This window comes from Gammaproteobacteria bacterium, assembly GCA_041395445.1.
Classification (GTDB): Bacteria; Pseudomonadota; Gammaproteobacteria; order Xanthomonadales; family Marinicellaceae; genus NORP309.
Window position 1 is genome coordinate 590,172 of the sequence record JAWLAO010000001.1, and the last position, 115,343, is coordinate 705,514.

107 protein-coding genes, 4 tRNA genes and 2 pseudogenes (2 of these 113 cut by a window edge) are annotated in these 115,343 nt (G+C 38.5%); 22 read left to right on the plus strand and 91 right to left on the minus strand.

Annotation, left to right across the window (positions count from 1 at the left end; genetic code table 11):
- The 6 genes from ggt to R3F25_02750 form a co-directional block, all read right to left on the minus strand.
- Positions 1-1,033, minus strand: partial view of a gamma-glutamyltransferase gene (ggt, locus tag R3F25_02725; protein MEZ5495731.1) — the 5' portion only. It extends 617 nt beyond the left edge of the window; only the first 1,033 of its 1,650 coding nucleotides appear in the window; it begins with the start codon at positions 1,031-1,033; its stop codon lies off the left edge, out of view.
- Entirely contained in the window at positions 1,030-1,284 is a 255-nt protein-coding gene (locus R3F25_02730; GenBank protein ID MEZ5495732.1) for a YfhL family 4Fe-4S dicluster ferredoxin, read from the minus strand. Before R3F25_02730 ends, ggt begins: the two co-directional genes overlap by 4 nt.
- 37 nt (positions 1,285-1,321) lie before the next feature.
- Positions 1,322-2,059, minus strand: a complete 738-nt coding sequence (locus R3F25_02735) for a tetratricopeptide repeat protein (protein ID MEZ5495733.1) — start codon at positions 2,057-2,059, stop codon at positions 1,322-1,324.
- A complete protein-coding gene (gene murD / locus R3F25_02740) occupies positions 2,049-3,338 on the minus strand; it encodes a UDP-N-acetylmuramoyl-L-alanine--D-glutamate ligase (protein ID MEZ5495734.1) in 1,290 nt (429 codons plus the stop codon). The genes R3F25_02735 and murD overlap by 11 nt, the downstream gene beginning before the upstream one ends.
- Positions 3,338-4,624 (minus strand): endonuclease domain-containing protein, encoded by a 1,287-nt coding sequence (locus R3F25_02745; GenBank protein MEZ5495735.1) that lies wholly within the window; start codon positions 4,622-4,624, stop codon positions 3,338-3,340. The genes murD and R3F25_02745 overlap by 1 nt, the downstream gene beginning before the upstream one ends.
- A 1,090-nt stretch (positions 4,625-5,714) precedes the next feature.
- On the minus strand, positions 5,715-6,269 hold the full coding sequence (locus tag R3F25_02750) for a glycine zipper 2TM domain-containing protein (GenBank protein ID MEZ5495736.1): 555 nt from the start codon (positions 6,267-6,269) through the stop codon (positions 5,715-5,717).
- 166 nt (positions 6,270-6,435) lie between these two features.
- On the opposite strand from R3F25_02750, the gene R3F25_02755 reads away from it, so the two are divergent.
- Positions 6,436-6,993 carry a hypothetical protein gene (locus tag R3F25_02755; protein MEZ5495737.1) on the plus strand — a complete coding sequence of 186 codons (558 nt, stop codon included), beginning with the start codon at positions 6,436-6,438 and terminating at the stop codon, positions 6,991-6,993.
- On the opposite strand, the gene R3F25_02760 is transcribed toward R3F25_02755, so the two are convergent.
- From R3F25_02760 to R3F25_03045, 58 genes are all read right to left on the minus strand, one after another.
- The gene (locus R3F25_02760) at positions 6,990-7,934 is read right to left on the minus strand and encodes a 5'-nucleotidase (protein MEZ5495738.1); all 945 of its coding nucleotides are present in this window, start codon (positions 7,932-7,934) and stop codon (positions 6,990-6,992) included. The two genes, R3F25_02755 and R3F25_02760, sit on opposite strands and share 4 nt — an antisense overlap.
- On the minus strand, positions 7,915-8,679 hold the full coding sequence (locus R3F25_02765; GenBank protein MEZ5495739.1) for an NAD kinase: 765 nt from the start codon (positions 8,677-8,679) through the stop codon (positions 7,915-7,917). The genes R3F25_02760 and R3F25_02765 overlap by 20 nt, the downstream gene beginning before the upstream one ends.
- Positions 8,680-8,711: 32 nt before the next feature.
- Positions 8,712-11,708: a carboxypeptidase-like regulatory domain-containing protein gene (locus R3F25_02770; GenBank protein MEZ5495740.1), complete on the minus strand. Its 2,997-nt coding sequence runs from the start codon at positions 11,706-11,708 to the stop codon at positions 8,712-8,714.
- A gap of 59 nt (positions 11,709-11,767) precedes the next feature.
- Positions 11,768-13,639, minus strand: coding sequence for an ATP-binding cassette domain-containing protein (locus tag R3F25_02775; GenBank protein MEZ5495741.1), 1,872 nt, complete (start codon positions 13,637-13,639; stop codon positions 11,768-11,770).
- A 17-nt stretch (positions 13,640-13,656) separates the two neighbouring features.
- Positions 13,657-14,532, minus strand: coding sequence for a GGDEF domain-containing protein (locus tag R3F25_02780; GenBank protein MEZ5495742.1), 876 nt, complete (start codon positions 14,530-14,532; stop codon positions 13,657-13,659).
- A gap of 191 nt (positions 14,533-14,723) precedes the next feature.
- Entirely contained in the window at positions 14,724-15,971 is a 1,248-nt protein-coding gene (locus tag R3F25_02785) for an arginine deiminase family protein (protein ID MEZ5495743.1), read from the minus strand.
- Between the two features lie 37 nt (positions 15,972-16,008).
- A complete protein-coding gene (locus tag R3F25_02790; protein ID MEZ5495744.1) occupies positions 16,009-17,352 on the minus strand; it encodes a 3-deoxy-7-phosphoheptulonate synthase class II in 1,344 nt (447 codons plus the stop codon).
- Complete coding sequence (locus R3F25_02795; protein MEZ5495745.1) at positions 17,345-17,839, minus strand: disulfide bond formation protein B; 495 nt, start codon at positions 17,837-17,839, stop codon at positions 17,345-17,347. The genes R3F25_02790 and R3F25_02795 overlap by 8 nt, the downstream gene beginning before the upstream one ends.
- 64 nt (positions 17,840-17,903) lie before the next feature.
- Positions 17,904-18,293: a 50S ribosomal protein L17 gene (rplQ, locus tag R3F25_02800; protein MEZ5495746.1), complete on the minus strand. Its 390-nt coding sequence runs from the start codon at positions 18,291-18,293 to the stop codon at positions 17,904-17,906.
- Between the two features lie 28 nt (positions 18,294-18,321).
- The gene (gene rpoA / locus R3F25_02805) at positions 18,322-19,326 is read right to left on the minus strand and encodes a DNA-directed RNA polymerase subunit alpha (protein MEZ5495747.1); all 1,005 of its coding nucleotides are present in this window, start codon (positions 19,324-19,326) and stop codon (positions 18,322-18,324) included.
- A 21-nt stretch (positions 19,327-19,347) separates the two neighbouring features.
- Positions 19,348-19,977 (minus strand): 30S ribosomal protein S4, encoded by a 630-nt coding sequence (rpsD, locus tag R3F25_02810; GenBank protein MEZ5495748.1) that lies wholly within the window; start codon positions 19,975-19,977, stop codon positions 19,348-19,350.
- A 12-nt stretch (positions 19,978-19,989) separates the two neighbouring features.
- Positions 19,990-20,376 (minus strand): 30S ribosomal protein S11, encoded by a 387-nt coding sequence (gene rpsK, locus R3F25_02815; GenBank protein MEZ5495749.1) that lies wholly within the window; start codon positions 20,374-20,376, stop codon positions 19,990-19,992.
- A gap of 19 nt (positions 20,377-20,395) precedes the next feature.
- Positions 20,396-20,752: a 30S ribosomal protein S13 gene (gene rpsM / locus R3F25_02820; protein ID MEZ5495750.1), complete on the minus strand. Its 357-nt coding sequence runs from the start codon at positions 20,750-20,752 to the stop codon at positions 20,396-20,398.
- A gap of 299 nt (positions 20,753-21,051) precedes the next feature.
- A complete protein-coding gene (gene secY / locus R3F25_02825; protein ID MEZ5495751.1) occupies positions 21,052-22,410 on the minus strand; it encodes a preprotein translocase subunit SecY in 1,359 nt (452 codons plus the stop codon).
- Positions 22,411-22,415: 5 nt separating this feature from the next.
- Positions 22,416-22,850, minus strand: a complete 435-nt coding sequence (gene rplO, locus R3F25_02830; protein MEZ5495752.1) for a 50S ribosomal protein L15 — start codon at positions 22,848-22,850, stop codon at positions 22,416-22,418.
- A 22-nt stretch (positions 22,851-22,872) separates the two neighbouring features.
- A complete protein-coding gene (gene rpmD / locus R3F25_02835; GenBank protein ID MEZ5495753.1) occupies positions 22,873-23,064 on the minus strand; it encodes a 50S ribosomal protein L30 in 192 nt (63 codons plus the stop codon).
- Positions 23,057-23,575 (minus strand): 30S ribosomal protein S5, encoded by a 519-nt coding sequence (gene rpsE / locus R3F25_02840; protein ID MEZ5495754.1) that lies wholly within the window; start codon positions 23,573-23,575, stop codon positions 23,057-23,059. Before rpsE ends, rpmD begins: the two co-directional genes overlap by 8 nt.
- 55 nt (positions 23,576-23,630) lie before the next feature.
- Positions 23,631-23,987, minus strand: coding sequence for a 50S ribosomal protein L18 (rplR, locus tag R3F25_02845; GenBank protein MEZ5495755.1), 357 nt, complete (start codon positions 23,985-23,987; stop codon positions 23,631-23,633).
- Positions 23,988-24,011: 24 nt separating this feature from the next.
- Positions 24,012-24,542: a 50S ribosomal protein L6 gene (gene rplF, locus R3F25_02850; protein ID MEZ5495756.1), complete on the minus strand. Its 531-nt coding sequence runs from the start codon at positions 24,540-24,542 to the stop codon at positions 24,012-24,014.
- A gap of 11 nt (positions 24,543-24,553) precedes the next feature.
- Positions 24,554-24,961: a 30S ribosomal protein S8 gene (gene rpsH / locus R3F25_02855; protein ID MEZ5495757.1), complete on the minus strand. Its 408-nt coding sequence runs from the start codon at positions 24,959-24,961 to the stop codon at positions 24,554-24,556.
- A gap of 40 nt (positions 24,962-25,001) precedes the next feature.
- Positions 25,002-25,307 (minus strand): 30S ribosomal protein S14, encoded by a 306-nt coding sequence (gene rpsN, locus R3F25_02860; GenBank protein ID MEZ5495758.1) that lies wholly within the window; start codon positions 25,305-25,307, stop codon positions 25,002-25,004.
- Positions 25,308-25,319: 12 nt separating this feature from the next.
- Positions 25,320-25,862, minus strand: a complete 543-nt coding sequence (gene rplE, locus R3F25_02865) for a 50S ribosomal protein L5 (protein MEZ5495759.1) — start codon at positions 25,860-25,862, stop codon at positions 25,320-25,322.
- Positions 25,863-25,875: 13 nt separating this feature from the next.
- A complete protein-coding gene (rplX, locus tag R3F25_02870) occupies positions 25,876-26,196 on the minus strand; it encodes a 50S ribosomal protein L24 (GenBank protein ID MEZ5495760.1) in 321 nt (106 codons plus the stop codon).
- Between the two features lie 10 nt (positions 26,197-26,206).
- The gene (gene rplN, locus R3F25_02875; GenBank protein ID MEZ5495761.1) at positions 26,207-26,575 is read right to left on the minus strand and encodes a 50S ribosomal protein L14; all 369 of its coding nucleotides are present in this window, start codon (positions 26,573-26,575) and stop codon (positions 26,207-26,209) included.
- Between the two features lie 29 nt (positions 26,576-26,604).
- The gene (gene rpsQ, locus R3F25_02880) at positions 26,605-26,865 is read right to left on the minus strand and encodes a 30S ribosomal protein S17 (protein MEZ5495762.1); all 261 of its coding nucleotides are present in this window, start codon (positions 26,863-26,865) and stop codon (positions 26,605-26,607) included.
- The gene (gene rpmC, locus R3F25_02885; GenBank protein ID MEZ5495763.1) at positions 26,865-27,077 is read right to left on the minus strand and encodes a 50S ribosomal protein L29; all 213 of its coding nucleotides are present in this window, start codon (positions 27,075-27,077) and stop codon (positions 26,865-26,867) included. Before rpmC ends, rpsQ begins: the two co-directional genes overlap by 1 nt.
- Entirely contained in the window at positions 27,078-27,491 is a 414-nt protein-coding gene (gene rplP / locus R3F25_02890; GenBank protein MEZ5495764.1) for a 50S ribosomal protein L16, read from the minus strand.
- Positions 27,492-27,494: 3 nt separating this feature from the next.
- Positions 27,495-28,172 (minus strand): 30S ribosomal protein S3, encoded by a 678-nt coding sequence (gene rpsC / locus R3F25_02895; protein MEZ5495765.1) that lies wholly within the window; start codon positions 28,170-28,172, stop codon positions 27,495-27,497.
- A gap of 10 nt (positions 28,173-28,182) precedes the next feature.
- The gene (rplV, locus tag R3F25_02900; GenBank protein ID MEZ5495766.1) at positions 28,183-28,518 is read right to left on the minus strand and encodes a 50S ribosomal protein L22; all 336 of its coding nucleotides are present in this window, start codon (positions 28,516-28,518) and stop codon (positions 28,183-28,185) included.
- 9 nt (positions 28,519-28,527) lie between these two features.
- Positions 28,528-28,806, minus strand: a complete 279-nt coding sequence (gene rpsS, locus R3F25_02905; protein MEZ5495767.1) for a 30S ribosomal protein S19 — start codon at positions 28,804-28,806, stop codon at positions 28,528-28,530.
- Between the two features lie 10 nt (positions 28,807-28,816).
- The gene (rplB, locus tag R3F25_02910; protein MEZ5495768.1) at positions 28,817-29,644 is read right to left on the minus strand and encodes a 50S ribosomal protein L2; all 828 of its coding nucleotides are present in this window, start codon (positions 29,642-29,644) and stop codon (positions 28,817-28,819) included.
- Between the two features lie 13 nt (positions 29,645-29,657).
- Positions 29,658-29,954: a 50S ribosomal protein L23 gene (gene rplW, locus R3F25_02915; GenBank protein MEZ5495769.1), complete on the minus strand. Its 297-nt coding sequence runs from the start codon at positions 29,952-29,954 to the stop codon at positions 29,658-29,660.
- Positions 29,951-30,556, minus strand: coding sequence for a 50S ribosomal protein L4 (gene rplD / locus R3F25_02920; GenBank protein MEZ5495770.1), 606 nt, complete (start codon positions 30,554-30,556; stop codon positions 29,951-29,953). The genes rplW and rplD overlap by 4 nt, the downstream gene beginning before the upstream one ends.
- Positions 30,557-30,566: 10 nt before the next feature.
- The gene (gene rplC, locus R3F25_02925; GenBank protein MEZ5495771.1) at positions 30,567-31,193 is read right to left on the minus strand and encodes a 50S ribosomal protein L3; all 627 of its coding nucleotides are present in this window, start codon (positions 31,191-31,193) and stop codon (positions 30,567-30,569) included.
- Positions 31,194-31,204: 11 nt separating this feature from the next.
- Positions 31,205-31,516: a 30S ribosomal protein S10 gene (rpsJ, locus tag R3F25_02930; GenBank protein ID MEZ5495772.1), complete on the minus strand. Its 312-nt coding sequence runs from the start codon at positions 31,514-31,516 to the stop codon at positions 31,205-31,207.
- Between the two features lie 86 nt (positions 31,517-31,602).
- On the minus strand, positions 31,603-32,793 hold the full coding sequence (tuf, locus tag R3F25_02935; GenBank protein ID MEZ5495773.1) for an elongation factor Tu: 1,191 nt from the start codon (positions 32,791-32,793) through the stop codon (positions 31,603-31,605).
- 20 nt (positions 32,794-32,813) lie between these two features.
- Entirely contained in the window at positions 32,814-34,907 is a 2,094-nt protein-coding gene (gene fusA, locus R3F25_02940; protein ID MEZ5495774.1) for an elongation factor G, read from the minus strand.
- A 41-nt stretch (positions 34,908-34,948) separates the two neighbouring features.
- A complete protein-coding gene (gene rpsG, locus R3F25_02945) occupies positions 34,949-35,419 on the minus strand; it encodes a 30S ribosomal protein S7 (protein ID MEZ5495775.1) in 471 nt (156 codons plus the stop codon).
- A 13-nt stretch (positions 35,420-35,432) separates the two neighbouring features.
- Positions 35,433-35,807 carry a 30S ribosomal protein S12 gene (rpsL, locus tag R3F25_02950; GenBank protein MEZ5495776.1) on the minus strand — a complete coding sequence of 125 codons (375 nt, stop codon included), beginning with the start codon at positions 35,805-35,807 and terminating at the stop codon, positions 35,433-35,435.
- Positions 35,808-35,978: 171 nt separating this feature from the next.
- A complete protein-coding gene (gene rpoC, locus R3F25_02955; protein ID MEZ5495777.1) occupies positions 35,979-40,178 on the minus strand; it encodes a DNA-directed RNA polymerase subunit beta' in 4,200 nt (1,399 codons plus the stop codon).
- A 14-nt stretch (positions 40,179-40,192) separates the two neighbouring features.
- Positions 40,193-44,254, minus strand: a complete 4,062-nt coding sequence (gene rpoB / locus R3F25_02960; GenBank protein MEZ5495778.1) for a DNA-directed RNA polymerase subunit beta — start codon at positions 44,252-44,254, stop codon at positions 40,193-40,195.
- Positions 44,255-44,447: 193 nt separating this feature from the next.
- Complete coding sequence (gene rplL / locus R3F25_02965) at positions 44,448-44,828, minus strand: 50S ribosomal protein L7/L12 (protein ID MEZ5495779.1); 381 nt, start codon at positions 44,826-44,828, stop codon at positions 44,448-44,450.
- A 61-nt stretch (positions 44,829-44,889) separates the two neighbouring features.
- A complete protein-coding gene (gene rplJ, locus R3F25_02970; protein ID MEZ5495780.1) occupies positions 44,890-45,417 on the minus strand; it encodes a 50S ribosomal protein L10 in 528 nt (175 codons plus the stop codon).
- Between the two features lie 219 nt (positions 45,418-45,636).
- Positions 45,637-46,335 (minus strand): 50S ribosomal protein L1, encoded by a 699-nt coding sequence (rplA, locus tag R3F25_02975; protein ID MEZ5495781.1) that lies wholly within the window; start codon positions 46,333-46,335, stop codon positions 45,637-45,639.
- Positions 46,335-46,769 (minus strand): 50S ribosomal protein L11, encoded by a 435-nt coding sequence (rplK, locus tag R3F25_02980; GenBank protein ID MEZ5495782.1) that lies wholly within the window; start codon positions 46,767-46,769, stop codon positions 46,335-46,337. Before rplK ends, rplA begins: the two co-directional genes overlap by 1 nt.
- Before the next feature lie 66 nt (positions 46,770-46,835).
- Positions 46,836-47,369 carry a transcription termination/antitermination protein NusG gene (nusG, locus tag R3F25_02985; protein ID MEZ5495783.1) on the minus strand — a complete coding sequence of 178 codons (534 nt, stop codon included), beginning with the start codon at positions 47,367-47,369 and terminating at the stop codon, positions 46,836-46,838.
- Positions 47,370-47,378: 9 nt separating this feature from the next.
- Positions 47,379-47,747, minus strand: a complete 369-nt coding sequence (secE, locus tag R3F25_02990) for a preprotein translocase subunit SecE (protein MEZ5495784.1) — start codon at positions 47,745-47,747, stop codon at positions 47,379-47,381.
- A 40-nt stretch (positions 47,748-47,787) separates the two neighbouring features.
- Positions 47,788-47,863 (minus strand) — tRNA-Trp (locus tag R3F25_02995).
- A 94-nt stretch (positions 47,864-47,957) separates the two neighbouring features.
- Positions 47,958-49,148: an elongation factor Tu gene (gene tuf, locus R3F25_03000; protein ID MEZ5495785.1), complete on the minus strand. Its 1,191-nt coding sequence runs from the start codon at positions 49,146-49,148 to the stop codon at positions 47,958-47,960.
- A 115-nt stretch (positions 49,149-49,263) separates the two neighbouring features.
- Positions 49,264-49,339, minus strand: a tRNA-Thr gene (locus tag R3F25_03005).
- 10 nt (positions 49,340-49,349) lie between these two features.
- Positions 49,350-49,423: transfer RNA gene (locus R3F25_03010), tRNA-Gly, on the minus strand.
- Between the two features lie 16 nt (positions 49,424-49,439).
- Positions 49,440-49,524, minus strand: a tRNA-Tyr gene (locus R3F25_03015).
- A 145-nt stretch (positions 49,525-49,669) separates the two neighbouring features.
- Entirely contained in the window at positions 49,670-50,158 is a 489-nt protein-coding gene (locus R3F25_03020; GenBank protein MEZ5495786.1) for a hypothetical protein, read from the minus strand.
- A 206-nt stretch (positions 50,159-50,364) separates the two neighbouring features.
- Entirely contained in the window at positions 50,365-52,548 is a 2,184-nt protein-coding gene (locus R3F25_03025) for a polysaccharide biosynthesis tyrosine autokinase (protein MEZ5495787.1), read from the minus strand.
- Between the two features lie 36 nt (positions 52,549-52,584).
- Positions 52,585-53,115 (minus strand): polysaccharide biosynthesis/export family protein, encoded by a 531-nt coding sequence (locus tag R3F25_03030; GenBank protein MEZ5495788.1) that lies wholly within the window; start codon positions 53,113-53,115, stop codon positions 52,585-52,587.
- Between the two features lie 4 nt (positions 53,116-53,119).
- Positions 53,120-54,292 (minus strand): outer membrane beta-barrel protein, encoded by a 1,173-nt coding sequence (locus R3F25_03035; GenBank protein ID MEZ5495789.1) that lies wholly within the window; start codon positions 54,290-54,292, stop codon positions 53,120-53,122.
- Between the two features lie 124 nt (positions 54,293-54,416).
- Positions 54,417-55,844: an O-antigen ligase family protein gene (locus R3F25_03040; GenBank protein ID MEZ5495790.1), complete on the minus strand. Its 1,428-nt coding sequence runs from the start codon at positions 55,842-55,844 to the stop codon at positions 54,417-54,419.
- Positions 55,841-56,812 (minus strand): MraY family glycosyltransferase, encoded by a 972-nt coding sequence (locus R3F25_03045; protein MEZ5495791.1) that lies wholly within the window; start codon positions 56,810-56,812, stop codon positions 55,841-55,843. Before R3F25_03045 ends, R3F25_03040 begins: the two co-directional genes overlap by 4 nt.
- 177 nt (positions 56,813-56,989) lie before the next feature.
- Here R3F25_03045 and R3F25_03050 point away from each other — a divergent pair, with 177 nt between their 5' ends.
- Together R3F25_03050 and R3F25_03055 are read left to right on the plus strand one after the other, a co-directional pair.
- A complete protein-coding gene (locus R3F25_03050; protein ID MEZ5495792.1) occupies positions 56,990-58,744 on the plus strand; it encodes an OPT/YSL family transporter in 1,755 nt (584 codons plus the stop codon).
- A gap of 1 nt (position 58,745) precedes the next feature.
- Positions 58,746-59,285 carry a hypothetical protein gene (locus R3F25_03055; GenBank protein MEZ5495793.1) on the plus strand — a complete coding sequence of 180 codons (540 nt, stop codon included), beginning with the start codon at positions 58,746-58,748 and terminating at the stop codon, positions 59,283-59,285.
- A 355-nt stretch (positions 59,286-59,640) separates the two neighbouring features.
- Here R3F25_03055 and lpxC read toward each other — a convergent pair whose 3' ends face one another.
- The 15 genes from lpxC to mraZ form a co-directional block, all read right to left on the minus strand.
- A complete protein-coding gene (gene lpxC, locus R3F25_03060; protein ID MEZ5495794.1) occupies positions 59,641-60,546 on the minus strand; it encodes a UDP-3-O-acyl-N-acetylglucosamine deacetylase in 906 nt (301 codons plus the stop codon).
- 189 nt (positions 60,547-60,735) lie between these two features.
- Positions 60,736-61,920, minus strand: a complete 1,185-nt coding sequence (gene ftsZ, locus R3F25_03065) for a cell division protein FtsZ (GenBank protein ID MEZ5495795.1) — start codon at positions 61,918-61,920, stop codon at positions 60,736-60,738.
- 46 nt (positions 61,921-61,966) lie between these two features.
- Positions 61,967-63,190: a cell division protein FtsA gene (gene ftsA, locus R3F25_03070; GenBank protein ID MEZ5495796.1), complete on the minus strand. Its 1,224-nt coding sequence runs from the start codon at positions 63,188-63,190 to the stop codon at positions 61,967-61,969.
- The gene (locus tag R3F25_03075; protein MEZ5495797.1) at positions 63,183-63,938 is read right to left on the minus strand and encodes an FtsQ-type POTRA domain-containing protein; all 756 of its coding nucleotides are present in this window, start codon (positions 63,936-63,938) and stop codon (positions 63,183-63,185) included. The genes ftsA and R3F25_03075 overlap by 8 nt, the downstream gene beginning before the upstream one ends.
- 8 nt (positions 63,939-63,946) lie before the next feature.
- Positions 63,947-64,873, minus strand: coding sequence for a D-alanine--D-alanine ligase (locus R3F25_03080; protein MEZ5495798.1), 927 nt, complete (start codon positions 64,871-64,873; stop codon positions 63,947-63,949).
- Positions 64,863-66,302 (minus strand): UDP-N-acetylmuramate--L-alanine ligase, encoded by a 1,440-nt coding sequence (murC, locus tag R3F25_03085; GenBank protein ID MEZ5495799.1) that lies wholly within the window; start codon positions 66,300-66,302, stop codon positions 64,863-64,865. The genes R3F25_03080 and murC overlap by 11 nt, the downstream gene beginning before the upstream one ends.
- Positions 66,299-67,345 carry an undecaprenyldiphospho-muramoylpentapeptide beta-N-acetylglucosaminyltransferase gene (gene murG / locus R3F25_03090; protein MEZ5495800.1) on the minus strand — a complete coding sequence of 349 codons (1,047 nt, stop codon included), beginning with the start codon at positions 67,343-67,345 and terminating at the stop codon, positions 66,299-66,301. Before murG ends, murC begins: the two co-directional genes overlap by 4 nt.
- Positions 67,342-68,535 carry a putative lipid II flippase FtsW gene (ftsW, locus tag R3F25_03095; protein ID MEZ5495801.1) on the minus strand — a complete coding sequence of 398 codons (1,194 nt, stop codon included), beginning with the start codon at positions 68,533-68,535 and terminating at the stop codon, positions 67,342-67,344. Before ftsW ends, murG begins: the two co-directional genes overlap by 4 nt.
- Positions 68,536-69,618: a phospho-N-acetylmuramoyl-pentapeptide-transferase gene (gene mraY / locus R3F25_03100; GenBank protein ID MEZ5495802.1), complete on the minus strand. Its 1,083-nt coding sequence runs from the start codon at positions 69,616-69,618 to the stop codon at positions 68,536-68,538.
- Positions 69,615-70,955, minus strand: a complete 1,341-nt coding sequence (gene murF, locus R3F25_03105) for a UDP-N-acetylmuramoyl-tripeptide--D-alanyl-D-alanine ligase (GenBank protein MEZ5495803.1) — start codon at positions 70,953-70,955, stop codon at positions 69,615-69,617. Before murF ends, mraY begins: the two co-directional genes overlap by 4 nt.
- Positions 70,952-72,463, minus strand: coding sequence for a UDP-N-acetylmuramoyl-L-alanyl-D-glutamate--2,6-diaminopimelate ligase (locus tag R3F25_03110; protein ID MEZ5495804.1), 1,512 nt, complete (start codon positions 72,461-72,463; stop codon positions 70,952-70,954). Before R3F25_03110 ends, murF begins: the two co-directional genes overlap by 4 nt.
- Positions 72,456-74,189: a penicillin-binding protein 2 gene (locus R3F25_03115; GenBank protein ID MEZ5495805.1), complete on the minus strand. Its 1,734-nt coding sequence runs from the start codon at positions 74,187-74,189 to the stop codon at positions 72,456-72,458. The genes R3F25_03110 and R3F25_03115 overlap by 8 nt, the downstream gene beginning before the upstream one ends.
- A complete protein-coding gene (gene ftsL, locus R3F25_03120) occupies positions 74,189-74,461 on the minus strand; it encodes a cell division protein FtsL (protein MEZ5495806.1) in 273 nt (90 codons plus the stop codon). Before ftsL ends, R3F25_03115 begins: the two co-directional genes overlap by 1 nt.
- On the minus strand, positions 74,458-75,375 hold the full coding sequence (gene rsmH / locus R3F25_03125) for a 16S rRNA (cytosine(1402)-N(4))-methyltransferase RsmH (protein ID MEZ5495807.1): 918 nt from the start codon (positions 75,373-75,375) through the stop codon (positions 74,458-74,460). Before rsmH ends, ftsL begins: the two co-directional genes overlap by 4 nt.
- Positions 75,376-75,828 (minus strand): division/cell wall cluster transcriptional repressor MraZ, encoded by a 453-nt coding sequence (mraZ, locus tag R3F25_03130; GenBank protein MEZ5495808.1) that lies wholly within the window; start codon positions 75,826-75,828, stop codon positions 75,376-75,378.
- A gap of 313 nt (positions 75,829-76,141) precedes the next feature.
- Here mraZ and lpxB point away from each other — a divergent pair, with 313 nt between their 5' ends.
- The 5 genes from lpxB to R3F25_03155 all read left to right on the plus strand — a co-directional run bounded on the left by lpxB (position 76,142) and on the right by R3F25_03155 (position 82,749).
- Complete coding sequence (gene lpxB / locus R3F25_03135) at positions 76,142-77,257, plus strand: lipid-A-disaccharide synthase (protein ID MEZ5495809.1); 1,116 nt, start codon at positions 76,142-76,144, stop codon at positions 77,255-77,257.
- On the plus strand, positions 77,245-77,814 hold the full coding sequence (locus R3F25_03140; GenBank protein MEZ5495810.1) for a ribonuclease HII: 570 nt from the start codon (positions 77,245-77,247) through the stop codon (positions 77,812-77,814). The genes lpxB and R3F25_03140 overlap by 13 nt, the downstream gene beginning before the upstream one ends.
- A 184-nt stretch (positions 77,815-77,998) precedes the next feature.
- The gene (locus tag R3F25_03145; GenBank protein ID MEZ5495811.1) at positions 77,999-78,649 is read left to right on the plus strand and encodes a peroxiredoxin; all 651 of its coding nucleotides are present in this window, start codon (positions 77,999-78,001) and stop codon (positions 78,647-78,649) included.
- 118 nt (positions 78,650-78,767) lie between these two features.
- Complete coding sequence (locus tag R3F25_03150; GenBank protein MEZ5495812.1) at positions 78,768-79,628, plus strand: MBL fold metallo-hydrolase; 861 nt, start codon at positions 78,768-78,770, stop codon at positions 79,626-79,628.
- Between the two features lie 154 nt (positions 79,629-79,782).
- Positions 79,783-82,749, plus strand: coding sequence for a VIT domain-containing protein (locus R3F25_03155; protein ID MEZ5495813.1), 2,967 nt, complete (start codon positions 79,783-79,785; stop codon positions 82,747-82,749).
- 101 nt (positions 82,750-82,850) lie between these two features.
- Here the strand turns inward: R3F25_03155 and R3F25_03160 are convergent, their stop codons facing one another.
- Positions 82,851-83,453, minus strand: coding sequence for a hypothetical protein (locus tag R3F25_03160; GenBank protein MEZ5495814.1), 603 nt, complete (start codon positions 83,451-83,453; stop codon positions 82,851-82,853).
- Positions 83,454-83,604: 151 nt separating this feature from the next.
- Positions 83,605-84,111, minus strand: a complete 507-nt coding sequence (locus tag R3F25_03165) for a cob(I)yrinic acid a,c-diamide adenosyltransferase (protein MEZ5495815.1) — start codon at positions 84,109-84,111, stop codon at positions 83,605-83,607.
- A gap of 101 nt (positions 84,112-84,212) precedes the next feature.
- On the opposite strand from R3F25_03165, the gene gcvT reads away from it, so the two are divergent.
- From gcvT to R3F25_03200, 7 genes are all read left to right on the plus strand, one after another.
- Positions 84,213-85,286: a glycine cleavage system aminomethyltransferase GcvT gene (gcvT, locus tag R3F25_03170; protein ID MEZ5495816.1), complete on the plus strand. Its 1,074-nt coding sequence runs from the start codon at positions 84,213-84,215 to the stop codon at positions 85,284-85,286.
- Positions 85,287-85,304: 18 nt separating this feature from the next.
- Positions 85,305-85,712 (plus strand): glycine cleavage system protein GcvH, encoded by a 408-nt coding sequence (gene gcvH, locus R3F25_03175; protein ID MEZ5495817.1) that lies wholly within the window; start codon positions 85,305-85,307, stop codon positions 85,710-85,712.
- Between the two features lie 51 nt (positions 85,713-85,763).
- Positions 85,764-87,116, plus strand: coding sequence for an aminomethyl-transferring glycine dehydrogenase subunit GcvPA (gcvPA, locus tag R3F25_03180; GenBank protein ID MEZ5495818.1), 1,353 nt, complete (start codon positions 85,764-85,766; stop codon positions 87,114-87,116).
- Between the two features lie 118 nt (positions 87,117-87,234).
- Positions 87,235-88,977 (plus strand): FlgO family outer membrane protein, encoded by a 1,743-nt coding sequence (locus R3F25_03185; protein ID MEZ5495819.1) that lies wholly within the window; start codon positions 87,235-87,237, stop codon positions 88,975-88,977.
- A gap of 101 nt (positions 88,978-89,078) precedes the next feature.
- Positions 89,079-91,196 carry a choice-of-anchor Q domain-containing protein gene (locus R3F25_03190; protein MEZ5495820.1) on the plus strand — a complete coding sequence of 706 codons (2,118 nt, stop codon included), beginning with the start codon at positions 89,079-89,081 and terminating at the stop codon, positions 91,194-91,196.
- Positions 91,197-91,312: 116 nt separating this feature from the next.
- Positions 91,313-91,594: a TonB-dependent receptor gene (locus R3F25_03195; GenBank protein ID MEZ5495821.1), complete on the plus strand. Its 282-nt coding sequence runs from the start codon at positions 91,313-91,315 to the stop codon at positions 91,592-91,594.
- A gap of 63 nt (positions 91,595-91,657) precedes the next feature.
- Positions 91,658-94,204, plus strand: a complete 2,547-nt coding sequence (locus R3F25_03200; GenBank protein ID MEZ5495822.1) for a serine/threonine-protein kinase — start codon at positions 91,658-91,660, stop codon at positions 94,202-94,204.
- Here the strand turns inward: R3F25_03200 and R3F25_03205 are convergent, their stop codons facing one another.
- The 3 genes from R3F25_03205 to R3F25_03215 are packed head-to-tail and all read right to left on the minus strand — an operon-like array spanning position 94,205 to position 98,423.
- Complete coding sequence (locus R3F25_03205) at positions 94,205-96,478, minus strand: DNA internalization-related competence protein ComEC/Rec2 (protein MEZ5495823.1); 2,274 nt, start codon at positions 96,476-96,478, stop codon at positions 94,205-94,207.
- 24 nt (positions 96,479-96,502) lie between these two features.
- On the minus strand, positions 96,503-97,189 hold the full coding sequence (lolD, locus tag R3F25_03210) for a lipoprotein-releasing ABC transporter ATP-binding protein LolD (GenBank protein ID MEZ5495824.1): 687 nt from the start codon (positions 97,187-97,189) through the stop codon (positions 96,503-96,505).
- Complete coding sequence (locus tag R3F25_03215) at positions 97,182-98,423, minus strand: lipoprotein-releasing ABC transporter permease subunit (GenBank protein MEZ5495825.1); 1,242 nt, start codon at positions 98,421-98,423, stop codon at positions 97,182-97,184. Before R3F25_03215 ends, lolD begins: the two co-directional genes overlap by 8 nt.
- A gap of 82 nt (positions 98,424-98,505) precedes the next feature.
- Here R3F25_03215 and R3F25_03220 point away from each other — a divergent pair, with 82 nt between their 5' ends.
- Complete coding sequence (locus R3F25_03220) at positions 98,506-100,404, plus strand: multiheme c-type cytochrome (protein ID MEZ5495826.1); 1,899 nt, start codon at positions 98,506-98,508, stop codon at positions 100,402-100,404.
- Positions 100,405-100,424: 20 nt separating this feature from the next.
- Here R3F25_03220 and R3F25_03225 read toward each other — a convergent pair whose 3' ends face one another.
- From R3F25_03225 to R3F25_03245, 5 genes and pseudogenes are all read right to left on the minus strand, one after another.
- Positions 100,425-100,880: a chemotaxis protein CheW gene (locus R3F25_03225; GenBank protein MEZ5495827.1), complete on the minus strand. Its 456-nt coding sequence runs from the start codon at positions 100,878-100,880 to the stop codon at positions 100,425-100,427.
- Positions 100,881-100,882: 2 nt separating this feature from the next.
- Positions 100,883-106,774, minus strand: coding sequence for an Hpt domain-containing protein (locus R3F25_03230; GenBank protein MEZ5495828.1), 5,892 nt, complete (start codon positions 106,772-106,774; stop codon positions 100,883-100,885).
- A 147-nt stretch (positions 106,775-106,921) separates the two neighbouring features.
- A complete protein-coding gene (locus R3F25_03235; protein ID MEZ5495829.1) occupies positions 106,922-108,943 on the minus strand; it encodes a methyl-accepting chemotaxis protein in 2,022 nt (673 codons plus the stop codon).
- Between the two features lie 40 nt (positions 108,944-108,983).
- Positions 108,984-109,523, minus strand: a complete 540-nt coding sequence (locus R3F25_03240; GenBank protein MEZ5495830.1) for a chemotaxis protein CheW — start codon at positions 109,521-109,523, stop codon at positions 108,984-108,986.
- 1 nt (position 109,524) lies between these two features.
- Positions 109,525-109,710: pseudogene (locus R3F25_03245) on the minus strand (response regulator).
- Positions 109,711-109,806: 96 nt separating this feature from the next.
- Here R3F25_03245 and R3F25_03250 point away from each other — a divergent pair.
- From R3F25_03250 to R3F25_03275, 6 genes and pseudogenes are all read left to right on the plus strand, one after another.
- Positions 109,807-110,720, plus strand: a pseudogene (locus R3F25_03250) (IS982 family transposase).
- 17 nt (positions 110,721-110,737) lie between these two features.
- Positions 110,738-111,679: a glutathione synthase gene (gene gshB / locus R3F25_03255; protein MEZ5495831.1), complete on the plus strand. Its 942-nt coding sequence runs from the start codon at positions 110,738-110,740 to the stop codon at positions 111,677-111,679.
- Positions 111,680-111,729: 50 nt separating this feature from the next.
- Positions 111,730-112,551, plus strand: coding sequence for a TonB family protein (locus R3F25_03260; protein ID MEZ5495832.1), 822 nt, complete (start codon positions 111,730-111,732; stop codon positions 112,549-112,551).
- Positions 112,551-113,096, plus strand: coding sequence for a YqgE/AlgH family protein (locus R3F25_03265; GenBank protein MEZ5495833.1), 546 nt, complete (start codon positions 112,551-112,553; stop codon positions 113,094-113,096). Before R3F25_03260 ends, R3F25_03265 begins: the two co-directional genes overlap by 1 nt.
- Positions 113,089-113,511, plus strand: a complete 423-nt coding sequence (gene ruvX / locus R3F25_03270) for a Holliday junction resolvase RuvX (GenBank protein ID MEZ5495834.1) — start codon at positions 113,089-113,091, stop codon at positions 113,509-113,511. The genes R3F25_03265 and ruvX overlap by 8 nt, the downstream gene beginning before the upstream one ends.
- Positions 113,508-114,416, plus strand: a complete 909-nt coding sequence (locus tag R3F25_03275; protein MEZ5495835.1) for an aspartate carbamoyltransferase catalytic subunit — start codon at positions 113,508-113,510, stop codon at positions 114,414-114,416. The genes ruvX and R3F25_03275 overlap by 4 nt, the downstream gene beginning before the upstream one ends.
- On the opposite strand, the gene R3F25_03280 is transcribed toward R3F25_03275, so the two are convergent.
- Positions 114,396-115,160 (minus strand): ceramidase domain-containing protein, encoded by a 765-nt coding sequence (locus tag R3F25_03280; GenBank protein ID MEZ5495836.1) that lies wholly within the window; start codon positions 115,158-115,160, stop codon positions 114,396-114,398. The two genes, R3F25_03275 and R3F25_03280, sit on opposite strands and share 21 nt — an antisense overlap.
- Positions 115,157-115,343, minus strand: partial view of a pyridoxal phosphate-dependent aminotransferase gene (locus R3F25_03285; protein ID MEZ5495837.1) — the end only. 923 nt of this gene lie beyond the right edge of the window; the window shows 187 of its 1,110 coding nt (coding positions 924-1,110); the start codon falls outside the window, past its right edge — the gene reads right to left on this strand; its stop codon occupies positions 115,157-115,159. Before R3F25_03285 ends, R3F25_03280 begins: the two co-directional genes overlap by 4 nt.

Here is a 115,343-nt window from a genome sequence, read left to right on the forward strand (position 1 = left end):
ACGCTTTGTCTTCACGGATTGTTGCTCTCAACCCATCTGCATAATAAGGATTGACCAGCATTTCCACCGGAACATCAAAAAAATCAGGATCCCCTAAATGCACACTTCGATCACGATAAGCTCTGCGCATGGACTCTACAATTAAATGAATTCGTTCATCCCTCTTCATCTCTGTTAAATCCCAACCCGATAAAATATTCAGCATCGTTGCCAGTGCTATTCCGCCGGAAGATGGTGGCGGAGCAGTGACTAATTTTTTATCACGATAAGTTGTATAAATAGGTTCTCTAAGAACAATTTTGTAGTTTTTCAAATCTTCCAAAGTCCAGTTGCCACCGGCTTTTTTAACCGCTTTTATAAACTTTTTAGCGACTTTTCCTTCATAAAATCCGGCTTTTCCGTCTTTAGCAATAGCTTGTAAAGTCGTCGCCATATCGGGCTGTTTGATAATTTCGCCCAATTGAGGAATCCTTTCTCCATTGATGAAATAGGCTTTCATTGTTGACGGATAGCGTCTGATGAACTCCTCTTCTTCTTTCAGTCCACGGATAAATTTTTCATACGCGGGAAAGCCTTGTTGAGCAATTCGGATAGCCGGAGCCAGATTCTGAGCAAGGGTTAATTTTCCATACTTTTCATTAACATACGCCATCGCAGCAACATTTCCAGGGATTCCGGCTGCCAATGGACCATTAACTGCTAAATCTCGATCAACATTGCCATCTTTATCCAGATACATATCACGATGCGCCGCTTTAGGAGCTTCTTCACGACCATCTACAAATATGTTTTTACCATCAGCAGAAGTATGCAACAACCAAAAACCACCACCGCCAATTCCAGAACTTTCAGGCTCAACAACAGATAATACCGCGCTAACAGCAACTGCTGCATCAAAAGCATTTCCACCCTGTTTGATAACCTCATATCCAGCCTCTGTTGCCAAAGGGTGAGCTGAAGCAATTGCCGGATTGTTTGGCAGTTTTGCTTCCAATTGGAGTGTAACGAGCAATAAAGTCAGTATCTTTTTCATAGTTCTTCAGCCATCAGTCTTTTGTATTTTTCCAGTAATTGTTCTGGAGTTTCCGGGTGATTTTCATCTTTTGGGATACACTCAACCGGACAAATTTCAACACATTGTGGCTCGTCAAAATGACCCACACACTCGGTACATAGTTGTGGGTCGATTTCGAATATTTCCACACCCATGTAAATTGCTTCATTCGGACAAACCGGTTCGCAAACATCACAATTGATACATTCCTCAGTTATCTTTAGTGCCATTTTCCTATTATCAAATCACAAACAATATATATGTAGTTTAATTCTTTGAAATCCACGGTTTTCTTTGTTTATAGCTCTCAAGACGTTCTTTATAAGAGTTCATGGAATCACCATCACCCGAGGCTTCTTTAACAATTAATTCTTGTAATTCAATCGCTTGAGTAAAATCAGAAACCGCCGCAAGCACAGCTGCCTTTGTATCCAATACGAACCAAGGAATCATTTCACCGGCATAAATTGCCATCAATTCATAAATGATTTTCAAGGCTTTTTCAGGGTTACGGCAATTTTTATCAGGGGATGTCGCCAAAAACCAGGCATGATTATTAAATGCCAGCTCGTGATTTCTTAGTTGAGCTTGCTCAAAAAAACTGTATGCTTTATTGCAATCCTTTTCCAAACCCGCCTGACCGTTGTAATGCATCATCCCTAATGATTCAAATGATGCGGCATGTCCTTTTTCAGATGATTTAAGCAACCAATCAAGTGCTTCCATTTCTTTTTCCTGATAAATTAACTCTTCTGACAAATCATACATCGCATGAGGATTTCCCAACTCAGCCGCTTTTTTTAGCCACTCCACTCCCTTATCATAATTCGGGGCAAAAGAGTCGTTACCTTCCAAAAATTGCAAAGCCACAAAATAAGCAATTTCATCATTTCCACTTTCGACTTGTTTCAACAAATCTTCAGGAACAATAAACTCCTTATTCTCTTGAGCATTAATCGCTAATGAAAATAAAACAGTTAATGTAATTGCTAAGCTAAATTTCATACTTCTTTAATTCTTGCTGAAAAAAATCTCCACGTTCAATATAAGACTTGAATTGATCAAAACTGGGAGCCCCCGGAGATAATAAAATAATATCATCATCATTTGATTTTTTATTAGCCATTTTAATGGCTTGAGCCAGCGTTTTACAATACATGAAGCTAAATTTAGCATCGATACTTTGCAGATGATTATAAATCGCTTCCCCATTCGCTCCCGAAATTAACAATAATTTGGGTGGTCTTTCATTAAGCGAATCGGCAAATTTTGTCCAGTCGTTACCCCGATCAAAACCTCCGACCAGCAATATGGTACGACTTCTGTCAACAGTTCCTAAGGCTGCCATTGTCGCTATCGGCGTGGTTGAAATGCTATCATTAATAGCATGATGCTTGCCGATTTTACCAAGATATTGCAAACGATGGGCTAAAGGCTGAAATGTTTTCACAGCTTCCAAACACTGGTTCAAATCCAGATTGATGAGCTGACAAACCGTTAATACTGCTCCGACATTTTCTAAATTATGTATTCCGATGAGTTGAATTTCTGAGCTTTTCAGAATGGCTTTATCTTTCAAATACAATTCATTATTCAAAACATGAAACCCAACTTTGCTGTTGAATTCCACTCGATTCTTGTCAGTCACATATTTTTGCAAGTTTTGATTGTTTGCGTTGATGATTTTAGTTTCTGCAAAGTCGAATATTTTCAGCTTATCGAGGAAATAATTTTTTTCACCCTTATGCCAATCAAGATGCTCAGGAAATAAATTGTTCACCAAAGCAATTTCGGCATGAATATTGCCATCAAAAATTTGAAAACTGGAGGCTTCAAAAACCACATAATCGTAGTCCGATGTTGAAGTCAACAATGCTTGTCCGATATTTCCGACCAGATTAACCGTTTTCCCACAAGCGGCAATGACATGGGCCAACAAACTGGAAATCGTACTTTTGCCTTTAGTTCCTGTTACCGCAATGACATTTGTACGCTTCTCGTTAGCAAACCATAATGCCGTCGGTGATGTGAACTGTGCTTTACAATTTTGGATTAAATCCTGATAAGGACTGATACCGGGAGATTTCACGACAACATCAAATTGATTGAGCAACTCTGTTGTTACCTTTTCATTCACACAATGATATTTTTCATCCGCTTCATCAGCCGAACACAAAATACTAAACTCGATATTGTGTCTTTGTATATATTCAGCGGCAGATTTTCCCTCAACGCCATAACCCCAAATAGCGATTTTTTTGTTATTTAACTGTTCGAGTTTCATTATTCAGACATCAACTTTTGCAGCAGTTCATCATCTGCTTTCGGACAAATTTCGCTGAATTGTTTTACAACTTTATCGCCAGACCATTCATCTTTATCCTTGATGAGTTGAAAAGCTGTTTGGCTTTCTTCCAAAGTGCCGACACATTCAAACGGTTTGATACCTTTTAAGCCCAATAGTTCGGCAAAACCATTTTGTTGGTTTTCATTATTCAGCATATTTGATCCAAAAATATCCAGCAAAGCAGACTTCTCAACAAATGGAGCTAATCCCAAAAACACAAACCGACACTTCGGACAATCACAACACCATTTGCTGTTTTTATTTTTAGAACCATCAATGTGAAAGTTTCGATTACAACTGGAAAAGACTGAAAAATACTGCGGATATTTAGAAAATTTTCTCAAGATTTCAAGTTCAGAAAAGTTCCTTTGCTTTGAATGGTATCGCAAATCAGATGCGACTTGTGTACGAATGATTTCCTGAAAATCATTTTCAAATTCATAACTTTTTGAATACTGATGATTAACCTCATCGCCATCGTCGTTAGTTGTATTTGAAAACTCTGCGGACTTCTCATTAGAAAAAACAATTTCGTTAAAATCAAACAATAAAGCTGTTAAAACAGCTATCGCCGAATTGATTGCAGTGATGGGAACATGACCATTGAACGCGCCTTGTTTATTATACTCAATCAATTTTTTATCAATTTTCCTTTGTACTTGAATCAAAGGTATATCAATAAAATCAGCCACTTCCAATATCAGCTTTGATGAGCCCACAACAAACAAACTAAAATCCTTTTTCTCAACCTTGAGTTCTTCAATCGTCACCAATGAATCCTTACCACCACCCAAAGGGACTAATGCACGATTGGATAAGTTTAATTGCACAGGTTTCGTATTTTCTCCTGAAAACTCTCTCGGGAAATTCATCAAATTTTTCAAAGAAACCTGATTCTGATACGCCATTTCCGCCAAACCATTTTTCCAGGTTTTATGAATAAACTGACTCACAGATTGAGATGGTTTTTTTTCTGAAAATTCAATATCTTCCGCCAAACCTGCTTTGTAATAACTCACACCGGCAAGCCAATGCAATAAATCACACGTCGCTTCGATGGAATTTTTTCTGAAATGATAAACCTCTAAATCAAACTCAGGAAACTCAATTTCTTCACAAACTTTACCAACATTTTCCAACTCATAAGCCAGCATCAATCGGTAATTTGAAACATCAAAATCCCAATCGAGAAATTTAAAAACTTTATGAAATTGACTTGGCATAAATGCTAAAAGTGACTTGAAATTATTGCTGAAGTTTTAGAGAGATGTATTCTGACATAGATTCAAAAAGACTGCAAAATAAACGGCTTTTAATGTTTCTTTTGCTTGTGCGACCAGTACAACAAAACTGTCATACTGAGTGGAATGGACATAATCCACGAACAAAGTCGTAAGTATCTCCTTACGATTGCATTTTTTTAAATAAAAAAAGGGTAGTTGGCTTTAGCCAATATACAAGGTTAGTGTTGAACGAAGTGAAGCCCAACAAATCGATTCAATATTTTGTTGGGCTTCGTAAACTTAGCCCAACCTACCAGCTTTACACCACAAAATCAGTATGTTAGTATCAAAATCATTAAAACGAGTGTATTAATATACGCAAAATAATTAATATCTTGCATTGATGCACATATAATGAATTGTTATACTTCTTAATAGATGGCTGAGCAAATAGAGATACACGGAGAGCAATGGAAGGTTGCCGACATTCAAAACAATGTTGAGTGGGCTAGGCAGCAAAATTGGTTCTTCAAAAAATATGACAAACCAGACGATCATGAACATTGTCTTATTTGCTACTGGACTATCTTCGCCTCCGATAATGAAGAAGAGTCAAGTGGCTATTTTTATGGGGGTAGTACTTGGCTATGTAACGAGTGCTATACAAAGTTTGTACAAAAATATAACAAGCAAAGGCAGCATCGCCCTTCTGTCTGGACGCGCTAACGCTCGCCGCTGCTTTGGGTGTTAGTAAAATTCCCAACGAAGCAATAATTCCCCCTTAACTCTCACCGAAAATATTTTTGAGAATTTGGAATTACGAGGTATTTATGTCTGAGCGAAGCGAGTTCAAATACCTCGCCAAATTTTCGGAAATATTGAGGGAAACCGAAGGTTGAGAGTTCGGGGCGTGCTTTTGCGCTCCTTTTGCACGAACAAAAGGAGCAAAAAAATACTAAAACAATGACTTGGCTGATAATAAACTTTTACAGAATGACAAGGTTTATTTAAAACGCTCAGGATGACTCAAAAAAATGCCCTCTTTCGAGGGCAAAGGGAGGAGCGATAATAATAAAATAAATTTTATTTGTTAATACTCAGCAACTTGCACGTCAACTCTGACTCTCACACGTTCACCGGGATGGTTTTGCATGGTTGTGTGATAAACTTTGCGATCATATTCATAAGCCACATCGTATCCAACAATGCGTTGCTCCGGAATGTATTCAGTCTCTGTGTAGCAATAGCCACCACGATTATCGTGACGATTGTTACCATAGCGATAGTCACGATTATGTTTTTCCGCATTCGCTCCTATAGCTGCACCCACAAAAACTCCTGCAGCTGTTGATGCTTTGCGACCATTGCCTTTGCCAAAACGGTTGCCGATAGCACCACCAATAATTGCGCCTAAAATAGCTCCACCGCCACTGGCTCTTTGGGTGCGATAGTCACCATGATTTCTGTCGTATCTGTTATCCCTTGTACAAACTTGAGTTTCCTGAGGAATCTGATAGGTTTCATAAATGGGTTCGACATTGACAACTCTGGCATAGGAATAATCAGAATCATAACGTCCTGCACTCACCGCTGTCGCCAAAGATAAAATCGCAATACCTGATAATAATTTTTTTACAGCTTTCATAACAACTTACCTCATAGAGTTTTATTGAAGTGTGCTCAGTTTATAAAAATGTCAATGAATGAAAGCTGAATGGAATAAATTTGTTTTATTGGCCAGTTTCTTGCCATTTATTTTATTTGTAATAGAATTCGTGTGTGTATTTGCACATATTTCAGGGGCAGTCAAAATGAACACTTCACCGACAAATTCAGATTCCGACACTCTTCGTGTTTTAGCACAAGCAATAGCTAAGCTAATTCTGAGGTTTCGATTTTCTCGAAGTCGTTTCCTCACTTTGTTAGATGAAGAATTAGTCTTGCAGGCTAAGAACAATGATCCGCAAGCAAATAATGTCACATTGTCAATCCGTACTGGAATCAACAGGCGATACATTCCGCAGTTGCTTAGTGGTGAAGCCATGCACTCCAAACCTGAAAGACTTAAAATGATTCTGGAAGATTTAAAGTGGACTTCACAAAAGCATTATCAATCAGGAAAAGTTCCGCTTAAAGGCTCTTTCAACACTTTTGAAACCATCTGTGAGCTCAGAGCTTCCGGCACATTAACTTACAAAGCGATTTTGGAAGAGTTAATTAAACAAGGTAAGGTCAAGATTGTTGGAAAGACAGTCGAAATTATTTCAAATTATTCTGAACAAGATAACAAACATCATGAATTTGCCAAGAATTCAGTTGAAAAAGTTTTTTATACCGTTGAAGAAATTATTCAATCAGAAAAAAACTAATTAGGAGGATTATTTGCGATTCCGTGCGGAACATGACCGGTTGTCAGCTTTTTGCGACTGGCTGACTTGACATAAACCAGTTGATCATCAAAGAAAATATCCGCTTTAAAAGCCTGCAAAAATTCAGATTTATCCAAGCCGCCCAGAAACAGAGCTTCATCAATGCGAATTCCCCATTTTCTCAAGGTCAGAATCACACGTTTATGCGAAGGAGCAGAACGAGCTGTTACTAAAGCGGTGCGAATAGGAGTTTCATCCACTTTGAATAACGATTGCAATTGATGAAGTGCGATTAAAAACGGCTTGAACGGACCTGCATTTAACGGAATCTCAGCATTTTTTTGTTCATTTTGTTTAAATGCTTCCAAGCCTTGTTGCTTGTATATTTTTTCAGATTCATCGGAAAATAACACTGCATCCCCATCGAAAGCAATTTTGACTTGAGATTCACTATCTGAATCCAGCTCAATATTGCGAGTCATTAAATGAGCCGATGCATAACCGGCTTGCAATGCCAATTCAACATCTTTGTTATGAGCCGACAAGAATAAATGAGCACCAAATGCTTTCAGGTAGGAATAAGGCGACTTGCCATTGGAAAAAGCCGCTCTTTCTATCGACAACCCATAATGTTGAATCGAGTTAAAAATTCGCAAACCCGTATCACCATTATTTCTGGAAACCAGAACCACTTCGACTAGCGGCGTTCCAATTTCAGGATGTTTAATTGCCAAAAGTTTTCTGACCAAATTAAAAGCAACACCGGGTTTTAAGGCTTCATCTTCATGCTCAAGTTGAAAATGACGATATTCATCGACACCTTTGTTTAAATAAATCTCATGCTCATCACTTAGATCAAACAAGGTTCTTGAGGAAACCGCAATCACCAGAAACGGATTGTAAACAAGCTTATCCTTTGACTTAGATGATGAATTGCTCATTGATGATTCGATCTTCGAGATTATGTTCCGGGTCAAAAAGCAATTTCAGTTTGACGGATTTGTCTTCGTAAATTTGTACGCAATCAACATCCCTGACTTCAAAATTATCAGCAGTCGCACTCACCGGACGTTTACCGCAATCCTGAATGCTGAATCGCACTTTTGCACTTGCCGGAATCACCGCTCCTTTCCAACGCCTGGGACGAAAAGGACTGATGGGCGTTAATGCTAAAATGTCCGAGCCCAAAGGCAATACAGGACCATGTGCTGACAAATTGTAAGCGGTAGAACCAGCAGGTGTGGCGACCATAATGCCGTCGCCGACTAATTGTTCGATTTTTAATTGCTCATTGATATAAACTGTGATTCGTGCTGATTGACGGGTTTGTCTTAGTAATGAAACTTCGTTTATTGCCAATGCCTCATAGCGTTTCCCTTTGGTGGTTGTAGCTTCCATTTTCAAAGGATGTAAATTTGTGACTTGTGAGCTTTTGATTCTGTCAATTAAATCGTCATCGGAGTAGCGATTCATCAAAAAACCAACTGTACCTCTTCGCATCCCAAAAACCGACTTGGAGTTTGGAATAAAACGATGCAAGGTATGAAGCATAAAACCATCACCGCCCAATGCCACTATGACGTCGGCTTCTTCAAAGGAAGTGATAAATTCGCTATATTTCTTTTTCAGAATTCGCAGAGAATTTTGGGCTTTTTGCGAGCGACTGGCAACGATGGATATTTTCATGTCTGAATGATAACACGAAGAAATATAAAGTTTTAATAACTACAGTTCATACCTGTTATTTTTGTTAATCTATTCATCACAATTTCACCTTCTCCAAAACCATAATGTTCGACATTGGGAGTCCATTTCATTTTTATCTCGTTATTGCTCAGTTTGATAAGCTCAATCTCTCCCCACTCTTTAACCTGAACCTGATTTGAATCAAAATAAGGAGGGAAGTCTGTTCCTGTTGTATAGAGAGACGACAAGGTAACTTTATTCTCATCAACTGTACCATTCCCTAATAGCCAAAATTGTTCACCATCTTTATAAGTAAACCATGTCATCAGCACTCTTTCTGCATTACCTCCCAGTATTTCAACTATAATTCCATGACCACTTTGATCCCTATTATAAAATGAGCCACTAAGACAAGCATCTATTGTCCCATTGCTTCTCTTGAAATCAGATAAGTATGTGAATTTTCTTAACATCAACGAACCATCTTCAAATCCTTCTAAATAAGAATCCCATGAAATTTCAGCATGATTAGAACTATTAAAATTTATTGTCATCAATCCCCAAGGATTTGCATTCACGTCTTCACTTTCAAAATTAGGTGGAAAACTTGCTCCGTCAGTAATATATAAATCTACATAAGCAAGATCTTTATTCAGCGGGCCTGTGCCGGTCAACCAAATTGGTACACCCTCACTCATGGTGTACCATGAGATAAACAATACTGGATATCCATTTTGTTTAAGTACTTCCATTTGTACCCCATGCCCGAACTGCTCTGGGTTATTCCATAATCCATTCAAATCAGGATAATAATGTGTCCCAGGCATAAGACTAAAATCAATTCCAGAAATATTGATATCTGTTACAGTGACTATTTCTGATAAACTTACATCACATTCTGAAATTCCACAATTATTCCCACCATAGGCCTGATTCACATAGTGTCTCTCATTATTTGTAATAATTTTGTATGTACCTGGTTCTAGAGCAGATGTTTTGTAAAAACCTGAATTATCAGTGAAATAACTTTCAAGATATTCACCGGACTCTGAATATATTTTTACTTCTACATGTTTAATTGCAATATCTCTGAAATTGTCTTTCACTTGTCCTTCTATCGAACTACCTTTAGTAAGAGAGAAATTAATATTTTCAACATCCACATCGGGAATATTGATTAAACTAGCTTCGCTAATATTACATGAGCTTCCACAGTCAATATTCGGATATAATTTATCTCTGTAGGCTTTCTCCGGATTCAAATTTCGCAATTCTCCTTTGAGGACTTTTCTACTTCCATTATTTGTTCTTACATAGTAATTTCCTGATTTTAATCCCTTTAACTTATAGTTCCCTTCAGAGTCTGTTTTGGTTACATCAACAAATTCTTCCTGTTCATTTAATACAACAACCAACATATCCTTTATTCCTGAATTATCAGTCTCATCAATAACGCGACCTGAAATTGATTTTGCAGAGTTCAACCTGAAATTAACAATAGTCTCTGGTTCATCAAGACTTAACTCGACGAGTTGAGCTTTGGAAAAATCACAGTTATTTCCTTCACATTCAACACCAGGAAATATTTGATTGACATAGTTTCTGTTGGATGCGTTCAGGCTGCTAAATCCAGTCTTGATATAATATCTCCCGGGTGGAATTCTGCTCGTCCAATAGTATCCCGAACCCTCATAGTCATAATTACCGCCAACATAATTTAAATTTTCATCATAAACTTCAACAAGGTCATAGGAGTACTGTGTATCGTCATCGAGCAACATCTCTCCTGTTTGATTGTCTACGATTGAACCTTTTATCTTTACACCTGGTGTTTTTAATAACATATCAACACCGGTTAAATTTTCTCTTTTAGACACCCTTATCGGATACAAATCATAACTTGTCAAACATTCATGATAGAGACAGTCCAAATCTTTATATGATTTGCGAGTATAGTCATTTTTCATTGCAGACAAGAAATACTCTCCCTCAGCAAGCCCTGAAAACTTATAATCTACATAGTTTTGTTCATTCAAATCAAGATACAAAGTGTATGAATTTAAAAAGTTACGATAAGAACTCCTCAAATGCACAGTAGCAATGTTACCATCTTGATACTCACTTCCCTCAAAACTAATTTTTCCAGATATTGTAGCCCCGTGATTTCTTTGAATATTAACAGTCTTTTTTTCGAATTTACTAAGAGTAATAACTTCTCCTTTTCCCGCTTCAATTTCTAACCAACATACATAACAATCACCAAAACCGTAAATATAACCAACATATGTGTCCTGTTGTGTAATTGTATTATTAGCAAAGGGTTGATGTGAAGTTACAAAAAACTTATATTCACCCTGAGGTAAATATTGGTATAACATTCTTTGCGTATTTACAACACCATTTGCAAAATCTTGTCTCGTATATGAAACAGCTGTTTGCATTTGATTCTCTGAATCTAATATATATGCACCAAGAAAGTATTCACCATTATTATCATTATCAGTTATCACCAATAAAGCAGCTGGAGCCAGTCGAAAATCAATATCTTGTTTTGATTCTCCATTTTCGATATTGATAATGCTTTCCATCGGAGGTTGTGGATAGTAGCTCTGAGTTCGCTCATAATTGGCATGCCATAAAGTAGGCAAATAATACGTAGGTTCATTAATATCGGGCTCAAAAGACTTATTACTAACCGAAATTAAATATTGACCATCAGCTAAATCATTAAATTCAAAAACCGAGTTTTCAACATTGACAGATTGAATATAACCCCAAGAATCAGTTTCATCAACTCTGCCAATGATACTCAGACTCATATTGGTATTATCCGGTATCAATTCGCCGGAATCAGCATCATACAAAACTCCTGAAAGAGAAGCAGTACCGGATAAAGTTGATAGTCTATTTGTTTCAGTTAATAGCTTTTCATTATTTGTAGGTTCAAAACCTTCGAATAATTGTTCTGATAAGTCAGAAGCATGCGATTGTAAAACAATGACAAAGAACAGGAAGCAAAGATATTTCATTTCTTAATTTCTCTCTTTTGATCAAATTTATTTGATATTTCTATGGTGAACTTTCAATTTTACTGTTCAAGTATATCCCATCGTTGATATTTTTGCTCAAGTATTTTACTAATCGTTTTATGTTCCTGAGTGATTCTTTGTACCACATCTGCCTCTTGTTGATAAAAACCGGCTTCCATCATTTGAGCATTGATTTTTTCTAAATCAGCTTCGAGTTTTTCTATTTCCTGAGGGAGATTTTTGAGTTCGTATTGCTCATTAAAACTGAGTTTGTTTTTTGAACTTAGTTGGGTTTTAGATTTTGTAGGCTCAACTTTAGATGGAGCTATTTGTGTTGGTTTTTCATTGTTTTCATCCGCTCTTTGTCTTAGGTAATCCTGATAACCGCCAATATATTCCTGCACTTTTCCATTGCCTTCAAAAACATAGGTCTGTGTGGCGATATTGTCGATGAAATTTCGATCATGGCTGATAATCAAAACCGTTCCGGGAAAGTCAAAAAGTTGCTCTTGCAACAAATCCAGAGTTTCTATATCCAAATCATTGGTTGGCTCATCCAGTACCAAAACATTAGCCGGTCGTGCGAACAATCGTGCTAAGAGCAAACGAGAGCGTTCACCACCGGATAATACTTTTGCCGGAGCCATTATTTTTTGTGGGCTAAATAAGAAATCCTGCAAATAGGAAATAACGTGTTTAGGTTTTCCATTGATTAGAATCTGGTCCGTTCCAAGATTGAGATTATTGGCGACGGTGTCTTCGAGGTTAATTTGGCTTTTTAGCTGATCAAAGTAGGATATTTCCAAGCCGATTCCATGTTTAACACTGCCACTGTGTGGTGGAATCATTCCTAAAAGCATATTCACTAATGTTGTCTTGCCGACTCCATTTTTCCCGATGATTCCAATCTTATCACCTCTGCGGATTTTGGCGGAAAACCCTTCAAAAAGCACCTTATCTTCAAATCGACAACTAATGTTGTGAGCCGTAATTACTTTTTTACCAGATTGTTCAGCAACATTCACTGTTGCTTGGGCGTTATTACCGATGGTTCTTCTTTGTCCTCTGATAAGCCGCATTTTTTTTAAATCACGAACCCTGCCCTCATTTCTTGTGCGTCTGGCTTTGATTCCCTGACGAATCCAGACCTCTTCTTTGGCGAGCTTTTTATCGAATCTTTCGTTTTCCTTTTCTTCGGCATTCAGTCGTTCATCCCGATGTACCAGATATTTTTCATAGTCGCAGTTGTAGGTATAAATTTTCCCCCGATCCAGTTCCAGAATACTGTCAGCAAGGTTTCTCAGAAATGATCTGTCATGAGTAACAAACAAGACCGCAACCGAAAGATTCTTGATGAACTTTTCCAGCCATTCAATGGTTTCAATATCCAGATGGTTTGTTGGTTCATCCAGTAAAAGCAAGTCGGGATTTTGCACTAAAGCTCGTGCCAATACCACACGACGTTTGACTCCACCTGATAATTGATTGAAATTTTCATCACCATTGAGGTTTAATTGTGAAATGATATTGTCAATTTTATTGAGTAAATCCCAAGAGTCATCAATAGTTAGCTTTTGTCCAATTTGGTCAATTTTATCAGTATCATTGTGTTTTAAGGCTTCATGATAGGCAATGATATTCTCACCGGGTTCACCAAGAGCTTTTGCAACTAATGCATAGACATCGTCGGTGTCTTCTGCAATGGGGACATTCTGTTCCATCATTGAAACAGTTGCAGAGTTGTGAAGGCGAATTTCTCCATGCTCAGCAACTATTTGTCCTGAAAGCATCTTCATGAGCGTTGATTTGCCTTCGCCGTTTCGTCCTATCAAACAAACTTTGCTTCCGGGATCGATACTGAAACTCACCTGATCCAGGATTGGGTTTGCACCAAAATCCAAGGAAACATCTATAAATGAAATGATTGCCATATTGAGGTTTTATTTAATTAACTACGAACAGAACGAACGCAATTCCGGTTGCTGTTTTTTGCCTTATAAAGTGCTTCATCAGCCCGTTTTATGAGGTCATCAATAGTTTTATCAATTGTCAATGACTCAGAAACTCCGGCACTAATGGTGTATTTTATCGTATTTGAGGAAGATTGATACTCATGACTCTCAATCTTTTGGCGAAAATGATCAATCGCTGAAACAGCATTCGGTAAACTGGTTCCCGGTAGTAGAATTGCAAACTCTTCTCCACCCCAACGACAAACCTTATCGGTTGAACGAAATGAACTTTTCATGAAATTTGCCAAATCAATTAAAATCTCATCGCCAACCAAATGTCCGTATTCATCGTTGACTTGCTTAAAATAGTCAATATCAATGATTGCCAGTGAAAAAGGGCTGAAATTTTTCTTTGCGTTTATGAATTCCAGTTTAATAAAACTGGTAAAAGAGCGTCGATTGAGAATTCCTGTAAGTTCATCGGTACTTGCCTGAACTGCCAACTCTCCTTGTCGCATTTCGTTATATCGCACCCATTTTGACACTCCAATTGCCAGTAAACTATAACCAAAAACAAAAAGGAGCTTAACCGCTATCTTTACAACATCTTTGTTATATTCATAAATATGGTCGAGTGTCAAAATTAGCAGTGCAAAATATAAGAAAGCAAAGCCAATTGATGTGTAATAATAAAATCCACTTTTGTTAGTGCTATTTCTCTGTGTGATATAAATCAAATAAAATGTAGTGGCAATCAGAATAGAATTTGCCAGAACTTCGAAATATTCAATATTGCTTTTTGTTTGATAAAAGAAATAATTCAGAATAAAAAGTGCAACTGAAGTGGCAATCACCAGTAAAAATACATTCAATCCCCTTTTTTTCTTATTATTAATTGGTCACTCCAAAAATAGCTATTGTTATATTATAGAAATGAAAAAGTCTAATCTGTTAATTCCATTGGTATTGAGACAGATGTCTCATTAACAATTTTTCATACAATGAAACGGAAGTCATCTGTATTCATAACCAACAAGATAAAAAAGTAAAAAATATTGGAATATTACCAGTTTACTTTTTCTCGATGGACAGGCATTGTCATACAGCGACACCCTCCTCCACCACGGCTGAGTTCTGCTCCTTCCATTGCAATTGCTTGTAATCTTGCAGGATCCAGGGATTTTTTGTCGGTAATGACATCACAAGCAGATATCACTTCAAAACCGGCTTTACTCAATTCGTTGAAAGTTTCCTTATTATGCATGTAACCGATGACATGACCGGGAGCAAATGTAAAAAAGTTGGCACCACTGGTCCATTGTTCACGCTCCTGCATAAACGAACTGTTACCACCACAATTGATGAATTGAGCTTCAAGTCCCAAGGCACGCATGGCCTTTGGTAAACCTGAGTACTCAGTAATTGAATTGATATTTCCTTGGCTGCATTGCATTCTGAATACTTTACATTTATTTGGACCAGTTACCAATGGTGGATAAACCATGAACTTATCAACATCCAGCATTGTGAAAATCATATCAAGGTGAATTGTTGCTCTGATTTTTGGCAAGTTAACAACCAAAATATCGAATTTTTCCTTATTATGCGACATTTCACGAGCCAATCGATCAATCGCTTTCGCTGAGGTTCTTTCACTAAACCCAACTATAAGCAAGTCTTCTTTAATAACTAAGATATCACCGCCTTCCACTGTCACTTCATCAGACAACTTACGACTTCCGTCGTAATAAAAGTCATCGACTCCTAAAGCTGGATGATGTTTAAAAATATAACGCAAAAGCATTGCTTCTGTTAACCTGACTTTGTGTGCCATTGAACCAATAATCACATTCTCATAAACGCACATGACTGCATCACGAGTAAAAAAAGCGTTTGGTAAAGGCGGAATCGCATGGCGTGACTTACTGATAAAACGCTCAAGAGTGTTTTTTTCGAGTATGGTTCCGGTGAAAAATTGTTGAGACAGGTGATATGCTTCCAGTTGCATCAAGTCGTCGACTAACTCAGGATAACCATACAAATTACAAACATCTTTGACAACTTGAAGTTTGATTTTGTCGTCTTTGAGAATATCACATAACAAATCAGAAAATTCATGAACTTTTGCAACACGACGGAGAACACCGGTCAATTGACGATGCTCTTCAAGTGCTAAATCCAGATTCAGAATGTCATCATATAAAACTTCTTGTGCTGTTGCCGGCGTCATATTTTCCATCTCAACACCCGGCTGATGAATGATTACCGTATTCAGCCTGCCAATTTCAGAGTGAACAGAAATATTCCCCATGATAATCCCCTTATGATTTATAGTTTAATAAATTGTTTTATTGATTATTCGATTTACTGACAATTGCCATTGCCATTTCCAAAGATTGTTCATAATTCAACCTTGGATCCACCTGAGTTTTATAGGCCCTTTCCAAATCTTTTTCATTCAACTCTCTGGCTCCACCTAAACACTCGGTGACATTTTCACCGGTGAGCTCCAAATGCACACCACCAAGAATTGAATTCTCAGATTTGTGAATCTCCATAGCCAACTCAACTTCTTTTTTAATTTTTTCAAATTTTCTGGTTTTGAAACCGTTGGATGTGCTTTCGGTATTTCCGTGCATTGGATCACAACACCAGATAACTCCAATTCCTTCTTCTTTCAAGATTTGAATCATATTCGGTAAGTGCTTCTCAATATTGTCAGAACCAAAACGATGAATAAGCGTTAACTTTCCTTTTTCATTGTTCGGATTTAAAGTTTTACATAGACCAATCAAATGCTCCTTTGAAGTTTCTTTTCCAACCTTAACTCCAATTGGGTTCTGTATTCCTCTCAATAATTCAACGTGAGCGCTTTCCAACTGATTGGTTCTTAATCCAATCCAAGGAAAATGGGTGCTCAAATTAAACCAACCTTCTTGTCTAGGAACTTTGCGTGTGAGAGCTTGTTCATAGTGCAAATGTAATGCCTCATGTGAGGTAAAAAAGTCCACTCGTGACAGATTTCCTAAGCGGCGTCCGGCAAGAGTTTCAGCAAAGTTAATGGACTCGCTAATTTTTTTCATCATATCCTGATATTCAGTGGATTGTCCTGAATGTTCAATCCATGCTAAATTCCAGTATTCCGGATGACGAATATCTGCAAAACCACCATCAATCAAAGCTCTTACGAAATTCAATGTCATCGCTGATGATGCATGTCCTTGAATCATTCTTTCAGGATCTGGTACTCTTGATGCTTCATCAAAATTGATTTTGTTGACCAAATCGCCACGATACGAGGGTAGTTCAATTCCATCTTTGGATTCCAAATCACTGGAACGAGGTTTAGCATATTGACCTGCAAAACGTCCAATTCTTACAACCGGCTTCTTCAATCCATGAATTAAAACCAAACTCATTTGCAATAAAACTTTTAGGCGATTAGAAATAATAGGCGAGCTGCAATCTTCAAAACTTTCTGCACAGTCACCACCTTGAATTAAAAACCTCTCACCATCCTGAACTTCTGCCAGTTTCTTTTTTAGGTTAAAGATTTCCCATGAAGTGACTAATGGTGGTAAATCACTAAGTTTTTCGATAGCTGAATTTAGTTTTGCAGCGTCCGTGTAATTTGCCTGCTGCAGAATTTGTTTATTCTTCCAGCTTTCAGGTGTCCAGTTTAATTCAGTCATTTTTAATCCTCATCCAAATGATTGTGTAAATTAGAAATCCAACAAAACAAACAAAAGTCCATGCCGGCATTGATAAGCCTAGAAACTGCCAATCAATTTCAGCACATTGCCCGGAGCCGGTGAATAAATTTTTGAAAATAGTACCTATTGGAAAATTTTGAACCATGTATTCCAGTCCCGGTCCACAATCCGGGATTTCATCGGGTGGCAAATGCTGCATTCTCACATGCCATGCTGAAACAAAAGCACCCGTTAAACTGATAAGAGTGATGACAATTCCACTGATGGTTTTCATTCTCTTTTGCGGATTAAAGATAAAAGTGATTAAAAATAGAACGCCAATTATCAAAATAATAAATCTTTGCACTAAACATAACGGACATGGATTGAGTCCGTTAACATACTGTTCGTAGTATGCATAGGAGAGCATCAGTACGGTTGTAAAGAAAGCCAGGAAACTCAGAAATCGTGAGGATTTAATATTCATTTCATTTTCTCTGTTGAAAAAAAACCCGGCTTTTGACCGGGTTTCTAAACTAATTTAAGCAATTTTAGCTGTCTGAATCAGAAACCTGATTTGGCCTTGGACGATCAACAAGTTCGACATAAGCCATAGGCGCGTTATCGCCGCTACGATAACCACACTTCAAAATTCTTAAATAACCACCGGGACGTTTTTCATATCTGCTTCCCAGCTCTTCAAATAGTTTTTTCACAACATCTTTACGACCAAGGCGTGAAAAAGCCAATCTTCTGTTTGCCACACTATCATTTTTTGAAATAGTAATCAATGGCTCAGCTACACGACGCAATTCTTTAGCTTTAGGCAATGTTGTTTTTATTAATTCATGTTCAAATAAAGAAGCAGCCATATTTTTGAACATCGCTTTGCGATGGCTACTGTTTCTATTTAACTGACGACCTGATTTTCTATGACGCATTTTATTTCACCACTTCCTAATTATTTCGTTATCCCAGCAAACGCTCGACAGTTCTGATTGAAGCCGGAGGCCAGTTTTCTAATCTGACACCAAAATTCAATCCCATCTCTGCAAGCACTGCTTTAATTTCGTTCAATGATTTCTTACCCAAATTTGGAGTTTTCAACAAGTCAACTTCAGTTCTTTGAATAAGATCACCAATATACTGAATGTTTTCTGCTTTCAAACAATTTGCAGATCTGACAGTTAATTCCAATTCATCAATTGGTTTCAACAGAATCGGATTCAGTTTTTCTTCTTCTGACTCTTCTTCAACCGGTGAAGTCATTTCAAAGTCGACAAAAACAGCCATTTGTTCAATCAAAATTCTGGCAGCTGTTTGTACAGCTTCTTCAGCAGTAATTGAACCATTGGTGTTGATATTCAAAATCAATTTATCAAGATTTGTTCTTTGTTCGACTCGAGCATTTTCGACATCATAAGAAACACGTTTGATTGGGCAGAAACTGGCATCCAACATCAATGAACCAATTGAGCGTGTATCTTCGCTCTTCGCTGATTGAATCGCAGGCTCGTAACCAATTCCTTGCTTAACTCTCATTGTCATGTTGATAGATGCTTTACCGGCCAAGTTACAAATAACATGGTTTGGGTTTGCAATTTCAACACCTTCTGCAACTTGAATATCACCGGCAGTGACTACTCCAGCTCCCGATTTTGACAATGACACTTCAAAATCAGTTAAGCTGACACCTGTTACTCTAAAGGCTACACTTTTCAAGTTCAATAAAATTTCAACAACGTCTTCTTTAACATTTTCAATTGTTGAAAATTCATGAGCAACGCCATCAATTTTTACTTCAGTGATTGCGTAACCCGGAACTGAAGAAAGCAAAATTCTTCTGAAAGCATTTCCCAGTGTATGACCAAAACCTCTTTCAAGCGGTTCAATCACAATCTCAGCACGATTGCCGGATTCTTCTTTTACTGCAACAACTTTAGGTCGCAATAACTTAGTCAAGACATCTGACATAAGATATACCTCTTCAGTTAATTATTTAGAATACAATTCCACGATGAGATTTTCATTAATCTCAGCTGGCAACTCATCTCTTGAAGGAACAGACTTAAAGGTTCCTGACATCGCTTTTGCATCTACTGATACCCAGTCTGCAAAAAGATTCATTTCTTGCCAAATATTTAGCGCATCTTGAATTCTAAGTTGTTTTTTTGCTTTTTCGCGAATAGAAATCACATCACCTTCTTGTACATGGTAAGAAGGAATATTACACGCTTTACCATTCACTTCGATTGCTTTATGTGAAACTAATTGCCTGGCTTCACTTCTAGTTACACCAAATCCCATTCTATAAACGACGTTATCCAGTCTAGACTCTAGAAGTTTCAACAGGTTTTCACCAGTTGCCCCTTTTTGGCGAGCCGCTTTTTTATAGTAGTTTCTGAATTGTTTTTCCAAAACACCGTAAATACGACGTACTTTTTGCTTTTCACGTAACTGTGCTGCGTAATCTGTTGGTTTTCCACGACGCATAGTTGCACCATGTTGACCCGGTAGTTGTTCCAATTTACATTTTGTTTCTACTGCACGCGCAGGAGATTTCAGCATTAAGTCTGTTCCTTCACGTCTTGCTAGTTTACAAGTTGGACCAATATATCTTGCCATTATTTATTCTCCTTACACTCTGCGTTTTTTCGATGGGCGACAACCATTATGTGGAATTGGAGTCACATCAAGGATGTTTGTTATTCTGTAACCCAAACCATGCAATGCTCGTACTGAAGATTCACGACCCGGACCAGGACCTTTAATGCGAACTTCTAAATTTTTCAAGCCATATTCTTGAGCTTCTTTTCCCGCATTTGTTGCAGCAATCTGTGCAGCAAATGGAGTACTTTTTCTTGAACCTCTGAATCCAGCACCACCGGCAGTTGCCCATGAAAGAGCATTACCTTGTCTATCTGTAAGAGTTATAATTGTGTTATTAAATGAAGCATGAACGTGTGCAATTCCATCCACAACGGTTCTTTTAATTTTCTTCTTGGTTTTTTGAGGTCTAGCCATAACTTTTCTCGTAATCTATTTATTTCTTGATAGGTCTTTTCGGACCTTTTCTTGTGCGTGCATTGTTTTTGGTTTTTTGACCTCTGCAAGGCAAACCTCTTCTGTGTCTTAAACCACGATAACAGCCAAGATCCATCAAACGTTTTATATCCATTGCAACTTCCCTGCGCAAGTCACCTTCCACAGTAAATTTTGCAACTTCACCACGAACTTTTTCCAGTGAGTCCTCATCCAAGTCTTTGACCTTGGTCGTTGGATTTATACCTGCATTTTCACAGATTTGATATGCTCTGGTTCTACCGATGCCGTAAATGCTCGTCAGACCAATCCAGGCATGTTTATAAACCGGTATATTGACACCTGCTATACGCGCCATTTAACTCTCCTAATAACTTTAATTTAAACTTTTTAGCCAGTTGATTTTTCTACATACAACTTCTAGCTAAAGTGCTACTCTGGCTCAAAAAGCCGTGCATTATACGCAACAAAAGACAAACAGGCAACAAAGCCCGTGTCTTTTATCACATTTTGTTTAATAATTCTTAATTAATGACATTACTATCAATTTCACCAATTAAAATTTTTATTTTCTCTAAATCTTATCTTAATTAACGCATTACGCACGTTGTTTAGAGTTGTTTACTAAGTAAAAAATAAACTAATTCCTAATTGGAATTAGCGTCTTTGTACTCCAGATTTACCGTAATTTTTTAAATTTGATTTCTTTAACAAACTATCGTATTGACCAGACATTAAGTGTGTTTGTAACTGTGCCATGAAGTCCATTGCAACAACTACAACAATCAATAATGACGTTCCGCCTAAGGCAAATGGAACCTGCCAAATATTCAATATAAACTGAGGCATTAAACTCACACCCAATAAATAGAGTGCTCCCCAGAAAGTAACTTTAGTTGTAACACTATCAATATAATCAGCCGTATGTCTTCCCGGTCTAATTCCAGGAACAACTGCGCCGGAGCGTTTTAAATTATCTGATATCTCATTCGGATCAAAAGTCAGAGCTGTATAGAAAAATGCAAACCAGACAATTAATCCACCAAACATAATCATGTACAACACATTACCAGGTGACAACCAAGCTGAAACATCCAGTAACCAACCCCAACCGTCTTTTTGACCTAAAAACTGTGCTAATGTGCCTGGAAACAATACTAAACTGGATGCAAAGATAACAGGAATAACTCCAGACATATTCACTTTTAAAGGTAAATACGAGCTTTGTGCCAATGTTCCTGTACGTCCACCTCTGCGAGCATATTGTATAGTAATTCTTCTTTGTGCCCTTTCAACGAACACAACAAAGTAAGTAATTCCTAGTGCGATGACAAGCAACAATAACGCAACCAAGGCATTTAAATTTCCTTCTGAAACCATAGAAAATGTAGAGCCTATAGCCGCAGGAAGACCGACCACAATACCTGCGAAAATAATCAATGAGATACCATTACCGATACCTCTTTCACTAATTTGTTCACCCAGCCACATCAAGAACATTGTTCCGCCAGTTAGAGCTACTGTTGCAGGAAATAAAAATCCAAAACCTGGATTTGGGACAACGGCTACACCATTGCTGGAACCCATTTGTTGTAAAGAGAAAGAAATCGCATAGCCTTGGAATGCAGCCAATATTACAGTGAAATAACGCGTATATTGGTTAATTTTCTTACGACCTGATTCTCCTTCCTTTTTTAACTCTTTGAGTTTAGGTACGGTATGACCTAGAATTTGGATAATAATAGAAGTTGTAATATAAGGCATCACACCCAAAGCGAACAATGAGAAACGTCCCAATGCTCCACCGGAGAACATATTAAACATATCAAGCAAGCCTCCACCTTGTGTTTCCAACAACTGTGATAACACTTTAGGATTCACACCCGGAACCGGAATATATGAACCAAGGCGGAATACTATCAATGCAATAACCACGAACCAAATTCTGGATTTGAGTTCCTGGAGATTGTTCTTATTCCCCAACATTTTTTGGATTTGTTCTTGTGATGCTGACATAACTTCTAATACTCGACTGAACCACCTGCTTTTTCGATACTTTCTTTCGCTCCTTTAGTTGGTACCAGACCAACAACTTTAACTGCTTTAGAAAGAGTACCGGTATTAACAACCTTAACTTTTTGAACGAATGACTTTACTAATCCTTTTTCTTTCAAAAGTGCTAAATCAACAGTATCCACATTCAATGTTTCTAAGTGATACAAACAGATTTCACCGGTTTTCTTAGCAATTCTAGAGCTGAAACCAATTTTAGGTAGTCTTTTTTGCAATGGCATTTGACCGCCTTCAAATCCTACTTTATGGAAACCACCAGAACGTGACTTTTGACCTTTATGACCTCTACCACAAGTTTTACCAAGTCCAGAACCAATTCCACGGCCGACTCTTTTTGCCACTTTTTTACTACCAGCGGCAGGCTTAATTGTATTTAAACGCATTTCTCTATCCACCCTTATTCAGTTATTTAACTTCTTCTACTTTTAATAAGTGAATAGCTTTGTTAATCATGCCTCTGTTTTCAGGAGTATCCAAAACTTCAACAGTATGTCTGATTTTACGAAGTCCTAAACCTTTTAAACATGCTTTATGATTGGACAAAGCCCCGATTGTACTCTTAGTTTGAGTAACTTTAATAGTTTTTTGCTTAGCCATGATTCAACATTACCTCTTCTACAGTTTTACCACGTTTGGAAGCAATAGTTTCAGGCGATGTCATCGCTTTCAAACCATTTACAGTTGCTCTAACCAGATTAATTGGATTGTTAGATCCTTGAGATTTTGCCAATACGTTTTGAACACCGACAACATCAAATACCGCACGCATCGCACCACCTGCAATAACTCCGGTACCTTCAGACGCTGGTTGCATATAGATTTTCGAACCCGCATGTTTTGCTTTGATTGGATGCCAAAGTGTTCCATCCTTCAGATCAACCTGAATGATGTTTTTACGAGCTTTGTCCATTGCTTTTTGTATCGCAATAGGAACTTCACCCGCTTTACCATATCCGAATCCGATTTTTCCGTTTCCATCACCAACAACAGTTAGTGCAGTGAAACTGAATTGACGACCACCTTTTACAACCTTTGATACCCTGTTTACAGCTACCAAACGCTCTAACAAGCCGTCGTTATCTTCTTTATTGATTTCTACGCTCGCCATTTATTTTTACCTTATCTTTAAATTACTTTAACTTTTGACTCAAATCGCGTCAGAATTATAATCCTAACCCTGCTTCTCTTGCTGCTTCAGCCAATGCTTTGACTTTTCCATGATATAGAAAGCCCGAACGATCAAAAGCAACTTTTTCTACACCTGCTTTTAATGCGCGTTCTGCAATCGCTTTACCGATAATTTTTGCAGCTTCGATATTTTTTCCTGATTTACCATCAACCAAACCTTTTTCAAGTGATGATGCACTTGCTAAAGTTTTTGTTCCGTCACCAGAAATAATTTGAGCGTATAAGTTTTTATCAGTTCTGTGAATTGATAACGAAGGCATTTCCAAAGAACGGATTTTTACACGCGTGCTTTTTGCTCTTCTTATTCTTGCTTGTTTTTTAGTACTACTCATAACTTTAACTCAAACTTTAATTAATTAAGCTTTCTTAGCTTCTTTTCTGAAAACTCTTTCATCAGAATATCTGACACCTTTACCTTTATAAGGCTCTGGTGGTCTGTATGCTCTGATTTCAGCACAAACTTGTCCCAACACTTGTTTATCTGTTCCGGTAACGACGATTTCAGTCTGATTTTTTGAAACTTCAAAACTAATTCCTTCAGGTGCTTTGTAAACCACATCATGTGAAAAACCTAAAGCCAGTTTCAAATCATTACCTTGCATGGAGGCTCTGTAACCAACACCAACAAGTTCTAATTTTCTGCTATAACCATCAGTCAACCCCACAACCATGTTGTTAACCAATGCTCTCATTGTTCCTGTCAACGGTATTGCCATATCATTTTTTGGAGAAAAAACTAATGCACCATTTTCTTCTTTAACATCAACATCTCTATGAACTTGCATTGATGCAGACCCCTTAGGACCTTTAACGGTTATAGTTTGATCTTTAATATCAACTGAAACACCTGAAACGAGTTCTACTGGTTTTTTTGCTATTCTTGACATTATATTTCTCCTTACTTAACAATGCAGATAACTTCGCCGCCAACTTCAGCTTGTCTGGCTTCATAATCTGTCAACAATCCTTTGGATGTTGAAATAATAGCAATACCAAAACCTGCGTCAACCTTAGGAAGTTCATCTTTTCCTTTGTATAACCTCAAGCCTGGTTTACTGGCTCTCTTGATATATTCAATAACGGGTTTACCTTGATAATACTTCAAATTAACTTTAATTTGTTGATGGCCGGTATCACTGTTTGCTGCTTCAATCACTTCAAAAGATTTGATATAGCCTTCTTTTTGCAAAACAGAACAAAGTCCTTTCTTCATTTTTGAAGCAGGAAAAGTAACCGACGCTTTGGATACTAATTGTGCATTTCTTATGCGTGTCAGCATATCTGCAATTGGATCTGTCATACTCATAATTTTATTCCTGTATTCTATACTTTTTTATTTGCTACACTTACCAGCTGGCTTTTGTTAAACCAGGAATATCACCACGCATAGCAGCTTCTCTCAATTGTGTCTTACTCAGACCAAATTTACGGTAAAAACCTCTTGGTCTTCCGGAAATCTGACATCTGTTTCTAACTCTTGAAGGAGATGCATTTCTAGGTAATTTTTGTAATTTTACCTGAGCTTCCATCATATCTTCATAAGAAGTCGAACCGTCAGCAATAATCGCTTTTAGTTCTGCTCTTTTCTTAGCATATTTGTTTACAATTCTAGCTCTTTTCAGATCTCTTTGAATCATTGATTGTTTAGCCATAATTCTGTACCACTATTTACTTTTGAAAGGAAAACTGAAAGCTGACAATAACGCTCTCGCTTCTTCATCTGTTTTTGCAGTTGTAACGATTGTGATATCCATACCACGAATTTCATCAATTTTATCGTAATCAATCTCAGGGAAAATAATTTGCTCTTTGACTCCCATTGAATAGTTACCTCTGCCATCAAATGATTTTGGACTCAAACCACGGAAATCTCTCACCCTTGGAATTGAAATATTTACCAATCTATCCAAAAACTCATACATTTTGTTTCGACGCAAAGTGACTTTACAACCGATTGGCCATCCATCTCTGATTTTAAAACCGGCTACAGACTTTTTAGCGTATGTAATTAGCGGTTTCTGTCCGGAAATCTTCTCCATATCTTCTGAAGCATGATTCAGGATTTTCTTGTTACCAACAGCTTCACCTACACCCATGTTTAAACCGATTTTAACTAATTTCGGTACTTCCATAATGTTTTTGTAGCTGAACTTCTCCATCATCTGAGGAACAACTGTTTCTTTATAAAATGTTTCTAATCTAGTCATATCTTTGCTCTACTTATGCGTCAACTGCTTCGCCACTTGAACGAAACACTCTGATTTTTTTGCCGTTTTCAAGATATTTGAAACTCACTTTGTCAGCTTTTCCTGTTGCTGCATTGAACAACATTACGTTCGACAAATGTATCGGAGCTTCTTTTGAAATAATTCCGCTTGGCTTTTCAGGATTGCTAGGATCTGCCTTAACATGTTTTTTAACCATGTTTACATTATCAACTAACAACTTGTCACCTTTCAATACTTCCAAAACAGTACCACGAGTGCCTTTACTGCGACCCGCAATTACTATGACTTCATCACCTTTTTTAATTCTTTTCATTTTGATACCTTTATAATACTTCAGGAGCCAATGAAATTATTTTCATAAATTTTTCTGAACGTAATTCTCTTGTTACAGGTCCGAAAATACGAGTTCCTATAGGATCTAGTTTTGCATTGAGCATAACTACTGCATTGCCGTCAAAGCGAATCAATGACCCGTCATTTCTTCTTACGCCCTTTCTGGTTCTTACTACAACTGCGTTATAAACCTCGCCTTTTTTTACTTTTCCGCGAGGAATTGCCTGTTTCACACTCACTTTGATAATATCGCCAATACCAGCATATCTTCTTTTTGAGCCGCCCAGAACCTTTATACACATTACTTCTTTTGCGCCGCTGTTATCTGCTACGGCCAATCTTGTTTGCATTTGAATCATGGTTATACCTCTTTAATCAATGGGCCTTGTTATTGCGCATCAGTAACTAAACCAACCACTTTCCATGATTTAGTTTTTGAGTACGGGCGTGTTTCTGTAATTCTTACATTATCACCAACTTTATAATCATTCCCTTCGTCATGAGCATGAATCTTACTAGAACGTTTGATAAACTTTCCATATATAGGATGCTTTTCTTTGCGCTCAATTAAAACAGTAACAGTTTTGTCCATTTTGTCACTGACAACGATTCCTTGCTTAACGCGTAATACTTTATTATCTGTAGTCATCACTTGTTACCTGCTTCTTTTGTTGCAATCAAATTCTGCTTGATTAATGTTTTCACTTTGGCAATGTCGCGTCTTGCTTCTTTTAACAAATGATTTTTTGTCAACTGTCCGTTTCCTTTAGCCATTCTCAGATCAAATTGATGCTTTTGAATTTCAGCCAACTTTTCTTTAAGTTCGACTAGGCTTTTACCTTTTAATTCTTTAACATTCATTTACATCACCACTCTTTTCACAAATGTTGTACTAAATGGGAACTTAGCAGCCGCTCTTGAAAAAGCCGCTTTTGCAACATCTTCTGAAACCCCTTGAATTTCATAAATAACTCTTCCGGGTTTAATGACTGCTGCCCAATATTCAACATTACCTTTACCTTTACCCATACGAACCTCAACCGGTTTGCTGGTTATTGGTTTGTCAGGAAATACTCTTATCCATAATTTACCACCACGTCTAACGTGACGGGTAATTGCTCTACGACCAGCTTCGATTTGACGAGCCGTCATAAATCCTCTGGCAGTGGCTTTTAGACCAAACTCACCAAAGCTTACTTTGTTTCCAGCATGCGCAAGACCGCGATTACGACCTTTTTGCTGCTTTCTGAATTTTGTTCTTTTTGGTTGCAGCATCGTTTATCTCCGTTTCTTACCTTTTGGTTTATCCTCTTCTTGTGTTTGTTCTAAATCAAACACATCACCGGTGTAAACCCAAACCTTAATTCCTAATACACCATAAGTTGTATAGGCTTTACCCATTGCATAATCAACATTAGCTCTGAATGTATGCAAAGGAACACGTCCTTCTCTATACCATTCAGTTCTAGCAATTTCAGCACCATTTAAACGGCCTGCAATTGCTACTTTGATACCTAAAGCACCTAATCTCATTGCACTGGAAACAGCACGCTTCATCGCGCGACGGAACATAATACGTCTTTCCAGCTGAGATGCAATACCTTGAGCAATTAAATCAGCATCTAATTCAGGTTTTCTTATTTCTGCAACGTTTACATGCGTTGGGACACCCATAATTTTTGAAACTGCATGTTTCAATTTTTCGATGTCCTCACCTTTCTTACCAATCACAATACCCGGTCTGGCTGTATGAATTGTAATACGAGCATTTTTTGCAGGTCTTTCAATTTCAATTTTTGAAACCGAAGCATTTGCAAGTTCTTTTCTCAGGTATTTTCTTACTTTGATATCTTTAATCAGTTGATCTGAAAAATCACCTTGTTCAGCATACCAACGTGCATTCCAAGGTTTTGAAATACCCAGCCTAATTCCTATTGGATGTACTTTTTGACCCATAACTCTACCCTTACGATGCTTCAGCCACTTTCACTGTGATGTGGCTAGTTCTTTTTAATATTCTGGTTCCTCGTCCTTTAGCACGTGCTCTACCACGTTTTAAAGTCGGGCCTTCATCAACCATGATGGTACTGACAAACAGATCATCAACATCCAGACCTTCATTATGTTCAGCGTTAGCAACTGCTGACATAAGTACTTTTTTCACCAGATGAGCTGCTTTTTTAGGGCTAAAAGATAATAATTTTTCAGCTTCTTCAACTTGCATACCTCTGATTTGATTAGCAATCAAACGCACTTTTTGTGCTGAAATTGCTGCTCTCATATGTTTTGCTGTAACTTCCATCATCATCACCTATCTCTTCTTAGCTTTTTTATCAGCCGCATGACCTTTGAAGGTACGAGTTGGTGAAAACTCACCTAACTTATGACCTACCATCTCTTCAGTTACCAATACAGGAACATGTTGTTTGCCGTTATGAACTGCAATTGTCAAGCCTACCATTTCAGGCAGTATCATAGATCTTCTTGACCATGTTTGAATCGGACGCTTACTGTTCTCATCAATTGCCTTGAGAACTTTTTTCATTAAATGATGGTCAACGTGAGGACCTTTTTTTAAAGAACGTGGCATATCTGCTTACCTATTTTTTATTTCTACGACGCACAATATATTGATCTGTACGTTTATTCTTTCTAGTCTTATAACCTTTAGTCTTAACACCCCATGGAGTTACAGGATGACGACCACCAGAGGTTCTTCCTTCACCACCGCCGTGTGGATGGTCTACCGGGTTCATGGCAACACCGCGAACCGTAGGTCTTACACCTCTCCAACGACTTGCACCGGCTTTACCGATTTTCTCTAGGTTGTGCTCACCATTTGAAACTTCACCCAAAGTTGCTCTGCAACTAACAGGAACTTTACGCATCTCACCGGAACGCAATCTTAATGTTGCATAAGTACCGGCACGAGCAACTAATTGCGCACTTGTTCCAGCACTTCTTGCTAATTGCGCACCTTTACCCGGTTTCATTTCAATACAATGAACTACTGAACCCAATGGAATATTGCTCAACGGTAGTGTATTACCCAATTTAATCGGAGCATTGTTTCCTGAAACGACGCTCATACCAGCTTCTAAACCTTTAGGAGCAATAATGTAACTTCTTTGTCCGTCTTCATAACAAATCAAAGCAATGTACGCAGTGCGATTCGGATCATATTCGATTCTTTCAACTTTTGCACTGATAGATTCTTTAGTACGTTTGAAGTCAATAATTCTATAACGCTGTTTATGACCACCACCTTTGTGACGTGTGGTTATACGTCCGAAATTATTTCTTCCGCCTGTTTTCGATTTTTTCTCAACCAGAGCTTCGTATGGGCTTCCTTTGTGCAGGCCTTTTCTCAGAACTTTTGCTGAGTTTCTGCGCCCCGGTGAAGTTGGTTTTAATACTACAATTGCCATTATCTACTCCAGATTATTCTGCCACACCAAAGTCAATCATTTGACCTTGTTGCACTCTTACATAAGCCTTTTTCCAGTCTGGTCTTTTTCCAGGCTTACCTCTAAAGGATTTAGTTTTTCCTTTAACCTTCAGGATTTTCACATCTTCAACTTTTACTTCAAAAAGTTTTTCGACTGCTGTTTTAACATCAGTTTTATTTGAAGACACGGCTACTTTAAATACATATTGGTTTGATTGTTCACCAACCCTGTTACTCTTTTCTGAGATAACTGGTGACAACAAAGTATTGTAAACATTATTTAAACTCATGCTAACCACTCCTGAACTTTTTCTGCTGCAGCCATTGTCATAACAACCTTCTCAGATGAAACAAGTGAGACAGGATCTAATGATTTGACATCAGTCACATAAACATTCGGAATATTTCTTGTTGCCAATAAAACATTACTGTCTAGCTCGTCAACAACGATTGTTCCGCTTTTCATATCGTGTTTTGCTAAAAATTTAACTGCATCTTTTGTTTTTGCGTCTTTGATATCAATACTATTAACAAAGACCAGACGTTCTGTACGAGTCAATTCAGAAAGAATTGATTTCATACCGGCTCTATACATTTTTTTATTCACTTTTTGTGAATGATCGCGCGGTGTCGCAGCAAATGTTTTACCACCACCAACCCAAATCGGGCTGCGGATTGTTCCCGCACGCGCACGACCGGTACCTTTTTGTTTAAAAGGTTTCTTACCACCACCACTCACATCAGAGCGACTTTTTTGAGCTTTTGTACCGGCTCTACCGCCTGCTAGATAAGCAGTGACGACTTGATGAACCAGTGCTTCTGAAAAGTCTCTGTTAAAAACTTCATCAGATACTTCAATTTTTGATTTTTTGCCCGCTACTTTAATTTCCATCATACTCTCCTTATGCTTTCACAGCCGGTTTAATAATTACACGTGACTGTTTCGCACCGGGTACAGCACCTTTAATCAGAATCAATCCTTTTTCAGAATCCACTCTAACTATTTCAAGGTTTTGTGTAGTAACATTTCTGTCACCCATGTGACCGGCCATTTTTTTACCTTTGAAAACTCGACCTGGAGTTTGGCATTGTCCGATTGAACCTGGCGCTCTATGTGAAACTGAGTTACCATGTGTAGCATCTTGAGTTCTGAAGTTATAGCGTTTGATTGGACCTTGAAAGCCTTTACCTTTAGATCTTCCGCTAACATCAACAGCTTGACCCGCTTCAAACATGGCAATATCCAACTTAGCACCAACTTCAAAAGAATCGTCTGTTCTGAATTCCATGACAAAACAACCAGCTTCAACACCTGCTTTCGCATAGTGTCCAGCTTGAGGTTTGCTTACTTTTGATGATTTAATTGTGCCTGTTGAAATTTGAATTGCATTATAACCGTCAGTTTCAACTGTTTTTACTTGTGAAACTGTGTTGTCTGATACGCTAATTACTGTTACAGGAGTAGAGTTTCCGTCTTCATTAAAAACTCTAGTCATTCCAACTTTATGTCCGATGATTCCAATAGTCATTTTTACACCCTCTAAGATAGTTGAATTTGAACATCAACACCAGCTGCCAAATCTAATTTCATTAGTGCATCTACTGTTTTATCGTTAGGATCAACAATATCAACTAAACGCTTGTGCGTTCTCATTTCATATTGATCACGAGCATCTTTATTAACATGTGGAGATATCAAAACCGTAAAACGCTCAATACGTGTCGGTAAAGGAATAGGACCCTTCACCTGAGCACCTGTGCGCTTTGCAGTCTCAACAATTCTTCCAGCAGATTGATCAATTAACTTATGATCAAATGCCTTTAATCTTATTCTAATTTTTTGATCGGCCATTACCGTTGCCTCTTAAGTTAAGAGCGCGCTTCTCGCAACGCTCTATAGAAAAATAAATCTTATTTCTTTTTAAAGTACCGTTCTAATTATTTAAAAATCTTAGAAACAACACCAGCTCCTACTGTGCGACCACCTTCACGAATCGCAAAACGCAATCCTTCATCCATCGCAATAGGATTAATCAATGTAATACGCATCTTGATATTATCGCCAGGCATTACCATCTCAACTCCTTCCGGTAATTCAACTGCACCAGTAATGTCAGTTGTACGGAAGTAAAACTGTGGTCTGTATCCTTTAAAGAATGGCGTATGACGTCCACCCTCATCTTTCGATAATACATAAACCTCAGCTTCAAATTCAGTGTGTGGTGTAATTTTGCCAGGATGCGATAATACTTGACCACGCTCAACTTCATCACGTTTTGTACCACGCAACAACACACCTACGTTATCACCGGCACGACCTTCGTCAAGTAGTTTACGGAACATTTCAACACCGGTACAAACTGTTTTCCTAGTTTCTCTGATTCCAACAATCTCTAACTCTTCACCAACTTTAACGATTCCACGCTCAACACGACCGGTAACTACTGTTCCACGACCTGAGATTGAGAATACGTCTTCGATTGGCAACAAGAATGGTTGGTCAACATCACGCTCAGGCTCTGGGAAATAGGAATCCATAGCATCCAAAAGAGCTTCAATTGAAGGAACACCAATCGGACTCATATCACCTTCAAGTGCTTTCAATGCAGAACCTTTAACCATTGGAGTGTCATCACCAGGGAAGTCATAATCACTTAGCAATTCACGAATTTCCATTTCAACAAGTTCCAACAACTCTTCGTCATCAACTTGGTCACATTTGTTCATGTAAACAAGAATATAAGGTACACCAACCTGGCGACCCAACAAGATGTGCTCACGAGTTTGTGGCATCGGACCATCTGCTGCTGATACTACTAATATCGCGCCGTCCATCTGTGCCGCACCTGTAATCATGTTTTTAACATAGTCAGCATGACCCGGACAGTCAACGTGTGCATAGTGACGACCTTCTGTTTCGTACTCTACGTGAGCTGTTGCGATCGTAATACCACGCTCTCTTTCTTCCGGCGCATTATCAATTTGATCGTAATCTTTAAATGTGCCACCAATCTTCTCAGCTGAAACCTTTGTTAAAGCTGCCGTTAAAGTTGTTTTACCATGATCAACGTGACCAATCGTTCCCACATTAACATGCGGCTTATTGCGTTCAAATTTTTCTTTAGACATTTTCTTTCTCTATTGCTAAATTATAGTTGTACCAAATCTTTCATAACACTATCAGCAGCAGGCTGATAGTGATCAAATTCCATCGAATAGGCTGCTCTACCTTGTGTAGCAGACCTTAATGCTGTTGCATAACCAAACATCTCTGATAACGGTATAAAACAGCGAATAATTTTTCCGGAAACAGAATCGTCCATTCCTTCTAAGTTTCCTCTGCGACGACTCACATCGCCCACAACATCTCCCATATATTCTTCGGGAGTGACAATTTCAACTTTCATAACAGGCTCTAAAAGAGTCGGCTTAGCTTCCAATGCACCGTTTCTAAACGCCATAGCACCTGCTATTTTAAAAGCCATTTCACTCGAATCCACATCATGAAACGATCCGTCATATAAAGTAACCCTACAGTCAACAACAGGGTATCCTGCAAGCACACCATTTTCCATTTGCTCACGAACACCTTTATTTACTGATGGAATAAACTCCCTAGGAATCACACCACCTTTAATTTCATCAACAAACTCAAAACCTTCTCCTTGTTTTAATGGCTCAATGCGAATTTTGACATGCGCATATTGACCTTTTCCACCTGACTGCTTAACAAATTTTGTTTCTTGCTCTACAGTTTTAGCAATTGTTTCCCGGTATGCCACCTGAGGATTACCAACATTTGCATTAACTTTAAACTCCCTTCTCATCCTATCAACAATAATATCAAGATGAAGCTCACCCATTCCCGATATAATCGTTTGGCCGGACTCATCATCTGTACTCACCCGAAAAGACGGGTCTTCCTGAGCCAATCGAGATAGAGCCATTGCCATTTTTTCTTGGTCAGCAGTTGTTTTAGGCTCAACTGCAACCGAAATCACCGGTTCTGGAAATTGCATTTTTTCCAGAATAATTGGCGCGTTCATCGCACACAAGGTATCTCCGGTTGTTACATCCTTCATACCAACAACTGCCGCAATATCACCCGCTCTCACTTCTTTGATTTCTTCACGAGAGTTCGAGTGCATTTGCAACAAACGACCTATTCTTTCTTTAGCATTTTTCACTGGATTGAAAACCATATCACCGGTTTTCACAATTCCTGAATAAACTCTTAAAAAAGACAACGAACCAACAAACTGATCTGTTGCGATTTTAAAAACCAATGCTGAAAATGGCTCATCATCAGAAGCATGTCTTTCAACCACATCCTCAGAATCTTCACCAACAACTCCTTTTATAGCCGGCACATCCAACGGAGATGGCAACAACTCAACAACCTTGTCCAAAACGGATTGCACACCTTTGTTTTTAAAGGCCGTCCCACACAAACAACAAACAATCTCGTTATTTATCGTTCTCTTTCTTAATCCTTTAACAATCTCATCAATTGACAATTCACCTTGCTCTAAATACTTATCCATCAAGTATTCATCTGCCTCAGCCGCTGTTTCAACAACAAACTCTCTCGCCAATTCAGCATCTGACAACATTTCATCCGGAATTTCTTTCTCTTCAAAAGCAACACCCATGTCGTCTTCGTTCCAATAAACCACCTTCATCTTAAGCAAGTCTATTATTCCTTTAAAGTTTTCTTCCGCACCGATCGGCATTTGCAAAGGAACAGCATTTGCACCTAAACGATTTCTTACATTGTCAACAACTCTATCAAAATCTGCGCCAACACGGTCCATTTTATTGATGAAAGCCAACCTAGGAACATGATACCTATCCGCCTGCCTCCAAACTGTTTCCGACTGAGGCTCAACACCTCCTACCGCACAAAAAACAGCTACAGCCGCATCAAGAACCCTTAACGATCTTTCAACCTCAATCGTAAAGTCAACATGACCCGGTGTATCAATAATATTTATTCTATGACTATCAAAACTACCGTCCATTCCGCTCCAGAAACAAGTTGTTGCAGCAGAGGTAATGGTAATACCTCTCTCCTGCTCTTGCTCCATCCAATCCATCGTAGCATTTCCATCATGAACCTCACCGATTTTGTGAGACACTCCTGTATAATATAAAATACGCTCCGTCGTGGTCGTTTTCCCTGCGTCAATATGAGCCATAATCCCAATATTTCGATACCTTTCGATAGGAGTTGCTCTCGCCATGACCTTATTCCAGTTTTTTATTTTTTTATATAACTAATTTACTACCATCTGTAGTGAGCAAAAGCTCTGTTCGCTTCAGCCATTTTGTGAGTATCCTCACGTTTTTTCATTGCAGCTCCGCGATCATGCAACGCGTCAGAAAGCTCAGCTGCCAATTTAGCAGGCATACTATCTTCGCCACGTTTTCTTGCAGCCTCAATCACCCAACGCATAGCCAACGCCATTTGTCTTTTTGGGCGAACTTCCATAGGAACCTGATAAGTTGCACCACCAACACGACGTGATTTAACCTCAACTAATGGCTTAACTTTTGATAATGCCGCTTCACACAACTCAACCGCATCACCTTTTTCTTTTTCTACGATTCCATCCAATGCGCCATAAACAATTTTTTCTGCCACTGACTTCTTGCCATCAACCATCACCATGTTCATGAACTTTCCAACCAACTGACTTCCAAACTTAGGATCAGGCAGCACTTCACGAGCAAAATTTCTTCTTTTTCTAGACATTTCAAATTAACCTTTATTTCTTAGGACGCTTAGTTCCGTATTTAGAACGACCTTGTTTTCTGTCATTCACACCAGCAGTATCCAAAGCACCACGAACAATGTGATACCTCACACCAGGTAAGTCTTTAACACGACCACCTCTAATTAACACAATCGAGTGCTCTTGCAGGTTATGACCTTCACCACCGATATAACTTGTAACTTCAAAACCATTTGTCAATCTCACACGAGCCACTTTACGCAAAGCAGAGTTTGGTTTTTTTGGAGTCGTTGTATAAACACGAGAACAAACTCCTCTCTTTTGTGGACACGCTTCCAAAGCCGGTACATTAGTTTTATACGCCTTTGGCTTTCTAGGCTTTCTTACTAATTGGTTTATAGTTGCCATATTTTTTCTTTACCCTATAGAAAACAAAAGACAGGCTGGCGAAAACCAGCCCGTCAAAATTAAGAACGGGGATTTTAGTGACTCCCCCGTTTTTAGTCAAGTAATGATGCAATATATTTTTATTTTTATTACATCTTTACTGTTGTTGAAATGAAATCAGAGTCAATTGATTTATTCTTCAATCAAACCTTCGCCGTCACTTTCTTCAAAAATTGACTGCTCTTCAATAGCCATTAGATCCATTTTTAATTCTGTTTCTCTGGATTTTCTACGCTCTTGATGATACGCCAAACCTGTACCTGCCGGAATCAAACGTCCAACAATCACATTCTCTTTTAATCCCCTGAGACTGTCTTTAGTACCTCTTACAGAAGCCTCTGTCAGAACTCTTGTAGTCTCTTGGAAGGACGCCGCTGAAATAAATGATTCTGTCGCCAAGGATGCTTTTGTAATACCTAGCAATAGCAACTCATAAGCCACAGGAACACCATCTTTCTTAATAATTTCCTTATTGGTTGTCAATACTTCTTTCAAAGATACATGCTCAGATTTCAATAAATCGGAATCACCCGGAGAAACAATCTCAACTTTTCTCAACATTTGCCTGATAATCGTTTCGATATGTTTATCGTCAATTCCCACACCTTGTAAACGGTAAACATCTTGAATCTCATTCACCAAATAATGCGCCAAAGCTTCAACACCTTGTAATCGAAGAATGTCATGCGGATTTGGCTCGCCTTCAACAATGACCTCACCTTTTTCTACATGCTCACCTTCGAAGACGATGATTTGTCTCCACTTAGGAATTAAAGTTTCTACTTGCTCTCCATCTTTTGTGGTGATAACCAATCTATTTTTACTCTTGGTTTCTTTTCCGAAAGAAATAATTCCTGCTGCCTCAGCTTGTAATGCCGCATCTTTTGGCTTTCTTGCTTCAAACAAGTCAGCAACCCTTGGCAGACCACCGGTAATATCTCTGTTTCTACTTGATTCTTGTGGAATCTTAGCCAAGAAATCACCAACATTAACTTCCTGTTTATTTTGAATATTAATTGTTGCTCCCGGAGGGAGGAAATATTGAGCCGGGATTTCAGTTCCCGGAATCATAACCGGTTTGCCTCGTTTGTTTTCCAAACGAATCATCGGTCTCATATCCTTTCCTCTTGAACCTCTGGTTTTAGGATCGGTAATCACGAAACTAGTTAATCCTGTCAAGTCATCCACTTGTTCCTGTACTGTTACGTTGTCCTGGAAGTCTATGAAGTTAACGATACCAGCAACCTCAGTTACAATTGGGTGAGTATGAGGATCCCATGTAACGAGAACATCTCCACCTTTAACTTTCGCCCCTTCGTTGACATCAATGATTGCACCATAAGGAATTTTATAACGCTCTTTCTCTCTTCCCGATGCTTCGTGAATTGATAACTCACCGGAACGAGAAATTGCAACCAGCTTTTTATCAACATTCTTAACAGTTTTAATGTTATGAAGTCTCACAACACCATCTGATTTAATCTGAATTTGATTGTTTGCTGCTTGTTTAGATGCCACACCACCGATATGGAAGGTTCTCATTGTCAACTGAGTACCAGGCTCACCAATACTTTGAGCAGCTACAACACCTACAGACTCACCAATACTCACGAAATGACCTCTGGCCAAATCACGACCATAACATCTTGCACAAATACCGGACTCTGCTTCACAAGTTATTGGAGAACGAACTTTGATAGTATCTATCCCTGTTTCTTCAATCAAACTGACAGTTTCTTCATCAATCAATGTACCTTGAGGAATCAATGGTTTGTCATCAGCATCTCTGGCAAAAATATCTTCAGCAACCACACGACCCAAAACTCTTGAGCCTAATGACTGAACAACTTCTCCACCGGAAATAATGGCTTGAAGATTCATTCCATCAATTGTGCCACAATCCTGACTAGTTACAACCACGTCTTGCGCCACATCAACCAAACGTCTTGTTAAATAACCTGAGTTTGCAGTTTTCAGAGCAGTATCAGCCAAACCTTTACGTGCACCGTGAGTTGAAATAAAGTATTGCATAACGTCAAGACCTTCCCTGAAGTTAGCTTTAATTGGTGATTCAATAATCGAACCATCCGGTTTCGCCATCAAGCCACGCATCCCTGACAACTGTCTCATTTGAGCCGGGGAACCCCTGGCTCCAGAATCAGCCATCACAAATACTGAGTTCATTGAGTCCTGACTGACTTTTTTACCATCTTTGGTTTCAACTTCATCTGTTCCTAATGCTTTCATCATCGATTTAGCGACTTCTTCATTAGCTCTGGACCAGATATCAATCACCTTGTTATATCTTTCGCCAGCTGTAACCAATCCGGATGAATACTGACCTTGAATTGCCAGAACTTCTTTCTCAGACTCAGCCAGAATATCTTTCTTTTCTTCAGGAATAATCAAATCGTCAACACCGATTGACATACCAGAATAAGTTGCAAAACGGAAACCGGTGTACATTAATTGGTCCGCAAAAATAACCGTTTCTTTCACACCCATTTTGTGATAACAGATATTCAACAACTTAGAAATGTTTTTCTTAGTCAGAACAACATTAATGTTTTCGAAACCTAAACCTTTAGGCAAAATTCTATGCAAAATTGCACGACCAACTGTTGTTTCGACCAATTCATATTGCTGTTCATCGTCTTCATTGACTTTATCAACAGGCAATCTGACTTTTACTTTGGCTTGCAATGTGACTTTTTCATTGTCATAAGCTCTTTGCGCTTCATCCGGATCGGCAAAAATCATGCCCTCACCCGGTTGATTGACCAAAGCACGAGTCATATAATACAGACCCAACACAACGTCTTGAGAAGGTACAATAATTGGCTCACCACTAGCTGGAGACAATATGTTATTTGTTGACATCATCAATGTTCTGGCTTCCAACTGTGCCTCAATTGATAGTGGCACATGAACCGCCATTTGGTCACCGTCGAAGTCGGCATTGAACGCGGTACAAACCAAAGGATGAAGCTGAATGGCTTTACCTTCAATCAAAATTGGTTCAAATGCCTGAATACCTAATCTGTGAAGAGTTGGTGCACGGTTTAACAGAACCGGATGTTCACGAATAACTTGTGCCAAAATGTCCCAAACTTCCGGAGTCTCGTCTTCAACACTCTTCTTAGCTGCCTTGATTGTTGAAACATAATCATATTGCAACAATTTGCCTAAGATGAAAGGCTTGAACAGTTCCAGAGCCATTTTCTTTGGAAGACCGCATTGATGTAATTTCAACGTTGGACCAACCACAATAACGGAACGACCAGAATAATCCACACGTTTTCCAAGTAAGTTCTGACGGAAACGACCTTGTTTCCCTTTAATCATATCCGCAAGGGATTTCAATGGACGTTTATTCGTACCAGTGATTGCTCTACCTCTTCTGCCATTATCCAGCAACGCATCCACAGACTCTTGTAGCATTCTTTTTTCGTTACGAACAATAATGTCAGGAGCGTGCAAGTCCAACAAACGGCGCAAACGATTGTTTCTGTTAATAACTCGACGATACAAATCATTCAAATCCGATGTTGCAAAACGTCCGCCATCCAGAGGAACCAACGGTCTAAGTTCCGGTGGAAGAACCGGTAGAACTGTCATAATCATGTGCTCAGGACGGTTTCCTGATTTCACAAATGAATCAAACAGTTTGATTCGTTTTGACAATCTTTTAATCTTTGTAACTGAACGAGTGGATTCGATTTCTTCGTGGAACTGAACCAGCTGTTTGTTCAAATTAATATCTTTCAGCAAATCATAAATGGCTTCTGCGCCCATTTTTGCTTTAAACTCATCGCCCCAGGCTTCAATCGCATTGGTGTATTGTTCGTCAGTCAATAACGTGCCTTTTTCAAGGTCTGTCATGCCCGGATCGGTAACTACAAATGATTCAAAATAAAGAATTCTTTCGATTTCTCTTAAAGTCATTTCCAGCATCAAACCAATTCTTGATGGTAATGATTTCAAAAACCAGATATGCGCAACCGGGCTTGCTAAAGCAATATGCCCCATTCTTTCACGACGCACTTTTGACAAAGTTACTTCCGTGCCACATTTTTCACAGACCACACCACGATGTTTCATGCGTTTGTATTTGCCACACAAACATTCGTAATCTTTTGTTGGTCCGAAAATCGCCGCACAGAATAAACCGTCACGTTCCGGTTTGAATGTTCTGTAATTGATAGTCTCAGGTTTTTTCACCTCACCATAAGACCAAGAACGAATCAACTCAGGAGGAGCTAAACTGGCTTTAATAGCATCAAATTCCTGTACTTCTTTTTGAGGATTGAATAGTTTAAGTAAATCTTTCACTGTATTCTCCCGACTTATTCGTTTTCTAACTCAATGTTCAAACCAAGTGAACGCACCTCTTTAACAAGGACGTTAAATGATTCCGGCATACCAGCAACAATTTCGTGCTGACCATCAACAATATTTTTATAAGTTTTGTTTCTGCCTACAACATCATCGGATTTAACTGTTAACATTTCCTGCAATGTGTATGCAGCACCGTAAGCTTCCAATGCCCACACCTCCATCTCACCGAATCTCTGACCACCGAATTGAGCTTTACCACCCAATGGTTGTTGTGTAACCAAAGAATAAGGACCAGTGGAGCGAGCATGCATCTTATCATCAACCAAGTGATTCAGTTTCAGCATGTACATGTAACCTGTGGTTACCGGTCTGTCAAATTTCTTACCGGTTCTTCCATCGTAAAGCACCGCTTGTCCACTGGTTGGTAGATCAGCTAGTTCTAACAATTTTTTGATGTTTTTCTCTTCAGCACCATCAAATACCGGTGTTGCCATTGGCACACCGCCTTTGAGATTGTGAGCCAGTTCCATGATTTCATCATCGTTTAACTCATCCAGATTGACTCGTTCTTTATCGATGTTGTAAATCTTGGTTAGGAATTCACGCAAATTATTTGCTTTTTCATTCTTCTCAAGCATCTCAGTAATTTTATCGCCCAAACCTCTGGCGGCCCATCCCAAATGAACCTCAAGTACCTGACCGATATTCATACGTGAAGGCACACCCAATGGATTCAGAACGATATCAACCGGTCTTCCGTTTTTATCAAATGGCATATCTTCCTCTGGCACAACCATTGAAATCACACCTTTGTTTCCATGACGCCCCGCCATTTTATCGCCTGGTTGAATTCGACGTTTCACCGCCAAATAAACCTTAACCATTTTCAAAACGCCGGGAGCCAAATCATCACCCGAAGTGATTTTCTTCTTCTTGTCTTCAAAACGCTCATCAAACAGTTTTCTTTGACGTTCAACCTGATCCGCCATCTGGTCGATTTGCTCAGAAACTTTAGCGTCACTGACTTTAACATCAAACCATTCGGATTCATCCAAACCATTTAAGTAGTCTTCAGTAACTTCAGCTCCTTTTTTCAAACCGGGAGCTTTAACAACTTTTTGCCCAACAAGAATGGAACGCAAACGTTGTTGAATCACTCCGCGCATGATTCTGAATTGATCGCGCAAGTCGTTACGAACCTGCTCAAGCAATTCATGTTCAATTTTTTCTGCGCGGTTCCCTTTTTCAACACCATCTCTGGTGAAAACTTGGACGTCAATAACAGTTCCGTGAGTAGAACTTGGAACTTTCAAAGAGGTATCTTTAACATCCAGCGCTTTCTCACCGAAAATAGCTCTCAGAAGTTTTTCTTCTGGTGTTAATTGCGTTTCTCCTTTAGGAGTCACTTTACCCACAAGAATATCACCAGGACCAACTTCTGCACCGACATAAACAATTCCAGAATCATCCAGTTTTGTCAGGGCGCTTTCACTGATGTTTGGAATATCAGCAGTAATTTCTTCTGTACCCAGTTTTGTATCACGAGCAATACAAGTCATTTCAACTATATGAATCGAAGTAAAACGATCGTCTTTTACAACTTTTTCAGAAATCAGAATCGAGTCCTCAAAGTTGTAACCATTCCAAGGCATGAAGGCAATCAACATATTTTGACCCAGAGCCAATTCACCTAAATCGGTTGATGGTCCATCTGCCAAAACATCACCAACATCAACCACATCACCGACATTCACCAAAGTTTTTTGGTTGATACATGTGTTTTGGTTAGAACGTGTGTATTTTGTCAAATTATAAATATCAACGCCCGGATCATCTTCAGCGATATGCTCTTCTGCAACACGAATTACAATTCTTGAGGCATCAGCCATTTCTACAACGCCCGGACGTCTGGCACTCACTGTTACACCAGAGTCACGCGATACAATTTTCTCCATTCCGGTTCCGACCAGTGGTTTATCTACTTTTAAAGTCGGAACAGCTTGTCGTTGCATGTTTGATCCCATCAGCGCCCTGTTCGCATCATCATGCTCAAGGAAAGGAATCAATGCCGCAGCCACTGAAACAATTTGTTTCGGCGATACATCCATATATTTCACATCTTTGGCTGGTGTCAGTGTTACCTCGCCATGATGACGTGATAAAACGAACTCATCTGTGAGTTTGCCTTTTTTATCCATTGTTGCATTTGCCTGTGCAATAGGATATTCACCCTCTTCTATTGCAGAAAGATAGACGATGTCACTAGTCACCACTCCATCATTTACTTTACGATATGGAGTTTCCAAGAAACCATATGAATTAGTTCTTGCATAAACCGATAATGAGTTGATCAAACCAATATTCGGCCCCTCAGGAGTTTCAATCGGACATAATCTTCCATAGTGTGTCGGATGCACGTCACGAACCTCAAAACCAGCTCTTTCACGAGTCAAACCACCTTGTCCAAGTGCAGAAATACGACGCTTGTGCGTAATTTCAGACAATGGGTTGTTTTGATCCATAAATTGTGACAACTGATTAGAACCAAAGAATTCTTTAACAGCAGCAGCAATTGGTTTTGCATTGATTAAATCTTGTGGAGTCAAACCTTCTGAGTCAGCTACAGTCAATCTTTCACGAACAGCTCTTTGAACACGAACCAGACCAACACGGAAGACATTCTCAGTCATTTCTCCAACAGAACGAACACGTCTGTTACCAAGATGGTCGATATCGTCAACAGCACCATTTCCGTTTCTGATATTTACCAACTCACGCATGACATTGATGATGTCATCATTACTTAGAGTTCCTGAGCCTTCATCTTCATTGATTCCCAAACGCTTGTTGAACTTCATACGTCCAACTTCTGACAAATCGTAACGATCAGGGTTGAAGAACATTCCTTCAAACAGAGCTTTTGATGATTCTTCTGTTGGTGGCTCACCTGGGCGCATCATACGATAAATCTCAACTAATGCTTCTAATTGCGAGCGAGTCGGGTCAACATTAACAGTTGTTGACATGTAAGGTCCATTATCCAAATCATTGACATATAAAATCTCAAATGACTTAACGCCGGCTTCACGCAACAATTCAAGAACTTCTTCAGTAATTGTTGCGTTAGCTTCAACAATCACTTCACCTGTTTCTTTATTGACAACCTGCTTAGCAATAATTTTGTCAAGCAAATAAGAATCTTCTAAAGAAATCGTTTTCATTCCTGATTTCGCTAACTGCTTTTCATGACGAGCAGTGATTCTTTTACCTTTTGGAACAATCACATCACTGCCATCTTTGATGTCAAAATCAAATACTTCGCCTTTCAGTTGTTGAGCAACCAGCTTCATGCTGGCACCAGTTTTTTTCAAAGAAATCGAAATTTTCTCAAAGAATAAATCTAAAATTTCTTCAGTTTCATAACCCAAAGCGCGCAGTAAAATTGTTGCGGGTAACTTTCTTCTTCTGTCAATCCTGACATACATGTTATCTTTTGGATCAAACTCGATATCAAGCCATGACCCACGGTAAGGAATAATACGAGCGGAATAAAGTAATTTACCTGATGAGTGAGTTTTACCTTTGTCATGATCAAAGAACACACCTGGTGAACGATGCAATTGATTGACAATAACACGCTCTGTACCATTAATAACGAATGTACCATTGGGAGTCATTAAAGGCAGATCGCCTAAATAGACATCCTGCTCCTTTACATTTTTTATTTTTTTATTTCTGACAGGGCTGTCTTTATCATAGATAACCAGTTGAACTTTGGCTCTCACAGTTGAACCGAATGTCAACCCCCTGAGCTTACACTCTGTAACATTAAAAACTGGTTTTTCGATATTTACACTAATATACTCGAGTTTAGCGTAACCGGAATAACTTTCGATGGGGAAAACTGACTTTAGTGCTTCATCCAAGCCACATTTCTCATCTTCAACCAAGCCCAAAAACTTGTCGTATGACTCAACCTGAGTCTTCAGTAAGAATGGGACATCCACAACTACCTTACTTCTTGCAAAATCCTTACGAATTCTTTTCTTTTCAGTGAACGAATAACTCATAACAACTGTTACCTATCTGAATAAATTTATCTTTTCCGGACTTCCGGTTTTATAAGGTTTCCAATACCTAAAACACTTTCCATGCTTAAGTTTTTAGCCGCAAATTTTACAAGAAAAAAAGTATATTTTCTCAAGCGACTAAAGGCCAGCGGATAAATCCGCCAGCCTTATGCTCAAATAAATAGCTGAGTATTTATTTAACTTCTACTTGCGCACCAGCTTCTTCAAGCTGTGCTTTAATAGATTCTGCTTCTTCCTTAGAAACACCTTCTTTAACTGGTGTTGGAGCTCCTTCTACCAAGTCTTTAGCTTCTTTCAAGCCTAACCCTGTAACTCCCCGTACTGCTTTAATAACACCAACTTTCTTATCACCAAAGCTAGAAAGAATAACGTCAAATTCAGTTTTCTCTTCAGCAGCAGCACCTGCATCACCACCGGCAGCAGGAGCAGCAACTGCAACAGCTGCAGCAGCTGATACACCAAATTTATCTTCCATTGCTTCAATTAACTCAACAACTTCCATAACACTCATGTTTGAAATTGCTTCCAAGATATCGTCTTTAGAAACGGCCATCTTATTTCTCCAAAATACTTATAAATTATAAAAAATAAACATAAATCATCAAAAAGATAATTTATGCAGCTTGTTTTTGATCGCGAATTGCTGCAATAGTACGAACCAATTTTGCATGTGGTTCCGCCATTGTGCGAACGAATTTTTCGATAGGTGCTTTCATTACACTCATCAATTGGCTAATAGCTTGTTCTTTAGTTGGTAATGATGCCAAACGACTAAGTTCAGATGCATCAAATACTTTACCGCCTATAGAAACAACTTTTGTTATTAGCTTATCATTCTTCTTTGCGTATTCTTTAATCAAACGAGCCGCACAACCCGGATCTTCCTGAGAGAAAGCATAAATCATTGGACCAACCAACGAGTCTTTCACACATTCAAAATCCGTGCCTTCAACTGCACGTTTAACTAATGAATTCTTAGCAACTTTTAAATAAACACCCGTTTTTCTTGCCTCTGAACGCATTTCGGTAAATGCATCAACAGTAGTACCGATATACTCAGAAACAACCAACGAATGAGCATTCGCTGCTACGCTAGCAATTTCAGCAACCACAGCCTTCTTTTGTTCTAGACTTAAAGCCATGTTTACCTCCTTTGATAAACGTATCAAACAAACCTGCAATGAATTATCATCACAGTACTTTGGTGGCCATTCAATATCTTCAAATTAATTGCAGACTATCAGGCTTCACCATCTACGCAGGAAATTAAGAAAAAATAATTTTCACCTGCGGTCTTTGACGGCCGTCACACTGACAGCCCTCAAAATTCATCTTTACAGATTTTTTATCTGTAAAATATATTACTTAAGATCAAGTGTCGATTGATCAATTTCCAGACCAGGGCCCATTGTTGATGAGACACTAATCTTTCTGATGTATTTTCCTTTAGCTGTTGATGGCTTTTTCTTGATTAAATCTTTTAACAAAGCCATCAAGTTTTCAGTCAATGCGTCTGGAGAGAAGTTCGCTTTCCCAATCATTGCATGAATAATACCTGCTTTATCAACACGATACATTGCTTGACCGGATTTATTATTTTTAACGGCTGTAACCACATCAGGAGTCACAGTTCCAACTTTAGGATTTGGCATCAAACCTCTAGGACCGAGAATCGTACCTAACTTACCAACAACGCGCATTGCATCAGGTGAGGCAATCACAACATCAAAATCCATTAAACCGCCTTTGATTTCATCAGCTAAATCATCCATACCCACATAATCAGCACCAGCTTCTTTTGCTTCATCAGCTTTTGGACCTTGTGCGAATACTGCAACTTTAACAGTTTTTCCAGTTCCTTGCGGCAGAATTGTTGCTCCGCGAACCACTTGGTCGGATTTAGTTGGATTAACACCCAATTTTATAGCTACATCAATTGATTCATTAAATTTAACTTTTGAATTATCACTCAAAAACTTGAATGCATCTGCCAATGAATACAAACTATGTTTATCGAAGCTCTCACGAATCGCTTTCAATCTTTTTCCAATTTTAGCCATTATTCTACTCCCTCAACATTGATACCCATACTTCTTGCTGTACCTGCTATTGTGTTTACAGCAGCATCAAGAGATCCCGCAGTCAAGTCAGGCTCTTTTGCTTTTGCAATTTCTTCTAATTGCTCACGAGTAATCGTACCCACTTTATCAGTGTTTGGCTTACTACTACCGCTCTTCAAACCTAATGCTTTTTTGATTAGCACAGAAGCAGGAGGGGTTTTAGTAACGAACGAGAAACTTCTGTCGTTATAAACTGTAATTACGACTGGAGTTGGAAGACCCGGCTCAAGATTTGCAGTTTGTGCATTGAAAGCCTTACAGAATTCCATAATGTTTACACCATGCTGACCCAAAGCAGGACCAACAGGCGGACTTGGATTGGCTTTTCCTGCAGCAACCTGCAGTTTGATATAAGCCATTACTTTTTTTGCCATTTTATATTCTCCGGGTTCAAGCGCTTGAGTTCACAAGCTCCCCATTGCTATATATCAATAAAAACTTTACAGCTTCTCGACTTGGCCAAAGCCCAACTCAACAGGAGTGGAACGACCAAATATAGAAACCGCAACACGAATTTTACTTTTTTCGTAATTAATATCTTCAACTTCACCGTTGAAGTCAGCAAACGGACCGTCTACAACACGAACCATTTCACCAATATTAAATAAAATTTTAGGTTTAGGTGCATTTTCACCATCTTGAACGCGCTGCAATATTGCATCTGCTTCACGTTTTGTAATTGGAGCAGGCTTTTCTTTGGTTCCACCAATAAAACCCATCACCTTAGGCGTTTCTTTAACTAAATGCCATGAATCGTCATTCATTTCCATTTCAACAAGCACATAGCCCGGAAAGAATTTTCTCTCACTTTGCCTTTTTTGTCCTTTACGCAATTCGACAACAGTCTCAGTTGGAACCAGCACCTCACCAAAGTACTCTTGCATACCCATGCGTTCAATCCTCTCAATTAAGGATTGACAAACTTTATGTTCAAAATTTGAATACGCGTGTACTACATACCAGTGCTTAGCCATAATTCACCTTTAACCAAAGAAATAACCGACAAGCCAACTGAAGAAAAAGTCAACCAACGACAGAAACAAACCAATCACAATGACCACAACCAAAACAACCAGCGTTGTTTGCAATGTTTCATTACGAGTTGGCCAAACAATTTTTTGCCTTTCAATATTTGATGTTTTGACAAAGCTAAAGAAACTTTTACCTTTGTGAGTTGTTAATGCTATTAAAGCACCCAAAACAACACCACCAAGCAAAATCAAAACTCGCAACACTGTTGCAAGCTCATCTTCAAAATATAGATTACCCGCAACACCGGCAATCACTGCCGCTATTGCAAGCCACCAACGAATTTTCTCACCGAATGAATTTGATAAATCTGCTTGACTCATTATTTCTTGCCTTTTTATGTAAAAATCTGAGCTTATCAAATGGCAGGCCAGGAGGGAATCGAACCCACAACCTGCGGTTTTGGAGACCGCCACTCTGCCAATTGAGCTACTGGCCTGTATTTACTTTCCTTAAAAATACCTGATAAAATCTCAGAGAAACCAAAGCCAGCAACACTTGTTGCCGGCTCCTGTTTATTATTTCAGTGTTATTTATTTAAAAATCTTAGAAACAACACCAGCTCCTACTGTGCGACCACCTTCACGAATCGCAAAACGCAATCCTTCATCCATCGCAATAGGATTAATCAATGTAATACGCATCTTGATATTATCGCCAGGCATTACCATCTCAACTCCTTCCGGTAATTCAACTGCACCAGTAATGTCAGTTGTACGGAAGTAAAACTGTGGTCTGTATCCTTTAAAGAATGGCGTATGACGTCCACCTTCATCTTTTGACAATACATAAACCTCAGCTTCAAATTCAGTGTGTGGTGTAATTTTACCAGGATGCGATAATACTTGACCACGTTCAACTTCATCACGTTTTGTACCACGCAACAACACACCTACGTTATCACCGGCACGACCTTCGTCAAGTAGTTTACGGAACATTTCAACACCGGTACAAACTGTTTTTCTGGTTTCTCTGATTCCAACAATCTCTAACTCTTCACCAACTTTAACGATTCCACGCTCAACACGACCGGTAACTACTGTTCCACGACCTGAGATTGAGAACACGTCTTCGATTGGTAACAAGAATGGCTGATCAACATCACGCTCTGGCTCAGGGAAATAAGAATCCATAGCATCCAAAAGAGCTTCAATTGAAGGAACACCAATCGGACTCATATCACCTTCAAGTGCTTTCAATGCAGAACCTTTAACCATTGGAGTGTCATCACCAGGGAAGTCATAATCACTTAGCAATTCACGAATTTCCATTTCAACAAGTTCCAACAACTCTTCGTCATCAACTTGGTCACATTTGTTCATGTAAACAAGAATATAAGGTACACCAACCTGGCGACCCAACAAGATATGCTCACGAGTTTGTGGCATCGGACCATCTGCTGCTGATACTACCAATATCGCGCCGTCCATTTGTGCCGCACCTGTAATCATGTTTTTAACATAGTCAGCATGGCCAGGACAGTCAACGTGTGCATAGTGACGACCTTCTGTTTCGTACTCTACGTGAGCTGTTGCGATCGTAATACCACGCTCTCTTTCTTCCGGCGCATTATCAATTTGATCGTAATCTTTAAATGTGCCACCAATCTTCTCAGCTGAAACCTTTGTTAAAGCTGCCGTTAAAGTTGTTTTACCATGATCAACGTGACCAATCGTTCCCACATTAACATGCGGCTTATTGCGTTCAAATTTTTCTTTAGACATTGCTCTATTACTCCACTTTAGTGTAAGCGTTTCTTAAAATTATTTAAGTCGAAACCCAAAACATTGTTATTCATTTTTTAGTTTGAGACTTGCTTCCTGCTCTAGCTACCACAAATGGTGCCCATAACTGGAATCGAACCAGTGACCTCTTCCCTACCAAGAAAGTGCTCTACCGACTGAGCTATATGGGCAGTTCATATCTGGAGCGGGTGATGGGAATCGAACCCACGCGATCAGCTTGGAAGGCTGAAGTTCTACCATTGAACTACACCCGCTAAGGCACTTTTAATATGGTGGAGGGAGGAGGATTCGAACCTCCGAAGTCAGAGACAGCAGATTTACAGTCTGCCCCCGTTGGCCGCTTGGGTATCCCTCCGGCTCAAACAAAGCAAGGCATTTTGCAAAAAAAGATATACCTTGTCAATGTTAATCTGTATTTTTTTTATAATTACCTCCTTTAATACCAAAACATTAAAGGATATTTGCAAATTTGTCAGTTGGTGACAATCTTTGAACGATGATTAATCAACTAGTGGTTGCCAGTAATTATTTTTGCAGGTCGCGGATTGTACATGAGTTTTATCATAAAGAAAATCACAAAATTCATAAACTCTAGCAAATTTTGCAGAAATACCAATAACCAATGATTTTATAAACTCTGATTGATTACTTAAATAGTTTAAAGCTATTACTTTTGACTCTTTATTGAGATTATCCCAGTTATAAAACAAGCTCTCTGCAATGCTGAAAACAACTTGTTTTTCATAAGCTCCGTATTTTATTGCGTTGTCAAAATTATTTGAAAAATTGTTACTTTGAATTGCTTCCGCTTGTAACATACCAGAGAAATAATATGGCCAGGATGGTCTTGTGGATAAAAGGCCTAAATACTCTTCTGTGAGATTAATCAATTGCTCTGACGAGCCTGAGTCCAATAGATTTGCACGCAACTGCAACTCTGTCATTGCAGGATTAATCACATACGAGGCGAACCATCCTGAATCACTCATTTGAAATCCTTCTAAGCTAATATCACTTTGTTTCTTGAAATATTTGGCATTAAATTGCACTCTAAAATCTTCTAATAACAATGCTGATTTAAATATGGAGTAATAGAAGAACAAGCAAATTACGAGTCCAGTTATAACTACTACCGAGTATATCTTTTGCTTGCTTAAAATCATAAAACCCCAATCCTCACAGGAAGCTGATTTGTCTACTTTTTACTGCCCGGGGATTTATGATAACCATAGTGGCCGTAATAGTTTCCTTCATACTTATAATATCTGCCATACCTTGCTTTATTGGTTTTTAAACGATTCAACGAAACACCAATAATTTTAGCCGAAACTCTTTTTAAGCGGGTAATTGCACTTTCAATAAGTTGCGATGGTGTAGATTCATGCTTAATTACAAATAACACTCCATCCACTTTTTGAGATAATACCAAGGCATCACTCACTGCCATAACCGGTGCACAGTCAATAATTACAAACTTATACCTCTCTTTTAATTTGGCCAACAACAAGTCAAATTTTTCAGAAGATAGCAACTCTAGTGGATTTGGTGGAATCATTCCTGATGAAAGTATATGCAGATTCTTTGAGCGAGCATCAACGGTGATACTTTCGGAAAAACCGGATTCACCCGAAATAAATGAGGACAAACCTTTAGCATTCTTGCCCCCCATATTTTTTTTCACCATAGGTCTACGTAAATCAGCTTCAACCAATATCGCATCACCTAAATGTGACAACGAGTGAGCCAGGTTCATTGCTATTGTGGTTTTCCCCTCACTGGGCACGGTTGAGGTCACAAGAATAGACTTATTAGTTTTATCAGGTAATGATAATAATACACCCGTCCTCAAAGTACGGATAGATTCAGAAAACGCCGATTTTGTCGATTCAACAAATTGTAATGCCGGCGAAACTTCATCCTTTTTCTCGATAATATTAGGTAACATCCCAATAACCGGTACCCCAAGTTTCTTTTCCACTTCATCGCTTGATCGAAAAGTATTATCAAAATGCTCCAACAAGAATGCTGCCAAAACACCTAAAACAACACCTATAAACATTCCGATAGCCAAAATAATTTTTTTGTTGGGTTTGTATGGCCCTTTCGGAACAACTGCTTTATTCAAAACTCTGGCATTAATCGTTTGCACAGAAGCTGTTTTTACCGCATCAGTTTCTTTTGACTGTTTCAAGAATGCCGCGTAAATTTGTTTGTTATATTCATAATCTCGTTTAAGCGCATCATATTCAAAAGCCAATTCATTACTTGTTGAAATTTCGCCTTTTATAGATGACAAAGCGGACTCTTCAAATTCGATTTCTTTCGCAATTGACTCATAATCAGCGACCAACAAATCTGCTGTTGTTTGTAAAATAGAATAATACTCTCTTTCTGCCAGTTTTCGCGCTTCAATCGCTCGTTTCATCTTTGGATGTTTCGGACCATAAACCAAACCAAGCTCTGAAACTTCAGAAACCGCTGAAGCATATTTGGATTTTTGGTTGATAACCTCTGATTTCTCCAAAATATCCGGAACTCTTGCCAAATTAACCGGGTCATTTCCAACGCTTTTAACCCGACGATAAACCGCCTCCAAATTGAGTTTCTGCCTTTTTAGCTCTGTGATTCGAGCATTCTTATCACTCAACTCTTGTACTGCCAAATCATCTCCGGTTTCCGGTAAGAAAATTTTATGCTTATTTTGAAACTCTCTTAATGCCTGCTCAGAAACCTCAACCTTTTTTTCCAGTTCCGGTAATTGCTTGGAAATACTCTCGCCGGTTCTCTGTTTTGCATTGATATTGGATTCGATAACTTCTTCGATATAGGATTCCGCTAAGGCATTCGCTTTTAAAGTTGCCAAAAACGGGTCGTAATCATCAAACGAAATAGTAAAGACACCACTACCTTTTGCCTGATCAACACTCATGGTGCTGCCAATATTGGCCATCGCCATTTCGAACAGTTCTTCTTTGGTTTTATCCGAATAGTCTTTAACCTCATATCCCGGGAGCAGTTTTTCATACCATTTCAATTCGTGCTTTTTAGGAATAAATTTTTCAACCCCAATTCTTTCAACAACTCGCTTTGCGACAGGAATTGATCTTAAGACGTAAACCTGATTTGGATAAAACTCCCTGTCCATCCCCATTAAACCAAATATCTGATCTAACGAAGCCATTTTGGCCGGCCTTTCAATCAACAAACTGGAACTGGATTGATAAACGGGTTTCGCTTTTATTGCCCAATAAAAGGCAAATAATGAAGATAATAGAATGAATGAAAAAATAACAATCCAATGTTTTCTTGCTAATGACAAAAAGCTCTTTAAATCAAGAGCTTTATTTTCAACATCGTTATAACGATCCTGTTGTTGCATATTAAACCATTCCGAATTGATAAAACTTAAAGAAAATCAGAAAAAACTTTCTTTGACAATAATAATATCACCTGAAGCTATGCTTTCATCGAGGGAAATCTTCCTCTCAGAACTTTCATCTTCTCCAGCTTCAGTGATATATATTTTCTTTTTATTGGCACGTTCAGTGAACCCACCTGCTAATGCAACTGCTTTTCTAACTGTCAAGCCAGGTTCAAAGGGATAAGAGCCGGGTGATTTTACCTCTCCCTGAATAAAGAAAGGCTTAAACTCTTTGACGACAACAGTCACCTGAGGATTTATGAAATAACCATCCTTTAATAAAGTGACTATTTCTCCTTTGACATCACCTACTTCCTTACCCTCAACAGAGACCCTTCCAGCAAAAGGATATTCGATAAAACCTGAGCTATCTACCGTTACATCCAAATTGAGCTCAGGTTCGCCAAACACCTCCAAATGCAACACATCGCCTGACGAAATATTGTACGCAAAAACCTGAATTGAGGACACCATAAGCATCAAACATATCAGTTTAAGAAAGTGTTTAGAAATCAACAAAACCATTGAACTACTTCGATAATTCCAGTGTGAAAAGTATAGAATTATCTTTATATTCAAAGTCTTCCAATGATGAACTCCTATCCGAATGTCTGTATCCCAATCCTGATATTAACCAATCTGAGAACTGATATTTTGCAGATAAACCATAATAGTTCAGACTATCATCTCTCAAACTGCCTTTATATTTTTCATCTGAATAACCAACATTTGCTGTTGTGCTGAAACGATCCACCCAATAATGAGTCCAACCCAAATCCGCTGAATTCCTTAATACATAAGAACCATTGCCGTTTGTTTCATCAGTTTCACGAGCCAATGTCAAATCAAAAACAGAGTAACTTCTTGGACTCCAAGTCACACCTGCTTCAACGGCCATACCCGAAAAATCATCATGAGCAGGCTCTTTAAAATCTTTAGACAAATATCCAACTAAAGCTCGAGCAGTCGTTTTACCGGTCACATTCCATTCAGCACCAAGCATTAAACGAGTCTCTTCGTTATCCAATGATGCAATATCATAATCAATATCTGCATATTTGGCTTGTAGTAAGTAATTTGTTTTTGGAGAAATTTGATGAGTGTAGGTTGCACCTAAATAACGAGTTTCACGATCTCTTGTCGCAGTATATTCACGATTATTATCATATTCACGATCAATCACTCCAAGTTCAACATCAATTGAACCTTTAGCACCAACACCACCATAATGCCACTTACCACCAACCCCAAAAGAATGCCACTCATCCGGATCCAGCCCTAAATTCAATAGCAAACCTTGTTGATTAGCCGTACCAATTCTATCTGTACCATCATAATACTCAGCCGTTAAATCAAACCTTGTACGACTTGATGCATTATGACCAAGACCTGCCAAAAAGTGATGCATTTCAAAATTGTAATTTGAGTCCGCATTAAAAACAGTTCTGTCATAATTATACTGAGCAAGAAAATTGGTTTTCTCACCTTCTGTTTCTAAACGAATTCCCGGTGAAAAAACATAGTAATTAGAACTTAATTTATCATCACCTCTTCCGTAATAAACATTATCATCATGACCATAACTTAATCCTACGGTTGGAAAAAGTGTAAACGAACCCATCTGGATTCCTTCTTGTTGAGCATATAAATTTGCAGACAAACCAACTGAAAGCAATAAAACTATTTTTTTATAATTATTCATAAGACAACCTTGCCCCTATCATTCAATTTCAACCCTTAATCCCACATATTGTAAAACACAAGGATTCCCACCTTATACAATATAACATGAAAGAAAAAAAAATAACCTTTTTTATATATTTTTCTTAGTTTTTAATCTTTGACATAACAATTCTTCCATAAATTGTGGAAATCACAACAATTATTGCAAAAACATTTGCCGGAATTCGACCATTAAAATCCATTGTCCCATGTGTCAGCATATAGATAATTGATGAGATACAACATATCCCAACAATCCGATAAAACCGGCTTTCGCTTCGAAAAATAAACATAAATATCCGATAAAGGAAAACAGCTACAATTGCGAAAAGTATCAAACTAAACAATCCATATTCGGTTACAAATTCAATATAATCGTTATGGGCATGATCAAAATAAGCAACTTGCTCTACTGCTCGATGATTGACAAAGAAAACCTGATAAGCCCCGGGTCCAACTCCTGAGAACCAATATTTGCCGATGTTATCAAAGAACTGATTGACAGCAAGCATTCGACCTTGAGCAGAGTCCACAACAAACTCCACACTATCTTCTGTATCCTGTCCAAGAATTTTCATCAGATAATTGATATCATCAGCAACTAACACCAAAAACACTATTCCCAATGCAAAAATCATAATAATGGTATTAAACTTAACTGACTTGTTTTTTCTGGTGAAAAATACAAACACATACAGGAAAAAGATTGAAAGTAACAATGATGCCAAACCGGCTCTGGAATGAGAGTTCCAAATCCCGGCAAGAATTAAGAACAAACAAAAATCCAACAGTCTGAGTGGATCACTGACAAATCGTACAAATCTGATTCTGAAGCTACTGTTAGCAAACTCGCTGTTTTTGCGATTCAAAATTCGACGCAACATCAACCCGCTCATAAAACAGATTGATAAAAATGCGACCAAGTGATTTTTATTGATAAAAGTCCCCGAAGCATTATTTGGTGTAACTGTAGTCACTTGCACCAAAGTTCCGGTTTTATCCATTGAAACCAGATACATTCCATAAACAGCTTCAAACAATCCCAAAATCACAAAAAGCGTTAGAATCACCTTAATCCGGTAACGAGAATTAATGAGTAATGTTCCAAGGACAAAAACAATCAAAAAATATAAACTCAACATCAAAGTTGAAAATGTCGCATGCAAATCCAAAGTGAGATACCCGGACTCAACTCCGATATTTTTATAGGCTTGAGCGACAGTCGGGCTCAATATCTCAAGTAAACCTAAAGGCAACGGAATCAGATAAAGCAAATTCGCAACAAACCAGCTCCCAATCAAAACAAGCTCGGTTTTCATACGCTTTAATGGAGACCAATTGATACATTTATTGGAAAATAGCGAACACAACACCATTGAAAGTAAAAGCAGTGAAACAATAATTGCTTCAAAAGACCATGCCCATACACGGTTTGATCCAAGTGGAAATGGATTGATTAGCACCACCAAACAAAAAATCACAAAAAACAAACCTTGTCGCTTATTGCCTTCTCCGGCATGAAACACACTCATAGTTCCTTATTCCTTTTAACCCACTGATAACTCATTGTTTTATAATAAATCACTGACATCAAAATAAAAGTATAAAATTGAATATATTCAGCAACTCTAAAACGTAAAAACAACAAACCAATGGCTATCATCATGATTTGTAACAACAAAATAAACAACAAAGCCTGAGATTGACTATATCCTTTGGATATAAACAAATGATGAAGATGGGTTTTATCCGGTTTGAATGGAGACTTTCCGTTTGATATCCTTTTTAACATAACATAAATAGTATCATAAATTGGCAAACCAACCAGATAAAGCGCCGTTACCGGATATATCGACTGTCCTTGATAAAAGTTAAGCTGAGAATAAACCACCAACAACCAACCAAGAACAAATCCCAAAAACAAACTTCCACTATCTCCCAGAAAGATTTTATACTTTTCCGACAAGTTAAAGAACACAAACACCAACAAAGCAATCAAGACATATAACAACCAAACGCTTAAGCCACTGACCTCAGATATCATTGCTAAAGTCAAAGTTGGTATAAAAAAAGTCAAGGCAGCTAAACCGTCAATTCCATCCGACATATTTAATGCGTTGATAACACCAACTACACCAAAAACAGTAATCGGAATTGCCAAATACACTAATTGTAAATCCCAACCGGGATATAAAAGCTCACCAAAAGTATTCAATTTAACGCCGGAAAAATAAATCACTCCCAAACAAGCGAGAATTTGTACCAGGAACCGCCAAAAAGCACTTAACTGAAAAATGTCATCCAACAACCCTACCAAAACAACAAATGACGTGGAAATCAACAGAACTTTGGAAAACAAATCAACATCATCCAACTGTAATAAAATAATTGCTGAAACAATAAACAAGACAATCCCTCCAACCAAAGGAATTGGGTGGGAATGTATTTTTCTCTGCTCAGGAACATCCATTAACTTCAACTGGCTCGCTATCTGCCTCATTAAAATTAACAAAATAGCAGTCACTGGCAGAGCCATTAAGAGTAACAGGTAATTTATCTTGAAATCCATAAATAGTAATTTATCATGAGTTTCTCATGCTTAAAAGATTTTGCAAAATAATATTAACCATAAAACAAATTCATGTATAATCATTTGTTCTTTTTTCAGGAGAAATAAATGTCTGAACATGTTTCAAAAAATCATGCAGGACCAATTACCAGAGGAGCTTATCCTGAATTAACTCCTCATGCAGTTATTGTCGGTTACTTTTTAGGTGTTGTACTGGCTGTGTCAATTGGTTATGCCTCTTTAAAACTGGGGTTTTCAATTGAAGGTTCCGAACTAGCGGCTATTTTGGGATTTGGTATTTTGCGTGGTTTGTTACGTCGCCGTTCCATTATCGAAAACAATGTCACACAAACTGTCGCATCAGCGGTCAATGGTGCTTCATCCGGCATGATGTTTTCCGTACCTGCAATTTTTATTCTCGGTTATGGGACAGAATTCAATCCCTATGTCCTTACATTTGGTGCAATAGCAGGGGCATTTTTAGGAATTGCGTTTATTATTCCATTAAGAAAACAAATGATTGACTATGAACGCCTGACCTATCCGGGTGGTGTAGCAGTGGCATCTATTTTGAAATCACCGGGAGCCGGCATTAACAAAGCCATGCTTCTGATTGGAGCAATGCTGATTTCGGGTATCGTGCATTTCATATCAATTTATTCAGGCGTAGAATATTGGGCTTTATTTGAGCAACTAGGGCTACCTGATTATTTAAACGGGACATGGTATCTTTCACTAATGACAATCGGTGTAGCATTTATTGCCGGCCGTGGTGGGTTGGCTTTCATTATCGGAGGATTTGTTTGTTATTGGGTGCTTGCACCATTACTGGACTTAACCGGAATGTTTCCAACCGACCCGAAAACCGGAGCTGAAATTACAGACCCGAATCAACTGCGACTTATGCTATTCCGACCAACCGGAATTGGCATGCTCATTGGTGGTGCGATAGTCGGAGTTATGTTTGCCTTGCCACTGATTAAATCGGCTATTAAATCCATGCAATCTTCGGCAAAAACCGAAAGTGCTATGAGCAAAGATGAAATGCCAATCAAGTTACTTTATATCGCTATTGTCGGTGCGGCAATTCTGCTTGGTGTGATGGCAATCACTTCAGCTCAAGAAACAGGAATCATCAGAGGATTGTTAATGGCAGTTCTTGGAACTCTGTGGATTTGGATGGCTGGCATTATTCTTTCAGAAGCCATTGGTCGTACCAATTGGTCTCCGCTTTCAGGAATGACTCTCATTGCTGTTACATTATTAATCATGATAACCCAAACATTTGGCGGAATGAGCACTCCCCAAGCCATTGTTGCTGCAGTGACAGTTGGTGCAGCAACCTGTGTTGCCATGAGCCAGGCAACAGATTTGATGCTGGATTTAAAAACTGGTTATCTGGTTGGTGCAACACCAAGACAGCAACAGCTGGGACAGTTTTTCGGAGCTTGGCTGGGACCGATCGTCATTATTGTTCTAATCTTTATTTTAGGAGAAGCCTATACTTTCGGAAGTGATGATTTACCAGCTCCTCAAGGTCAAGCACTTGCTTCAATGATTGAAGGTATCACCGGTGGTAATATTCCAACTGAAAAATACGTAGCCGGAGCAATATTAGGAGGGCTTCTATCTCTTCTGCAAGCGGGACTTGGAATCACTGTAGGCTTAGGCTTTTATTTACCTTTTGATATTGTTCTAACCTATTCGATTGGAACATTGCTGCGTGAAATCGTTGATCGCAAAATGGGCAAAAGTTGGTCTGAAAGCAAAGGCATTCCAATTGCTGCCGGATTAATCGTTGGAGAAGCATTAGTCGGAGTCGGAAAAGCCGTTTATATCATTTCTAGTGGAACCGGAGGTTAATATGAAAAAGTTATCATTCTTATTAGTTGCACTTTCTTTTCTGGCAGGTTCTTATTTAACCTCTTTGGATAAAGAACACGTCAATTGGATGTATTTTATTCCGGTTCTACTTGTTGGATTCGCATCTGCATTCTGGTTTCAAAAGATATCCAGTGAAGAAAACAAACACGGTGATGTTTTAAAAAACAACAAAAAGATTCTGATTGAATCATTGAACAATATTATCAATAATCTTTCTGATTTAAACGGCCGTAAAGACAAAGTTCCGACCTACGATATGAGATTTGAAATTGATAAGTTGTTCCGTGATGACTTGCTCAATTTTGCCGAAGCCCGTGAAAGCATGAAACACCTCTTCGGTTTACAACACTATGCAGACATTATGTCCAGTTTTGCTGCCGGTGAGCGTTATATCAATCGTGTTTGGTCAGCTTCTACCGATGGTTATATCGACGAAGTCATGATGTATGTTGAAAAATCTTACGATCAATTTCAACATGCAAAAGAGGAGTTTGATACTGCATTGAACCAACAAAACTAATGTAGTTGATTGAATAAACTCCCGAATTCTGGGAGTTTATTCTCAATATTTAGTTATATTTTGCCTGAATATTTTTTCTTCAAAAAAATAATTAAATTAAACCATAGATAAAACCTGCAACAAAACAAATCCAGAAAACATATCTTGATAAACGGTTATAACTAAAGTTTCTGATAAACTCTGAAAGTTTAATTCTATGAAGTTTTCCCTAAATTTTTGATGAATTATAACCATACATACTATATTTGGTAACAAGCGATAAGTATATACATATCGGGAGTGTGAATCTTAAAATATTTATTGCAATAAAAAACAGACACAAAGGTCTGTTTTTTCGTTAATTAGAAAACTCAATCTACGCAAATACAGGGAATAAATTTTCTTCTTTTTGTGCTTTCTCTTCAAATGTAACCAGTTCCCAGGCATCTTGCTGTTGTAATAACTCTCTGGCGAGTTGATTATTCAATGCATGTCCGGATTTATATCCATAGAATGAACCAATAACAGGATGACCCAATTGATAAATATCACCAATTGCGTCCAGAATTTTGTGTTTAACAAATTCATCTTCGTATCTTAAACCATCTTGGTTAAGTACACGATAATCATCCAACACAATAGCATTATCCATGCTACCGCCTTTGGCTAAATTACTGGCATGAAGCATCTCAATATCTCGCATAAAACCAAAAGTTCTGGCTCTGGAAATTTCTTTCACAAAAGCATTCATACTCAAATCAATTTCTTTGGTTTTAGTGTGATCACTAAATGCTGGGTGGTTAAATTCAATCTCAAATTTAAGTTTAAATCCATCGTGAGGTTCAAAGCGGGCAACTTTATCCCCGTGTTGGACTTCAACCGGTTTGATTATTTTGATAAATTTCTTAGCCTTATCCTGAAATTTAATTCCTGCGGATTGAATAAGGAATACAAATGGACCCGAACTGCCATCCATAATTGGCACTTCAGAGGAACTGAGTTCAACACGACAATTGTCAATACCCATTCCGCTAAATGCTGCCATCAAATGCTCAACAGTTGCCACACGGATTCCATCTTGAATCAATGTTGTTGACATACTGGTATCACCCACTAAAGACGCATCAGCCTTTATACTGGGAGAATTCTCGCAATCTGTTCTGGTAAAAACAATACCGGTATCAACGTCAGCAGGTTTCAAAGTAATAAACACTTTTTGACCGGTATGAATGCCGACACCTGTAGCTCTCACAACATTTTTCAGGGTTCTTTGTTTTATCATTATGATGTTTTGAGATTATTCACAACTCTAGAACTGCCAAGTCTATCACATTAATTTCAGATTGACAAAATATTAGTTGTAAATTAACAACTGACTGTTGTATTTATACAACGTGTGTTTCAGCAGCCCCCGGAGGTGAGGAACTGCTGAAACTGTATCACGATTTAACTTAGTTAATAAACTATAGGTTTAATCAACTTGGTTTCTTAGAAATGCTGGAATATTCAAATAATCATCTGACATCATTGGGTCTTTTTCAGCTCTGATTGAAACACTGTCATCATCTGAGTCAGACATCAATGAACTTCCTGCACCAACTGTCGTTCTTTTAGGAACATAGAGCTTATCGAGAACAGGATTGCTGGTACGATCTTCATCTGAGTTCAAATCTTTTACCAGTTTCACTTTAGGCTCTGCTGTACCATTGAGCCCTGTTGCCACAACTGTTACACGAATTTCTCCCTCCATATCCGGATCAATTGCAGTACCAATAACCACTGTTGAGTTTTCAGAGGTGTATTCTTCAACCATTTCACCAATTTCCTGAACTTCGCCTAATTCCAAGTCCAATCCCGATGTAATATTCACCAATATTCCTTTCGCACCATGCATATCAATATCTTCCAACAATGGACTGTGAATGGCTAATTCAGTCGCATGTAAAGCTCTGTCATCACCTCTGCCGATTCCTGTGCCCATCATTGCCATACCCATTTCTGACATAACGGTTTTTACGTCAGCGAAATCGACGTTAACCATACCAGGGCAAGTAATCAAATCGGAAATTCCTTGAACAGCACCATGAAGAACATCATTAGACGCTTTGAATGCATTGAGCAACGTAGTACCTCTGTCAAAATGTGTCAGCAATTTACCATTTGGTATGGTAATTAACGAATCAACATATTGTTCCAAATCTTTAATGCCTTTATCAGCAACCGCCATTCTGCGTTTTCCTTCAAAAGGAAATGGCTTGGTAACAACTGCAACTGTGAGGATGTTCATTTCTTTGGCGATTTGCGCCACAACCGGAGCCGCACCTGTTCCTGTTCCTCCGCCCATACCGGCAGTGATAAATACCATATCAGTATTCGCAAGAACCTCTTTGAAGCGTTCACGATCTTCCAAAGCTGCTTGTCTGCCGACTTCAGGGTTTGCACCTGCACCCAAACCTTTGGTGACGTTTTGACCAATTCTTATGATATTTTTACAACGAGTTTTTTCAAGAGCCTGAATATCTGTATTGGCACAGATAAATTCGACACCTTGAATATCGGCTTCAACCATTTGCTGGACCGTGTTTCCACCGCCACCGCCTAAACCGATGACCTTAATTACAGCTCCTGAGCTGTCATTTTCCATTATTTCAAACATTTTCTATTACCTCCAAAATGCTATTTATGAAACAAAAAATACTCTGTTAAAATTCAGAGAAAAACCACTTTTTAATTTTGCTGAATATATTGCCCGATTCAGCAAGCTCACTCTCACCACGTTCATTCTTACTACCATAGAGCAACAACCCTACGCCGGTCGAATGAACCGGATTCTTTACAACTTCTTTTAAACCGGAAATGTTAATCGGATGCCCGATTCGTACCGGTAAATGAAATATTTCTTCTGCTAACTCGATTGTGCCTTCCATTTTTGAAGCACCACCGGTTAAAACGATTCCTGCAGCAACCAACTCTGCAAAACCGCTTCTTTGTAATTCGGATTGAATTAAAGTAAATAATTCCTCATAACGAGGTTCAACCACCTCTGCCAATGTTTGACGTGCCAATCTTCTTGCCGGACGATCACCGACACTGGGAACGGAAATTGTTTCTTCAGCCGATGCTAACTGTCTCAATGCACAGGCATATTTCAATTTGATTTCTTCAGCGTATTGAGTCGGTGTTCTCATTGCAATTGCAATGTCATTGGTCACCTGATCACCCGCAATTGGGATAGCAACTGCGTGTCTGATTGCCCCATTGGTATAAATTGCAATGTCTGTCGTTCCTGCTCCGATATCTACCAAGCAAACGCCAAGTTCTTTTTCATCATCCGTCAAAACTGCTTCTGAAGATGCTAATTGTTCAACAATCAACTGATCCACATGCAAACCGCAACGAGCTACACATTTGGAAATATTTTGTGCCGCAGAATCCGAGCCTGTTATCAGATGCACTCTGGCTTCTAAACGCACTCCGGACATTCCGATGGGACGCCTGATTCCATCTTGCCCATCTATGACATATTCCTGTGGTAAAACATGCAAAACTTTTTGATCCGCAGGAATCGGAACCGCCTTTGCCGCATCCAAAACTTTTTCAACATCCTGATGTGTCACTTCTTTATCCTTGATTGCAACAATTCCATGTGAGTTAATACTACGAATATGACTTCCTGCAATTCCTGCATAAACGGATTGTATTTCACAACCCGCCATCAATTCAGCTTCTTCAATGGCTCTGCGAATAGATTGCACTGTGGACTCAATATCAACCACCACTCCGCGTTTCAATCCTCTGGATGGAGATGAACCGATTCCAACAATTTCCAAACTACCGTCTTTGTGCTGTTCGCCAACAATTGCAACAATCTTGGATGTTCCAATATCCAAACCAACAACCAAATTGTTCTCTGATTTTCTAGCCATTTAATTTTCCATCATCATGTAATTGTTGAATCTCATCAATTTGTTCCTGTAACTCAGGAATTTCATGCCACTTGACGACATAACCATTGGTATAACGCAAATCAATGGAATCCAGCGGATTTGGTTTCAACTGAATCAACTGTGACCATGTATCAGCCAACCTCAATAATTTTGCATCAATTTGCTGAGAACCCAGATTAACCTCCACTCCGTTACTCAAATTTGCCAGCCATCCACCTCTGTCACTAATATTCGCAGAAGTTATCTCATATCCTGTCCTCTTGGCGATTTCGTTATATCTCACAAACTTGTGCCAAGTATTTTCTGAGTCAACATCTTTTGCATATATCTTTGGTAGTGTCGATAAATCATCAATGCTATCAACTTTGAATATTTCTCCTTTATCATTCAGCAGCTTATTGTTATTCCACACGGCAGCAGCTTCATGTTCATTCAATTGCACCAAAAGTGTGTTTGGCCATTTTTTAGTTACAATCACTGACTGAACCCAAGGAATTTCCAATAAATTTTCTCTAATCTGTGAAACATCAATTTTGAAAAACGATCTTTCCGGATAAGCAGCAACAGCCACTCTGATTTGTTCAGAATTGACTCTTTTAAATTTAGCAGCGACATCAATATTATTCACTTCCCAATGTTTTGATTTAATCACACCTGAGAAAAAAGCAGCCATCAACAGTACTGTCAAAGACAACATCAAAAGTGATAATTTTGTGCCTTTTGACATTTCCATTATTAGACTTCCTCTTCAAATGCCGTTGACAGAATTTGTAAAACCAAATCTGCAAAATTCCAGCCAATGGCAGCAGCCGCTTTAGGAACCAAGCTGGTTTTTGTCATTCCAGGTGTTGTATTCGCTTCCAAAAACCATCTGTTTCCTTTTTCATCCAAAATAAAATCCACCCGAGCCCAACCTTTAAGTTTTAAACAGTTGTAAACTATGAGAGCATCGCTTTGTAAAGCCTTTTCTATTTCATCATCCAATCCACTTGGACAAAAGTATTGTGTCTGATTACTTTTATATTTGGCTTCATAGTCGTACAACCCAACATAAGGCTGAATACGAATGACCGGTAACGCCTCACCTTTAATGATTGATACCGTACACTCTTGTCCTTTAATAAAGGATTCAACCAAAACCGAATCCACATCTCCAAGTGCTTTTTCTACAGATTTTTTGAGTTCTTCAACGGAATCGGCATAATACAAGCCAACACTGGAGCCTTCTTCAGTTGGTTTTACAATCCAAGGTCCTTTATCTGTTATTTGTAACTCTGAAGGTTTTTTCAGGAGTTGAGATTTAGGTGTTAGAATTCCTTTAGCACTTGCCAGAGTTTTCGCCGTATTCTTATTCCAACTCAATACAGCGCCTTGAGCATCACAACCCGTGAAAGGAATATTCATACACGCAAGCAAACCTGCCAAATGACCATTTTCACCGGATTCTCCATGCAGAATATTAAACACTGCATCGAAATTTTGCGGATTAGATGCAAGCAATTCCTTAACTCCATCAATGGCAACAGCTTTTACTCCTGATGATAATAATGCATCCAGAACTGCATTTCCCGAGTTGAGTGAAACCTCGCGTTCTGCAGATTCACCACCCATCACAACTGCAATTTTTAGCTCATTCAGTGGTTTTGGAAATTTAAGGTTCATAATGTTCTCCATTTTCCAAGGTACCACTTTTAGCAATTTGTTTACTGACTTTACCGATACTACCGGCACCAACCATTAACACTAAATCTCCATCATGAATTATGTTTTGCAAATCAGTTTGCAGGTTTTCAATATCAGCTATATAAATCGGGTCGATTTTTCCTCTCGCTCGAATACTTCTGCTGAGATCCGCTGACTCAAAACCGGAAATTGAATTCTCGCCCGCTGCATATACATCGGTTAAAATCAAAACATCGGCATGGTTTAATGCTTCGGTGAACTCATCAAATAAATCTCGTGTTCGTGTGTATCGATGAGGTTGGAAAACCACTACTAAACGATTATCCCAACCTTGACGACTCGCCTGAATCACTGCCTGAAGCTCTGTTGGATGATGAGCATAATCATCCACCAAAGTGAAATACCCTGATTTACATTTGATGTTTTCTGTTAAATTAAATCTTCTGCCAATTCCGGCAAAGTCAGCGAGACCTTTCGCAATGTTTTGAGCATCCACACCTAACTCCAAACCAACTGCAAATGCTGCCAAGGCATTTTGAACATTATGTAAACCGGGCAGATTAATCACTACATTTTGCGCAACAACTGCGTTGTCATTTAGCACATCAAAACTCATATTAATTTGATGATGTTTGATATTCACAGCACGAATTATTGCTGTTTCGCTGAGTCCATAAGTTATAGTCGGACGTAACAAACGTGATGCTAATTCAGCAACATGCTCATCATCCACACACAAAATTGCCACACCATAGAATGGCAAATGATGCAAAAAGTTATTAAATGCTTGTTTCAATAGAGAAAAACGCCCTTCAAAGGTCTGCATGTGATCCGCATCAATATTTGTAACAACCGCTAAAACCGGTTGTAATAGCTGAAAAGAGCCATCACTTTCATCCGCTTCTGCGACTAAATATTCGCTGGTTCCCAGCCCGGCATTTGTTCCTGCCGAATTCAATAAACCACCAATTACAAATGTCGGATCTAAGTGCCCTGCAGCCAAAACACTTGCTATTAAAGATGTGGTGGTGGTTTTTCCATGCGTTCCGGCAACTGCTATCCCGATTTTGAAACGCATCAACTCACCCAGCATTTCCGCTCTGGATAATATTGGCTTGCCACTTTCACGAGCAGCCACCAGTTCTGGGTTATCTTTTTGTATCGCTGATGAAATGACTACCACACTGGCATCATTTATATTTTCTGCTTTATGTCCAACGGCAACTGTAATTCCCATATTTCTCAGGCGTTCAACCACGTCACCGGCTTGAATATCTGAACCTGAAACATTAAACCCAAGGTTATGCAAAACCTCAGCAATACCACTCATGCCACTTCCGCCAATTCCAATCATGTGGATATTTTGCATACGGCTGACAAATCTGTTCTCGGGAGTCATATAACTCATGCCATTACCTCCATGCAAATATCAGCGATTGTTTTGGCACAATTCGGTTTATGTAATTTTTTTGAGGCTTCAGACATTTGCTTTCTTAATTCAACATTTTCTACCAAATCTTTGATAGTGGAACTGAGCTTTTCTTCGGAGTCCGACTCCTGCCAGATATAAGCTGCACCGCTATCAACCACATGCTTTGCATTTGAAGTTTGATGATCATCAACAGCATAAGGATATGGAACAAAAATCGCCGGTAAACCAACCGCGTTGATTTCAGCAATTGTTAATGCTCCTGCTCTGGCAATAATAAAATCCGCCCAACTGTAAGTTGCTGCCATATCATCAATAAATTCAACAACCTCGACCTCATCAGCTGATTGATAGTTTTCCTGAGTCATAGATTGATTATTTTTACCGCACTGGTGTTTGACTAATATTTTTCCTGATTGAATCAAATCCTTTAATAAATCCGGAATTCGTGTATTTAAACTTTTTGCACCCAATGATCCACCAATAATTAAAACTCTTACTTTATCGTCGGAATTCTCTGTTTTTTTGCTATCTTCAATATCTTGTCTGACCGGATTTCCAACCCAAGTTGAGTTGTATAAACCATTCAAATTGAATCCTGTTAATACTTTTCTGGCCCAACGGGAAAGATATTTATTCGTCATTCCGAATTTGCTGTTTTGCTCATGGACAATCATTGGAATTCTTTTCAAACGAGCAGCTAATCCACCAGGACCGGCAACATATCCACCCATACTGACAACCAAAGAAACCTTTTCATTCTTAAGAAATTTTCCTGCACTTCTTGTCGCGCCAAATAGTTTAAAAGGCATTGTCAACAAACCTTTCAGACCCTTTCCACGCAATCCTTTGATTGTTAAAAGATGAATGGCAATTCCGTGTTTTTTTACTATTTCTTCCTCCATGCCACCAACTGCGCCCAACCAAACAATTTCCACATTTTGTTTCATTAGTTCTTTAGCCACTGCAATTCCTGGAAAAATATGCCCGCCGGTGCCGCCTGCCATTATTGCAACTTTCATGATGACACCTCTGCTGATTTTTTCTTGATTGCTTTTACAAAATGGACTCGGTTTTCGTACGACACACGCATCACTAATGCAATTGCCAGAATATTCATCATGATTGCCGAACCACCCGAACTGATAAACGGCAAGGTTAAACCTTTAGTAGGCAACAATCCGAGATTCACTCCCATGCTTAAAAAAGTTTGTAGTGATAACCAAACTGCGATTCCGGCACAGGCATAGGATGAAAATTCTTTTCCAAGACTCAGTGCCACTTTGGAAATCGAAAAGATTCTGAAAATTAATAGTAGGTATATAACTATCAATGCTATTACTCCGACAAATCCCATCTCTTCAGCAAAAACCGAAAATACAAAATCGGTATGTGCTTCAGGCAAATAGAATAATTTTTGTACACTTCCACCGACACCAATACCGGTGAGTTTTCCGCTTCCGATAGCTATTAATGCCTGAACCAACTGAAAACCGCCACCGAACGGATCGCTCCAGGGGTTTTGAAAACTAATCAATCTTTGAATTCGATAAGGCTCTGCATAAGCCAGAAATGCCATCATTGAGGCTGCAAACACTGCCAGAATTAACAAGTCTCTAAATCTGGCTCCGGCAATGAAAACCATGAACAATGTAATTGTTAACAACAAAACAGCCGATCCAAAGTCAGGTTGCATGAGTAAAAGAACAGCTAATAACCCCGACAACATCAATGGTTTCACAACACCTATAAATTTATGTTGTAAACCAACTTTATGACGAACAACATATCCCGCCAAATAAACAATCATTGCTAGTTTAACCGCTTCAACAACTTGGAATCTTGAAATACCCAAGTTCAACCAGCGTCTGGCTCCACCGACTTTGACTCCCAAGCCCGGAACAACCACCAAAATCAGTAGTAATAGCGAAATAATTATCAAAACCTTACTCAATTTTTGCATCCATTCCATTTTCATTGAAAGCACAATAAAACTGAGAAAAATTCCAAGTCCAATAAATACGATGTGTCTCTTCAAATAATAAAAAGCATCTCCATTGGAATTTTCAGCAATAGCAAATGACGAGGATGCCACCATAATAATTCCGAGCGAAATCAAACACCCCAAGGAAAATAGCAGCCAAAAATCATAACCAACGGAAAAAACTCCGGTGACTGATTTTTTGTTCGCTTGTATTGCTGTTGCTTTCATTTATCTAATTTTTAATGTTGCTAAACCAACTAAAACCATAATTAATGCCAAAATCCAAAATCTCACCACCACTTTTGCCTCAGGCCAGCCTTTCAACTCAAAGTGATGGTGAATAGGTGCCATTTTAAAAATTCTTTTCTTACGAAGTTTGTAAGAGCCAACTTGTAGAATCACCGAAACTGTTTCCATTACAAACACGCCACACATAATAAAAAACACCAGTTCCTGACGAGTAATAATTGCCACAATTCCAAGCGCCGCTCCCAGTGACAAAGCCCCGACATCACCCATAAACATCTCTGCCGGATAGGTGTTAAACCAAAGAAACCCCAATCCTGATCCAACAATTGCCGCACAAAATACAGACACTTCTCCGCTATTTTTAATGAACGGAATATACAAATACTCAGAAAAAACTGCATGTCCGGATAGGTAAGCAATTACTCCTAATGCAGCCGCAACCAGAACCACCGGCATGATTGCTAAACCGTCCAATCCATCCGTTAAATTCACCGCATTGGATGAACCTACCATGACAAAATATCCCAAAGGAATTACCAGCCATCCCAAAGACCAATCCAAATCTTTCACAAACGGAATCACCATTTGAGTTTTTAAACTCGCATCGCCGAAGTAAAACAAATACAGAACCGCACTGATTCCAAATAGCGATTGTAAAAAGTATTTCCATGTGGCTGACAAACCGGCAGAATTTTTCAAAACCAGTTTTCGATAATCATCCAGCCAGCCAATCAATCCAAAACCAAACAACACATACATACAAACCCAAACATAATTGATGGATAAATTGGCCCAAAGCAAACATGAAAGCAATACAGCAAAAATAATCAACCCACCACCCATTGTTGGTGTGCCTTGTTTGGAATAATGCGACTCTGGACCAAGTTTTCTAACTTGTTGTCCAATTTGCTTCATTTGTAATTTTCTAATAAACGCAGGACCCAGAAACAAACTGAGAATTAGTGCAGTCAAAGCGGCCGCGATTGCTCTGAATGTTTGATAGGAGAACAAATTCAACCAATTCAAATCACCTTGAAAATATTCAGCAATCCAATGAATCATGCGACATCCTCCATACTTTTTAAATTGTCAATAACGGTTTCCAACCGCATACTTCTGGAGCCTTTAACCAGCACAGTTCCGACACTTTGCCAATGGCTCATCAGAAACTTCTCCAATTCTGCTTTGCTTGCAAAGTGGAGTGGTTGCTCGGAAAATTCATCCGATGCAAATTTTGAGTCATTCCCGACGGTCAACAACTGGGTCACATGATGTTGTTTAGCATAGCTTCCAACCTGACGATGCATTTCCATTGAGTCCTCACCCAACTCAGCCATATCACCAAAGACTAAAGTGGTATTTCCATCATATTGGCTAAGAACATCTATCGCCGCTTTCACGGATTGCAAATTGGCGTTATAGCAATCATTAATAACCTTATTGCCTTTGATTTCACCAACAAGCTCCAAACGTCCTTTTGCCGGAACGAATTTTTCCAATCCTTCTTTAATAATTTCCGCGCTGATTCCAAAAGTAAGAACAGCGGCTGTTGCAGCAGCTGCATTCAATTCATTATGTTTTCCTGGAATCGGCAAGTGGATATCTTCAATAACTGATTTTCCGATATCAATCGAAAACACATTGTTTTCATGAACCATTCTCACATCCGATTCTTTTTCAGAGCCAAAGCTAACTACATTGCCTTGCGTGGACTGACTCCACTTTTCAAAGTTTTCATTATCTTTAGGTAAAATTGCATATCCGTTGCTATTCAATGTGGAAATTATTTTACCCTTCTCAGTAACAATATTCTCCAAACTGCCGAATCGTCCGATATGCGCCGCAGAAGTGCTCGTCAAGACACCGGTATGAATATCAACCAGTGAAACCAGCCATTCTATATCACCCAATTTCGCTGCGCCCATTTCTATCACTGCAAATTCATCAGCCGATGATAATTTGCATAAAGTTAACGGCACTCCGATTTCGTTATTAAAATTCCCCTCAGTTGCCACACACTGATGTTGTAATGACAGAATGGAATGAATCATGTTTTTAACAGTGGTTTTACCATTCGAGCCTGTAATCGCAATGATTTTGGTTTTACATTGTTTTGCCCAGTATTTTGCAATTGTTGAAAGGCACTCTAAGGTGTTTTCACAAACAAGCTGAGATGCAACATTATCCTGAGCATGACTGACTAATACAGCAACCGCACCTTTTTTTAATGCTTGTGGACAATAGTCCTCACCCCTGAAGTTTGGACCTGAAAGAGCAACAAACAACTTCCCTTTGCAGTCTTCTCTGGAGTCTGTACTAATTCCGCGAAACTGTGTTGCCTTGCCGATTAACGTAGCACCGGTTAATGTTGCAACTTGGTGAAGGTTCATGTTAATCATGCACACCTCTCCTGATGTTCCAGCAAAATTTGCTTCGCTACACTTCTGTCGTCAAAGACAAATCTCTGTCCATTAACAATTTGATAAGCCTCATGACCTTTCCCGGCAATCAATATCAAATCATCGGCATTTGCATTTGTAATCACATGAGCAATTGCATCCCTTCTTGAATGAATGACTTTAGGTTGAGTTTCCATACCCATCAAAATATCTTGTACAATTTGCTCAGGATCTTCGAAACGAGGATTATCATCAGTGATAATCACTTTATCAGCATATTGTTCAGCGATATGCCCCATTTGCGGACGTTTTCCCTTATCACGATTACCACCACATCCAAAAACACACCATATTTTACGGGCATTATGTTGTTTTAATGCTTTGAGTACTTGTTCAAGCGCATCGGGGGTATGTGCATAATCAACGATTATTAATGGATCACTTTGGGTTTCAGAATGACTGATAATGCAATTCATTCTTCCCGGTACCGGTTGAAGTTGTGGAATGGCATTGCAAATTTCTTCAAAATCAAATCCTTGACCCAACAAAACTGTTGCAACAAGCAAGATATTCTCTACATTGAACAATCCTAAAAGTGACGTATGAATTTCTCTGTTTTCACCATTAAAGCCAATATTGAAGTCCATGCCTTTTGCGGTCAGATTAACTTTTGAAGCTACAACATCGGATTCTTCATTATTCAACCCAAAACTGAAAACTTTAGAACTAGCGCTATCGTTTTTAAAATCAATTAACCAACGACTACCATAATAGTCATCAGCATTAACAACTTTGCAGTGCGAATTGTAATTTGTGAAAAGTTGCTTTTTAACACCTGCATATTCTTCAATTGTTTTATGAAAATCCAAATGATCGCGACTCAGATTGGTAAATGCTACGCAATCAAAATCAAGCGTGTTCACCCGACCCTGATGAATTCCGTGTGACGAAACTTCTAAACCGACGTGAGTGATGCCCTCTGATACAAATCCCGCCAATATTTTATGCAAATCCAAAGCCGATGGAGTTGTGTTAGGCTGGTCATGCATTTGTTGCAAGTTTCCATAGCCTAAAGTTCCAATATAACCACCTTTGATTCCAAACTGACTCCACATTTGTAACAGCATCCAAGCCGAGGAGGTTTTACCATTGGTTCCGGTAATTCCAACAATTTTCATTTTTTCAGCCGGATTTCCATAAAACTTGGATGACAATTCTCCTAGTCTTTGCGACAAATTCTCTATTTCGTAAACATCTATTCTCAAGGGTTGACGTCGCGATTTAGGCTTCACTTTTTCATTGTCTTTCTTCTCTGAAAAAATCACACAAGCCCCGGCACGTTGCGCCTGATAGGCAAAATCAATTCCATGATGGCTATCACCTGAAAGCGCAATGAACGCATGACCTTGCTCCACTTTTCTGCTGTCCAGTGACAAATCCACTACATCAAAATCATCACCAATGAGGTCCATTTCCATCCAGCTCAAAATTTCACTTAACTTAACCATTAGCAACCTCCTTTGCTTTGAAATTCTGCGTTTCATTTTCCAAATCCGGTGAAATGTTCAGAATTCTCAAACTATCCTGCATGATGGTTTTGAAAACAGGAGCAGCTACCGCGCCTCCACCGTATTCATCACCTTTCGGATCAACAATACTGATAGCAACAATCAATCTTGGCTCTTTTGCCGGTGCATAACCAACAAAACTGGCAATATACTTGTTTGAATACCCACCTTTCTCTGCCATGATTGCAGTTCCAGTTTTACCGGCAACCGAATAGCCTTCAATTCGTGCTTTTTTTCCTGTATTTTGTTCGGTCACCACGTTTTCTAACATCAAACTCACACGTCGTGCAATATCTGGATCAATAATCGCTTTATCTTGCTTGATATTTCCTTTCAGATAAGTTGGTGAACGCCAGCGACCTTTATTTGCAATTGCTGCATAAGCGGTAGCCAATTGTAAAGTTGTCACTTGCAAACCATAGCCAAAAGAAATGTTTGCATGACGGGAATTACTCCATTGGTTATAGTGCTCAATATTTCCGATGGACTCTCCGACAATACCACTGTTGGTACTTGAGCCAAAACCAAATAGTTTAAATGTGTTCCATAAATGTTCTTTTTCTAAACTCAAAGCAATTTTGGCGGTACCGATATTACTGGATTTACCCAAAACAGTTTCCATATCTATCTCACCATAATTTCTGGCATCGCTAAATTCGTAACCATCAACCTCAAATGGAGTGGTATCAATCATGCTGTCTTCATCAAACTTGCCGCTCAAAAGTGCCGCAACCATTGTGAAAGGTTTAATCACCGAACCCGGCTCATACATATCGTGCAAAGCACGATTTCTCATTCCTGCAATGGATTCACCGGATATATTATTGGGGTTGTATGAAGGCTGGCTTGCCATTGCTAGTATTTCACCGGTCATTGCGTCCATTACAATCGCCGCCCCTTTTTCAGCTTTTCTGGAATGAACGGCGGTTTTCAAAGCCTTATATGCTACATATTGCAATCTTCTGTCTATGCTTAAATACAAATCTTCACCGGCTTGTGCCTCTGTGATTTCTTTCACGTCACGAATCACATTACCCTTTCTGTCTTGCATAACCTGTTTACGGCCGGATGTTCCAGACAATTGTTTATCATAAGTATTTTCAATGCCTTCTTTGCCCACATCATTGGCATCGGTAAAACCAATCAGCTGAGGCATGATTTCATAAGTCGGATAATATCTTTTAAATTCTTGTCTGAACTCAACACCATTGATATTTAATGCTTTGACCGAATCAGCCATATAAGGTGGAATACGGCGTTTGATATAGATAAATTTTTTGTCTTGTTTATTAACCACCAATTCATTCAGCTTTTCTTCATCCAAAGACAAAACTTCTGCCAACTGACCCAATCTGGAAATTTGGTTAATCAATTTTGAAGGATCAACACCAACTGAAACCATTGGTGTGCTGATAGCTAAGGGCTCTCCATTTCTGTCGTAAATATTTCCTCGGGGAACAGGCAAACTCACTTCTCTGATTTGCCTCATATCTCCCTGCTCAGTATAAAACTCCGTTCCCATGACCTGAATTGAGAAAGCTCTGACTGCAACAACACCAAAACACAATAACAAAAACATAGTGACAACAGACATGCGCATTTTAATATTTGGCATATCTCCTGAAATCTCTTTCGTTTTTGTATTGTTGTGTTTAACCTTTTTCATTATCGCTTGATACTAATAATCTGACTTTGTTCAGGCATCTGCATACCTAAAAATTGCTTCGCCTTTTTTTCTATATTTGTGTTGTCAACCATTGTCGAATATTCCAGTTGCAAACGTCCCCAATCCGCATTCAACTCATGTTCCTCATTAATCAACTTTTGTAATTCAACAAACTGATTGCGACTTTTGTGTTGTAAATAAATATAATCGACAACAATACTTAGCAAAGCTAACAACAACAGCAAGGTGAATAACAAGCTACCACCTTTCATACTTTTTCAACCACTCGCATAATCGAACTTCGAGCCCGAGGATTGTTTTTCACTTCACTTTCTGAAGGTTTAACCGGCTTTCCAATTATTTTGATATCCGACTTCCAATCAGGGGCAATTGGCAGTCTTTTGTCAAAAGCCACCGGTTTCATCTTCTCCTTGATAAAATTTTTCACAATTCTGTCTTCCAGCGAATGGAAACTAATAACCACCAGCCTTCCGCCACTGCATAATTTCTCAACTGCTTCAGGCAAAACATTTTTAATTTGCTCGAGCTCACGATTAATATGTATCCGAATGGCCTGAAAGACACGAGTTGCAGGATGTTTGTTTTGTTGTTTTTTATTAACCTGACTGACAATCGAAACCAACTCAGCGGTGTTTTCTATCGGTTTTTCATTCTCTCTGTACAAAACAATTTCTTTAGCAATCGCTGTTGCGTTTTTCTCTTCACCGTATCTCCAAAACACTTTGGACATTTCTTTCCAGTCCGCATGATTAAGCCAATCAGCCGCCGATTCACCTTGCGAGTTATCCATCCGCATATCCAAAGGACCATCCTGCATAAAACTAAAACCACGAGTCGCAACATCAATTTGTGGCGAAGAAATTCCCAGGTCAAACAATATTCCATCAACCCCCGTTTCAAAGTTTTTGTCTATCAATGCTCCCAGCATTTCAAACGCCCCATATTCAACTACTACCCTTTCATCTTCCTGAGATAATTGCTTCGCAACCAATATTGCCTCAGGGTCACGATCAATAACCAGTAATTTTCCATTTTCAAGCTTTTGTAAAATTCTGCGACTATGCCCACCACGTCCAAAAGTTGCATCGACATAATTTCCGCCTGCTTTAATATTCAGCGCATCAACCGCTTCATCCAATAAAACGGTAACGTGTTCACTCTTCATTTAAAGCACTATTTTCTTCATTTCGTCAGTGACTTCATCACCTGACTTGTTAATAACCGCTCTGCGAACTTTCATTAATGCATCATCATTCCAGATTTCAAACTTCTTGCCCATACCCAACATGACGACTTTTTTGTCCATTGATGCTTCTTGTCTCATATTTACCGGCAATTGAAGCCTAAATCCTTTGTCCGGCTCAATATGGAAAGCACTACCGACCAACTTTAATTGCAAATTACGGTGCTCATCATTGAAACTGCTGAGTGCCATAATTTGATCTTTAAGCTTGTCCCACTCTTCCTCCGGATAAAGCAAAAGTGAAGAAATTTCAAAAGGATTGTAGGTCAGAACCAACTTATTATTACAGGCACCGGCAATCAATTCACGGTATCTCACCGGAATTGCTAACCGCCCCTTGGCGTCTAAGTTGACTGCTGTTTCACCAAAAAACACTATCTAATCCCACAAAATATCACTTTTTCCCACATAATTGCACTTTATCTCTATTTCAAATACAAGTCAACAACTACTTATTAAAAAAATCTAATGAAATCAAAGACTTAATTAATGTTAAACTTTAATAATAACTCGTAACTTATTGAATAAAAATAAAATTATTAGGTTTCATTGCGTTTTTACTGCCAAATTAACTCCAATCACAGTTGTTTTGGATGGAAAAAACCATGTATTCAGTTAAAATGTCGAGGCTGAAATTCAGGAAAATAAAACCATCGAAACAACTTCAAAAAAACTAACAATTGCACTCATTGCCGGAGAGGATTCCGGTGATTTATTAGGTGCTGATTTAATTGACTCTTTGAAGTCTAAAAGACCTGATATTGAGTTCATCGGGGTTGGTGGCGAGAAAATGAAACGAGCCGGAATGGAACTCATCTGTACGAATAAGGAGTTTGCCATTATGGGCATTGCTGAAGTTGTCAAGAAACTTCCCAAATTATTAAAACTCCGAAAACAAATCATCAAAGATATTATTCAAGCCAAACCGGATATCTTCATTGGAATTGACGCGCCGGATTTAAACTTTCCGATTGAAAAAAAACTTAAAAAGTCCAACATCAAAATCATTCATTACGTCAGTCCGTCGATATGGGCGTGGAGACCGAAACGTGTTGAAAAAATCAACCGAATTACCGATCTGGTTATGACATTGTTTCCTTTTGAGCCGGATTATTATCTGAAATCGGGAGGAAGCGCTGTTTTTGTTGGCCATCCTCTGGCAAAGAATATCAGTATAGAAATTGATAAACCCAAGTCTAAAAAAACACTCGGATTAAACCCAGACCAAGCGGCACTTGCAATTTTACCGGGTTCTCGGAGCAACGAACTCAAAGCTCATACAGAAATTTTCGTAAAAACCGCTTTAAAAATGCAAAAACAGTATCCGGAATTACAAATCATTTCTGCAAATACCAATCCGGAAAAAATTGATTTCATTAAAAAAATTGCCGATCAAAACAATCTAAATATCCTAGTTTTTAATGATGCTACTGCTGTGTTAAAAGCCGCCGATTTTGCACTATTGGCATCAGGTACTGTGGCATTGGAAGCCATGTTATGCAAAACACCGATGGTTGTTGGATATAAAATCTCACCAATCACCTACAGCATCGTTAAAACTTTTAAAATGATGTTACTGCCTTATTATTCACTTCCGAATGTCTTATATGGTGACTTTCTTGTGGATGAAGTTTTGCAAAAGCAAATGACGGTAGAGAATTTATTGAATGCTTTATTAAAATTACAAGAGACAAATAAACACGAAGAATTTATTAAAAATTTCACAAAGCTGCACCACTCATTATTAACTGACAAAGATGCTGCATCCAGAGTATTAGAATTTGCCGAGCAATGTCTGTTATAGTTGGAGTGGATGAAGCCGGCAGAGGACCATTGGCAGGACCGGTCACGATTGCTGCGGTGATTCTCAAAAAACCTATTCAGGGATTGAATGACTCCAAAAAACTCTCTGAAAAAAAACGACTGGAACTAGAGCAAATTATTATTGAGAACTCTCTGGAGTATTCCGTGATTCATATTAGCACCGAAATCATAGAAGACATCAACATTCTGCAAGCCAGCCTTTTGGGAATGCAAAAAGCCGTGCAACAACTTCAATCTCCTTTTGACAAAATACTGATTGACGGCAATAAATGTCCCAAGTTTTCAAAACCGGCAGAAGCTATTATTGGTGGTGATGGAATCATTGCTGAAATTTCAGCGGCATCAATTCTGGCAAAAAATGCTCGTGACCGACTGATGTTGCACATTCACAATGAATTTCCTCAATATGGTTTTAATAAACACAAAGGCTACGGAACCAAACTCCATTTAGAAATGCTCCAAAAATTCGGCCCCTGCCCTTATCATCGAAAAAGTTTTGCTCCGGTTCTGCAATTGTTGCAAACCGAATTGTTTTAATGATTCGATTTTTATTGACTCGTTTGAGTAATTATCTTCCAGCAACCAAATAGTTTAAAGTATTAATCTATTTTTTGAATCGTTATGCTCTAAATATACTATTTTAATATATTAGATGTTTCTAATATAATAACCGCATGTTTTAAGAAAACAGTAATTTAATATAAAAATTTGGAGAATAAAAATGCAAGAACAAACAAATGAAATCGTACAATTTCCACAATTGAACAAACCGGCTCCCAACTTTAAAGCAAGAACAACTCATGGTACTGTTGAGTTATCAGACTACAAAGGCAAATGGTTGGTTCTTTTTTCACATCCGGCAGACTTTACTCCGGTGTGTACAACTGAATTTATGGCATTCGCCAAACATTATGATGAATTTCAGGCGGAAGGAGCTGATCTTTTGGGTTTATCAATTGACAGCTACTACAGTCACGTTGCATGGGTTCGCAACATCAAGGAGAAATTCGGAGTGGATATCCAATTCCCTATCATCGAAGACTTGTCCATGAATGTCGCAAAGGCTTATGGAATGATTCATCCCGGAGCTGCTGATACTTCAGCCGTCAGAGCCACTTTTATTATTGACCCGGAAGGTGTATTGAGAGCAATGGTGTATTATCCAATGACAAATGGTCGTTCCATTCCCGAGTTTTTAAGAGTTCTAAGAGCGCTGAAAGCCTCAGATGCGAACAAAATAGCGACTCCTGAAGGATGGCAGCCCGGTGATAAAGTCATTGTTCCACCACCACAAGATATGGATGCAGTTGATCAGAGACTTAATTCTGATGCCGAATGTGTTGACTGGTACTTCTGTAAGAAAAGCCTGTAATTAACCTCGCAAGTATCCCTGTTATCTTAATCTGGGTTTCAGGGATACTTTTTTGAAATAAAAACTTGAACCAACACAACGCTTCATATTCTAATGATTCAATTTCCGATACTGTATTATGATGAAAGTAGAAACTTTTTTTGATAAAGACACCTCAACATTTACATACATTGTGATTGATGAAAGCACTGATAAATGCGCTGTGATTGATTCCGTACTCGATTATGATCAGTATTCTGGTCGTTTTACTACAAAAAGCGCCGATAAGATTATCGAATATATTCGTACCAACAACCTAACCAACGAGTGGATACTTGAAACTCATATCCATGCAGACCATATTACTGCTGCTTTCTACTTACAAAAACAGATAGGTGGAAAAACCGCAATTGGTTCAAAAATAACTGACGTCTTAAAACTCTGGGTTCCCTTATTCGCAACTGAAGAAGACACTCCAATCACCGGAGAACAATTTGATGTTTTATTTGAAGATAGCGAGACTTTCAGTATTGGAAATCTGGATGCAAAAGTAATGCACACTCCAGGTCACACTCCGGCCTGCTCAACCTATCTCATTGGAGATTCAGTGTTTGTCGGAGACACTTTATTCGCTCCCGAAAGGGGAACCGCCAGAGCTGATTTTCCCGGTGGAAATGCTTCGGATTTATTCGAATCGATTCAAAAAATTTATCGACTCCCTGATGAAACAAAAATCTATCTCTGTCATGATTATCCCACTGTTAATGAAGAAGCAATCAGTCAAACTACAGTTGCTGAGCAAAAGCAACTCAATGCGATGATAAAGACAGGTACGAAAAAAAAGGATTACATTTTGATGAGGGAGACAAGAGATAAAACACTGAGTGTTCCTAAACTCATACTTCCATCAATTCAAACCAACCTCAGACTAGGAAACTTTGGAAAAGTATCAAAAAATGGCAATCAGTATATAAAAATTCCCATTAATAAAATTCAATGATAATTTCTTAAAATATTGTTGAGCCTATGGTGTAAAATTTAATTTGAATTAGATTCAAATTATTTTCTGAAAGTTTTAAGGAAAATCTCTGGGAATTTAGCCCTTTAATATAACCCATTCGTATACAGACTATTATAAATTTTGAGAAGCTGAAATGAAAAACTGTATTGTTACTGTATTATTGATATTAACTTTTTCTATAACTGTATACGCCCAAAACCAGCCTACAGAAAGAAGACCTCCCCCACCAATCACAATCACTCCAACCGAAAGAACCGAGCATCCTGTTGAGGTCTCAGCATTTCATGTTGATAGCAAAATTTTTGGAAATCTTTCGCAAACAGAAATCACAATCAGCTTCTATAATCCGAACAACCGTACTCTTACTGCTGATTTTATTTTTCCCATTCCAGAAAACTCCACGATGAATGGTTACTCACTTGACATTAATGGCGTGATGATTGATGGCGTAGCTGTTGAAAAGAAAAAAGCCCGTGTCACATTTGAAAAAATTATAAGACAGGGGATTGATCCGGGTTTGGTGGAAAAAGTCGCCGGCAATGTATTTAAAACGAGAATATTTCCGCTCAATTCAAAACAATCCAGAACCATTATAATTAAATTCTCCACAGTTCTTGCAAAAAATAATGACGCCTATGCGTATCAAATTCCGTTAATGTCCGGTCAGTTGGTAAAAGAATTTTCAATCAAAGTAGAGGCTATTAATCTGGATGCTAAACCAATTTTCACCGACAGCCAGTTCGATAAACTTGATTTTTCTAAATGGCATAATGCTTATATGGCGGAATTTAAAAAATCTCAATTTACTATTGAAAAACCAATAACAATTAAAGTTCCTGACTTATCAGGAGATACCGTTATCATAGGGAAAAATACCAATGATGAATATTGGTTTTCAATCAGCCAAAATCTGCATGAGAATTTTTTCAAGAAATTAAAACAAGACAAGAAAAAACAAATAAATAAAGCCAACCTCATCTGGGATGCTTCCCACTCCCGCAGAGATGCAAATCATGAGACAGAACTCAAATTATTGAATGAGTTTTTCAATCAATATCAGGATTTGCAAGTCAATTTGTATGTATTGAGAAACAAGGTTAAATTTGTGGAGAAATTCAAGGTTAGCAATGGCAATTGGAAAGATTTGAAAGCTCATTTGAAAAATATCGAATATGACGGAGCAACCAACTTCTCAGAGTTGAATAATATAAATCAATATTCTGATATCAACTTACTTTTTAGTGATGGTTTGCACACTTTTGCCAAAAAGGAAAAAATCAAATTCCAGCAGCCGCTTTTCGTATTTTCCAGCAATCTCAGCAATAATACCAATTTCAACCGGCAACTGTCGGAACAAAATGGCGGACAATCGTTTCACCTAACTGACCAAACTGACTTTGAAAAAACTATCAACTCATTCACTCAAGCCAGATTGCAGATATTATCCATTGAAGTTTTGAAAGGTAAAATAGAAAACTTGGCAGATTTTCCCAAATCAGTCAACCTCAACAATCCACAGCCACTCACTGGAAAACTCTTATCTGATGAAGCGACTCTGCTGATTCATTACGGACAATCAGGCAATATCATTGAATCAACAAAAATTGTTTTGAATCGAAATGATGTCTTGGAAACAGACCTACCGGAACAAATTTGGGCTCAACAGAAATTGCAATCACTACAGAAAGATGCAGAATTTAACAAGTATAATATTATCAACCTCAGTCAGAAATATTCTTTGGTTAGTGACTTTACCTCATTGATTGTACTGGAAAACTTGCAACAATATGTAGAACACAAAATCGAACCTCCAAAATCTCTGCGCGAAATGCGTCAACAATACTTTGCTCAGATCACGCAAAGCAAAAAAGACAAACAGGAAAAAGAATCCAACAAAGTCGAACAAGTCATCAGCATGTGGCAGGAAAGAAAAAACTGGTGGGATAAAGAATTTCCAAGTAAGCCAGCTAAGAGAATAAATAAACCACAAGAGAGTTTTGAAGATGAATCTGATGATAGAGTTGTAATGAATAGTGCACCAATCTTAGATTTTGTAGCTAATGAAGAAGAAACAGAAGAACTTGGCAAGCAGATTCCCATTGGAGCACCGATGCGAGCTCCTTCATCTGAAGTTAAAAGCAAGAAAAAAGAAAATTCTGCAAATGTTGCCTCCATCAAAATCAGCGAATGGAATCCGGATACACCCTATTTAAAAGCACTTGAAAATACAAAAAAATCCAGTCGGGAAAATAAGTATTATCAATTAAAGCAAGATTATCTCAACTCCCCTGCTTTTTATTTTGATGTTGCCAACTTCTTTTTCAAAAATGAACAACAAGAACTGGGATTACAAGTTTTATCCAATATTGCCGAACTAAAGATTCAGGACAGTCGTTTGTTACGCACTATGGCGATGAAACTCAGAGAGTTTAACTATCTGGATTTAAGCATTGATACTTATCGCAAAGTTCTTGAAGACAGAGACGAAGAACCTCAATCCTATCGTGATTTGGCATTGGTTCTGGCACAAAGAGCCGATCAATCCGACTCAACAAAAGAAGATTTGCAACAAGCCATCAAGCTATTATACAAAGTGATTACAGAAAGCTGGGATCGTTTTCATGGAATAGAAGTTACAGTTTTAATGGAAATCAACCAATTGATTCCAAGATTACAAAAACACAGTATTGACTACTCGTTTGTTGATGAACGACTGATCCAGTTGCTGGATGTGGATATGCGTATTGTCCTTAGTTGGGATAGTGATATGACAGATATTGACCTTTGGGTTATTGAACCCAGCGGTGAAAAAGTGACTTACAGCAACACTCTTTCATCTGTTGGTGGTATGTTCCATCAGGACTTCACGGGTGGTTATGGGCCTGAAGAATATCTCATCAAAAAAGCACCTAAAGGCGAATACACTATCAAAGTGCATTTCTACGGCAACAATTCTCCGGAATTGACAGGTGCAACCACACTTTATGTCGATGTTATAACCAACTTCGCTCGTGGCAGTCAAAAGTCACAGACCTTGAGTCTTAGACTGGACAAAGCTGATGAGGACTATTTGGTTGGGAAAATTTCTTTTGGCGAATAATTAACCGAGACGGCGGAGTTGGGTCTTACAACTCCGCTTTTTTGGTGGTTTGGAAGCTGTTTTAAAGGCAACGATTCTGGTTCTATTCATTTCTTCTCTGCCTAATCATCCCATATAAATAATTCAGGCGTATCTTTATCTTGCTTGTACTTACAATCCCCTGTCAATAACAGAACGTAATAAAACATTTCATATGGATCTTTAATTCCCAAAGAGTTTAGAGATTTAACCAGTTTGGTATTATTATTTTTTAATTCCCAGTTATCAATAACCCAATACATTAGATTATCTATATATGTTAGGATATCACGATTAATTATTTTACTTGAATCATCAGTCTTAAATGCGCGGTTGATTTCTTTGATTGGATATCTTTTTGACATATCATTAAGTACAGAACTTAGATAAGCATCATAAACTTCACCTTTATCAAATAAATTACTGTTACATTCTTTGATTATTGAGTTTCTTTTTAGTATTGCTAATAAACCAGAATCTAACAACATATTTAGTTCATCAATTGCCTGCTTTGTATTGTCGGGAGGAGTTACATGCTCTTTTACATAAATAGGCCAAAAATATGACCTATCAATTCCCTCATATAGACTTATTGTCCTATAAAATTTAATAGTCTTTCTAGTCTCGATGTTGTTTGAACAACCTAAAAGAGAGAGTATTACTAAGATCTTTGATAATGTTTTCATTTTTTCAATATTTTATCTATATGGAATACAGTTGCTACAGAATTCATGCCCAACTCTAGCATCATTTGGTATTTTAACTGAATAACCTGAGACATACATCTCTCCAAAAATATCCTACGAATCAATGGGATCAAAGTTATTGGTTTTTAAATTAAACATTCCACAATTCCTCTTCAGTCTCATCGGTCACTCTGGCGACTACAAACAACCAGTCAGATAGTCGGTTGATATAAACTTTGAGCAAGGGGTTGAATTCATGTGATTTTGAAGCACTTACAACTCTTCGCTCCGCTCGGCGACAAATGCTTCTGGACATGTGTAGGCGAGCAGTCAGTTCGCTTCCGGCAGGTAATACAAAGTTTTTTAAAGGTAGCAATGATTGATTGTATGATTGAATGGAATCATCCAGAGTTTCAATATCCTTGTGTTTAATCAGCAAGGAGCCCTCTAAACATAAATCACCACCATAATTAAAAAGTGTGTTTTGTAATTCTTTCAGTTCTTTTTGCAACTTTGAATTTGTACAAACACAGCGAACCAAACCAATCGAACTGTTCAGTTCATCAATTACACCTATGGCTTCAATCAATGAATCATCCTTTGCTATCCTTTCTCCTGATGCGAGCCCTGTTGTTCCGTCATCACCTGTTTTTGTCACAATTTTACTGAGTCGATTGCCCATATTTTTCTTAATCTACTGGTTTTATTTTGCAACAAATAGTATAGTTCACAAAGTTTAAATTTAGCAAACTTTGTTCTATGAAAAAAACCTGTTTACATCAGGCTCATATTGATTATGGGGCCAAAATGGTTGATTTTGGCGGTTGGGAAATGCCAATCAATTATGGCTCACAAATCGAAGAACACCATGCGGTTCGCAATGATAAAGGCATGTTCGATGTTTCGCACATGACCGTTGTGGATTTGCATGGCGATGACAGCGAAGCTTTTCTATTGAAGTTACTGCCTAACGATGTCAGAAAATTGAACGATGGCAATGCCCTTTACAGCACCATGTTGAATGAAAATGGCGGTGTGATTGATGATTTAATCGTCTATAAACGCGGCGAAAACAATTATCGAATTGTTGTCAATGCAGCCACTCGCGAGAAAGATTTGGCATGGATGGAAAAGCAAGTAAGTCCATTCAATGCTCAGCTTCAAGAAAAACCGGAACTGGCGATGATTGCGGTTCAAGGACCCAATGCCATTGAAGCCTGTTTGAAAGTTTTACCTGAAAATATTTCTCAGCAATTATCTGAGCTCAATAAATTTTGTGCCATTGATGCGGAAAATTATTTTATTGGCAGAACCGGTTACACCGGAGAAGACGGTGTCGAAATCATGGTCGCCGAAGATAATGCTCGCAAGTTGTGGGATGAGTTGGCAAGTGCAGGAGTTAAGCCTTGCGGATTGGGTGCCAGAGACACGTTAAGACTGGAAGCCGGAATGCATCTGTATGGACAAGACATGGACAAGAATATCAGTCCTTTGGAATGCGGATTAACATGGACTATCAGAAAAACTGACAATGACTTTATCGGGGCAGATGCTCTGCAAGCCATCAAAGACAAAGGCATCAGCAAAAAAATGACCGGCGTCGTGCTTGCAGAAAAAGGCATTCTCCGTCACGATCAAGAATTAATTGATGAAAACGGACCTTGTGGAATTATCACCAGCGGTTCTTTTTCACCCAGCGCTGAGGTTGCCATCGGTATGGCAATCGTTAATAAAGATATCGGCAAAGATGTCAAGGTACAAATTCGCAAAAAACAATTAGCAGTGAAGTTGGTAAAACTACCCTTCGTAAGAAATGGTCAATCAAATATTTAGAAATTAGAGAGAAACATTATGAGTTACGTTCCAGATAATTTGAAATACACTGAATCTCATGAATGGATTGAGATTTTGGATAACGGGAATATCAGAGTGGGTATTACCGAACATGCACAAAGTGCGTTGGGTGACATTGTGTTCGTTGAGTTGCCTGAAGAAGAAAGCTATGCCGCCGGCGATGATTGCGGAGTTGTGGAATCAGTAAAAACAGCATCAGATATTTACGCACCAATCAGTGGTACTATTGTTGCGGTTAATGATGCTCTTGAAGATTCGCCGGAACTGATCAATGAATCACCTTATGATGATGGCTGGATTTTTGAAATGGAAATCGAAGATGAAGATGATTTAGAAGATTTGTTAACGTCTGATGAGTACAAAAACTCAATTGAAGAAGATCAAGACGAAGACGAAGACGAATAAATTCACTTATACAAAAAAGACACATAAACAGATTGGTAACAGGAAAATATTATGCCTTTCATTCCACACACGGCTGAAGATATAACAAAAATGCTGGAAGCGATTGGAGTTGACTCCATTGAGCAACTTTTTGATGAAATCCCTGAGGAACTCAAAGTTAGCGAACTGCAAAACATTCCAAAACAAATGAATGAAATGCAAGTCAGTCGTTTTATTAAATCCAAAGCAGCGCAAAATTCACAACTCAGTTGTTTTGCCGGAGGTGGAGCCTATGAACATCACATCCCTGCGGCAATCTGGCAACTGGCAACCCGTGGTGAGTTTTATACCGCATACACTCCGTATCAGGCAGAGGTTTCTCAAGGAAGTTTACAGGTCATTTACGAATACCAGACCATGATGACCAAACTCACCGGTATGGAAGTGAGCAATGCTTCACTTTATGATGGAGCTTCAGCCCTGGCAGAAGCAGCTTTAATGTCTGTTCGTGCCAATCGAAAGTCCAGATCAAAAACCATTCTGGTTCCTAAAACGGTCAATCCAATCTATAAAAAAGTTTTACACAATATTGTCCATAATCAGGACATCAAAATTGTCGAGTTGGATTATGATCACACAACCGGAAAAGTGAGTTCTGAAAACTTAAAAAAATATCAGGATGAGGACATCACCGCATTAGTCATTCCACAACCCAATTATTTTGGAGTTTTTGAGGATGTCGATGCTTTAACCGATTGGGCCCATGAGAAAAACTGTTTTGCTATTGCAGCTGTAAATCCAACATCCCTGGCTTTGCTCAAAGCTCCGGGAGATTGGGGTCAAAAAGGAGTTGATATTTGTATCGGTGAAGGCCAGCCTCTGGGAGTTCCACTTTCAGCCGGCGGTCCTTATTTTGGGTTTATGACATCAAAAGACCAGTACATCCGTAATATGCCCGGACGCATTGTTGGACAAACAACCGATTTGGATGGAAAACCGGGTTATACATTAGCGTTTCAGGCTCGCGAACAACACATTCGCAGAGCTAAAGCCACATCCAATATTTGTACCAACCAAGGTTTAATGGTCACCGCAGCAACGATTTACATGGCTTTATTAGGCGAACAAGGACTGAAAGATGTTGCCACCGCTTGTATGCAAAACATGCAATATCTCAAACAAAAGCTTGCTGAAAATGGAATCAAGCAAATATTCAACAGCCCCAACTTTCATGAAGTTGTGATTGAAACCAAACAAAGTCCTAAAGAAGTTATAGCTAAACTTGCAAGTCAAGGCATTCTAGCCGGTGTTGATTTAAGTTCCGACTACCCGGAATTGGGAAATGCTTTATCAGTTTGTGTTACAGAAACCAAAACACACGAAGATATTGATAATTTTGTCGAGCAACTGGTTCAATTAAGCTAACAAGACCGAAAATAAGACACAATGGTCATTGCAAACAACTTTGATTGACCATTGTGTTAGTTGTTCAAAAAGTTTGAATCACATATAATATTTTCATTCCTAAGATTCAATCAAAAATTTGCAATACCAATTTGGCAACATAACCATTGATACTAAAAACTATCGTATTTTGGTGAATGGCGACATCACACCAGTCAAACCACAGGTTTTTAATTTGATTGTGTATTTAATTGAAAACCATCATCGGCTGGTTACTAAGGATGAAATTCATGCAAATATTTGGTCGGGACGAATTGTTTCAGATACTTCAATCAGCACCCATATCAAATCAGCCCGAAAGATTCTTGGTGATGATGGTAAAAAACAGAAAATCATCAAAACCTATCATGCTCGCGGTTATCAATTTGTCGCTACTTTTAAAGAAACTGTTTCTGACAAACAGGAAATTGTTAATCAGGCTCTGAAAACAATTGTCGTTTTGCCATTCACAAATATAAAATCCGACCCGCAAACTGATTATCTCAGTTTTGCCCTGGCAAGCCAGATTATCAACGACTTAGCATATCTGCAAAACTTCAATATTGTTCCGGCAAGCATGATACGAGAGTTTATCAATTCCAAAGCCAACCCAACTGAGATTGCAATTGAACTTAACGCAGAGAATGTCGTTTGTGGAAATTATTTAATTGAAAATGATGCTATCAGAATCAATTTTGAAATTATTGATACTCAATCCCAAAAAGTCATATCACAAGAACAAATTGAAGACCGACATTCCAATACATTTAAATTACAAGATCGTGTTTCGTCAAATGTCATCTCAGCATTCAATGGACAATCAAAAGGAAAAGTGTCGAATCCAAGCAGAGTCAGAAATATTCCCAAAAGTGCACTTGCTTTTGAATATTACCTCAGAGCGATTTCTTATCCATACACCAATGAGGGACATCATCTCGCCATAGAAATGCTGAAGAAGTCATTAGACTTGGATGATTCTTTTGCACCGAGTTATCCGCATCTTGGTAATCACATTCGTTTATTGGAACAGCACGGAAGAATTTCTTCCGAGAATAACCAATCTACTGAGTGGTATTATCAAAAAGCATTAGAACTTAATCCCGAGCTTGTCGAAGCACTCATGAATCTGGCGCTTTACTACACCGAAACCGGCAAACTGGAAGAAGCCTATTTCATTGCTCGACGAATGTTTAAAATTAATCCAAATTGTGCTGAATTTCACTTTATTCTTGGATATATTTTCAGATATGCCGGAATGGTGGATGAAGCCATCGAAGAGATGGAAACAGCTTTAAAATTAAGTCCTGATAACAAAAGATATCGTTCCATAATTTCAACATACATCGGAGCCGGCAAGTATCAGCAAGCACTTGAAAAAACCTATCTGGGCGATGAGGTTTATGCCGATATTTTCAGCGGACAAATTACATTTATGCAGGGCAAAATAGAACAAGCTCGAAAACACCTTGAAAATGCTTTGAAAGCGGATTCTCATGGTTTATCCGGTTTGGTTGCAACCGTTTATCTTGCCGTTTTGGATAATAACTTACTGATAGGCAAAGAGTCACTCGAAAAAATTGTCGATACAAAAATCATAGACGCAGAAAATATGTTTTATTTCGCAGGTTTTTACGCACTACTTTCTGAACAAGAAAAGTGTTTGGAGCTATTAAACAAAGCTGTTGATTGCGGATATTACAACTATATCCACATTCAAACCACACCGAATTTAAACTCTGTCAAGCACTCCGATAAATACCAAGAAATACTAGCTAAAGCGAAAAAAGGAAGTGAATCTTTTAAAAAAACTGTACGCGCTAATCCGGTTCAGTCGAACAGTTAAACCACCTCCAATCACAAGTTCACAAATAAATCATATTTTGTTCAAGTTTGAATCTGCGAGCAGCATTAGTATTGTGATTTAGTATCAATTACACATTAGAAATGAATCCAAAAACGACTATCGCTTTAATAATTTTAATTTCCATAAACCTCAACCTTTACGCAGCAAACATTGTTGTAAATTCAAGTTCCGGTTCTGTAACCGCAAGTGATGATGGGTTTTGCACATTACACGAAGCTGTGGAATCTGCAAATTCAAATACGGCCTCAGGGCAGCTTATAGGAGAATGCATTGCAGGAGAATCACTTCCGACTATTGATACGATTACTTTTGCATCATCAATATTACCGGCAACGATTCATTTGGAATTGCCTATTCAATTATCAGAATCAGTCAATCTTTCAGGTCCTCACAAAGAATTACTCACTTTAAGTAGTATTGGCTTAGACAGAGTTCTAAAAGTTTCAAACCTAACACCTGCTGATTTCATGATTGAAAAACTGACTATTTCAGGCGGTTTCACCGGAGTCGGAAGTCTTCCTGTTGGGGTTGGAGGAGGAATGTTAGTTTCTCTGGCAAACTCGAGTTTAACAATTGACCGGGTGTATTTCACCAACAATAGTGCAGAATACGCCGGAGGAGCTTTGGGAATTGCTTACGGCGGAACTTCAAATAACACCGTCACCATCGAAAATTGCGAGTTTGATAATAATAACACAATCGGTTCAACCGCAAACTCAGGCAATGTCGCCGGTGGCGGTGCTATCTTTATTGGTGCATTTCAGAATGTAACAATAAACAATTCGACATTTTATGATAACCACGCTATTAATAATATTGCTCTCAATCCCACGGCACCGGCTCAAGGTGGTGCAATATTGATGCTTTCTTCATCGTCTGTTGCAGTTTCTGAACTTACCATTGACAGTTCGACTTTTGATGAAAACACCGCTTATGGTGTCGGAGGTGCAATCTCAATTGGTGGTGCTAACTTTGTTGACGACTATTCCATCGTTAATATCAAACATTCCACAATTACAAGAAACGAATCTAACCCTATCATGACCGATCAAGGAAGCGGAGGTGGAATATATACCAGCACTGTCACTCCGGTAAATATTTTCAACACCATCGTTAGTACCAATGTCGATTATTCAACCACAACAAACTATCCAAATATTTCGGGTGATTTTAATACTCTGGGGCATAATTTCATCAATTTCAGCCAAACTCATTCATCCATATTCCCTCTGGGAATGCCAAATATCAACAATGACCTTGTTGGAACATCGGTAGCTTTACCCAAATTAAACCCTCTAGCATCCAATGGAGGATCAACATTAACACGTTCCTTACAGGATGATTCTCCGCTGATTGACCAAGGGAAGTGTACGAATATAATAACCGATCAAAGAGGTTATTTTGATATATTCAATCAAGTTCGCAGAGTTGACAGAGCAGAAGCTAATTTAGCCGATGGTTGTGACATCGGAGCTTATGAAAAAGAAGCGATAGAGAGCAACTCATTTCCTCAAGCCAATAATGATAGTTTTGATATTCTGGAAGATGGCTCAATTGATTTATTTGATAATTTAAACGTCCTTGATAACGATAATGACCCTGAAGGTGATACCTTGGTTGTCATTAATGCCGGATTGGTAGCAACAAACAGTTCAACAATTCCAAATCCCGGCAACGTCGATTTATGGAGCAATGGCGACTTTACATACACTCCACCGGCGGATGAATTCGGTATTGTTGATTTTCGTTATATCATTTCAGATGGCAATACCAATGTTGGAGCAGATGTTTTCATCAATGTTTTGCCTGTCAATGATGCTCCAAGTTTCAATCATGGTTTCACAACTATTTCGTTTGCAGGAACAAATTCCATTGCAGGAGTTCATGAATATGAAAATTGGGCAACGAACATCTCAACCGGACCTGCTAATGAATCTTCACAAAGTTATCAGTTTCAAATTCAAACATTCGGAGACACTTCAATTTTTGCAAATACACCAACAATCTCTCCCACAGGAACTCTTTGTATTGAGCTAGCGGAGAATGCACTGGGAACTGCAACAATTTCAGTAAAGTTAAAAGACAACGGCGGAACTTCCAACGGCGGAATTGATGAATCAGCCGAAGTTATCATACAGGTTTATGCCAATCTGGATTTAATATTTAGCGATTCTTTTGAGAACAATGGCAATTCTTAATTTAAAAATTCAAGAGGAAAATCATGGATAAAAAATACATTATCAGTTCACTTTTATATGCACTTTTCGGACTCATACTAGGTGCGATTATGGCAGCCACATAAAACCATAATCAAATGGTCACACATGCACATATCATGTTATTGGGCTTCGTCACATCGTTCATTTACGGTGTTTGTTACAAACTTTGGATACCAAATCCATCTAAGAAAATAGCAATAATTCAATTCACTTTTCACCATGCTGGAAGCATTCTCATGCTTTCGGGCTTGTTTTTAATTTATGGAAAAATCATTCCAGAGAACAAAATTGAACCGGTTATGGCTATTTCATCAGTTGCAGTCATTTTCGCAATCATCTTGATGATTTATCAATTACTTGCAAATAAAGCCGAATAGTTAATTGATACCCTTTTAAAAACTTTGCTAGAATAGAGTTTGAAGCAATAATTTTGGGTATTGATGAATTCGGAAGATAAGGACAAAATAAATTCTTTGTTCAAGAAGGTCGTGACAATGGGTACGATTGATGCTTTTCAGTTTCTGAATTCTGTTGAAGATGACCCTGAAATCGTTGAGCAAGTCATCAAACTGCTTTCAGACTCTCAAACCCGAACCATTTTTCTGGAAGGTAACCCAGAACTTGAAAACATCCTGCAACCCATTTCTCTGGAACGTGATTTAGTTGGTCAGTCTATTGGTAATATCGAACTCATTCAATTGCTTGGCAAAGGTGGAATGGGTGAAGTTTATCTGGGAGAGGATAAACAACTACAAAGAAAAGTGGCTGTCAAAACCATTCGGGGGATTTATCGCCCCAATGAAAATGCCAGAGACCGCTTTCGTCGCGAAGCCCTTATCCTTTCCAAACTCAACCATGAGAATATCTGTAAAATCTACAATATCATCGAAATTGATGATATCGACTTTTTGATTTTGGAATTTGTTGACGGCATCACGCTGGATAAATATCCGCTTTACAAACTCTCTTACGCTGAGAAACTCAAATTAGCCAAATCTTTACTGAATGGTTTGTTAGTTGCCCACAATGAAGATATTGTTCATCGCGACATCAAGCCTGATAACATCATCATTGCTAATGATAGAAATATTAAGATTCTGGATTTTGGAATTTCAGCTTCTCTCAAACAACCAAACATTCAGAAAAGCACCGACACTCATCCGACTTTACCGATTTCAAAAACCGCAGCCGGTTCCATTGTAGGCACATTGGGTTACATGTCACCGGAACAAGCGACACTAGAGGAAATCAGTACAGCTTCAGATATTTATTCCCTTGGAATTATCTTTCAGGATATTTTTTCATCTCAACCGGCTCACTCATCGAATTTATCCAGTGAGCAATTGTTGAAACGAGCCCAAAAAGGTGAAACTGATGATGTTCAAAATGTCCCTGCTGATTTAACTCAGCTCATCAACCGCATGAAAGCCCGGAAACCGGCGTCCCGGCCAACAGCTTTTGATGCCATTGAAAAACTCGATAAAATCATCACCAAGCCCAAACGCCGCATCAAGCAATTTGGTATTGCGGCTTTATTATTGTTATCAGTTCTGGCATTCAGCAAATACACCTATGATTTGAAGCAACAAAAGCAGGAAGCGGAATCTGCTCGTAATATTGCCGAACAAGCTCGTCTTGAAGCAGAAACTGCCAAGGATGAAGCCGAACAAGTGACTGCTTTTTTGGAGAGTTTCTTCACCGCATCTGACCCATACAACCAACAAGGAAAGGAAATCACTGCATCGGAAATTCTTGAAGATGGTGCCAAGCGAGTTGATGAGGAACTCAAAGACAAACCTCAAATTCTGGTACGAATGAAATCAATAATTGGTAATGTTTATCGCAAACAGGGCAAATATGATGAAGCTCGTAACCAACTTGAGCAAAACTTAAATATTTTTGAAGATAAAAAATATTCCAACACCGAGCAATATATTGACACATTAGGCGCGTTGGCCGAGGTTGAGTTTTTCGCTGAAAATTACAAAAGAATGGAAGAATTAACATCTAAGGCGATTGAATTAACAGAAAAAAATAATCTGACAGAAAAGCCTTTTTATCTGTCTCTGAAATTCAATCAGGCCGCAGCATTTGAAGAACAAGGCGAACATCAAAAAGCGATTGAAATGTTCGAGAACCTCTTAAAGATATATCTGCAAAATGAAGCAAAATACCGAATCGAACTTGTCACTGCATACAACTATATTGGGTTAATCAAAGCCAATGCCGGTGATAATGAATCAGCACAAAATGATTTGGAGAAAGCACTCACATATCTTGATGAAAACAATGATGAAGATATGGAGTATAAAACCGTGTTGCATGCCAATCTCGCTACAATTTATAAAGATTTAGGAGAGTATCAAAAAGCCATTGATACAGGATTACAAATTGCCAGATATAGAGAGAAAATCCTCGGTCTTGAGCATCCTTATACTGCAATTAGTTACGATCAGGTTTCCAGAGCCTACCGACTTTTCAAAGATTATGAAAACGCACAAAAATACAACCAAAAAGCGATTGATATTTATCTTTCAACAGATACCAAAAATGTAGATTATGCGACCGTCTTGGGGAATAAAGCTCTTATATTAAGTGCGGAATCGGCTAATTACACTGAGGCAGAAAGTTTGTTTTTGGAAGCCATTCAAATACTTCAAGATAAACTCAAAACTGAGGATAACCGTCTCATTGCCAGTCAATATGTTTCATTAGGAGAAAACTATCTGAACCAAATGAAATATAACAAAGCAATGGAAGCTACTGAGAAAGCCATTTCAATCTTTGACAAATTAAAGCGTCCGACAAAAAATCATGTCACTCAAGCATGGTTCAACCTTGCTAAAATCTACGGCAAACTTAATCAAAAAAGCAAGGAATTGGAAACTTACCAAACTTTACTACAAAAATTATTACAAGAAAGTTCTCGCGATGAGGAAGCAATAAAAGAGGTAACTGAAAAAATCAACTTTCTTTCAAAGGAGTAATCACAAATCCCAAATATTTCTTTTTTTGTCTCTATAAGACTCGATTGAAGTTCCTTCACTTAAAAATTTAATCTCAATCATTCCTTTTTCTTGTGTGTCGTAAAATTCGATACTTTTTTCAAGGTAAATTTGCTTAATTTGAGGATGAGGGTGATTAAACTGATTCATGAAACCGGAGGAGTTAATTGCAAATTTCGGATTGACTGCTTGAATGAACTCCAAACCAGAAGAGGTGCGGCTTCCATGATGCGGGACAATTAAAACATCGCTTGCAATTGCTGTTTCAAGGTGATGAGTTAACCGATATTCGACAGGTTCTTCAATATCTGCTGTAAGTAAAACCGAGCCATATTCAGACTGAATGTGAATCACACAAGACGAGTTGTTTCCAAAATAAGGATTGATCTCAAACGGGCTTAGAATGGTAAAAATGATATTGTTCCATTTCCAGTTTCCTCCTGATTGACACAGTTTATGGTTTCCATCAACTGACAATGTTTCAGCTTTCGGAAACACTTTTAAAATATCCTCAACACCTCCGGCATGGTCATTATCGAGGTGAGAAAGAATGATTTTATCAATCTTATTAACTCTGGAAAAATTCATAAACGGAATCACGACTGCATTAGCCATCGAAAAGCCGGACTCATACTTTGCACCGGTATCATAAAGCAAAACTTTATCTTTAGTTCGAACAACAATCGACAATCCTTGCCCAACATCCAAAACATTAACGGTGAACTCATTATCTTCAATACTATTTTCAGGTTTGATAAAAACTGGTAATAGCAAAAATAAGCCAAACCAACGCCAGCGAAGGACTGAAGAAGAAATGAGCAATATTGAAAAGACTAATGCACCTATTATGACAAAGAAGCCATTGTTTGTTGCTGAGACCACCAGATAATCAAAATCTTTAAAAATCTCTAAGATGCCTAAGAAAATTTCAGAAATAAATTCTGTTAGCGAAAATGCAAATTCTCCAAGTTCCGAAGAAACTGGAGTAATCAGCAATGAAAACATGATTGTTGGAATTAATAGCAAAGAAACTAAAGGCAAAATAATTAAATTGATAATCGGTGTTAATAGATTGATTTGATTAAAAATAATCAACATCAAAGGTATTAATCCAATTAGAATCAGTAATTGTGCTTTGGTAAAACTCATCAGTTTCGAGCGATGGGGCATCCGGCCGGTAAAAACATAAATCAAGATAGCAACAGCGGTAAAAGAAAACCAGAACCCAACATCCAGAACACTGAATGGATCAAACAACAAAACTAGTATCAACGCAATTGACAAAGTGTTCCATCGTGATATATTTCGTTTAATGATGGGTGAGATTGAGAACACACAAACCATAATCAACGCTCTGAGCGTAGGAATGGAAACTCCCGCAAGCATGGTATAAATCAAAGCCAACAAAATGGCAAATACCGCTTCAAATTTAAAACGATTGATGCGTTCGCTTGGAAATATCGCAAAAAACAATCTGCCGATGAAAGTTCCTAACAATGCAACCAAACCGATATGCAGACCGGATATAGCAATGATATGAGCTGTTCCCGTTTGTTGAAACATTTGTGAATCTTCAAAATCGATCAGACTGCGGTCACCGATGGTTAAAGCTCTGACTAAACCCTCAACTCTGAGGTTACTGATGTTTTCTGAAATCAAATCAGCAATATTGGATCTAGCACGATTGATATGATTTATAAATCGGAGTGATTTTTCTTCAAGCAACTCTCCTTCTTTGACAGTCGCTGTTGCATCATAGCCTTGTCGAAACAACCATTTTGCATAATCAAATGATCCGGGATTTTTAAAACCGTGTATGGGTTTGGGTTTGACTTCAAGAACCCAGCTTTGCCCGGCTTTCAATATTGTTTCATTGTTATACCAGCTCACCAGAATTTTTCGTAATGGGAACTCGGGCTTTGAACTTTCGACAGCAAAGGCAAACTTCTGCCGGATTCCCAAACGTCCCATATTGGTTTCAACAGGCAAATCGACAATCGTTCCAACAACTTCAATCGTATCAAGGGATGTGTCTTGATATTGGTGTTTTTTTGCAATGATTGCAGAATAGTTTGCAAGGATACTTCCAAGAATTAATCCAGAAAGAAGAAATTTTATCGGTTGTGAAAGTTTTTTCCGGAGAAGAAAAACAGCACACAAACCAATGAGACAGAATATCAATACATTGTAATTGGCATGCTCTATCCAGAGCAACTGACTCATTGCTAACAAAAAACTGCCGGAGAAAATTATCATGACAATTCCTTTGCCTCAATTCAACTATTGTCGAACCAAATGACCTCCGCTGAGTTCATAGATTTTGTTCATCTTTGATGCCAAATGTTTATCGTGAGTGACAATAATCATACCATTATTCTGCTGTTTGTTTAGTTCCAGCATCAATTCCATAACTTCCGAAGCAGTGGTTTCATCAAGATTGCCCGTTGGTTCATCTGCTAACAGACAAGCCGGATTGGTGACTAAAGCCCGAGCAATGGCTGCTCTTTGTCGTTCTCCTCCTGAGAGTTGCGCCGGACGATGAGTTAACCTGTCCTGCAAACCGACTTTGCTGAGCAATTGTTCTGCTTTAATACTTGCAGACTTTTTACTTTCTTTAGCAATAAGTAAAGGCATCATTACATTTTCCAAAGCGGAAAACTCAGGAAGTAAATGATGAAACTGATAAACAAACCCTAAATATTGATTACGCAACAAACCTCGTTTCTTGCTGTTTTGTTTTGAAAAATCATTCCCTTTGAGAATCACACTACCCGAAGTTGGATTATCCAGTCCACCGAGCAATTGGAGTAACGTGCTTTTACCGGCTCCGGAGGCACCCATAATCGCTACGCTTTCGCCATGTTCAATTTGAAAATCGATGCCATTAAGAACCGGAATTTCAGTATCACCGTCTTTAAAAATTTGATGAACATTATGACATTGTAAAATAATTCCTGAGTTATTCATATCTCAATGCCTCTGCAGGTTGAATTCGACTGGCTCTCCATGCCGGATAAATCGTCGCTAAAATTGTTAATGTAAAAGCAATCACAACAATAGATATGACATCAGAACTCTGAACATCTGCGGTTATATCACTGATGTAATACACATCCGAAGACATAAAATCCACTTCAAAAAAGCCTTCCAGCCATGAAATTATCGAGCTGACATTGAATGAAATCAAAAGCCCAAGTGCAGTTCCTATAATCGTACCAATAGCTCCTATCACCACGCCCGCAATAATAAATATTCGGGTTACCTGCGAACCTGACATTCCCAATGTTCGTAAAATAGCAATGTCGCTGTTTTTTTCTGTCACCAGCATCACCATCGTAGATAAAATATTGAACGCCGCTACAGCAATTATCATCGAAAGAATAATAAACATCACAACCCTTTCCTGCTGAGTGGCTTTATAGAAATTCGCATTTTCCTGAGTCCAGTCTCTGACTCGCAAAAAACCACCGAGTTTTTCTTCAATCTCATAGGCTATTTTTGGTGCTTTCATCAAATCAGTTGTTTTAATGCGGATTCCTTCAATACCTCCATCTGTTTTTTCCAGATTTTGAGCATCATTCAAATGAATTAAAGCCAATTTTGCATCATATTCATAAGCACCCATTTCAAAAATTCCGACAACGGTAAATCTTTTCAATCGGGGCAAAACACCAACTGCCGTGGTTTTAAACTGAGGAATGTAAACAACTACTTTTTCTCCAGGACCTGTGCCCAATTGTGCTGCTAAATCCACGCCTAAGATGATATTGTATTCACCGGCAACCAAATCGTCCATTGAACCATATTTCATCTTTTCGGCTAACTGAGTGACATTTTTTTCATATTCAGGAGAAACGCCTTGCACCAATGCTCCGGTAGTTCGATATCCCTGAACCATTGCCTCTGAGGCAACGTAAGGTGCAGCACTGACAACTCCGAGATTTTCTTCTGCGATTTGAATCGCACTTTCCCAGTCTTGAATATAATCATGTCCGTATGCAGAAATCGTCGCATGTGCCACAGAGCCAAGCATTCTTTCCTTGAGTTCCTTATCAAAGCCGTTCATAACAGAAATTACAACAATCACTGTCATGACACCAATGGCTATGCCTGCCATTGAGATGAGCGATATAAATGAAATGAAGTGATTCTTCCTCTTCGCCCGAGTGTACCTCAAGCCGATAAACAATGGTAAGTTCATTAAATGATGTTATTCCTTAAAAGTATTAAGCTCTGACAATTATTATTTAATCTAATTCGAATTATATTTTATAATCAGATTCATGAGTAAAAAGATTCTACCATATCTTATCCTTTTTCTAATTGTCATCGGCTTTGCTTTTTCCTATTTTTATGCAAAAAAATCAGTTGCTATTCAAGCTGACTTTCACGCGACACAATACACAGGCGCACAATCTTGCAAGGATTGCCATGAGAACAAGTTCGATTCCTGGAGAAAAACCTATCACAGCACGATGACTCAGGAAGCCAATCATGAATCTGTCGTAGGTCATTTTGATGGCAAAAAATACACTTACTGGGGAATTACGGTTCAACCTTTTAAGAAAAATGGCAAATACTACTTTTCCTATTATGACCCGCAAACCAACCAACTCTTGAACACTCTTGAAATCAAAAGAACTGTTGGCTCAAGACGCTATCAACAATATTTGGCTCAAACTGATAATACTGAAGGAAATTATTACCGTTTAGAACTTTTATGGCATATTGGCGATCAGCGTTGGGTTCATTTGAATGGAGCATTTCTTGGTAGTGACCACCAACGTTTTGATAATCATACAGCTTTATGGAATCAAAATTGTATCTTTTGCCATAACACCGGCATTCAACCTAACATGTTGAACTATGATGAAATTTTACAAAACAGTAAACAAGGGCAAGCGCTAAATCTTAAAGTCAATTCAAGATTTCAATCTCATGTCAGTGATTTAGGAATTGGTTGTGAATCCTGTCACGCAAATGGTGAAGAACACGTCAGGTTAAGCCAAAATCCAATACGAAAATATTATCTCCACTTTAGTGATGATAGTGATTTAAGCATTGTCCATCCCGACAAAGTTTCTGCTCAGAAATCCATGGATATTTGCGGACAATGTCATGGCCAAAGAACACCCAAGACTTTCGACATGGCAAAAACATGGATGGAAACCGGGCCAACTTATCGTCCGGGCGATAATTTACAAGATCATGTCAATCCTGTTTGGCAAAGTTCAAAAATTAACAATGTTCAAAGTGATATTTTCAGTTTACGCTTCTGGAAAGATGGTACTCCTCGTTTATCAGCCTATGAGTATCAAGGTTTATTGCAATCCAAATGTCACACAAAAGCCGATTTAACATGTAACGATTGTCATTCCATGCATGAGGGTAACCCTGAGGGAATGATAAAAGATGAAAACCTTACGAACAAACCATGTCTGCAATGTCATCAAAATTACGCTCAGAATATTTCTGTACATACCAAACATAAAGAAAATTCTGATGGTAGTTTATGCTACAACTGTCACATGCCGAAAATTGTTTATGGTTTAATGGACTTTCACCGGAGTCATAAAATTGAATCTCCAAATCCTTCAAACGAGTTCGCCTTAGATAAACCCAACGCTTGTGCTGCTTGTCACGTTGATAAAACGGATACTTGGATTACAGATAAACAACAAGAGTTATGGCAAAATAGTGAGGTTACAGATTTCTCACACAACAACATTATTCAGACAATTTATAAACTTCATTCCGGCGATCCGGCTGAACGAGGAATTGCAGCAAAGAACATGAGTTATCAATCTGAAATTTTACAGGTGAATAAGAAGTATTTTTTGATTCCGCATCTGTTGTTTGCAATGGAAGACAGTTATCCGGCAATCCGACGTTTTTCTCATCAAACATTGATGTCAATCGTTTCACAATTAGCTGTTGAATCGCAGGAATTTTCGGATTTTTTAAATATTATTAAAGGCTTTGATTTTATTGAAAATAGTTCTAAACGAAGCGAATGGTCTGTTGACTATTGGAGTTATTACAACTCAATTGATAAAAGCCAGTGGCAATCTCCTCCTGAGGGAGCTTTGCTTGATAATGAGTATCAACTTAAAATTGACGAAATCATTAAGTTGAGAGAACTGGCACTTGCACAAAACAAGCAGATTGATATTGGTGAATAATTCTCTAACCGGTTTTTATTTTAGATTGACTCAGCCAAAACATATTCGATGAATTTAATGTTCGGGATTTCTGACATTTCATCCTGAACAGTTACCATTGAAGCGATGGCATTGCTAATGTCCGAATCGACTTCATGAACCTGTAAGTCACCTTGAGTAATCAGTTGCAGTCTTGGAACACCTTCCACAAGCAAAGCAAAATATGGAATTTTTTCATTGTCTCCAAGAGCTTTAACAACGACAACCCGTCCTGTTTTACTACGTTTTGCAGTACTACCACCAGTTGACAATGAGTTGTAACACAGAACCGGAACATCATACCCACGCCAGTCAATTTTTCCTGACAACCAATCCGGAGCATTATCAATTGATTGCAAATCCGTATAAGTTACTACCTCTGCAATAATCGCATTCGGCAGTAAAACTCTTTTTTCTGTAGTTACAGGAATCATAATTCCGCGGATTTCATTAGACATGATTATTCTCTACCTTTAATAAGTTCTTTGATGTTTTCCAACAACTCTGCTTCTTGATACGGCTTACCTAAATAACGATCCACACCCAAGTCCATTGCTCTCTGTCTATGCTTCTCACCCGTTCTGGAAGTAATCATAATAATCGGAACATTGGCATATTTTTGCTCTTTTTTCATCTCAATTGCCAACTCGTAACCGTCCATTCTTGGCATCTCGATATCTAGTAACATCACATCAGGAACGGCTTCTTTCAGTTTATCCAAAGCATCCAAACCATCTTTAGCGGTTACAACATCGTACTCATTTCTTCGAAGTATCCTTTCTCCAACTTTTCTCATGGTAATCGAGTCGTCCACAATCATTACTAATGGATCTTTCTCAATTTCTTCCTGAATCGCAACTTGAACCGTATCATCAAGAGATTCCAGTTTTCTCATGTAGGCTCTTGCCAGAGGGATAATATCCAAAATCAGAACAACATTACCATCTCCAAGCACTGTGGCGCCATAAATCCCGGGAACACTGGAAATTTGCGAACCCACAGATTTCACAACGATTTCGCGAGAACCTAAAATTCTATCAACACGAAGTGCCACTCCATTTTCACCGGAACGTATCATCACCAATGGAATCTGATTGTTTTCAATCACAACCTCAGAATCAACATCCAATAACTTATTCAACTCATGAATCTGGTACTCTTCATTAGCATATTCATAAGTAAAATCCTGATTCTTCACTTTTTCTTGATAATCGGCGTACGACATCCGAATGATTCCTTCCAAACCGGAGACAGGAATTGCATAAACTGTTTCAGCAATTTCTACCAACAATGCAGCAGAAAGTGCCAGAGTGTAAGGCAATCGGATATTGAATCGGGTTCCTTTACCCGGTTCAGAGTGAATATCTAAACTTCCACCAAGCAAGTTTATCTGATTACTGACAACGTCCATACCAACTCCACGTCCTGCGAGTTTGGAAACCTCATCGACTGTTGAAAATCCACTATTCAGAATTAATCGATCAATATTTGCATCAGAAATCAGAGCATCTTTTTTCAAGATACCTCTTTCAATCGCAATTTCTTTTACTCTCTTACGATTAATTCCTGCACCATCATCCGCAACACTGATAACCACCTCGGTCGCTTCACGACGCACGTCAATATTGACAGAACCTTGTTTTGGTTTATCAACAGCTTCACGGTCTTTCTCAATGCCATGAGCTAAAGAGTTTCTCAGCATATGTTCCAAAGGTGCAATCACACCTTCCAGAACCGTTTTGTCCATTTCATCATCGGCACCGCGAACATCTAGCTTAACTTGCTTGTTCAATTCGTTTGCGGTTGTTCTTACCAAACGTCTCAAGCGTGGAACAATGGAGTTAAAGGAAACCAATCGAGTTTCCATCAAACCTTCTTGCAGCTCCGTATTTACCCGAGATTGTTGTGTTAATAAAGAGTCAGAAGTTCTGGCAACATCATCAAGATAACTGTGAATACTTGATAAATCCGATACCGACTCCACTAGCGATCTTGACAATTGTTGTAATTGTGAGAATCTGTCCATTTCCAATGGATCGAAATCTTCTTCATCCGATTCCGAATGGAAGGTCGAAATAATTTGCGCTTCGGTCTCAGCATCCAGTTTTCTTAATTGCTCACGAATCCTGGCAACTGTGTTACCCAACTCTGATAAGTTGACACGGAAAGAACCAATCTCTTGCTCAAGACGAGAACGATAGATACTCACCTCACCGGCATAATTCACCAAGTTATCAAGGAGCTCAGAATTTACTTTAATTTGGTTACCCGACAGTACATTGGATTTTTTCTTAGTTGATGTTTCTTCTCTGTCTGTATCGCCTTCTGAATCAACAGATTTTGAGATTGTCGGATCAATATCCAAATCTGCAAAGTGAGACTGGTCGAATTTCGACTCCTCAGGAATTGCAGCTTCTTTACCACCAATCAGTGATTTAACTTTTTCAACGATATGAGAAATATCAGAACTTTGTCCATAATCTTTCTCACCTTTCATTTTATTTAGCAGGTCGAAAGACTCTTGAACGGTCGTTAATGCTCTGCTATCAATACTCCGTCCTTCTTCACTGACTTTCTCCAGCAAGGATTCAAGAACATGGCTCAACTCACCAATATTTTCCAATCCCGCCATTCTTGCACCACCTTTTAGCGTGTGCAAATCACGTTGCAAGGCTAAAATCGAGGTTATATCATCCGGATTTTCTTCGAGTTCAGTAAGTACATGCTCAGTCCTATCTAATATGTCGTCAGCTTCTTCCTTGAAGATTTCAAGTAACTCTTCATCGAACTCATCCACATCATCAGATGACTCTTCTTTACTTTCGTAGCTGGATGAAATGACTTCTCTGTATTTTGGCTCTTCAACAGTCTTAATTTCATCATCAAAATCGACTGAGCTTAAATCAATTTCCTCATCGACTTCTGCGGTGTCCTCAAACTCTAAAACTTCTACTTCATCTTCCTCGTTTTCAAGTTCGTCCTGCTCCATCAAGTCTTCCTGAACCCTGATGTCTTTTAATGTAAACTCTCTTAACTCAGGCACTTCTTCTGAATCTTCTTCTGAATCTTCTTCTGAATCTTCTTCTGAATCTTCTTCTGAGTCTTCTTCTGAGTCTTCTTCTGAGTCTTCTTCTGAGTCTTCTTCTGAGTCTTCTTCTGAGTCTTCTTCAAAACTTTCCATAAAGTCTAGTTCTTCAGAATCCTCATCTATCTCATCTTCATCATCCTCAATATCAAATTCGAATTCATCATCTGAATCGAAATCAATTTCACTATCACTTCCATCGATATATTGCCCCAAATCAAAATCATCTGACTGAGTTTCTTTGTCATCCTGGTTCGCATCATCAATAAACTGTCCTAAATCGAAGTCTTCACTTTCAATATCCGACTCTTCTTTTGATTCTTCAAGATTTTCAATGAGATGCTTGAAGTATGAATTAATCTCCTGAGAGATTCCTGTTGACGCAGATTCAGTTCCCAGATTTTCCATAATCCTTGCGGCTTCACCACTGAATGCTTCAATTTTCTCCAATGTCTTTTCATCGAAAACTTGTCCCATTTCCGATGACATTTTAGATGCAATTTCCAAAGGTGATGTCATGGCAACAATACTCTTAACAGATGCCATATTAGCGGCTCCATTTAAAGTATGAATCACTCTTATAAAACTCTCAGTTGCGTGAGCGTCTCCACTTTCATGAGCATTTGCTATGAAATTGTTGACTTCTTCCAAGTGACCTTTGACTTCTTGCTGAAGAATTTCTAAAAAGACCGGATCGATTGACAAATCATCTTCGGTTTCCTCAGATTCGTTATCAGATGACTGGTCTGATTCACTGACTTCTGTTGTTTCTTCTACTTCATCAACATCTGATTCATCAACTTTATCCAAATAAACATCATCTATCTCAACGCTATCAGTTACAGCCTGTGACATAGATTCATCAAGTACGATTTCAGTAGCTTTTTCAAAATCTGCATCTGTAACACTCTCGCCTCTTTGAACTTTCTCAGCTGCAGCAATGATTTCATGATATCCTTCAGGAACCTGTCCGCCTACTTTCAATGCTTCATAAAGTTGCGGTAGCAATTCATTAGATTTTCTCATGACCATGATGTAGGAATCACTAAGATCTTTAGAGCCATTCAATACTGAATTGGTCATATCTTCAATTTTCCAACTATAATCGCCAAGAGCTAACGCACCCACCAAGCGTCCACTACCTTTCAAAGTGTGGTATATTCTTCTGATTTCAGCCAGTAGTGAGCTATTGTCCTCAGGTGCTACAACCCATTTAGGGAAGAGAGACTTCATATTTTGAAGCTCTTCTTCAAATTCCTCGAGGAAGACCTCTTTAATATCCTCATCAGTGTCTTCACTAAACTGAACCAATAACTCTTGTGGAGTTTCGCCCAACAGTTCATCCATGTCGTATTGTGTTTTGGAAGACTCTGCTTCTTTCTCCTCTATCGTCAGGATTCCTTCGTCTTCTTCATCACCTGAATCTTCCAGAAGTTCATCATAATCTATATCTGCATCATCAGATGCATCGGATTCATCAGTTTCTTCCTCAATATCTATATCAAATTCATCATCTGACATATTATCCAATTCGTCATCTAGGTTTTCTGAAACCTCTATAGGAGCTTTATCTTTGATACTTGCAAACAAGGTATCAATATTTGATTTAGCCAAATCTAAAACTCTTTGCTCGCCTTTGACACCTTCACTCATGTACTCAAGGTAATACTCAAGACTGGCAATAGATTCAGCTAAAAGATTCAATTGATCAACAGATGGTTTATACTCTGACTCGAGCATTTGCTCGTTAGTATATTTCTCGATTTTATCGACTTCAACAGCCACATCATCGAAACCGGACATTTTCAATGCACCACTGATTTCTTTCAGAAGTTTTGGAATCGGCTGAATCGGATCTTTGTTCCAAGGTTCTTCTATAAACTGAACAAAGTTATGTTTCACTTTTTGTAAGTTATTAATGGATTCTTTAGCCAGAGTATCCAATACTTTTTTCATTTCCGCTGATAATACGGCTTTGCCTTGACTCGCCTCATCCGAGGAATCCATATCGCCCAGAAGCATGATATTTTCATCCAGAGATGATTCGACAAATAACAAAGTTTCAGCAACATGCATGATTAAATCTTCGTCAGCCCTGGAGTCATTCATAATGCTTTCTTCAAGCAACTTAACATCTTCTTTAACTTTAGAACGAGCTATTCCAACTCCAATCAATCCCAAAGTATCAGAAACTTTATTTAAAGACTCTACCAATGCTTTTAGGTCACTAGTACTGGCACCTTCATTCCTGTTATATAAATCAAGGCTTTCCTGAATTGCCAAGAGATCTTCCTTAATAATTCCCGAAACTGATTCAAGCAAATCTCTGTTTTTACCGGATAAGCTACTTTGCGCTTTTTCTATTTCCTTATCATCAGAGATAAAATCTGACAAACTGAAAAACTCTTTTATTTCTTCAACGCGTCTGTCTTTACCTTCCGCCAAGGCAACATAATAAAGTAAGTTTCTGGTAAGTTCGTTGAAAGAAATATTGTTATCAAACGATGGATTAATAATTCGACGTATGGCCTGATCAATTCGGGCAGAAAGTTGCTTGACTGTGACTGAAGACTCTAATGAACCATTGATTAATGCTTGGAACAAACCACCGGCGACCCAGAATAATTGCTTTTCCTCAACATTTGAAATAACTGTTTTCAGTTTATCAAAGATAACTTGTATTTTTTTCAAGTTATCAATTTCATCGTTTCCTTTAAGCCAGTTTAACAGGCAAATCTGATAAGCTGACCTGATTTTTCCAACAACCTGAGCTAGTTGATTTTCACTGAGTGAAAAGCTGGTGTTTTGTTTGGACTCAGGCACACCAAGACTTAAATCGGGTGTAAACAAAGCACTTTCTGAGAGTAGTGAGTCTCCTTTTACTGTTCTTAAGTCATTAACCAAAGGCAAAAGAACCATCGGAATATCTTTATATCCCAACTGAACCCGTTCAAGATAATCCGGCAACAATAATATTGCGCGTATTAATACGTCAAAAGCATCTTTCTCGGAGTCAACCTCTTTAGCAATCAATTTGTTGACCACTTGCTCCATTTCTTCGGCAACCATGGCAGCACCATAAAGCTCTACCATTTTTAAAGTTCCCTGCACTTGATGCAAATAAGTCGCACAAAGCTGTAATTGGTTCTCGTCTTCCGGATTTTCAACATACTCTTCTAAAGCTGACTGGGCTTTCTTCAGAGTTTCGTCAAGCTCTTTTTTGACCCATATCAGCGTTGAAAAGTCTATTTGTTCGATATTGCTCATACTATATTAACTTTCTCGTTTATATGCTATAGTCCATTTGTATTTGTAATTCTTTCCAGCAAACTGACAATCTCCAAAACAGTCTATTAAAGCCAGATTAAATCATTTCCTAAGATTAATTTTTGAAGTCCTTCACAACATTAACAATTAAAATTCTTCAGTCGGTAACTTAAAGTCTTGTACCGACAATCTCAATTCATTCGCCAACTCCACCAGGTTCCCAATCGACTCCGCTGTTTGTTGCGTACCAACAGAGGTTTGGGTGGTAATTTCCTGAATCACGTTCATCGTTCCTGATATGTTTGTTGCAGCGACCGATTGTTGCTTAGCAGATTCGGAAATATTCTGAATCAATTCCGCCAAGTCATTCGATACCGCTTCAATCTCGGTCAAGGCATCACCGGCGTTCTCCGCACGTTTCGCACCATCAACCACCTCAGCAGTTGTTTGTTCCATTGAAGCCACCGCTTCGTTGGTATCTGACTGAATTGTTTGTACTAATGTCTCAATCTGTTTGGTTGCATTCGATGCACGTTCCGCCAATGATTGTACCTCGTCGGCAACAACCGCAAAACCACGACCCGCTTCACCGGCAGAAGCCGCCTGAATCGCTGCGTTCAATGCCAGAATATTTGTTTGTTCGGAAATGTCATTAATCAATTCAACGATGTTACCAATTTCCTGCGAGCTCTCACCCAATCGTTTAATTCTTTTCGATGTTTCTTGAATCTGATTACGAATATTATCCATCCCTTCAATGGTTTGGCGCACGATTTCAGCACCATTATGTGCAATCAATACCGATCTTTGCGCAACGTCTGCTGATTCAAGAGAGTTAATAGATACTTCGTCAATCGAAACTGCAATTTCGTTAATCGCTGTCGATGCATTGGTAATTTGTTGAGCTTGGTGTTCACTCGCTTCGGCAAGGTGTAATGCTGTTGCCTGTGCTTCCTGAGCCGCTGATGCCACACCAACCGATGCGTCGTTAATTGTTTTTACCAACGATCTCAACGCTTCTACCGCGAAGTTTACAGAATCAGCGATTGCCCCGGTGATGTCCTCACTCACCGTTGCGTTTACGGTTAAATCACCATCCGCCAACGAGCCCATTTCATCAAGAAGTCGCAAAATCGCTAATTGGTTTCTCTCATTCAGTTCCTGAGCCACTTTTGCTCGTTTTCTATCATTTTTGGTCATAGAGAATAAAATGACTATCAACCACAACAGAGATAAACCACCTAACGCATACTGCACTTCAACAGAAGGAAACTTAGGAATTATCCCTTTCAACACTTCTGACAAATCATTCGCTTTATTAATGAAAGTCGGAATATCATTTCCGATATCTTCCGTCGCAACTTGTGCTTCATAAAGCTCCTGAGCGTTCATCACCTCTTCAATATCGCCTTGAAGACTGGAGAAAATATTATAAACCTGACCGAGAGACTCCAATACAGTATCGTCTGTTACTGCTTTAATAGTATCATCGCCATTAAACATTCCGTTCAAGACTCGAGAGAACCTTCTGGTATCCGATGCCAAATCTTCAGATGCTTGAACTGCGGCCATACCACCTTTTAGAACCTCACCCATACGTCTTAACATTCTGTCTGCAAGCACTTGTTGCTCTCCGGCGAGTTTAATAAGTTCACGATCCCCTTTGATGACCACTAGTTGGTTTACAACCTCATTGTTTTTTGATTGCAAGAGAGGAATTTCAGATGCGAATTTATTATAAATCGCATTCATATCCTGAATAAGAACCTGCTTATCAAGAATCTTATCAACATTGCTCTGTATTGTGAACCAGGAAGTATTAAGAGTATTTATACTATCATTCGCTGCAACCGGAACTCGAGGGTATCTTTTATCTTTATCACCATCATTTAGTGAATTAATTTTTGTTGCAATCGAATCTCGTTTAATTTTCAAATCATCAAATGAAGCCTGATCGCCGGCAGCTGCTAGTATCGCATGCTGAGCCAACTGTTGAGCCTTGATTTGGATATCATCGGTCGCCCTGATGTGTTCAACTCGGTTTGAGTTTATATTGTCTAACATTATCGAATTGACAATAAACCCAACAATTAATAACAGTAAGATTACAACTTGCCAAGCCGGCAGGGTTCGGGTATGTCTGCCTAAATCATTAGAGGTTACACTCATAATTTTACTCTCTTTACTTTCTTTTAACTCTCTCTATTATTTATATCGCCGAAGCATTCTGAAACGATGGGTCATTGATTAGCTTCTCAACATCTAATATATTCCAAACTTCCTCTTCTTCCATAAATGCATTCTCAACATAATTATATGCGGAATCATTATCATTCGGCACTTCGCACTTTTGCTCAGTGGAAAAGTGTTTTTGACCAAAAACCTCATCCACCACCAAACCAACTTGACCACCAATCTGATTAATAACAACCATTCTCGTGTGAGCTGTGGTCTTGGTAGGTTTATTGAGAAGATAAGATTTCATGTCTATAACTGGAATCAAATTCCCCCTGATGTTTCCTAATCCTAGCACCCAAGATGAAATTCCCGGGATTTTGGTCGTTTCCGTCAGAATAATAACCTCGACAATTTGATCAATCGCCAATGCATAATTGAATTCATCAATTTTAAATCCTACACCTGACCAGGCGCTTTTGTCCTGAGTCTGTTCAGATCTCACTTTATGCTTCAAACTCAGTTGTTCGTACTGGACTAACAATTCAAATGGTTTAATACTGCTTTTTGCCATTTTACCTTACCGTCACGTGTTGTTGTATTGCTCCCAGCAACTCCTCTTTGGTAAATGGTTTGGTTAAATAAAGTTCTGCACCTACCACTTTACCTTTTGCTTTATCAAACAATCCATCTTTAGATGAAAGCATTATTATTGGAGTTGACTTGAATTGCTGATTCATTTTGATGAGTGCACATGTCTTGTCGTGGTGCATTTAGCAAAAAGCTAAAAAAGTAAGTTACTCATTAGCAAAAGCCGTGTATATTTAGGATTCTCAACATCCAAAATACACTACAAAATGAGTAACTTAGAATCTAGTTATACCAAAATATTAAATACATTGCACCAAGTAGAACCCCAAAAGAACTTTTTAAATCAAATTAGAACTCCAAAACTAAGCGATATTGAGTTAATTGCAATCAATATTACATCAGAATACCTGGGAATTGACTCCGAAAGAGACTTGTTTAACAAACTGCCTCAGTACCTTCTGGATAAAATTGAAAGAACCGTATATAACAGAAGAAAGCGTGGATTATTCCTTTATATTGAACAAGTTAGGAAGAAAATGGCAGAGGCAATGATTGGCGATGACAAGCACTTTGTCATCGACAGTATGCCCTTGGAGGTCTGCAAAATGAGCCGTGCCGCTAGGTCAACAATCTGCAAAGAGGATATGAACTCATCACCCAATCATGGGTATTGTGCATCTCAAAAAATGAGCTTCTATGGATACAAACTTCATTCAGTATGCTCTCTGCCGGTGTTTTCAAAAGTTTTGATTTGACACCGGCTAATGTCCACGACATCCATTATCTGAATGATGTTAAAGAACAGCTTAAAAGTTGTTATTTAATTGGTGATAAAGGTTACCTGAGTCATAGCATTCAACTTGATTTATTTGAAACGAGGGAAATTAGGCTGGAGGTTCCTATGCGTAAAAATCAGTTTAACTTCAGAAAGATGCATTGGATACTTTCAAGAACCAGGAAACGAATTGAGACTTTGTTTTCTCAGCTTTGCGACCAATTTATGATTCGCAGAAATTATGCAAAAACATTTGATGGGTTCAAATCCAGAATACTTTCAAAGTTAACGGCTTTAACTGTAATTCAATTTATGCACCACGGGTTGTATTTTTTGATTTCACAAAAAAATCTACATTTATGTGCGATAAAATTAGGACTCGAGTATAATTCCAAGCGGGCATAATTATTATCTGAGAAGCTATGAAAATCAGTATTTTGATGGATGACATCAATGGCATCAACACAAAGAAAGACTCCACATTTGCAATGATGCTGGAAGCACAACGCCGAGATTATGAAATCTACTATTTCACACAGAATGATACTTATATCAGCAAGAATACCCCTTTTGCCCAATCTAAAATAATAAAACTAACAGACAGTAAAACCAATTACTACGAAGTATTGGAAGAAAAAACTGTCGATTTAACGACAATGAATGTCATCTTGATGAGAAAAGATCCTCCGTTTAATATGGAATACATCATGGACACTTATTTCATAGAACTGGCTCAGCGAAAAGGGGTTTTGATTGTCAACAATCCTCAGGCTTTGCGAGATGCCAATGAAAAATTCTTCGTCGAAGCCTTTCCGCAACTCAGTCCCGAATGCACCATTTCACGCAATTCGAAACATATTGTTGAGTTTACCAAGAAACATGAAAAAGTGATTATCAAACCGATGGATGGCATGGGTGGAGCATCAATCTTTCAGACAGGGAAAAACGATAAAAACCTCAACGTCATTGCTGAAACAGTCACAGATAACGGCAAAAGAACCACAATGGCTCAGGTTTTTATTCCTGAAATCAGCGAAGGTGACAAACGGATTCTTTTAATTGACGGAGAGCCTGTTCCCTATGCATTGGCTCGAATTCCTTCAGAAAATGATTTTCGCGGCAATCTGGCAAAAGGTGGAACCGGTGCGGGTAGAAAGCTGACTGAAAGCGATTATAGAATTTGCTCCGTTGTTGGTCCCAAACTCAAAGAAATGGGCATAATTTTTGCCGGTATTGATGTGATTGGCGAATATTTAACCGAAGTGAACGTCACCAGTCCGACTTGCATCAGAGAATTGGATTCATTATTTGATTTGAATATTGCCGGCACACTTTTTGATAAGATAGAAGCTATCATCAACTAATACTCACCAGTCTTGTGAATAAAACCATTTCCACCACCGACAGAAACATATTGACATTCACATTAAGTGCTTTGTTAATCAGTTCTTTGGTTCTGGGAATTGTATTCACAACCGAAGACCCGACTGACACCAATCAACTTCCAAGCATTGATGTCATATTATCGAAAAACAAAACCGAAGAGAGCCCTGATAAAGCTGATTTTCTGGCGATGAACAACAACCAAGGCGGTGGAGAATCTGACAAACCGGTCAGACCTCAAAACAAACAGGTTGGAATTGCAGCCGACAATCAAGGTCAACATTTGCAGGAGCAAGTCGAAAATATCCCTGATTCTCAGGAAAGCAAAACCACCGCATTATTGACAGCAAATCAATCCGATATCAAAGTAGAAACTGCACCCAAAAAACCGGAAATCGAAGATGTCAGAAAAAACAACAATCAACAACTGACCAGAGAACAAAAACTGGCAAAACTTGAAAACAATATCTCTGACAGGATTGAAGCCTATTCCAAAAGACCCAAAATAAAGTATATATCCGCAAATACAAAATCATTTGAATTTGCCGACTACATGCATCGTTGGGTGAAGAAAATAGAAAGAGTCAGCAATATGAATTATCCTGAAGAAGCCCGTCAAAGAAACTTTGTCGGTACTTTAATCATGTCTGTTGGAATCAATTCCGAAGGAACAATCAAGGAAATCAAAATCATTGAATCCTCAGGTTTTAAAGCAATTGATGATGCCGCTGAGCATTTGGTGCAGCTTGCAGGACCTTTTGAAGCCATTCCGCAAATTCAAAGTAAGGTCGATATTCTTTACATCACCCGAACCTGGCAATTCCTGCCCGGTAACAAATTAAGGCAAAATTAATGGACTTCAATCAACAAATGTTAATTGCCTTACCTGATATGCAGGATGAACGCTTTAAACAAGCCGTTATTGTCATCTGCGAAGATAATATCAATGGCACTCTCGGGCTGGTGATTAATCATCCATTGAACTTAAATACGCAACAAATATTTTCCGAACTCGGCTTGAATGAACCAAATAGCAATCATTTAACCTCCGAAGGAGGTCCTGTTAACGTCAACAACGGATTTATCTTGCATAACAGCAATGATAAATTTAAAAGTTCATTGCCAATAACCGATCAATTGACAATGACGACATCCAACGATTTACTGGAAGAGATTGCCAATAATAAATTTCATCATAAATGGCAATTCGTATTGGGTTGTTCTGCCTGGGACAAAGGACAATTGCTTTCCGAAATTCAGCAAAATGCCTGGCTAACATGCCCTGTCAATCTACCGCTGATTTTTGACACACCGCATGAACAACAATGGGAAAAAGCCTTGTCATTGATTGGAATTAAAGATTTTACACACCTGACAAGCGGGATTGGTCATGCTTAACCAAACATTTATTGGAATTGATTTCGGTCTGGCCAACACCGGAATTGCAGTCGGTCAAACCATTACAGCAACCGCATCGGCTTTAAAGACCATTCACAACCAAGGCAAGTTCAATTGGGAAGAACTGGATAAAATCATTCAACAATGGCAACCAAATGCGATTGTTATCGGTAATCCTTTAACTGAAAGTGGTGAGGAACAAGAAACTACCAGACAGGTGGCTAATTTTGCCAAAAAAGTAACCAGTCGCTATCAGTTACCGGTTCATTTAGTTGATGAAAGGTTTAGTTCAATGCTGGCTCAAAAAGAGTTTGCCGAAGCCCGAAAATCGGGCAATGCCAAAAAAAAACATGCAGAAAATCTGGATTCTCATGCTGCCAAAATCATATTACAAAGATGGTTAGATTCATTATGAAACATTTAATTGACATCAAACAACTCAATAAAAACCAAATTCTGGATATTTTTCAAACAGCTAACGATATAAGTCAAAACTCAAAGAAAAAGAATCGCCAGCTTCTGAAAGGCAAAGTTGTTGCCAATCTTTTCTTTGAAAACAGCACCCGAACTTTAATTTCATTTGAGCTGGCAGCCAAAACACTGGGAGCTCATGTCATCAATGTCAACATCGACACCAGTTCTACCAGTAAAGGTGAAACTCTCAGAGACACTATCAAAACTCTGGAAGCCATGGACATTGACGCTTTTATCGTCAGACACAGCGAAAATAAAATCTGCGAAGAAATTCAATCCTGGCTGAAACCAAAAACGGTACTTATCAATGCCGGTGATGGTAACAATCAACATCCAACACAAGCATTGCTGGATGTTTATACCATGCTGAAATACAAAAGTGATTTATCAGAACAAAAAATCACTATCATTGGCGACATTAAACATTCCAGAGTTGCTAATTCATTGATTGATTGTCTGAATATCATTGGTAATACCAACACATATATTTACGGACCGGAACAACTTCTCCCGGATCACTTGCCAAATGTAACAGTTTGTAGCTCTATCGAGCAGGCTTTGGACAATGCTGACATTATTGTTATGCTGAGAATTCAAAAAGAGCGAATGAAACTGCAAAATATTCCGAATTTAGAAGAATATCACAACAATTTCGGATTGAATCGTAAGAACTTATCACACGCCAATCAAGGATGTATTGTCATGCATCCCGGACCCATCAATCGAGATGTGGAAATCAGTTCGGAAATTGCTTATAACTCCCCCTCTGTGATTTTAGAACAGGTGAAAAATGGCGTGACCATTCGCATGGCAGTTTTAGCAAAGCTACTTTCCAAAAAGCTCTGAACGTTTTTTATAAGTCACAAGTAAAACATACATTCCTATTGCTGCGACAATGTGTTTTAAAGAATGTCCGCTGATAGTTCCGCCTGTTAATTCAAAAATCGGAACATCAAATGATTCCAGCAATTTGGCAGCGACATAAAAAAGCAGTAAAAACCAATAACCGGAAACCCTGTTAAATTTGTACTGAAAACAGATCAACATAACCGGAATTAGCAATATTGGTAAAAATTGCACCAAAGCATAGAATCTTAAATCACCCTCGCCTTGAGATTCGGTGTATTGCCAATAAAATACTGAAAGCATGCCAATAATGATGAGCGGAAATAACAAAACCGATGCTCTGCGAGCATTGACAAATTCCGCAATGATTATGGCAAAAAGCGACATAAACGCAACGGTCACCGGCAAGCGATCCCAAACCAAAGTTTCATTGCTTGGCAACCAATGATAATAACCCGATCCAAAAGCAACTAAAGCCAACCCAAAAAATAATAACCAATACGCCAAATCCATCTCGGCGATTGTTTTAAATGATTTCAATTGCATCAATCCGAGAATACCAACTATCAAAAACGGTAAATTCGACATCACATTCCAGAAGTTAGGCACAGACAGCATTGTCCTGTCATCTATAAATTTGTGATATCCCGGATCTTGCGGAATCGGTTTTACAAAAAAAAGCGCCACTACTGCACTCAAAGAAATCAAAACCATCAACCATTTTCCCACTCTTTGTTTATTCATAAAACTGCTCTCCCCTTTTTGATAAACTCACTAAACTTTTTGCTTCCAAAACCAATTCTTACGGCATTGATGTTAGTACTGAAAAGCGAGGATGGATAAATCAAATACCCATACTTTTCTGCAACCATTTTAGTAAACTCTTCAGCATCTGCATCGATTAGTTCTGCAAATAATGAACAACCC

What these genes read in the sequence shown, in the direction of transcription:
- R3F25_02730 (MEZ5495732.1), bottom strand. Translation starts at nt 1,284, where the DNA reads ATGGCACTAAAGATAACTGAGGAATGTATCAATTGTGATGTTTGCGAA.
- R3F25_02735 (MEZ5495733.1), bottom strand. Translation starts at nt 2,059, where the DNA reads ATGAAATTTAGCTTAGCAATTACATTAACTGTTTTATTTTCATTAGCG.
- murD (MEZ5495734.1), bottom strand. Translation starts at nt 3,338, where the DNA reads ATGAAACTCGAACAGTTAAATAACAAAAAAATCGCTATTTGGGGTTAT.
- R3F25_02745 (MEZ5495735.1), bottom strand. Translation starts at nt 4,624, where the DNA reads ATGCCAAGTCAATTTCATAAAGTTTTTAAATTTCTCGATTGGGATTTT.
- R3F25_02750 (MEZ5495736.1), bottom strand. Translation starts at nt 6,269, where the DNA reads ATGAAAGCTGTAAAAAAATTATTATCAGGTATTGCGATTTTATCTTTG.
- R3F25_02755 (MEZ5495737.1), top strand. Translation starts at nt 6,436, where the DNA reads ATGAACACTTCACCGACAAATTCAGATTCCGACACTCTTCGTGTTTTA.
- R3F25_02760 (MEZ5495738.1), bottom strand. Translation starts at nt 7,934, where the DNA reads ATGAGCAATTCATCATCTAAGTCAAAGGATAAGCTTGTTTACAATCCG.
- R3F25_02765 (MEZ5495739.1), bottom strand. Translation starts at nt 8,679, where the DNA reads ATGAAAATATCCATCGTTGCCAGTCGCTCGCAAAAAGCCCAAAATTCT.
- R3F25_02770 (MEZ5495740.1), bottom strand. Translation starts at nt 11,708, where the DNA reads ATGAAATATCTTTGCTTCCTGTTCTTTGTCATTGTTTTACAATCGCAT.
- R3F25_02775 (MEZ5495741.1), bottom strand. Translation starts at nt 13,639, where the DNA reads ATGGCAATCATTTCATTTATAGATGTTTCCTTGGATTTTGGTGCAAAC.
- R3F25_02785 (MEZ5495743.1), bottom strand. Translation starts at nt 15,971, where the DNA reads ATGGGGAATATTTCTGTTCACTCTGAAATTGGCAGGCTGAATACGGTA.
- R3F25_02790 (MEZ5495744.1), bottom strand. Translation starts at nt 17,352, where the DNA reads ATGACTGAATTAAACTGGACACCTGAAAGCTGGAAGAATAAACAAATT.
- R3F25_02795 (MEZ5495745.1), bottom strand. Translation starts at nt 17,839, where the DNA reads ATGAATATTAAATCCTCACGATTTCTGAGTTTCCTGGCTTTCTTTACA.
- rplQ (MEZ5495746.1), bottom strand. Translation starts at nt 18,293, where the DNA reads ATGCGTCATAGAAAATCAGGTCGTCAGTTAAATAGAAACAGTAGCCAT.
- rpoA (MEZ5495747.1), bottom strand. Translation starts at nt 19,326, where the DNA reads ATGTCAGATGTCTTGACTAAGTTATTGCGACCTAAAGTTGTTGCAGTA.
- rpsD (MEZ5495748.1), bottom strand. Translation starts at nt 19,977, where the DNA reads ATGGCAAGATATATTGGTCCAACTTGTAAACTAGCAAGACGTGAAGGA.
- rpsK (MEZ5495749.1), bottom strand. Translation starts at nt 20,376, where the DNA reads ATGGCTAGACCTCAAAAAACCAAGAAGAAAATTAAAAGAACCGTTGTG.
- rpsM (MEZ5495750.1), bottom strand. Translation starts at nt 20,752, where the DNA reads ATGGCGCGTATAGCAGGTGTCAATATACCGGTTTATAAACATGCCTGG.
- secY (MEZ5495751.1), bottom strand. Translation starts at nt 22,410, where the DNA reads ATGTCAGCATCACAAGAACAAATCCAAAAAATGTTGGGGAATAAGAAC.
- rplO (MEZ5495752.1), bottom strand. Translation starts at nt 22,850, where the DNA reads ATGCGTTTAAATACAATTAAGCCTGCCGCTGGTAGTAAAAAAGTGGCA.
- rpmD (MEZ5495753.1), bottom strand. Translation starts at nt 23,064, where the DNA reads ATGGCTAAGCAAAAAACTATTAAAGTTACTCAAACTAAGAGTACAATC.
- rpsE (MEZ5495754.1), bottom strand. Translation starts at nt 23,575, where the DNA reads ATGGCGAGCGTAGAAATCAATAAAGAAGATAACGACGGCTTGTTAGAG.
- rplR (MEZ5495755.1), bottom strand. Translation starts at nt 23,987, where the DNA reads ATGAGTAGTACTAAAAAACAAGCAAGAATAAGAAGAGCAAAAAGCACG.
- rplF (MEZ5495756.1), bottom strand. Translation starts at nt 24,542, where the DNA reads ATGTCAAGAATAGCAAAAAAACCAGTAGAACTCGTTTCAGGTGTTTCA.
- rpsH (MEZ5495757.1), bottom strand. Translation starts at nt 24,961, where the DNA reads ATGAGTATGACAGATCCAATTGCAGATATGCTGACACGCATAAGAAAT.
- rpsN (MEZ5495758.1), bottom strand. Translation starts at nt 25,307, where the DNA reads ATGGCTAAACAATCAATGATTCAAAGAGATCTGAAAAGAGCTAGAATT.
- rplE (MEZ5495759.1), bottom strand. Translation starts at nt 25,862, where the DNA reads ATGACTAGATTAGAAACATTTTATAAAGAAACAGTTGTTCCTCAGATG.
- rplX (MEZ5495760.1), bottom strand. Translation starts at nt 26,196, where the DNA reads ATGAAAAGAATTAAAAAAGGTGATGAAGTCATAGTAATTGCGGGTCGC.
- rplN (MEZ5495761.1), bottom strand. Translation starts at nt 26,575, where the DNA reads ATGATTCAAATGCAAACAAGATTGGCCGTAGCAGATAACAGCGGCGCA.
- rpsQ (MEZ5495762.1), bottom strand. Translation starts at nt 26,865, where the DNA reads ATGACTACAGATAATAAAGTATTACGCGTTAAGCAAGGAATCGTTGTC.
- rpmC (MEZ5495763.1), bottom strand. Translation starts at nt 27,077, where the DNA reads ATGAATGTTAAAGAATTAAAAGGTAAAAGCCTAGTCGAACTTAAAGAA.
- rplP (MEZ5495764.1), bottom strand. Translation starts at nt 27,491, where the DNA reads ATGCTGCAACCAAAAAGAACAAAATTCAGAAAGCAGCAAAAAGGTCGT.
- rpsC (MEZ5495765.1), bottom strand. Translation starts at nt 28,172, where the DNA reads ATGGGTCAAAAAGTACATCCAATAGGAATTAGGCTGGGTATTTCAAAA.
- rplV (MEZ5495766.1), bottom strand. Translation starts at nt 28,518, where the DNA reads ATGGAAGTTACAGCAAAACATATGAGAGCAGCAATTTCAGCACAAAAA.
- rpsS (MEZ5495767.1), bottom strand. Translation starts at nt 28,806, where the DNA reads ATGCCACGTTCTTTAAAAAAAGGTCCTCACGTTGACCATCATTTAATG.
- rplB (MEZ5495768.1), bottom strand. Translation starts at nt 29,644, where the DNA reads ATGGCAATTGTAGTATTAAAACCAACTTCACCGGGGCGCAGAAACTCA.
- rplW (MEZ5495769.1), bottom strand. Translation starts at nt 29,954, where the DNA reads ATGAGTTTAAATAATGTTTACAATACTTTGTTGTCACCAGTTATCTCA.
- rplD (MEZ5495770.1), bottom strand. Translation starts at nt 30,556, where the DNA reads ATGGAAATTAAAGTAGCGGGCAAAAAATCAAAAATTGAAGTATCTGAT.
- rplC (MEZ5495771.1), bottom strand. Translation starts at nt 31,193, where the DNA reads ATGACTATTGGAATCATCGGACATAAAGTTGGAATGACTAGAGTTTTT.
- rpsJ (MEZ5495772.1), bottom strand. Translation starts at nt 31,516, where the DNA reads ATGGCCGATCAAAAAATTAGAATAAGATTAAAGGCATTTGATCATAAG.
- tuf (MEZ5495773.1), bottom strand. Translation starts at nt 32,793, where the DNA reads ATGTCTAAAGAAAAATTTGAACGCAATAAGCCGCATGTTAATGTGGGA.
- fusA (MEZ5495774.1), bottom strand. Translation starts at nt 34,907, where the DNA reads ATGGCGAGAGCAACTCCTATCGAAAGGTATCGAAATATTGGGATTATG.
- rpsG (MEZ5495775.1), bottom strand. Translation starts at nt 35,419, where the DNA reads ATGTCTAGAAAAAGAAGAAATTTTGCTCGTGAAGTGCTGCCTGATCCT.
- rpsL (MEZ5495776.1), bottom strand. Translation starts at nt 35,807, where the DNA reads ATGGCAACTATAAACCAATTAGTAAGAAAGCCTAGAAAGCCAAAGGCG.
- rpoB (MEZ5495778.1), bottom strand. Translation starts at nt 44,254, where the DNA reads ATGAGTTATTCGTTCACTGAAAAGAAAAGAATTCGTAAGGATTTTGCA.
- rplL (MEZ5495779.1), bottom strand. Translation starts at nt 44,828, where the DNA reads ATGGCCGTTTCTAAAGACGATATCTTGGAAGCAATTTCAAACATGAGT.
- rplJ (MEZ5495780.1), bottom strand. Translation starts at nt 45,417, where the DNA reads ATGGCTTTAAGTCTAGAACAAAAGAAGGCTGTGGTTGCTGAAATTGCT.
- rplA (MEZ5495781.1), bottom strand. Translation starts at nt 46,335, where the DNA reads ATGGCTAAAATTGGAAAAAGATTGAAAGCGATTCGTGAGAGCTTCGAT.
- rplK (MEZ5495782.1), bottom strand. Translation starts at nt 46,769, where the DNA reads ATGGCAAAAAAAGTAATGGCTTATATCAAACTGCAGGTTGCTGCAGGA.
- nusG (MEZ5495783.1), bottom strand. Translation starts at nt 47,369, where the DNA reads ATGGCTAAGCACTGGTATGTAGTACACGCGTATTCAAATTTTGAACAT.
- secE (MEZ5495784.1), bottom strand. Translation starts at nt 47,747, where the DNA reads ATGAGTCAAGCAGATTTATCAAATTCATTCGGTGAGAAAATTCGTTGG.
- tuf (MEZ5495785.1), bottom strand. Translation starts at nt 49,148, where the DNA reads ATGTCTAAAGAAAAATTTGAACGCAATAAGCCGCATGTTAATGTGGGA.
- R3F25_03020 (MEZ5495786.1), bottom strand. Translation starts at nt 50,158, where the DNA reads ATGAGTGATTCAGGATGGTTCGCCTCGTATGTGATTAATCCTGCAATG.
- R3F25_03025 (MEZ5495787.1), bottom strand. Translation starts at nt 52,548, where the DNA reads ATGCAACAACAGGATCGTTATAACGATGTTGAAAATAAAGCTCTTGAT.
- R3F25_03030 (MEZ5495788.1), bottom strand. Translation starts at nt 53,115, where the DNA reads ATGGTTTTGTTGATTTCTAAACACTTTCTTAAACTGATATGTTTGATG.
- R3F25_03035 (MEZ5495789.1), bottom strand. Translation starts at nt 54,292, where the DNA reads ATGAATAATTATAAAAAAATAGTTTTATTGCTTTCAGTTGGTTTGTCT.
- R3F25_03040 (MEZ5495790.1), bottom strand. Translation starts at nt 55,844, where the DNA reads ATGAGTGTGTTTCATGCCGGAGAAGGCAATAAGCGACAAGGTTTGTTT.
- R3F25_03045 (MEZ5495791.1), bottom strand. Translation starts at nt 56,812, where the DNA reads ATGAGGCAGATAGCGAGCCAGTTGAAGTTAATGGATGTTCCTGAGCAG.
- R3F25_03050 (MEZ5495792.1), top strand. Translation starts at nt 56,990, where the DNA reads ATGTCTGAACATGTTTCAAAAAATCATGCAGGACCAATTACCAGAGGA.
- R3F25_03055 (MEZ5495793.1), top strand. Translation starts at nt 58,746, where the DNA reads ATGAAAAAGTTATCATTCTTATTAGTTGCACTTTCTTTTCTGGCAGGT.
- lpxC (MEZ5495794.1), bottom strand. Translation starts at nt 60,546, where the DNA reads ATGATAAAACAAAGAACCCTGAAAAATGTTGTGAGAGCTACAGGTGTC.
- ftsZ (MEZ5495795.1), bottom strand. Translation starts at nt 61,920, where the DNA reads ATGTTTGAAATAATGGAAAATGACAGCTCAGGAGCTGTAATTAAGGTC.
- ftsA (MEZ5495796.1), bottom strand. Translation starts at nt 63,190, where the DNA reads ATGGCTAGAAAATCAGAGAACAATTTGGTTGTTGGTTTGGATATTGGA.
- R3F25_03075 (MEZ5495797.1), bottom strand. Translation starts at nt 63,938, where the DNA reads ATGTCAAAAGGCACAAAATTATCACTTTTGATGTTGTCTTTGACAGTA.
- R3F25_03080 (MEZ5495798.1), bottom strand. Translation starts at nt 64,873, where the DNA reads ATGAACCTTAAATTTCCAAAACCACTGAATGAGCTAAAAATTGCAGTT.
- murC (MEZ5495799.1), bottom strand. Translation starts at nt 66,302, where the DNA reads ATGAGTTATATGACTCCCGAGAACAGATTTGTCAGCCGTATGCAAAAT.
- murG (MEZ5495800.1), bottom strand. Translation starts at nt 67,345, where the DNA reads ATGAAAGTTGCAATAATGGCAGGCGGCACCGGCGGGCATATTTTTCCA.
- ftsW (MEZ5495801.1), bottom strand. Translation starts at nt 68,535, where the DNA reads ATGAAAGCAACAGCAATACAAGCGAACAAAAAATCAGTCACCGGAGTT.
- mraY (MEZ5495802.1), bottom strand. Translation starts at nt 69,618, where the DNA reads ATGATTCATTGGATTGCTGAATATTTTCAAGGTGATTTGAATTGGTTG.
- murF (MEZ5495803.1), bottom strand. Translation starts at nt 70,955, where the DNA reads ATGATTAACATGAACCTTCACCAAGTTGCAACATTAACCGGTGCTACG.
- R3F25_03110 (MEZ5495804.1), bottom strand. Translation starts at nt 72,463, where the DNA reads ATGGTTAAGTTAAGTGAAATTTTGAGCTGGATGGAAATGGACCTCATT.
- R3F25_03115 (MEZ5495805.1), bottom strand. Translation starts at nt 74,189, where the DNA reads ATGAAAAAGGTTAAACACAACAATACAAAAACGAAAGAGATTTCAGGA.
- ftsL (MEZ5495806.1), bottom strand. Translation starts at nt 74,461, where the DNA reads ATGAAAGGTGGTAGCTTGTTATTCACCTTGCTGTTGTTGTTAGCTTTG.
- rsmH (MEZ5495807.1), bottom strand. Translation starts at nt 75,375, where the DNA reads ATGAAGAGTGAACACGTTACCGTTTTATTGGATGAAGCGGTTGATGCG.
- R3F25_03140 (MEZ5495810.1), top strand. Translation starts at nt 77,245, where the DNA reads ATGTCTGTTATAGTTGGAGTGGATGAAGCCGGCAGAGGACCATTGGCA.
- R3F25_03145 (MEZ5495811.1), top strand. Translation starts at nt 77,999, where the DNA reads ATGCAAGAACAAACAAATGAAATCGTACAATTTCCACAATTGAACAAA.
- R3F25_03150 (MEZ5495812.1), top strand. Translation starts at nt 78,768, where the DNA reads ATGATGAAAGTAGAAACTTTTTTTGATAAAGACACCTCAACATTTACA.
- R3F25_03155 (MEZ5495813.1), top strand. Translation starts at nt 79,783, where the DNA reads ATGAAAAACTGTATTGTTACTGTATTATTGATATTAACTTTTTCTATA.
- R3F25_03160 (MEZ5495814.1), bottom strand. Translation starts at nt 83,453, where the DNA reads ATGAAAACATTATCAAAGATCTTAGTAATACTCTCTCTTTTAGGTTGT.
- gcvT (MEZ5495816.1), top strand. Translation starts at nt 84,213, where the DNA reads ATGAAAAAAACCTGTTTACATCAGGCTCATATTGATTATGGGGCCAAA.
- gcvH (MEZ5495817.1), top strand. Translation starts at nt 85,305, where the DNA reads ATGAGTTACGTTCCAGATAATTTGAAATACACTGAATCTCATGAATGG.
- gcvPA (MEZ5495818.1), top strand. Translation starts at nt 85,764, where the DNA reads ATGCCTTTCATTCCACACACGGCTGAAGATATAACAAAAATGCTGGAA.
- R3F25_03190 (MEZ5495820.1), top strand. Translation starts at nt 89,079, where the DNA reads ATGAATCCAAAAACGACTATCGCTTTAATAATTTTAATTTCCATAAAC.
- R3F25_03195 (MEZ5495821.1), top strand. Translation starts at nt 91,313, where the DNA reads ATGGTCACACATGCACATATCATGTTATTGGGCTTCGTCACATCGTTC.
- R3F25_03200 (MEZ5495822.1), top strand. Translation starts at nt 91,658, where the DNA reads ATGAATTCGGAAGATAAGGACAAAATAAATTCTTTGTTCAAGAAGGTC.
- R3F25_03205 (MEZ5495823.1), bottom strand. Translation starts at nt 96,478, where the DNA reads ATGATAATTTTCTCCGGCAGTTTTTTGTTAGCAATGAGTCAGTTGCTC.
- lolD (MEZ5495824.1), bottom strand. Translation starts at nt 97,189, where the DNA reads ATGAATAACTCAGGAATTATTTTACAATGTCATAATGTTCATCAAATT.
- R3F25_03215 (MEZ5495825.1), bottom strand. Translation starts at nt 98,423, where the DNA reads ATGAACTTACCATTGTTTATCGGCTTGAGGTACACTCGGGCGAAGAGG.
- R3F25_03220 (MEZ5495826.1), top strand. Translation starts at nt 98,506, where the DNA reads ATGAGTAAAAAGATTCTACCATATCTTATCCTTTTTCTAATTGTCATC.
- R3F25_03225 (MEZ5495827.1), bottom strand. Translation starts at nt 100,880, where the DNA reads ATGTCTAATGAAATCCGCGGAATTATGATTCCTGTAACTACAGAAAAA.
- R3F25_03230 (MEZ5495828.1), bottom strand. Translation starts at nt 106,774, where the DNA reads ATGAGCAATATCGAACAAATAGACTTTTCAACGCTGATATGGGTCAAA.
- R3F25_03235 (MEZ5495829.1), bottom strand. Translation starts at nt 108,943, where the DNA reads ATGAGTGTAACCTCTAATGATTTAGGCAGACATACCCGAACCCTGCCG.
- R3F25_03240 (MEZ5495830.1), bottom strand. Translation starts at nt 109,523, where the DNA reads ATGGCAAAAAGCAGTATTAAACCATTTGAATTGTTAGTCCAGTACGAA.
- gshB (MEZ5495831.1), top strand. Translation starts at nt 110,738, where the DNA reads ATGAAAATCAGTATTTTGATGGATGACATCAATGGCATCAACACAAAG.
- R3F25_03265 (MEZ5495833.1), top strand. Translation starts at nt 112,551, where the DNA reads ATGGACTTCAATCAACAAATGTTAATTGCCTTACCTGATATGCAGGAT.
- ruvX (MEZ5495834.1), top strand. Translation starts at nt 113,089, where the DNA reads ATGCTTAACCAAACATTTATTGGAATTGATTTCGGTCTGGCCAACACC.
- R3F25_03275 (MEZ5495835.1), top strand. Translation starts at nt 113,508, where the DNA reads ATGAAACATTTAATTGACATCAAACAACTCAATAAAAACCAAATTCTG.
- R3F25_03280 (MEZ5495836.1), bottom strand. Translation starts at nt 115,160, where the DNA reads ATGAATAAACAAAGAGTGGGAAAATGGTTGATGGTTTTGATTTCTTTG.